Origin of the sequence: Microbacterium sp. dk485, assembly GCF_004570445.1 — a bacterium.
GTDB lineage: Bacteria > Actinomycetota > Actinomycetes > Actinomycetales > Microbacteriaceae > Microbacterium > Microbacterium wangchenii.
Genome location: NZ_SPQW01000002.1, coordinates 1065318 through 1176764, shown reverse-complemented (window position 1 = coordinate 1176764; position 111447 = coordinate 1065318). Strand labels below are relative to the sequence as shown.

At 71.2% G+C, this 111447-nt stretch carries 123 protein-coding genes (2 of these 123 running past the window's edge); 75 read left to right on the top strand and 48 right to left on the bottom strand.

What is annotated here, in order from left to right:
• Positions 1-357 carry the 3' portion of a peptide deformylase gene (locus E4V99_RS16575; protein ID WP_135117883.1) on the top strand. It extends 135 nt beyond the left edge of the window, so 357 of the gene's 492 nt are visible here — the last part of the coding sequence; its start codon lies beyond the left edge, outside the window; the stop codon is at positions 355-357.
• Positions 358-381: 24 nt separating this feature from the next.
• Here E4V99_RS16575 and E4V99_RS16570 read toward each other — a convergent pair whose 3' ends face one another.
• Entirely contained in the window at positions 382-2208 is a 1827-nt protein-coding gene (locus E4V99_RS16570) for an AMP-dependent synthetase/ligase (RefSeq protein WP_135117882.1), read from the bottom strand.
• Between the two features lie 132 nt (positions 2209-2340).
• On the opposite strand from E4V99_RS16570, the gene E4V99_RS16565 reads away from it, so the two are divergent.
• From E4V99_RS16565 to E4V99_RS16555, 3 genes are read left to right on the top strand one after another with little or no spacing between them, the layout of a single operon-like run.
• Positions 2341-3276, top strand: a complete 936-nt coding sequence (locus E4V99_RS16565) for an ROK family glucokinase (RefSeq protein ID WP_135117997.1) — start codon at positions 2341-2343, stop codon at positions 3274-3276.
• A gap of 2 nt (positions 3277-3278) precedes the next feature.
• Positions 3279-3992, top strand: coding sequence for a lysophospholipid acyltransferase family protein (locus E4V99_RS16560; RefSeq protein ID WP_135117881.1), 714 nt, complete (start codon positions 3279-3281; stop codon positions 3990-3992).
• 9 nt (positions 3993-4001) lie between these two features.
• Positions 4002-5339 (top strand): 3-deoxy-7-phosphoheptulonate synthase class II, encoded by a 1338-nt coding sequence (locus E4V99_RS16555; RefSeq protein ID WP_135065341.1) that lies wholly within the window; start codon positions 4002-4004, stop codon positions 5337-5339.
• Between the two features lie 131 nt (positions 5340-5470).
• On the opposite strand, the gene pknB is transcribed toward E4V99_RS16555, so the two are convergent.
• Positions 5471-7402, bottom strand: a complete 1932-nt coding sequence (gene pknB, locus E4V99_RS16550) for a Stk1 family PASTA domain-containing Ser/Thr kinase (RefSeq protein ID WP_135117880.1) — start codon at positions 7400-7402, stop codon at positions 5471-5473.
• Between the two features lie 80 nt (positions 7403-7482).
• The gene (locus tag E4V99_RS16545) at positions 7483-8487 is read right to left on the bottom strand and encodes a LysM domain-containing protein (RefSeq protein ID WP_135117879.1); all 1005 of its coding nucleotides are present in this window, start codon (positions 8485-8487) and stop codon (positions 7483-7485) included.
• Positions 8488-8649: 162 nt separating this feature from the next.
• Between E4V99_RS16545 and E4V99_RS16540 the strand changes: the two genes are divergently transcribed.
• The gene (locus E4V99_RS16540) at positions 8650-8991 is read left to right on the top strand and encodes an Rv2175c family DNA-binding protein (RefSeq protein ID WP_135065349.1); all 342 of its coding nucleotides are present in this window, start codon (positions 8650-8652) and stop codon (positions 8989-8991) included.
• Positions 8992-9007: 16 nt separating this feature from the next.
• Here E4V99_RS16540 and E4V99_RS16535 read toward each other — a convergent pair whose 3' ends face one another.
• Complete coding sequence (locus E4V99_RS16535; protein ID WP_135065352.1) at positions 9008-10099, bottom strand: polyprenyl synthetase family protein; 1092 nt, start codon at positions 10097-10099, stop codon at positions 9008-9010.
• Positions 10100-10163: 64 nt separating this feature from the next.
• On the opposite strand from E4V99_RS16535, the gene E4V99_RS16530 reads away from it, so the two are divergent.
• The 20 genes from E4V99_RS16530 to E4V99_RS16435 all read left to right on the top strand — a co-directional run bounded on the left by E4V99_RS16530 (position 10164) and on the right by E4V99_RS16435 (position 29379).
• On the top strand, positions 10164-10541 hold the full coding sequence (locus E4V99_RS16530) for a DUF3040 domain-containing protein (RefSeq protein ID WP_135065355.1): 378 nt from the start codon (positions 10164-10166) through the stop codon (positions 10539-10541).
• A gap of 192 nt (positions 10542-10733) precedes the next feature.
• Positions 10734-11165 (top strand): division/cell wall cluster transcriptional repressor MraZ, encoded by a 432-nt coding sequence (gene mraZ / locus E4V99_RS16525; protein WP_135065358.1) that lies wholly within the window; start codon positions 10734-10736, stop codon positions 11163-11165.
• A gap of 98 nt (positions 11166-11263) precedes the next feature.
• Positions 11264-12217, top strand: coding sequence for a 16S rRNA (cytosine(1402)-N(4))-methyltransferase RsmH (gene rsmH, locus E4V99_RS16520; RefSeq protein ID WP_209305644.1), 954 nt, complete (start codon positions 11264-11266; stop codon positions 12215-12217).
• Positions 12214-12801 (top strand): hypothetical protein, encoded by a 588-nt coding sequence (locus E4V99_RS16515; RefSeq protein WP_135065364.1) that lies wholly within the window; start codon positions 12214-12216, stop codon positions 12799-12801. The genes rsmH and E4V99_RS16515 overlap by 4 nt, the downstream gene beginning before the upstream one ends.
• Before the next feature lie 5 nt (positions 12802-12806).
• Positions 12807-14591: a penicillin-binding protein 2 gene (locus E4V99_RS16510; RefSeq protein WP_135065367.1), complete on the top strand. Its 1785-nt coding sequence runs from the start codon at positions 12807-12809 to the stop codon at positions 14589-14591.
• An 18-nt stretch (positions 14592-14609) separates the two neighbouring features.
• Positions 14610-16022 carry a UDP-N-acetylmuramoyl-tripeptide--D-alanyl-D-alanine ligase gene (murF, locus tag E4V99_RS16505; RefSeq protein ID WP_135117877.1) on the top strand — a complete coding sequence of 471 codons (1413 nt, stop codon included), beginning with the start codon at positions 14610-14612 and terminating at the stop codon, positions 16020-16022.
• The gene (mraY, locus tag E4V99_RS16500) at positions 16019-17122 is read left to right on the top strand and encodes a phospho-N-acetylmuramoyl-pentapeptide-transferase (RefSeq protein WP_135065372.1); all 1104 of its coding nucleotides are present in this window, start codon (positions 16019-16021) and stop codon (positions 17120-17122) included. Before murF ends, mraY begins: the two co-directional genes overlap by 4 nt.
• Positions 17119-18672: a UDP-N-acetylmuramoyl-L-alanine--D-glutamate ligase gene (murD, locus tag E4V99_RS16495; protein WP_187270365.1), complete on the top strand. Its 1554-nt coding sequence runs from the start codon at positions 17119-17121 to the stop codon at positions 18670-18672. The genes mraY and murD overlap by 4 nt, the downstream gene beginning before the upstream one ends.
• Complete coding sequence (gene ftsW / locus E4V99_RS16490) at positions 18635-19834, top strand: putative lipid II flippase FtsW (RefSeq protein ID WP_135065378.1); 1200 nt, start codon at positions 18635-18637, stop codon at positions 19832-19834. Before murD ends, ftsW begins: the two co-directional genes overlap by 38 nt.
• A gap of 46 nt (positions 19835-19880) precedes the next feature.
• Positions 19881-20960 carry a UDP-N-acetylglucosamine--N-acetylmuramyl-(pentapeptide) pyrophosphoryl-undecaprenol N-acetylglucosamine transferase gene (locus tag E4V99_RS16485; protein WP_135065381.1) on the top strand — a complete coding sequence of 360 codons (1080 nt, stop codon included), beginning with the start codon at positions 19881-19883 and terminating at the stop codon, positions 20958-20960.
• 232 nt (positions 20961-21192) lie between these two features.
• Positions 21193-22602, top strand: coding sequence for a UDP-N-acetylmuramate--L-alanine ligase (murC, locus tag E4V99_RS16480; RefSeq protein ID WP_135117876.1), 1410 nt, complete (start codon positions 21193-21195; stop codon positions 22600-22602).
• Positions 22603-22607: 5 nt separating this feature from the next.
• Positions 22608-23525 (top strand): FtsQ-type POTRA domain-containing protein, encoded by a 918-nt coding sequence (locus E4V99_RS16475; protein WP_135117875.1) that lies wholly within the window; start codon positions 22608-22610, stop codon positions 23523-23525.
• Positions 23526-23671: 146 nt separating this feature from the next.
• On the top strand, positions 23672-24847 hold the full coding sequence (ftsZ, locus tag E4V99_RS16470; protein WP_135065390.1) for a cell division protein FtsZ: 1176 nt from the start codon (positions 23672-23674) through the stop codon (positions 24845-24847).
• A 65-nt stretch (positions 24848-24912) separates the two neighbouring features.
• On the top strand, positions 24913-25602 hold the full coding sequence (locus E4V99_RS16465; protein WP_135065393.1) for a YggS family pyridoxal phosphate-dependent enzyme: 690 nt from the start codon (positions 24913-24915) through the stop codon (positions 25600-25602).
• A 31-nt stretch (positions 25603-25633) separates the two neighbouring features.
• Entirely contained in the window at positions 25634-26092 is a 459-nt protein-coding gene (gene sepF / locus E4V99_RS16460) for a cell division protein SepF (RefSeq protein ID WP_135065396.1), read from the top strand.
• Positions 26093-26098: 6 nt separating this feature from the next.
• Positions 26099-26401: a YggT family protein gene (locus E4V99_RS16455; RefSeq protein WP_135065399.1), complete on the top strand. Its 303-nt coding sequence runs from the start codon at positions 26099-26101 to the stop codon at positions 26399-26401.
• A gap of 115 nt (positions 26402-26516) precedes the next feature.
• Positions 26517-27116 carry a DivIVA domain-containing protein gene (locus tag E4V99_RS16450; RefSeq protein WP_135065402.1) on the top strand — a complete coding sequence of 200 codons (600 nt, stop codon included), beginning with the start codon at positions 26517-26519 and terminating at the stop codon, positions 27114-27116.
• Between the two features lie 9 nt (positions 27117-27125).
• On the top strand, positions 27126-27755 hold the full coding sequence (gene lspA, locus E4V99_RS16445) for a signal peptidase II (protein ID WP_135117874.1): 630 nt from the start codon (positions 27126-27128) through the stop codon (positions 27753-27755).
• The gene (locus tag E4V99_RS16440; RefSeq protein WP_135117873.1) at positions 27755-28678 is read left to right on the top strand and encodes an RluA family pseudouridine synthase; all 924 of its coding nucleotides are present in this window, start codon (positions 27755-27757) and stop codon (positions 28676-28678) included. Before lspA ends, E4V99_RS16440 begins: the two co-directional genes overlap by 1 nt.
• A gap of 131 nt (positions 28679-28809) precedes the next feature.
• A complete protein-coding gene (locus E4V99_RS16435; RefSeq protein WP_135117872.1) occupies positions 28810-29379 on the top strand; it encodes a GNAT family N-acetyltransferase in 570 nt (189 codons plus the stop codon).
• Here the strand turns inward: E4V99_RS16435 and E4V99_RS16430 are convergent.
• Entirely contained in the window at positions 29376-29849 is a 474-nt protein-coding gene (locus E4V99_RS16430; RefSeq protein ID WP_135065414.1) for an NUDIX domain-containing protein, read from the bottom strand. The genes E4V99_RS16435 and E4V99_RS16430 overlap by 4 nt on opposite strands.
• A 39-nt stretch (positions 29850-29888) precedes the next feature.
• Between E4V99_RS16430 and dnaE the strand changes: the two genes are divergently transcribed.
• The 5 genes from dnaE to E4V99_RS16405 all read left to right on the top strand — a co-directional run bounded on the left by dnaE (position 29889) and on the right by E4V99_RS16405 (position 37656).
• Positions 29889-33431 (top strand): DNA polymerase III subunit alpha, encoded by a 3543-nt coding sequence (gene dnaE / locus E4V99_RS16425; RefSeq protein ID WP_135117871.1) that lies wholly within the window; start codon positions 29889-29891, stop codon positions 33429-33431.
• An 85-nt stretch (positions 33432-33516) separates the two neighbouring features.
• Positions 33517-34725 carry a hypothetical protein gene (locus E4V99_RS18660; protein ID WP_245233221.1) on the top strand — a complete coding sequence of 403 codons (1209 nt, stop codon included), beginning with the start codon at positions 33517-33519 and terminating at the stop codon, positions 34723-34725.
• Between the two features lie 47 nt (positions 34726-34772).
• Positions 34773-36101 (top strand): histidinol dehydrogenase, encoded by a 1329-nt coding sequence (gene hisD / locus E4V99_RS16415; RefSeq protein WP_135117870.1) that lies wholly within the window; start codon positions 34773-34775, stop codon positions 36099-36101.
• 25 nt (positions 36102-36126) lie between these two features.
• Positions 36127-36603 (top strand): transcriptional regulator NrdR, encoded by a 477-nt coding sequence (gene nrdR, locus E4V99_RS16410; protein WP_135065423.1) that lies wholly within the window; start codon positions 36127-36129, stop codon positions 36601-36603.
• Between the two features lie 39 nt (positions 36604-36642).
• Entirely contained in the window at positions 36643-37656 is a 1014-nt protein-coding gene (locus tag E4V99_RS16405; protein ID WP_135117869.1) for a quinone-dependent dihydroorotate dehydrogenase, read from the top strand.
• A 155-nt stretch (positions 37657-37811) separates the two neighbouring features.
• Here E4V99_RS16405 and E4V99_RS16400 read toward each other — a convergent pair whose 3' ends face one another.
• Positions 37812-38384: a DUF3043 domain-containing protein gene (locus tag E4V99_RS16400; protein WP_135065428.1), complete on the bottom strand. Its 573-nt coding sequence runs from the start codon at positions 38382-38384 to the stop codon at positions 37812-37814.
• Positions 38385-38430: 46 nt separating this feature from the next.
• Between E4V99_RS16400 and E4V99_RS16395 the strand changes: the two genes are divergently transcribed.
• From E4V99_RS16395 to E4V99_RS16370, 6 genes are all read left to right on the top strand, one after another.
• A complete protein-coding gene (locus E4V99_RS16395) occupies positions 38431-39825 on the top strand; it encodes a dipeptidase (protein ID WP_135117868.1) in 1395 nt (464 codons plus the stop codon).
• Between the two features lie 76 nt (positions 39826-39901).
• Positions 39902-40267: an iron-sulfur cluster assembly accessory protein gene (locus E4V99_RS16390; RefSeq protein WP_135065434.1), complete on the top strand. Its 366-nt coding sequence runs from the start codon at positions 39902-39904 to the stop codon at positions 40265-40267.
• A 176-nt stretch (positions 40268-40443) separates the two neighbouring features.
• Positions 40444-41331 carry a cytochrome c oxidase subunit II gene (gene coxB, locus E4V99_RS16385; RefSeq protein WP_135065437.1) on the top strand — a complete coding sequence of 296 codons (888 nt, stop codon included), beginning with the start codon at positions 40444-40446 and terminating at the stop codon, positions 41329-41331.
• Between the two features lie 6 nt (positions 41332-41337).
• Entirely contained in the window at positions 41338-43101 is a 1764-nt protein-coding gene (gene ctaD / locus E4V99_RS16380; protein ID WP_135117867.1) for a cytochrome c oxidase subunit I, read from the top strand.
• Positions 43102-43533: a cytochrome c oxidase subunit 4 gene (locus E4V99_RS16375; RefSeq protein ID WP_135065443.1), complete on the top strand. Its 432-nt coding sequence runs from the start codon at positions 43102-43104 to the stop codon at positions 43531-43533.
• A gap of 7 nt (positions 43534-43540) precedes the next feature.
• On the top strand, positions 43541-44329 hold the full coding sequence (locus tag E4V99_RS16370) for a protein phosphatase 2C domain-containing protein (protein ID WP_135065446.1): 789 nt from the start codon (positions 43541-43543) through the stop codon (positions 44327-44329).
• Here E4V99_RS16370 and E4V99_RS16365 read toward each other — a convergent pair.
• The 7 genes from E4V99_RS16365 to E4V99_RS16335 all read right to left on the bottom strand — a co-directional run bounded on the left by E4V99_RS16365 (position 44299) and on the right by E4V99_RS16335 (position 50680).
• Positions 44299-45123: a cytochrome c oxidase assembly protein gene (locus E4V99_RS16365; protein ID WP_209305643.1), complete on the bottom strand. Its 825-nt coding sequence runs from the start codon at positions 45121-45123 to the stop codon at positions 44299-44301. The two genes, E4V99_RS16370 and E4V99_RS16365, sit on opposite strands and share 31 nt — an antisense overlap.
• On the bottom strand, positions 45120-45644 hold the full coding sequence (locus E4V99_RS16360; RefSeq protein ID WP_135117866.1) for a DUF2243 domain-containing protein: 525 nt from the start codon (positions 45642-45644) through the stop codon (positions 45120-45122). The genes E4V99_RS16365 and E4V99_RS16360 overlap by 4 nt, the downstream gene beginning before the upstream one ends.
• A 63-nt stretch (positions 45645-45707) precedes the next feature.
• Positions 45708-46133 (bottom strand): rhodanese-like domain-containing protein, encoded by a 426-nt coding sequence (locus tag E4V99_RS16355; protein ID WP_135117865.1) that lies wholly within the window; start codon positions 46131-46133, stop codon positions 45708-45710.
• A gap of 122 nt (positions 46134-46255) precedes the next feature.
• Complete coding sequence (locus E4V99_RS16350; RefSeq protein ID WP_135071067.1) at positions 46256-48037, bottom strand: ubiquinol-cytochrome c reductase cytochrome b subunit; 1782 nt, start codon at positions 48035-48037, stop codon at positions 46256-46258.
• Positions 48038-48096: 59 nt separating this feature from the next.
• Positions 48097-49176, bottom strand: a complete 1080-nt coding sequence (locus E4V99_RS16345) for a Rieske 2Fe-2S domain-containing protein (RefSeq protein WP_135065454.1) — start codon at positions 49174-49176, stop codon at positions 48097-48099.
• Between the two features lie 42 nt (positions 49177-49218).
• Entirely contained in the window at positions 49219-50025 is an 807-nt protein-coding gene (locus tag E4V99_RS16340; RefSeq protein ID WP_135065457.1) for a cytochrome c, read from the bottom strand.
• 19 nt (positions 50026-50044) lie between these two features.
• The gene (locus E4V99_RS16335) at positions 50045-50680 is read right to left on the bottom strand and encodes a heme-copper oxidase subunit III (protein ID WP_135065460.1); all 636 of its coding nucleotides are present in this window, start codon (positions 50678-50680) and stop codon (positions 50045-50047) included.
• Positions 50681-50834: 154 nt separating this feature from the next.
• Here E4V99_RS16335 and trpD point away from each other — a divergent pair, with 154 nt between their 5' ends.
• Genes trpD through E4V99_RS16320 form a run of 3 tightly spaced genes read left to right on the top strand, consistent with a single transcriptional unit; the run spans position 50835 to position 54190 of the window.
• Positions 50835-51896: an anthranilate phosphoribosyltransferase gene (trpD, locus tag E4V99_RS16330; protein WP_135117864.1), complete on the top strand. Its 1062-nt coding sequence runs from the start codon at positions 50835-50837 to the stop codon at positions 51894-51896.
• 3 nt (positions 51897-51899) lie between these two features.
• Positions 51900-52892 (top strand): PHP domain-containing protein, encoded by a 993-nt coding sequence (locus E4V99_RS16325; RefSeq protein ID WP_135117863.1) that lies wholly within the window; start codon positions 51900-51902, stop codon positions 52890-52892.
• Positions 52893-52912: 20 nt separating this feature from the next.
• Positions 52913-54190: an MFS transporter gene (locus E4V99_RS16320; protein WP_135117862.1), complete on the top strand. Its 1278-nt coding sequence runs from the start codon at positions 52913-52915 to the stop codon at positions 54188-54190.
• Positions 54191-54212: 22 nt separating this feature from the next.
• On the opposite strand, the gene E4V99_RS16315 is transcribed toward E4V99_RS16320, so the two are convergent.
• Together E4V99_RS16315 and E4V99_RS16310 are read right to left on the bottom strand one after the other, a co-directional pair.
• Complete coding sequence (locus E4V99_RS16315; protein ID WP_135117861.1) at positions 54213-55133, bottom strand: 5'-3' exonuclease; 921 nt, start codon at positions 55131-55133, stop codon at positions 54213-54215.
• Positions 55134-55179: 46 nt separating this feature from the next.
• Positions 55180-55473 (bottom strand): hypothetical protein, encoded by a 294-nt coding sequence (locus E4V99_RS16310; RefSeq protein ID WP_135117860.1) that lies wholly within the window; start codon positions 55471-55473, stop codon positions 55180-55182.
• A gap of 188 nt (positions 55474-55661) precedes the next feature.
• On the opposite strand from E4V99_RS16310, the gene E4V99_RS16305 reads away from it, so the two are divergent.
• The gene (locus tag E4V99_RS16305) at positions 55662-55916 is read left to right on the top strand and encodes a hypothetical protein (RefSeq protein WP_135117859.1); all 255 of its coding nucleotides are present in this window, start codon (positions 55662-55664) and stop codon (positions 55914-55916) included.
• Here the strand turns inward: E4V99_RS16305 and E4V99_RS16300 are convergent.
• From E4V99_RS16300 to E4V99_RS16290, 3 genes are read right to left on the bottom strand one after another with little or no spacing between them, the layout of a single operon-like run.
• Entirely contained in the window at positions 55913-56764 is an 852-nt protein-coding gene (locus tag E4V99_RS16300; RefSeq protein WP_245233220.1) for an alpha/beta hydrolase, read from the bottom strand. The two genes, E4V99_RS16305 and E4V99_RS16300, sit on opposite strands and share 4 nt — an antisense overlap.
• Positions 56765-56788: 24 nt before the next feature.
• Positions 56789-57583, bottom strand: coding sequence for a hypothetical protein (locus E4V99_RS16295; RefSeq protein ID WP_135117858.1), 795 nt, complete (start codon positions 57581-57583; stop codon positions 56789-56791).
• Complete coding sequence (locus E4V99_RS16290; RefSeq protein WP_135117857.1) at positions 57577-58104, bottom strand: hypothetical protein; 528 nt, start codon at positions 58102-58104, stop codon at positions 57577-57579. Before E4V99_RS16290 ends, E4V99_RS16295 begins: the two co-directional genes overlap by 7 nt.
• Positions 58105-58208: 104 nt before the next feature.
• On the opposite strand from E4V99_RS16290, the gene E4V99_RS16285 reads away from it, so the two are divergent.
• Positions 58209-58799 carry a nucleoside deaminase gene (locus E4V99_RS16285; RefSeq protein WP_135065484.1) on the top strand — a complete coding sequence of 197 codons (591 nt, stop codon included), beginning with the start codon at positions 58209-58211 and terminating at the stop codon, positions 58797-58799.
• Between the two features lie 21 nt (positions 58800-58820).
• On the opposite strand, the gene E4V99_RS16280 is transcribed toward E4V99_RS16285, so the two are convergent.
• Entirely contained in the window at positions 58821-59729 is a 909-nt protein-coding gene (locus E4V99_RS16280) for a hypothetical protein (RefSeq protein ID WP_135117856.1), read from the bottom strand.
• A 110-nt stretch (positions 59730-59839) separates the two neighbouring features.
• Between E4V99_RS16280 and E4V99_RS16275 the strand changes: the two genes are divergently transcribed.
• Genes E4V99_RS16275 through E4V99_RS16265 form a run of 3 tightly spaced genes read left to right on the top strand, consistent with a single transcriptional unit; the run spans position 59840 to position 62079 of the window.
• The gene (locus E4V99_RS16275; RefSeq protein ID WP_135117855.1) at positions 59840-60253 is read left to right on the top strand and encodes a YchJ family metal-binding protein; all 414 of its coding nucleotides are present in this window, start codon (positions 59840-59842) and stop codon (positions 60251-60253) included.
• Positions 60254-60281: 28 nt separating this feature from the next.
• Complete coding sequence (locus E4V99_RS16270; protein WP_135117994.1) at positions 60282-61382, top strand: NAD(P)-binding domain-containing protein; 1101 nt, start codon at positions 60282-60284, stop codon at positions 61380-61382.
• 52 nt (positions 61383-61434) lie between these two features.
• The gene (locus tag E4V99_RS16265; RefSeq protein ID WP_135117854.1) at positions 61435-62079 is read left to right on the top strand and encodes an SDR family oxidoreductase; all 645 of its coding nucleotides are present in this window, start codon (positions 61435-61437) and stop codon (positions 62077-62079) included.
• Between the two features lie 5 nt (positions 62080-62084).
• Here the strand turns inward: E4V99_RS16265 and E4V99_RS16260 are convergent, their stop codons facing one another.
• Together E4V99_RS16260 and E4V99_RS16255 are read right to left on the bottom strand one after the other, a co-directional pair.
• Positions 62085-63119 (bottom strand): FUSC family protein, encoded by a 1035-nt coding sequence (locus E4V99_RS16260; protein ID WP_135117853.1) that lies wholly within the window; start codon positions 63117-63119, stop codon positions 62085-62087.
• A 65-nt stretch (positions 63120-63184) separates the two neighbouring features.
• Positions 63185-64018, bottom strand: a complete 834-nt coding sequence (locus tag E4V99_RS16255; RefSeq protein ID WP_209305642.1) for a helix-turn-helix transcriptional regulator — start codon at positions 64016-64018, stop codon at positions 63185-63187.
• 100 nt (positions 64019-64118) lie between these two features.
• Here E4V99_RS16255 and E4V99_RS16250 point away from each other — a divergent pair, with 100 nt between their 5' ends.
• Genes E4V99_RS16250 through E4V99_RS16240 form a run of 3 tightly spaced genes read left to right on the top strand, consistent with a single transcriptional unit; the run spans position 64119 to position 65449 of the window.
• A complete protein-coding gene (locus tag E4V99_RS16250; RefSeq protein WP_135117851.1) occupies positions 64119-64880 on the top strand; it encodes an SDR family oxidoreductase in 762 nt (253 codons plus the stop codon).
• 21 nt (positions 64881-64901) lie between these two features.
• Complete coding sequence (locus tag E4V99_RS16245; RefSeq protein ID WP_135117850.1) at positions 64902-65222, top strand: TraR/DksA C4-type zinc finger protein; 321 nt, start codon at positions 64902-64904, stop codon at positions 65220-65222.
• A gap of 23 nt (positions 65223-65245) precedes the next feature.
• The gene (locus tag E4V99_RS16240; RefSeq protein ID WP_135117849.1) at positions 65246-65449 is read left to right on the top strand and encodes a hypothetical protein; all 204 of its coding nucleotides are present in this window, start codon (positions 65246-65248) and stop codon (positions 65447-65449) included.
• Between the two features lie 21 nt (positions 65450-65470).
• On the opposite strand, the gene E4V99_RS16235 is transcribed toward E4V99_RS16240, so the two are convergent.
• The 3 genes from E4V99_RS16235 to E4V99_RS16225 form a co-directional block, all read right to left on the bottom strand.
• Positions 65471-66820, bottom strand: coding sequence for an HNH endonuclease signature motif containing protein (locus E4V99_RS16235; protein WP_135117848.1), 1350 nt, complete (start codon positions 66818-66820; stop codon positions 65471-65473).
• A gap of 128 nt (positions 66821-66948) precedes the next feature.
• Positions 66949-67242, bottom strand: coding sequence for a DUF503 family protein (locus E4V99_RS16230; RefSeq protein WP_135065511.1), 294 nt, complete (start codon positions 67240-67242; stop codon positions 66949-66951).
• Between the two features lies 1 nt (position 67243).
• Entirely contained in the window at positions 67244-67600 is a 357-nt protein-coding gene (locus tag E4V99_RS16225) for a hypothetical protein (RefSeq protein WP_135117847.1), read from the bottom strand.
• Between the two features lie 87 nt (positions 67601-67687).
• On the opposite strand from E4V99_RS16225, the gene E4V99_RS16220 reads away from it, so the two are divergent.
• Positions 67688-68197 (top strand): ACT domain-containing protein, encoded by a 510-nt coding sequence (locus tag E4V99_RS16220; protein ID WP_135117846.1) that lies wholly within the window; start codon positions 67688-67690, stop codon positions 68195-68197.
• A 126-nt stretch (positions 68198-68323) separates the two neighbouring features.
• On the opposite strand, the gene E4V99_RS16215 is transcribed toward E4V99_RS16220, so the two are convergent.
• Positions 68324-68704, bottom strand: a complete 381-nt coding sequence (locus E4V99_RS16215; RefSeq protein WP_135117845.1) for a DUF3054 domain-containing protein — start codon at positions 68702-68704, stop codon at positions 68324-68326.
• Positions 68705-68766: 62 nt separating this feature from the next.
• Here E4V99_RS16215 and E4V99_RS16210 point away from each other — a divergent pair, with 62 nt between their 5' ends.
• Positions 68767-69591, top strand: coding sequence for an endonuclease/exonuclease/phosphatase family protein (locus E4V99_RS16210; RefSeq protein ID WP_135117844.1), 825 nt, complete (start codon positions 68767-68769; stop codon positions 69589-69591).
• A 9-nt stretch (positions 69592-69600) separates the two neighbouring features.
• Here the strand turns inward: E4V99_RS16210 and E4V99_RS16205 are convergent, their stop codons facing one another.
• From E4V99_RS16205 to E4V99_RS16190, 4 genes are all read right to left on the bottom strand, one after another.
• Complete coding sequence (locus tag E4V99_RS16205) at positions 69601-70170, bottom strand: hypothetical protein (protein ID WP_135117843.1); 570 nt, start codon at positions 70168-70170, stop codon at positions 69601-69603.
• On the bottom strand, positions 70167-70976 hold the full coding sequence (locus E4V99_RS16200; protein WP_135065530.1) for an endonuclease/exonuclease/phosphatase family protein: 810 nt from the start codon (positions 70974-70976) through the stop codon (positions 70167-70169). Before E4V99_RS16200 ends, E4V99_RS16205 begins: the two co-directional genes overlap by 4 nt.
• Entirely contained in the window at positions 70969-71718 is a 750-nt protein-coding gene (locus E4V99_RS16195; RefSeq protein WP_245233219.1) for a glycosyltransferase family A protein, read from the bottom strand. Before E4V99_RS16195 ends, E4V99_RS16200 begins: the two co-directional genes overlap by 8 nt.
• 128 nt (positions 71719-71846) lie before the next feature.
• The gene (locus E4V99_RS16190) at positions 71847-72338 is read right to left on the bottom strand and encodes an FBP domain-containing protein (protein ID WP_135065536.1); all 492 of its coding nucleotides are present in this window, start codon (positions 72336-72338) and stop codon (positions 71847-71849) included.
• A 270-nt stretch (positions 72339-72608) separates the two neighbouring features.
• Here E4V99_RS16190 and E4V99_RS18520 point away from each other — a divergent pair, with 270 nt between their 5' ends.
• Positions 72609-72755, top strand: a complete 147-nt coding sequence (locus tag E4V99_RS18520) for a hypothetical protein (protein WP_167747753.1) — start codon at positions 72609-72611, stop codon at positions 72753-72755.
• Positions 72752-72883 (top strand): hypothetical protein, encoded by a 132-nt coding sequence (locus E4V99_RS18745; RefSeq protein ID WP_261799164.1) that lies wholly within the window; start codon positions 72752-72754, stop codon positions 72881-72883. The genes E4V99_RS18520 and E4V99_RS18745 overlap by 4 nt, the downstream gene beginning before the upstream one ends.
• Before the next feature lie 9 nt (positions 72884-72892).
• Here the strand turns inward: E4V99_RS18745 and E4V99_RS16185 are convergent, their stop codons facing one another.
• Positions 72893-73060 carry a methionine/alanine import family NSS transporter small subunit gene (locus tag E4V99_RS16185; RefSeq protein WP_135065539.1) on the bottom strand — a complete coding sequence of 56 codons (168 nt, stop codon included), beginning with the start codon at positions 73058-73060 and terminating at the stop codon, positions 72893-72895.
• On the bottom strand, positions 73057-74622 hold the full coding sequence (locus E4V99_RS16180) for a sodium-dependent transporter (protein ID WP_135065542.1): 1566 nt from the start codon (positions 74620-74622) through the stop codon (positions 73057-73059). Before E4V99_RS16180 ends, E4V99_RS16185 begins: the two co-directional genes overlap by 4 nt.
• 144 nt (positions 74623-74766) lie before the next feature.
• Between E4V99_RS16180 and E4V99_RS16175 the strand changes: the two genes are divergently transcribed.
• Positions 74767-75204, top strand: coding sequence for a VanZ family protein (locus tag E4V99_RS16175; RefSeq protein WP_135117841.1), 438 nt, complete (start codon positions 74767-74769; stop codon positions 75202-75204).
• Here the strand turns inward: E4V99_RS16175 and E4V99_RS16170 are convergent.
• The gene (locus E4V99_RS16170; RefSeq protein WP_135065548.1) at positions 75177-76274 is read right to left on the bottom strand and encodes a HAMP domain-containing sensor histidine kinase; all 1098 of its coding nucleotides are present in this window, start codon (positions 76272-76274) and stop codon (positions 75177-75179) included. The genes E4V99_RS16175 and E4V99_RS16170 overlap by 28 nt on opposite strands.
• Entirely contained in the window at positions 76271-76942 is a 672-nt protein-coding gene (locus tag E4V99_RS16165; protein WP_135117840.1) for a response regulator transcription factor, read from the bottom strand. Before E4V99_RS16165 ends, E4V99_RS16170 begins: the two co-directional genes overlap by 4 nt.
• A gap of 87 nt (positions 76943-77029) precedes the next feature.
• Between E4V99_RS16165 and E4V99_RS16160 the strand changes: the two genes are divergently transcribed.
• The 3 genes from E4V99_RS16160 (at position 77030) to E4V99_RS16150 (ending at position 79824) form a co-directional block, all read left to right on the top strand.
• Positions 77030-77632: a M15 family metallopeptidase gene (locus E4V99_RS16160; protein WP_135117839.1), complete on the top strand. Its 603-nt coding sequence runs from the start codon at positions 77030-77032 to the stop codon at positions 77630-77632.
• Between the two features lie 72 nt (positions 77633-77704).
• The gene (locus E4V99_RS16155; protein WP_135117838.1) at positions 77705-79171 is read left to right on the top strand and encodes a glycosyltransferase family 39 protein; all 1467 of its coding nucleotides are present in this window, start codon (positions 77705-77707) and stop codon (positions 79169-79171) included.
• Between the two features lie 35 nt (positions 79172-79206).
• Positions 79207-79824, top strand: coding sequence for an HD domain-containing protein (locus E4V99_RS16150; protein WP_135065560.1), 618 nt, complete (start codon positions 79207-79209; stop codon positions 79822-79824).
• Here the strand turns inward: E4V99_RS16150 and E4V99_RS16145 are convergent, their stop codons facing one another.
• The 5 genes from E4V99_RS16145 to E4V99_RS16125 are packed head-to-tail and all read right to left on the bottom strand — an operon-like array spanning position 79825 to position 83535.
• On the bottom strand, positions 79825-80907 hold the full coding sequence (locus tag E4V99_RS16145; protein ID WP_187270367.1) for a DNA polymerase IV: 1083 nt from the start codon (positions 80905-80907) through the stop codon (positions 79825-79827).
• A 25-nt stretch (positions 80908-80932) separates the two neighbouring features.
• Complete coding sequence (locus E4V99_RS16140) at positions 80933-82102, bottom strand: aminotransferase class I/II-fold pyridoxal phosphate-dependent enzyme (RefSeq protein ID WP_245233218.1); 1170 nt, start codon at positions 82100-82102, stop codon at positions 80933-80935.
• A complete protein-coding gene (msrA, locus tag E4V99_RS16135) occupies positions 82099-82656 on the bottom strand; it encodes a peptide-methionine (S)-S-oxide reductase MsrA (RefSeq protein ID WP_135065563.1) in 558 nt (185 codons plus the stop codon). The genes E4V99_RS16140 and msrA overlap by 4 nt, the downstream gene beginning before the upstream one ends.
• Positions 82653-83117 (bottom strand): peptide-methionine (R)-S-oxide reductase MsrB, encoded by a 465-nt coding sequence (gene msrB / locus E4V99_RS16130; RefSeq protein WP_135117837.1) that lies wholly within the window; start codon positions 83115-83117, stop codon positions 82653-82655. Before msrB ends, msrA begins: the two co-directional genes overlap by 4 nt.
• A gap of 34 nt (positions 83118-83151) precedes the next feature.
• The gene (locus E4V99_RS16125; RefSeq protein WP_240742857.1) at positions 83152-83535 is read right to left on the bottom strand and encodes a thioredoxin family protein; all 384 of its coding nucleotides are present in this window, start codon (positions 83533-83535) and stop codon (positions 83152-83154) included.
• A gap of 83 nt (positions 83536-83618) precedes the next feature.
• Between E4V99_RS16125 and E4V99_RS16120 the strand changes: the two genes are divergently transcribed.
• Both E4V99_RS16120 and E4V99_RS16115 read left to right on the top strand, forming a co-directional pair.
• Positions 83619-84326 carry a CoA pyrophosphatase gene (locus E4V99_RS16120; RefSeq protein WP_135065569.1) on the top strand — a complete coding sequence of 236 codons (708 nt, stop codon included), beginning with the start codon at positions 83619-83621 and terminating at the stop codon, positions 84324-84326.
• 53 nt (positions 84327-84379) lie between these two features.
• Positions 84380-84769 (top strand): nuclear transport factor 2 family protein, encoded by a 390-nt coding sequence (locus E4V99_RS16115; RefSeq protein ID WP_135065572.1) that lies wholly within the window; start codon positions 84380-84382, stop codon positions 84767-84769.
• A 10-nt stretch (positions 84770-84779) separates the two neighbouring features.
• Here E4V99_RS16115 and E4V99_RS16110 read toward each other — a convergent pair whose 3' ends face one another.
• Together E4V99_RS16110 and E4V99_RS16105 are read right to left on the bottom strand one after the other, a co-directional pair.
• Complete coding sequence (locus E4V99_RS16110) at positions 84780-85346, bottom strand: dihydrofolate reductase family protein (RefSeq protein ID WP_135117836.1); 567 nt, start codon at positions 85344-85346, stop codon at positions 84780-84782.
• Between the two features lie 13 nt (positions 85347-85359).
• Positions 85360-87123 carry a thiamine pyrophosphate-dependent enzyme gene (locus E4V99_RS16105; RefSeq protein ID WP_135117835.1) on the bottom strand — a complete coding sequence of 588 codons (1764 nt, stop codon included), beginning with the start codon at positions 87121-87123 and terminating at the stop codon, positions 85360-85362.
• 313 nt (positions 87124-87436) lie between these two features.
• Between E4V99_RS16105 and E4V99_RS16100 the strand changes: the two genes are divergently transcribed.
• The 13 genes from E4V99_RS16100 (at position 87437) to E4V99_RS16040 (ending at position 99827) form a co-directional block, all read left to right on the top strand.
• Positions 87437-87919 carry a pyridoxamine 5'-phosphate oxidase family protein gene (locus E4V99_RS16100; protein WP_135065581.1) on the top strand — a complete coding sequence of 161 codons (483 nt, stop codon included), beginning with the start codon at positions 87437-87439 and terminating at the stop codon, positions 87917-87919.
• 40 nt (positions 87920-87959) lie between these two features.
• A complete protein-coding gene (locus tag E4V99_RS16095; protein ID WP_135117834.1) occupies positions 87960-88790 on the top strand; it encodes an SDR family NAD(P)-dependent oxidoreductase in 831 nt (276 codons plus the stop codon).
• Between the two features lie 134 nt (positions 88791-88924).
• Entirely contained in the window at positions 88925-89953 is a 1029-nt protein-coding gene (locus tag E4V99_RS16090; protein ID WP_135117833.1) for an ABC transporter substrate-binding protein, read from the top strand.
• A gap of 52 nt (positions 89954-90005) precedes the next feature.
• Positions 90006-90980, top strand: coding sequence for an iron chelate uptake ABC transporter family permease subunit (locus E4V99_RS16085; protein ID WP_240742858.1), 975 nt, complete (start codon positions 90006-90008; stop codon positions 90978-90980).
• Positions 90977-91963 (top strand): iron chelate uptake ABC transporter family permease subunit, encoded by a 987-nt coding sequence (locus E4V99_RS16080; protein WP_135065590.1) that lies wholly within the window; start codon positions 90977-90979, stop codon positions 91961-91963. The genes E4V99_RS16085 and E4V99_RS16080 overlap by 4 nt, the downstream gene beginning before the upstream one ends.
• Before the next feature lies 1 nt (position 91964).
• Positions 91965-92717, top strand: a complete 753-nt coding sequence (locus tag E4V99_RS16075) for an ATP-binding cassette domain-containing protein (RefSeq protein WP_135117832.1) — start codon at positions 91965-91967, stop codon at positions 92715-92717.
• A 43-nt stretch (positions 92718-92760) separates the two neighbouring features.
• Positions 92761-93549: a siderophore-interacting protein gene (locus E4V99_RS16070; RefSeq protein ID WP_135117831.1), complete on the top strand. Its 789-nt coding sequence runs from the start codon at positions 92761-92763 to the stop codon at positions 93547-93549.
• A gap of 52 nt (positions 93550-93601) precedes the next feature.
• Entirely contained in the window at positions 93602-94783 is a 1182-nt protein-coding gene (locus E4V99_RS16065; protein WP_245233217.1) for a PQQ-dependent sugar dehydrogenase, read from the top strand.
• 55 nt (positions 94784-94838) lie between these two features.
• Positions 94839-95621 carry a histidine phosphatase family protein gene (locus tag E4V99_RS16060; RefSeq protein ID WP_135065599.1) on the top strand — a complete coding sequence of 261 codons (783 nt, stop codon included), beginning with the start codon at positions 94839-94841 and terminating at the stop codon, positions 95619-95621.
• Positions 95605-96480: an NAD(P)H-hydrate dehydratase gene (locus tag E4V99_RS16055; protein WP_135065601.1), complete on the top strand. Its 876-nt coding sequence runs from the start codon at positions 95605-95607 to the stop codon at positions 96478-96480. The genes E4V99_RS16060 and E4V99_RS16055 overlap by 17 nt, the downstream gene beginning before the upstream one ends.
• Before the next feature lie 15 nt (positions 96481-96495).
• Complete coding sequence (gene pgi, locus E4V99_RS16050) at positions 96496-98175, top strand: glucose-6-phosphate isomerase (RefSeq protein ID WP_135065604.1); 1680 nt, start codon at positions 96496-96498, stop codon at positions 98173-98175.
• Positions 98176-98181: 6 nt separating this feature from the next.
• Positions 98182-98679: a DUF427 domain-containing protein gene (locus tag E4V99_RS16045; RefSeq protein WP_135117830.1), complete on the top strand. Its 498-nt coding sequence runs from the start codon at positions 98182-98184 to the stop codon at positions 98677-98679.
• 299 nt (positions 98680-98978) lie between these two features.
• Positions 98979-99827, top strand: coding sequence for a phospholipase (locus tag E4V99_RS16040; RefSeq protein WP_245233216.1), 849 nt, complete (start codon positions 98979-98981; stop codon positions 99825-99827).
• 8 nt (positions 99828-99835) lie between these two features.
• On the opposite strand, the gene E4V99_RS16035 is transcribed toward E4V99_RS16040, so the two are convergent.
• Positions 99836-100555: a WYL domain-containing protein gene (locus E4V99_RS16035; protein ID WP_135117828.1), complete on the bottom strand. Its 720-nt coding sequence runs from the start codon at positions 100553-100555 to the stop codon at positions 99836-99838.
• A gap of 106 nt (positions 100556-100661) precedes the next feature.
• Between E4V99_RS16035 and E4V99_RS16030 the strand changes: the two genes are divergently transcribed.
• On the top strand, positions 100662-101522 hold the full coding sequence (locus tag E4V99_RS16030) for an NAD(P)H-binding protein (RefSeq protein WP_135117827.1): 861 nt from the start codon (positions 100662-100664) through the stop codon (positions 101520-101522).
• A gap of 15 nt (positions 101523-101537) precedes the next feature.
• On the opposite strand, the gene E4V99_RS16025 is transcribed toward E4V99_RS16030, so the two are convergent.
• Positions 101538-101936: a TIGR03618 family F420-dependent PPOX class oxidoreductase gene (locus tag E4V99_RS16025; RefSeq protein WP_135065619.1), complete on the bottom strand. Its 399-nt coding sequence runs from the start codon at positions 101934-101936 to the stop codon at positions 101538-101540.
• A gap of 69 nt (positions 101937-102005) precedes the next feature.
• Between E4V99_RS16025 and E4V99_RS16020 the strand changes: the two genes are divergently transcribed.
• The 3 genes from E4V99_RS16020 to E4V99_RS16010 all read left to right on the top strand — a co-directional run bounded on the left by E4V99_RS16020 (position 102006) and on the right by E4V99_RS16010 (position 105132).
• Positions 102006-102662, top strand: coding sequence for a hypothetical protein (locus E4V99_RS16020; RefSeq protein WP_135117826.1), 657 nt, complete (start codon positions 102006-102008; stop codon positions 102660-102662).
• A 99-nt stretch (positions 102663-102761) separates the two neighbouring features.
• Positions 102762-103364, top strand: coding sequence for a PadR family transcriptional regulator (locus E4V99_RS16015; RefSeq protein ID WP_135065625.1), 603 nt, complete (start codon positions 102762-102764; stop codon positions 103362-103364).
• 55 nt (positions 103365-103419) lie between these two features.
• The gene (locus tag E4V99_RS16010; protein WP_135117991.1) at positions 103420-105132 is read left to right on the top strand and encodes an AarF/UbiB family protein; all 1713 of its coding nucleotides are present in this window, start codon (positions 103420-103422) and stop codon (positions 105130-105132) included.
• A gap of 63 nt (positions 105133-105195) precedes the next feature.
• On the opposite strand, the gene E4V99_RS16005 is transcribed toward E4V99_RS16010, so the two are convergent.
• The 6 genes from E4V99_RS16005 to E4V99_RS15980 form a co-directional block, all read right to left on the bottom strand.
• Entirely contained in the window at positions 105196-105699 is a 504-nt protein-coding gene (locus tag E4V99_RS16005) for a hypothetical protein (RefSeq protein WP_135065628.1), read from the bottom strand.
• 315 nt (positions 105700-106014) lie between these two features.
• A complete protein-coding gene (locus E4V99_RS16000; RefSeq protein WP_209305640.1) occupies positions 106015-106983 on the bottom strand; it encodes a lytic transglycosylase domain-containing protein in 969 nt (322 codons plus the stop codon).
• A 164-nt stretch (positions 106984-107147) separates the two neighbouring features.
• Complete coding sequence (locus E4V99_RS15995; protein ID WP_135117825.1) at positions 107148-108449, bottom strand: hypothetical protein; 1302 nt, start codon at positions 108447-108449, stop codon at positions 107148-107150.
• A gap of 169 nt (positions 108450-108618) precedes the next feature.
• Complete coding sequence (locus E4V99_RS15990; RefSeq protein ID WP_245233215.1) at positions 108619-108939, bottom strand: hypothetical protein; 321 nt, start codon at positions 108937-108939, stop codon at positions 108619-108621.
• A gap of 5 nt (positions 108940-108944) precedes the next feature.
• Positions 108945-109358 (bottom strand): MmcQ/YjbR family DNA-binding protein, encoded by a 414-nt coding sequence (locus tag E4V99_RS15985; protein WP_135117823.1) that lies wholly within the window; start codon positions 109356-109358, stop codon positions 108945-108947.
• Between the two features lie 54 nt (positions 109359-109412).
• Positions 109413-110534, bottom strand: coding sequence for a hypothetical protein (locus E4V99_RS15980; protein ID WP_167758141.1), 1122 nt, complete (start codon positions 110532-110534; stop codon positions 109413-109415).
• A gap of 49 nt (positions 110535-110583) precedes the next feature.
• On the opposite strand from E4V99_RS15980, the gene E4V99_RS15975 reads away from it, so the two are divergent.
• Positions 110584-111447 carry the 5' end (the start) of a DEAD/DEAH box helicase family protein gene (locus tag E4V99_RS15975; protein ID WP_167758140.1) on the top strand. 2079 nt of this gene lie beyond the right edge of the window, so the window shows 864 of its 2943 coding nt (coding positions 1-864); its start codon is at positions 110584-110586; its stop codon lies beyond the right edge, outside the window.

Sequence of the window (111447 nt, the reverse complement as noted above, 5' to 3'; positions counted from 1 at the left end):
GGTGTCGCGGCGCCGCAGATCGGCGTGGGGCTGCGCGCCTTCAGCTACAACATCGACGGCGACATCGGCTACATCCTCAACCCGGTGCTCGTGGAGACCGCCGGTGACCCCGTGCCCACCGGCGAAGGCTGCCTCTCCATCCCCGGCGTATGGCACGACGCACTGCGTCACCCCTACGCGAAGGTCGTCGGCATCGACCTGGACGGCAACGAGCTGGTGCTGGAGGGGGAGGGCCTCATGGCGCAGGCCCTGCAGCACGAGACCGACCACCTCGACGGGAAGCTCTTCCTGCAGCGGCTGCCCGCCGACACCCGCCGGGAGGCGATGAAGGAGATCCGCGAGAGCTCCTGGTTCTGACCAGGAGCCCCGGCGGATCGCGTCTTACGGCAGCGAGACGTTGGTCGTGTTGACCGGTGCGCTGTAGATCTCCTCGACGTGCTCGGCGAAGTCGCTCAGGATGACCGTGCGCTTGATGCTGAGCTTCGGGGTCAGGTGTCCGCTCGCCTCGGTCCACTCCACCGGCAGGATCGTGAACTTGCGGATCGACTCCGCCCGCGACACGTGCGCATTGGCGCCGTCGATCGCGCGCTGCACCTCGAGGTGGACGACCTCGTGCTGCGCCGCCTGGGCCAGCGGCATGTCGGCGGCCAGGCCGTTGTTCGCCAGCCACGTGGGCAGCATCTCCGAATCCAGCGTGATGAGTGCGGAGATGAACGGCTTCTGGTCGCCCACGACCACGACCTGCCCGATGATGGGGTTCGCGCGGATGGGATCCTCCAGCGCCGCGGGGGCGACGTTCTTGCCGCCGGCGGTGACGATGATCTCCTTCTTGCGCCCCGTGATGGTGAGGAAGCCGTCGGAGTCGAAGGAGCCCAGGTCACCGGTCTTGAACCAGTCGCCGTCGAACGCCGCGGCGGTGGCCTCTGGATTGCGCCAGTACTCCTTGAACACGTTGACCCCGCGCACCTCGATCTCGCCGTCCTCGGCCAGGCGCACGCCCACGCCCGGCAGCGCCGGACCCACCGTGCCGATCTTGGACTTGGTCGCGAGGTTCACCGTCGCCGGCGCCGTGGTCTCGGTGAGGCCGTAGCCCTCCAGGATCACCACGCCCAGGCTGTGGAAGAAGTGTCCGAGGCGCTCGCCCAGCGGCGCCGACCCCGACACCGCGAACTGCACGCGGCCGCCCATGGCGGTGCGGAGCTTGGAGTAGACGAGGCGGTCGAACAGCGCGAACTTGACCTTCAGGCCCAGCGGGACCTTCTTGCCGTCCTGCAGGAGCTTGGAGTGCTCGATCGCGGCCGCGGCGGCGGCGCGGAAGATCTTGCCCTTGCCGCCGGCTTCGGCCTTCTGCTCGGCGGAGTTGTACACCTTCTCGAACACGCGCGGCACCGCGAGCAGGAACGTCGGTTTGAACGACCCCAGCGCCGGCAGCAGCTGACGCGTGTCGGGCTGGTGCCCGACCTTCACCCCCGCGTGGATGCTGAGGATCGAGATGAAACGCGCGAACACGTGCGCGGTGGTGATGAACAGCAGCGTGGACGCCCCCGGCGCCTCCACGACCTCGTGCAGCGCCTTGGCGGAGTTGCGGGAGAGCTCGACGAAGTTGCTGTGCGTGAGCACGCAGCCCTTCGGGCGACCCGTGGAGCCGGAGGTGTAGATGAGGGTGGCGATGTCGTCACCGTTGGCGATGGCGCGACGGCGTTCGATCTCGGCATCCTCCACCGAGGCGCCCGCGGTGACCAGCTTGTCCAGGTCGCCCAGGTGCATGCCCCACACCTCGCGCAGGAGCGGGAGGTCGGCGCGGACCTCGTCCAGGCGCGCGGAGTGATCCGGTGACTCCACGATGACGGCGATGGCACCGGAGTCGGAGAGGATCCACTGGATCTGGGCGGGCGAGCTCGTCTCGTACACCGGCACCATGACGGCCCCGGCGTAGAACAGCGCGAAGTCCACGAGCGTCCAGTCGTACGTGGTGCGCGCGAGGAAGGCGACCTTGTCGCCGGGCTGGATGCCCGAGGCGGCGAAGCCCTTGGCCAGAGCGATGACCTGCCGCTGGAACTCGGCGGCCGACACCTCCCGCCACCCCGGCCCGTCGGGGACGGCGAACAGGGCGCGCTCGGGCGTCGCGGCGACGCGTTCGGCGAGCAGGTCTGAGATGTTGGCGGACGGATCGGCGGGCACGATCGGCGGGACAACGAATTCGGTCACGGCAGCTCCTTCGGTACCGGAAAGCACATGTTTCGGATGGATCGAGTGTATCCGGACGCCGAGGTGGGCCCCGAGCAGGCGCGACTAGACTCGCAGGCGCCGTCGTCGCGTCGTCGGCCGGAAGGGAGCGCGGTGCTCAACGTCGGAATCGACATCGGCGGGACCAAGATCGCCGGCGGAGTCGTCGATGCCGCCGGCGGCATCCTCGACAAGCGCCGCGTGGACACCCCCGTGGAGGTGCCCGCACTGGTGGACGCCGTCGTCGCGATGGCCGAGGAGCTGCGTTCGCGTCACGACGTCACCGCGATCGGGGTGGCGGCGGCCGGGTTCATCGACCGCGACCGCTCCACCGTGATCCACGCCCCCAACATCGCGTGGCGCAACGAGCCGCTGCGCGCCGTGCTGGAGTCGCGGCTGCAGGCCCCGGTGTCGATCGAGAACGACGCCAACGCGGCCGGATGGGGCGAATTCCGGTTCGGCGCCGGCCGCGGCCGCTCGCACATGGTGATGCTCACGATGGGAACCGGCGTGGGCGGTGCCGTCGTCTCCGACGGGGCGCTGTACCGCGGCGGATTCGGCTCCGGTGGCGAGCTCGGGCACGTCCGCTTTCTCCGCGACGGCCTGCTGTGCGGCTGCGGGCAGAAGGGGTGCCTCGAGCAGTACGCCTCCGGCCGGGCGCTGCAGCGCGAAGCCGCGGAGATCGCCGCCCGCGGTGGGATCGGTCAGGCCCTGGCCGACGTGCGCGACGCCGACGGTACGATCCACGGCACCGACATCTCCCGTCTCGTGCAGGCCGGTGACCCCGGCGCCCTCGAGGCGCTGCGTCGCGTCGCGAGCGCGCTGGGGGAGGCGTGCGGCGGATTCCAGGCGGTCCTGGATCCCGAAGTCTTCGTCATCGGTGGGGGAGTGGCCCAACTGGGCGACGTCGTCCTCGAGCCCGTGCGCGCCGCCTACGCGGCCTCGCTGCCCGGCGGCGGAGACCGCCCGATGGCCGAGTTCGCCCTCGCGCGGCTCGGCAACGACGCCGGACTCATCGGCGTCGCCGACCTGGCGGGCAGGGGTCGCTGACGATGTTCTACTGGCTGATGAAGTACGTCGTGATCGGACCGGTCCTCAAGGCCATCTTCCGCCCGTGGATCGTCGGCCGCCGCAACATCCCGACCGAGGGCGCGGCGATCCTCGCGAGCAACCACTTGTCATTCGCCGACTCGGTGTTCCTGCCGCTCATGATCGACCGGCGAATGGCCTTCCTCGCCAAGAGCGACTACTTCACCGGCAAGGGACTGAAGGGATGGGCCACGCGCGCCTTCCTCAGCGCCACGGGTCAGATCGCGATCGACCGCACCGGCGGCAAGGCATCGGAAGCATCCCTCAACACCGGACTCCGGGTCCTCGGCCGGGGCGAACTCCTCGGCATCTACCCCGAAGGCACGCGCAGCCCCGACGGGAAGCTCTACCGCGGCCGTACGGGCATCGCGCGGATGGCGTTGGAAGCCCACGTGCCGGTGGTGCCGGTCGTCATGGTCGACACCGACACCATCCAGCCGATCGGCAAGCGCATCCCGCGGATCGGGCGCGTGGGCATCGTGATCGGCGAGCCGCTGGATTTCTCCCGTTTCGCCGGCATGGAGAGCGACCGGTACATCCTCCGCTCGGTCACCGACGAGATCACCCTCGCCCTCCAGCGGCTCGGCGAGCAGGAGTACGAGGACGTCTACGCCTCCACCGTGAAGGACCGCATCCTCGCCGACCGCGCGCGATCCGGGGCTCCGGCGCGGCGATAGACTTCGAGGATGCTTCAGCACCTCGACGGTCTCGATCATTGGCGGACACTGCCCATCAAGCAGCAGCCGCAGTGGTATGACGCCGATGCGGTGGCCGCGACATCCGCCGAGATCGCGACGCTGCCCCCGCTGGTGTTCGCCGGTGAGGTGGACACGCTGCGCGAGCGCCTGGCGCGCGCGGCGTCAGGGCGTGCGTTCCTGCTGCAGGGCGGCGACTGCGCCGAGACCTTCGCGGGGGCGACCGCCGAGCAGATCCGCAACCGGGTCAAGACCGTGCTGCAGATGGCCGTCGTGCTCACCTACGGCGCCTCGATGCCGATCGTGAAGATGGGCCGCATGGCCGGGCAGTTCGCCAAGCCGCGCTCCAGCGACACCGAGACCCGCGGCGACGTGACGCTGCCGGCGTACCGCGGCGACATCGTCAACGGCTACGACTTCACCGAGGAGTCGCGCAAGCCCGACCCCGCGCGGCTGCTGAAGGGCTACCACACCGCCGCGTCGACGCTGAACCTCATCCGCGCGTTCACGCAGGGTGGTTTCGCCGACCTCCGCGAGGTGCACAGCTGGAACAAGGGCTTCGCCTCCAACCCGGCCAACCAGCGGTACGAGCGCCTCGCGGCCGAGATCGACCGCGCCATCAACTTCATGGAGGCGGCGGGCGCCGACTTCGACGAGCTGCGGCGCGTGGAGTTCTACACCGGCCACGAGGGCCTGCTGATGGACTACGAGCGGCCCATGACGCGCATCGACTCGCGCACGGGCACGCCGTACAACACCTCGGCGCACTTCGTGTGGATCGGGGAGCGCACGCGCGACCTCGACGGTGCGCACGTGGACTACTTCTCCCGCATCCGCAATCCCATCGGCGTGAAGCTCGGTCCGAGCACGACGCCCGAGACCGCGCTGGCCCTCATCGACAAGCTCGACCCCGAGCGCGAGCCCGGCCGCCTCACCTTCATCACGCGCATGGGTGCGGGCAAGATCCGCGACGCGCTGCCCCCGCTGCTTGAGGCGGTGAAGGACTCCGGCGCCACGCCGCTGTGGGTGACCGACCCCATGCACGGCAACGGCATCACGTCGGAGAACGGCTACAAGACGCGGCGGTTCGACGACGTCGTGGACGAGGTCCGCGGCTTCTTCGAGGCGCACCGTGCGGTGGGCACGTTCCCCGGCGGCATCCACGTCGAGCTCACGGGCGACGACGTGACGGAGTGCCTGGGCGGCTCGGAGATGATCGACGAGGCCACCCTCGCGACGCGCTACGAGTCCCTGTGCGATCCGCGCCTGAATCACATGCAGTCCCTCGAGCTGGCCTTCCTCGTCGCCGAGGAGCTCGAGCAGCTCTGACCCGCGCGCGCCCCGCGCCCCTCGGCCCGCGCGCGATCCGCGAGACTGCAGCCCACCGGCGAGACAGCGGCATAATGTCGCGGTCTCGCCGGTGGCGTGCAGTCTCGCGGGGGTGAGGTGGGGGACCGGGGTCAGCCGGTGGCGAAGATCCGGACGGACGTGCCGGGGCGGTGCGACGTGCCGGCGGCGGGATCCGTGCGGCTCACCGTGAACAGGCCCCACACGAGCTCGGGGAGGGCCGTGCCGGGCTCGAAGCCGGCGTCGCGGAGGATGTCGAACGCCTCGGACACCGTGCGGCCGACGACGTCGGGAACCTGGATGGGGCGCGGCCCCTCCGACACGAGCAGCTGGACGGTATCGCCCGGGCGCCAGTTGCCTCCGCCGTCGCGGGCGAGGATGCCGATGACATCGCCCTCCGCGATGGAATTGCTGTACTCCGACGCCCGGTCGCCGGAGACCTGCAGGCCGGCGTCGGAGAGGCGCGCGGTGGCACGGTCGACGCTGTCGCCGGTCACGTCGGGGATGGGGCCGAGCGATACGAGCAGCGACACGGTGTCGCCCTCGAGCGCGGCGCATCCCTGCGTGCAGTCGGCGGGGTCGCCGCCCGCGCGCGGCGTGAGGGTCGCGCCCAGGACCGAGCCGGCGGGCGCGTCGGTGAACTCCTGCGCATCGGGGTCGGTGACGAGGAGGTTGATGCCGGTGAGGATGCCGCGGGCCTGCTCGGCCGACATCCCCGCGAGGGGTTCGACCTGCTGCGGGCGCGGCCCGAGCGAGACGAGCACCGTGACGGTGGTCTCGCGATCCACCCGCGTCCCCGGCTCAGGGTCGGTGCCGACGACCGTGCCGGCGGCGATGTCGAGGTTGTAGATCCCCTCCTCGGCGGAGATGAGGGTGTCCTGCAGCAGCCGGGCCTGTGCCTCGGGGAAGGTGCCCCCGGTCACGTCGGCCACCACGACCATGGATCCCGGCCCCGATCCGAACCACCAGCCGGCACCGCCGGCCAGGCCCGCCATCAGCAGCACGAGGGCGAAGAGCCAGCCGCCCTTGGCGGCGCGGCGCCTGGTGCGCGCCCGCAGCCGCGCGCCGTTGTCCGACTCCTCCGGCGGCGCCGGTGCGGTGACGACACTGGGGGGAAGCACCTTGGTCAGCTCGGCGGAGTCGGTCACGTCGTCGGCGGTCGAGGTGCCCACCGCGACGGCGCGCGCCACCTGCGGGGCCACGCCGAGGTCGCGTTCGATTTCCCGCAGGCGATCCAGCATCGCGCCGGCATCGAGAGGCCGCTCATCCGGCACCTTCTCGGTGGCCCACAGCACGAGCTCGTCCAGCTGCTCGGGCACGCCCGGATTCTTCACACTCGGGCGCGGCACCGAATCGGTGGCGTGCTGGAACGCGATCTGCATGGGCTGCTCGCCCTTGTACGGCTGCTCGCCCGTGAGCATCTCGTAGAGCATGATGCCCAGGGCGTAGATGTCGCTGCGGGCGTCGGCGGTGCCCCGTGTGACCAGCTCGGGGGCGAGATAGGCGATCGTGCCGAGCAGCATCTGGCCCGACGCGGTGTTCGCGGTCGTGGCCCGTGCGAGCCCGAAGTCGCCGATCTTGATGCGGCCGTCCTCGGCCAGCAGCACGTTCTCGGGTTTGACGTCGCGGTGCACGATCCCCGCGCGGTGCGCGGCGGCGAGGCCCGAGAGGATCGCATCCATGATCGTGATGGTCTGGGGGACGGTGAGCCGGCGGTGCTCGCGCAGAAGCTCGCGCAGCGTGATGCCGGGCAGGTACTCCATGACGAGGTACGCCATGTCGCCGTCCTGGCCCTGGTCGAACACGTTGACCACGTGCGGATCGGCCAGGCGCGCCGCTGCACGAGCCTCCTGGATGAAGCGGCTCTGGAACACCGCGTCGTCGCTGAGGTGCCCGTGCATGACCTTGAGTGCGACGCGACGCTCCAGGCGCAGGTCGGTCGCGACGTACACGGTCGCCATGCCGCCGCGCGCGATCCGCGCGCGAACCCGGTATCGGCCGTCGACGAGACGTCCGATCAGCGGGTCGGCCTGGCTCGTACTCACGGAGAGAGTCTACGGAGCGGGCCCGGCAAGGCCTGGGAGCGGCTCACCCCGTTACACAGCTGTTCCCTGACGATTCCCGCTCACCCCAGCGCCGCGAGCCACGCGTACGCCGGCTGCTCCCACTGTGCATACCGCTCGGGGAATGCGGAGATCTGCACCGCCTGCGCGGCGTCGGTATACGACATGCCCTCCCACCCGGGGATGTCGAGCAGGCCGCGCGTGAGCGTGCCGTTGGGGTCGGCGGCGCCGCCGAAGAACGCCCGCGTGGATCGTGCGGGGTCGCGGATCTCCTCCGCCGTGCCCCATCCGGTGCTGGGCCGCTGCTGGAACAGGCCGAGCGAGTCGCGATCGCCCCAGTCGAGGTTGCGCAGCCACGACTCCTGCATGGCGGTGCCCAGCGCGATGGCGATGCCGCGCTCGGAGACGCCGAGCTCGCGCCCGATGGCGATGATCAGCTGCGCGTTCGCGATCTGCTCGGCATCGAGTCCGTCGGCCGCCGGCGCGGGGGAGGAGGCGGCGGCGGGCGCTGCCGAGAGGACGGGGGCGGGGATCGCCAGGGTCTGGCCCGGGTAGATGATGGACTCCCGCGTGAGGCCGTTGGCGTCGAGCACGGCCTGCGTGCTGACGCCGTTGCCGCGCGCGATCGCGCTGACGGTGTCGCCGGCCTGCACGGTGTGCAGCACGGCCACCGGGGACGGGGCGGGTGCAGCCGCGGCGGCGGGGGCGGGGGCGGATGCGGCCAGGCGCAGCACCTGCCCGGGGTAGATGACGGAGGACCAGTCCAGCCCGTTGGCGGCGAGCACGTCGGGGGTGCGCAGGCCGTAGCGCGCGGCGATCGTGCTCACGGTGTCACCGGCCACGACGACGTGGTCGGCCGGTGCGGCCAGTGCCAGCGCGGCGCGGTGGGCCACGACTTTGCCGCCGGCGGCATCGCGTCTCTCGGGCACGGCGTCGGTGTGGTCTGCGGGTGCCGGTGCGGCGTGCGCGGATTCAGCAGTGAGGGCCAGCGCGATGGATCCGGCGAGTGCCAAGGGCAGGCCGGAAACCAGCGAGCGGGCGCGGGGGGTTCGCCCTGAGGGTCGCATGGGGGGATGCTCCGTTCTCGGTTTCCGTCACGCTGTCACGGATCCGGTGCGGGTGTCAACCAGAGTGAAGGCTGTGACGGATGTGAATAGCGAGAGATAGCGCCGCCGGCGCGGCCGAGGATCGCCGTGCCGGCGACCCGGCGGAGGTGAGATAGTGAAAGCGTGACAGGCACTCCCCTCGAAACCACCTGGCTGACCCTTCCCGAACTCGTCGAGGTGCTGGGTGAGCCGCTCGGACGCGTGCGACGCCTCCTGGACGATTCCCACCTGATCGGGTCGCGCCGGAACGGGCCGCTCGCCGTACCCGCGCTGTTCCTCGTCGACGACCGTCCACTGTCGTCCCTGCGCGGCACCGTGATCGTGCTGCATGACGCCGGCTTCACCGACGACGAGGCCATCGACTGGCTGCTCACGCCCGACGACACGATCGGCGTCGCTCCGCTGGAGGCGCTGCGCGCGGGCCGCAAGAGCGAGGTGCGGCGGGTCGCTCAGACCCTCGCGTGAGGCGCGGCCCGCGGAGTCAGGACGTGCGCGTCGTGGCTGCCCGCGCCAGGTCGCGCAGTTCCCCGACGGCGGCGTTGTCCAGCCGCGCGCCCGAGAGCGCCCGGTCGGCTTCGAGGGCGTAGGAGGAGATGAGCTCCTCCGTGCGCTGCAGCGCGCCGGTGTCGCGGATCGTCCGCTGCAGCGAGGCGATCTGCTCCTCGTCGAGGGTGGGATCGCCGATCAGCTCATCGAACACGCGGCGGGCGCCCGTGGGCAGCTCCTCGCGTGCGAAGGCCACCAGGACCGTCCGCTTCCCCTCGCGCAGGTCGTCGCCGGAGGGCTTGCCGGTGACGGATGCGTCGCCGAAGACCCCCAGGACGTCGTCGCGCAGCTGGAAGGCCATCCCCACGGGGTGGCCGAAGGCGGACAGCGCCTCCTCCTGGGCCGCATCGGCGCCGGCCAAGGCTGCCCCGATCAGCAGGGGCTGCTGGATGCTGTACCGCGCCGACTTCAGCGACGCGATCCGGAGTGCCCGCTCGGCGTGCTCGGCGTCGGGCTGCGTCGAGAAGGCGGACTCCTCGGCGACGTCGAGGAACTGGCCGACGGTGACGTCGCGCCGCATCCGCGCGTACGCCGCTCGCGTCGCCACTGCCCGGTCGACCGCCGTCGCGGCGATCGCCTCCTCCAGCAGGTCGTCACTCCACGCCACGAGCAGATCGCCCAGCAGGACCGCGCCGGACCGGCCGAAGGCCGTGGCGTCGCCGTGCCAGCCGCGGCGGCGGTGGTCGGCCTCGAGCCGACGATGCGCGGCCGGGCGGCCGCGGCGCGTGTCGGAGTTGTCGATCAGGTCGTCGTGCACGAGCGCGGCGGCGTGGAAGATCTCCAGCGCGGCGGCTGCGCCGACAGCATCGTCGGGGGTGGGGGAGCCGGCGCGGGGGGAGGCGACCGCGCGCCATCCGGTCAGGCAGAAGCGGGCTCGCAGCCGCTTGCCGCCCTCCAGCGCGTCGGCGGCGGTGTCCGCCAGCAGTCCGGCTTCGGCCCCGAGCTCACCGGCCTCGCTCCGTCGGATGGTGAGGAAGGTGTTCAGTCGCTGGGAAACAGCCTCGATGGACTCCGGGGAGGGTGACACGGCCCTAGCCTAGTGATTGACCGCACGCGTAGAATTGTCGCCAAGAAGCATCCGAGGGGGTTCCATGCCACTCTCCGAACAGGAGCAGCGTCTGCTGGATGAGATGGAACGCCATCTCATGCGCAACGACGCCGATGTCGTCACCGCGCCCGGACACGCTCTGAGCTACCGCAATATCGTCTACGGCACGATCCTCGTCCTCGTCGGACTGGGCGGTCTGATCTTCGGCGTGACCGTGGGCATGAACACTCTGGGCGTCATCCTGGGCGTCGTGGGATTCGCCGTCATGCTGGGCGGCGTCATCCTCGCCGTGACCCCCATGCGCGGGGCGAGCCCGGCACGTCCCTCCACTTCCCGCCCCCAGGCCGCCGCCCCGAGCCGCGGCGCGTCGTTCATGGATCGCATGAACGATCGCTGGGACCGGCGGCAGGACGGGAACTGACCCGCCGCTGACCCGGGCGAAACGCCCGGGACGACACGAAGCACCGACTCTGCGGAGTCGGTGCTTTTTTTGTGCCCTCGTGGCGGCCGAGGCGTCGCGAAGCCCGGTATCTCGCGCAAAGTGATAGCTAAGTGGAGGAGAGTGGAGTAAAGTGGTGGTACTTCGCAGGGCCGGGACGGAGGGGGTGCACGGATGCTGCTCGGCACGCACACCCCCAAGCTCGACGACAAGGGCCGCGTCATCCTCCCGGCGAAGTTCCGCGACGACCTCGGCGCGGGCGTGGTGGTCACGCGTGGGCAGGAACGCTGCCTGTACGTGTTCTCCACGGCGGAGTTCGAACGGGTGCACGAGCGCATCCGGGAAGCACCACTGAGCAACAAGCAGGCGCGGGACTTCCTGCGCATGTTCCTGTCGGGAGCCAGCGCAGAGAAGCCCGACAGCCAGAACCGCATCACCCTCCCGCCCGCGCTCCGTGCGTACGCGGGACTCGAGCGCGACCTCGTCGTCACCGGCGTGGGAGCGCACGCGGAGATCTGGAACGCCGACGCGTGGAACGCCTACGCCGAGAGCAACGAAGAGACGTACGCCGAGATGGAGCAGGAGGTGATCCCGGGCTTGTTCTGACCCCCGGCTGTGATTCCCAGCCGCTCGCCCTGACGCACTTCCCCGGCGCCAGGTCGACGCGGATGGGGATCAGAGCCCCGGGCCGAAGCCCCCGCATCATGGACTCCCGCGACATCCACACCCCGGTCCTTCTCGAGCGCTGCGTCGAGCTGCTCGCCCCCGCCCTCGAGCGGCCCGGCGCGGTGTTCGTCGACGCGACGCTGGGCATGGGCGGCCACTCCGAGGCCTTTTTGGAGCGGTTCCCGCATGCGCGCCTGATCGGCCTGGACCGCGACACCGACGCCCTGCGCATCGCGGGGGAGCGCCTCGCCGCGTTCGGCGACCGCGTGACCCTCGTGCACACCGTGTACGACGGCATCGCGGAGGCCGTCGCCTCGGCCGGTGTTCGCCGCGTGGACGGGATCCTGTTCGACCTCGGCGTCTCCTCGCTGCAACTGGATGTCGCCGACCGCGGTTTCGCGTATGCGAAGGATGCCCCGCTGGACATGCGCATGGATCAGAGCGCGGGGATGACCGCCGCCGACGTCCTGGCCACTTACGGCGAAGGCGACCTGCGCCGCATCTTCGAGCGCTACGGCGAGGAGAAACTCGCCGGCCGCTACGCGCGCGCCATCCTGGCCGCCCGTGCGCAGGAGCCCATCGTCCGCTCGGGGCGCCTGGTGGAGATCCTCTCCGCCGCCACCCCCGCCGCGCTCCTGAACGCCGGGCACCCCGCCAAGCGCGTCTTCCAGGCCCTGCGCATCGAGGTCAACGGCGAACTGGCCGCTCTCGAGCGGGCGCTGCCGGCGGCGCTGGACCTGCTGAACCTCGGCGGGCGCATCGTCGTGCTGTCCTACCAGTCGCTGGAGGACCGCTTCGTCAAGCGGCTCCTCGCCGAGGCCACCGCATCCACCTCTCCCGCAGGCCTGCCCGTCGAGCTCCCCGAGCACGCCCCGCGGTTCCGCCTGCTGGTCAAGGGCGCCGAACTCGCCTCCGACGAGGAGCGCGCCCGCAATCCACGTGCCACCCCCGTGCGCCTGCGCGCGGCCGAACGGATCCGGGAGGCGGCATGACCGATCTCGCCCATGCCCTGCCGCTGCGCCGCCCGGCCGAGACGCCGGCGCGGCGCCTGCACGTCGTCGAAGCACCCGCGCGGCACAAGCGCCCCAAGCTCGCCTACGGCGTCATCGCCGTCGCCGGTGCCGTCGCGATCGCGCTCGCCCAGATGGGCCTGTCGATCCTGACCACCCAGGGGACGTACGAAGTCGCCGCCCTGACGCAGCAGCAGCGCGACCTCACCTACGAGAAGCAGATCCTCTACGACGACGTCGCGGGCCTGGGTTCGCCCCAGTACCTCGCCGCGAACGCCGCGGCGCTGGGCATGGTCATCAACGAGTCGCCGTCGTACCTGCGGCTGAGCGACGGGGCGATCATCGGCACCGGTTCCGCCGCCGCCGACGCGTCGGCGGTCGACGCCATCAACCGCGGCGCCGTCCCCAACGCCCTCATCACCGACACGCCGCTGGTCACCGCGCCGGACGCCACGATCAAGGGCGTCCCCCTCGTCCCCGATGCGGCGGATGAGGCGGCCGGGGAGACCGGATCGACGACACCCCCGCCGATCACCGACGGCCTGCCCACTCCCGCGACACGATAGGCGCCATGACGACCCGCAGCACGAGAAGCCCGCGCCGTCGCACGGTGGTCGCCCTCGCGGTGGTCCTGGCCGTGCTGGTCGGTTTCGTCGTGCGCCTCGTCGACATCCAGGTCGTCAACGCCGGCGAGCACATCGAGGACTCGCTCTCACTGGGTTTCGCCGCCGAGCGCACGCTGTACGGAACCCGCGGCACGATCGTCGACGAGCAGGGCGCGACCCTGGCCGGCAGCATCCTGCTGTACGACGCCCAGCTGGACCCCTCGAACGTCAACGGGATCCGCCGCGAGGGACCCGACGGTGAACGCATCGAGGTGAGCTGGCCGGAACTGGCGGCGGAGATCGCCGCCATCACCGGTCAGACGCCCCAGGAGGTGCAGCAGGTCGTCGAGGACGCGAAGGCGAACGACCCCGATTCGCAGTACGCGCTCCTCAAACGTGGCCTCACCACGGAGCAGTACCGCAGCCTCGTCGCGCTCGGCATCCCGTTCCTCTACTTCGACCAGCACCCCTCGCGCATGTACCCCGACGGCGCCGTCGGCGGAAACCTCGTGGGCTTCGTGGGCACCGACGGCAAACCGCTGGCGGGCATCGAGCAGGCAGAGGACGACTGCCTGACCGCGACGGACGGCAAGCTCCTGTTCCAGCGCGGCAAGGACGGCGTCACGATCCCCGGCACCGCGGTGGAAGACCCGGCCGTGGACGGCGGGACGCTGCAGCTCACGATCAACCGCGACCTGCAGTGGTACCTCCAGCAGCTCGCGGCCGAGCAGGCACAGAACACGGGCGCGAAATCGGCCACGATCACGGTCGTGGAGGTGGAGACGGGCAAGGTTCGCGGCATGGCGGAGTACCCCACCGTCGACCCGAACAACGTCGACGGGTCGCATCCGGACGATCGCGGCAGCCGCATCTTCACGAACACGTTCGAGCCCGGCTCCACCTTCAAGGCGCTCACGGCGGCGATCGCCATCGACGCCGGCGGCGCGAACCCCGGTTCCACCGTCACGGCCGATTGGAAGGAGTCGTTCCCCAACGGTGCGCGGGTCCGCGACCCCTTCGTGCACCCGGTGAACAACTACACCCTCACCGGCGTGCTCGTCGACTCCTCCAACGTCGGCATCTCCAAGTTCGGCGACACCGTGAGCGCACAGACCCGCTACGACTACCTGCAGCGCTTCGGCGTCGGCGTCGACACGCCCATCGACTTCCAGGGTGAGGAACCCGGTGTGCTGCGCCCCATCGACCAGTGGGACAACCAGACGTTCTACAACGTCAACTTCGGGCAGGGCCTGACCACGACGGTCCCGCAGCTGGTGGGCGCCTACCAGACCCTCGCCAATGACGGCACCCGGATGCCGCTGTCGCTCGTCGAGGGCTGCACGCGCCCCGACGGCACGGTCACCGACGTCCCCGACGCCACCGGTCAGCAGGTCGTGAGCGAGAAGGCCGCCGACGAGGTGTCGCTCATGCTCGAGAACGTCGCGACGCAGGGCACGCTCGCCAAGCAGGTGGAGATCCCCGGATACCGCGTCGCCATCAAGACCGGAACGGGCGAGAAATCCGACGGCGCGGGCGGGTACAAGGCCGGCGCCTACTTCACGACGATGATCGGCTACGCGCCGGCCGACGACCCGAAGTTCGTCGTCGCGGTCACGCTGGACGAGCCGGCGACGGTAAAATCGTCTGCGGCCAACGCGCCGGCGTTCCAGAAGGCGATGACGCAGGTCTTGAAGACCTACCGCGTCATGCCCTCCGGCTCCGCCACTCCCGAGCTGCCCAAGTTCGGCTGACGCGCGGCCCCCACACTCATGATCCCCTTCACCCTCACCCAGCTCACCGACGCCGTCCGCGGCGACCTCCGCCTCAGTGGCTCCGACACCCCCGACACGGTGGTGTCCGGCGCCGTCGACACCGACTCGCGCCTGATCGAACCCGGCGGCATCTTCGTCGCCAAGCCGGGGGAGACCACGGACGGCCATCGCTTCGTGGATGCCGCGCTGCAGCGCGGCGCCGCCGTGGCGCTCGTGGAACGCCCCGTCGACGACGCGATCACCCAGATCGTCGTGCCCGACGCCGTCGGCGCCCTCGCCGATCTCGCGCGGGAGGTCGTCGCACGCGTGCGCGAACGCGGCCACCTGCGGATCGTCGGGATCACCGGGTCCAACGGCAAGACCACGACGAAGAACATGCTCGCCCGCATCCTCGAGGGCGAAGGCGAGACGGTCGCACCGCGCGCGTCGTTCAACAACTCCGTGGGCGCACCGCTGACCATGCTGCGCGTGCGCGAGGACACCCGTTTCCTCGTGAGCGAGTTCGGCGCGAGCGGCCGCGGCGAGATCGCACGGCTGGCCGGACTCGTCACGCCCGATGTGGGCGTCGTGCTGATGGTCGGGATGGCGCACGCCGGCGGATTCGGCGGCATCGAGGCGACCTTCGCCGCCAAGTCCGAACTCGTCCGCGCCCTCCGCCCCGGCGGGCTGGCCGTCCTCAACGCCGACGATCCGCGTGTGAGCGCCATGGCGCCACTCGCCGCCGAGCGCGACGTCTCGGTGCGCTGGTTCGGCCGCGGGCCCAGCGCGCACGTGCGGGCCACCGACGTCGAGGTGACGGCAGCGGGCACGCGCGCCGACCTCGAGGTCGACGGGGAGGCGATGCCCCTGCACCTGCAGGTGCTCGGCGAGCACCACATCATGAACGCCCTCGCCGCCATCGCCGCCGCCACCGCGCTGGGTGTCGACGCCCGCGACGCCGTGGCGCGCCTGGAGACCCTGGAGATCGCCGAGCGGTGGCGCATGCAGCCGCTGGGGTCGGAGCGGGTCCGCATCCTCAACGACGCCTACAACGCCAGCCCCGACTCGATGGCCGCGGCCCTGCGCACCCTCGCGCAGATCACACGGCCCGGCGAGCGCACCGTCGCGGTGCTGGGCGCCATGAGCGAACTGGGGGAGTACGCGGGCGAGGAGCACGACCGCATCGGCCTGCTCGCGGTGCGCCTGGGCATCCAGCGCATCGTCGTCGTCGGCGCCGAGGCGCGGCGCATGTTCCTGGAGGCCGTGTCGCAGGGCTCGTGGGACGGTGAGGCGGTGTTCTTCCCCGACGCCGACGCCGCGCACGCCTACCTCCTGACCGAGCTCCGCGACGGTGACCGCGTCCTGGTGAAGTCGTCCAACTCCGCCGGCCTGAGGTTCCTCGGCGATCGTCTGGGAGAATCGTTCTCGTGAGATCCCTCCTGACGGCAGCCGCGATCTCGCTGGCCTTCACTCTCTTCCTCACGCCCGTCTTCCTGCGGCTGTTCCGCAAGTGGGGCTGGGGTCAGGTCATCCGCACCCCCGAAGACATCCACAACCCCTCGCACGCCGCCAAGCGCGGCACCCCCACGATGGGCGGGACGATCTTCATCGTCGGCACGATCGTCGGCTATCTCGTCGGGACGTTCACCGGCAACAATCCGCCCACCATCTCCGGCTGGCTCGTGATCTGGATGATGGTCGGATTCGGCACCGTGGGCTTCATCGACGACTTCATGAAGGTGCGCAGCCAGCGCAGTCTCGGGCTCTCGGGCTGGCGCAAGATCGTCGGCCAGGTGATCGTGACGATCCCGTTCGGCATCGTCGCGCTGAACTTCCCCAACCGCGTCAACCAGACCCCGGCGTCGGAGTACATCTCGGTCTTCCGCGACATCCCGCTGCTGTCGCTGTTCGCGCTCGGCCCGATCCTGGGCTGGCTGCTGTACCTCGCGTGGGTCTCCTTCATCGGGGTGGCCGCATCCAACTCCGTCAACGTCACCGACGGGCTGGACGGCCTGGCCGCAGGCTCGGGCATCTTCGTCACCGGCGCGTACAGCCTCATCGCCTTCTGGCAGGTGCAGCAGGTGTGCACCAACGTCGCCGAGGCCGTGCAGCCGGCGTGCTACAACACCCGTGACCCGTTCGATCTCGCGATCGTCTCCGCCGCGTTCGTCGGCGCGCTCGTGGGCTTCCTCTGGTGGAACGCGCCCAAGGCGAAGGTCTTCATGGGCGACTGCGGATCGATGGCCATCGGCGGCGTCATCGCCGCCATGGCGATCCTCACCCGCACGGAACTGCTCCTCGTCCTCGTCGCCGGCGTGTACGTCATCGCGTCCGGCTCGGTCATCCTGCAGCGGGCGTACTTCAAGATCACGCGCGGCAAACGGCTGTTCCTCATGAGTCCGCTCCACCATCACCTCGAGATGCGCGGATGGTCGGAGGTCACGATCGTCGTGCGGATGTGGATCATCGCCGGGATGCTGGCGGTCTCGGGCGTCGGATTCTTCTACGTCGAATGGCTCTCCCGCGCATGAGCACCGCACGCGTGGACACCCTGACCAGCTGGCACGCCGACTGGCGCGGACTGCGGGTCGCCGTGCTCGGGCTGTCGACGACCGGCTTCTCCGTCGCCGACACCCTCGCCGAGCTCGGCGCGGACGTGTACGTCTTCACCGAATCGGCCGACGAGGAGTACGCGCGGCTGCTGCCGGTCATCGGTGCGCGGTTGTGGACCGGTCCGCTGCAGGAGGTGCCGGAGGAGCTCGCGACGTTCGACCCCGAGGTCGTGATCGCCTCGCCCGGCTTCGCGCCGCAGCATCCGGTCATCGCGTGGACGCAGGAGCGCGGCACGCCGCTGTGGGGCGACATCGAACTGGCGTGGCGCGTGCGCGACAAGGTGCTGCGCCCGGACGGATCTCCCGCGGACTGGATGCTGATCACCGGCACCAACGGCAAGACCACGACGACGCGCCTGACCGCCTCCATGCTCGTGGCCGGGGGCCTGCGCGCCGCACCGGTGGGCAACATCGGGGTGCCGGTGCTCGACGCCGTGCGCGACCCCGGCGGCTTCGACGTGCTCGTGGTCGAACTCTCCAGCCACCAGCTGTGGTACCTCGGGCTGGCCGACGTGGCGGGCCCCGACCCGCTGTCGCCGTATGCCGCCGTGTGCCTGAACCTCGCCGACGACCACCTGGAGTGGCACGGTTCCTTCCAGGCCTACCGCGACGCGAAAGCGGTCGTGTACCGCAACACGCGCGTGGCCTGCGTCTATAACAAGGCCGACGTCGCCACGCGCGAGATGGTCGAGGACGCCGATGTGGTCGAGGGGGCCCGCGCGATCGGGTTCGACCTGGGCGTCCCCGGCCCCAGCGACCTCGGCGTCGTCGACGGCATCCTCGTGGACCGCGCGTTCCTGGCCGAGCGGCGCTCGTCGGCCCTCGAGCTGACGACGGTGTCCGAGCTCGCCGCCGAGGGGCTCGGCGCTCCGCACATCGTCTCCAATATCCTCGCCGCCAGCGCCCTGGCCCGCTCGCGCGACGTCGAGCCGGCGGCGATCCGCGCGGCGCTGCGGTCGTTCGCCCTGGACCCGCACCGCATCGAGGTCGTCGCCGTGCACGAGGGTGTCACGTGGATCGACGACTCCAAGGCCACGAACCCGCACGCCGCGGCATCCTCCCTCGCCGCCTATCCCGGCGCGCTGTGGATCGTCGGCGGCATGCTCAAGGGCGTGGACATCGCCCCCCTCGTGGCGGGCCGAGGGGGCGGCGCGAAGGCGGCGATCGTCATCGGAGCCGACCGCACAGAGGTGGTGGGGGCGTTCGCGCGACACGCCCCCGAAGTCCCCGTCTTCGAGGTCGACGCCGCAGAGACTGAGAACGTCATGGCACGGGTCGTCGACCTGGCGCTGGACATCGCCCGCGACGGAGACGTGGTGCTGCTGGCACCGGCGGCGGCGTCCTTCGACCAGTTCTCGTCCTACGCCGACCGCGGCCGGCGCTTCGCCGACGCGGTGAGGGAACGCATCAGCGCAGGAGAGGGGGGTGCACGTGACCACGACGACACCGCCCCCGACCCAGGCGCCTGACCCCGAGGGGCCCTCGCGCCGCGGACTGGCCGCACGCGTCTCGCTCGGCCGCGTGTTCACGCCGGTGCCGAGCGAGTTCCTCCTCATCGCCTCCACCGCGCTGCTCCTGACCGGCTTCGGCCTCGTGATGGTGCTCTCGGCCACCTCCGCCCTCGGCGGGGCGCAGGACCCGTTCGAGCACGTCATCAAGCAGGGGATCTTCGCCGTCCTCGGCATCCCGCTGATGTTCGTCGCGAGCCGGTTCCCGGTGAGCTTCTGGCGCAAGGTCGCGTGGCTCGCCCTCATCGGTGCGACCGCGTTCCAGCTCCTGGTCTTCGTGCCCGGCCTCGGCGTGGAGTCGTACGGAAACCGCAACTGGGTCTCCCTCGGCGGCATCCAGTTCCAGCCGGCGGAGTTCCTCAAGATCGCCCTGGCACTGTGGATGGGCGCGGTGCTGTACCGCAAGCGCACCCTCCTGCGCTCCTGGGCGCACGTGTTCATCCCCGTCGTCCCGGTCGGCGCGCTCGTGATCGCCACGGTCCTCGCCGGCCGCGACCTCGGCACCGCCATGATCCTGTTCCTCGTGGTGCTGGCGGCGCTGTTCTTCTCCGGCGTTCGCCTGCGGATCTTCATCCTGCCGGCGATCCTGGCCGTGGGTGCCGTGCTGACCCTCGCGCTCAGCAGCGAGAACCGCCGTGCGCGCATCTTCAGCTTCCTCAACCCCGACACCGTCGACTGCTACTACGACACGTGCTATCAGTCGCTGCACGCGGTGTGGGGCCTGGCGTCCGGCGGCATCTTCGGGCTGGGGTTGGGCAACTCCAAGGAGAAGTACGACTGGCTCCCCGCCGCCGCGAACGACTACATCTTCGCGATCGTGGGGGAGGAGCTCGGGCTCATCGGCTGTGCCGTCGTGCTGGGCCTGTTCGCGCTGTTCGCCGTGGGGGCCTTCCACATCATCCGCAAGACCGACGACCCGTTCGTGCGCATCGTCTCCGGTGCCATCACGATCTGGATCGTGGGGCAGGCGCTCATCAACATCGGCGTCGTGCTGCGGGTCTTCCCCGTGCTCGGTGTCCCGCTGCCGTTCATGTCGCAGGGCGGCACGAGCCTGCTCTCCGTGCTCCTGGCGTGCGGAGTGCTGCTGTCCTTCGCCCGCACGCTCCCCGTCCGCCAGCGCTGACCGCGCCCTGCGGGAACGCTCAGGCGGCGGCCGTTAGGGTCGGATGGTGACCACCTACCTCCTCGCCGGCGGCGGCACGGCCGGCCACGTCAACCCGCTGCTGGCGGTGGCCGACGGCCTGCGCGAGCGCGATCCCGACGCCGCCGTGTACGTCCTCGGCACGCGCGAGGGCCTGGAGGCCCGGCTCGTCCCGCTGCGCGGATACGAGCTGCTCTTCGTCGACAAGGTCCCGTTCCCGCGCCGCCCCGACCGCGCCGCCGCGACCTTCCCCACCCGCTTCCGCCGCGCCATCGCGCAGGTGCGCGCCCACATCCGCGACCGCGGCGTGGACGTGGTCACCGGCTTCGGCGGCTACGCCTCGGCCCCCGCCTACGTCGCCGCCCGCCGCGCGGGCGTGCCGGTCGTCGTGCACGAGGCCAACGCCAAGCCGGGCCTGGCGAACGTGCTCGGCGCACGCGGTGCCGCCGCGGTGGGCGTCGCCTTCGCGGGCACGCCGCTGCGCGGGGCCCGCGTGGTCGGGATGCCCCTGCGACAGGAGATCGTCGACCTGGATGCCGCCGCATCCCGCTCCGCCGCCGCCGAGCACTTCGGTCTCGACGCGGCGCGTCCGACGCTCCTCGTCTTCGGCGGCTCGCTCGGGGCCGAGCGCCTCAACGCGGCGTTCGGCGCCTCGTGGCAGGACGTGCTGGAGGCCGGATGGCAGCTGCTGCACGTCACCGGCGACCGGTCGGACCTGCCCGACCCCGGCGTGCCCGGCTACGCAGTCGTCCGCTACGTCGACCGGATGGACCTGGCCTACGCCCTCGCCGACGCGATCGTCTCCCGTTCGGGGGCGGCGACGGTGAGCGAGGTCAGCGCGCTGGGGATCCCCGCGGTGTACGTCCCCTACGCCGTCGGCAACGGCGAGCAGCGCCTCAATGCGGCGTCGGCGGTGCGCGCAGGTGCTGCCCGCATCATCCCCGACGCCGAACTCACCCCCGAGCGCGTGCGCGCCGAGGTGGTCCCGCTCCTGCAGGACGCCGGCGCCCTGCAGGCGATGCGGGATGCCGCGGCCTCGGTGGGCACGCGCACCGGTACGCAGAACGTCATCGGCCTGATCGACGAGGCCCTCGCGCGCCGCCGCTGACCCCGCCGGCGTCGGCGTCGGCCGCGTCACCGCCGCCGAAGTCAGGAGAACGGCCGGAATCAGGACGTTTGGGCCCTGATCCGTCCTGATTCCGGCGATTCTCCTGATTCCGGCAAGCGTGCGGACGGCGGATGGCCGCGGGCCAGCGCCTCGGCAGACGCCGCGGCCGCGCCACGGCCGCCCCGCGCGCCGGAGCGGACGCCCAGGTGCGCCGACCTAGGATGATCGGGTCATGATTCGCCCCGACCTGAGCCTGCCCATCCCCGAGCACATCGAGGCCGCCCACTTCATCGGAATCGGCGGCTCCGGCATGTCGGGGCTCGCGCGCATGTTCCTGGACCGCGGCATCCGCGTGTCCGGTTCGGATCGCGCGGACAGCCCGGCGCTGCGCGATCTGGCGGCCCGGGGGGCGACGGTGCACGTGGGGCACGATGCCGCCCACCTCGGCGACGCCGACACCGTCGTGCACACGGGCGCCATCTGGCCGGAGAACCCCGAGTTCGTCACCGCGAAGCAGCGCGGCCTCGCCGTCATCCACCGGTCCCAGGCCCTGCACTGGCTGATCGGCGGGCGACGGCTGGTGGCCGTCGCCGGAGCGCACGGGAAGACCACGTCCACCGGCATGATCGTCACGGCCCTGCGCGGACTGGGTGAGGATCCGACCTTCGTCAACGGCGGCGTCATCGCCGAGTACGGCGTCTCCAGCGCGACCGGCTCCGACGACGTCGTCGTCATCGAGGCCGACGAATCCGACGGCACGTTCCTCCTCTACGACACCTCCATCGCCCTCATCACGAACGTCGACCCCGACCATCTCGACCACTACGGCTCGTTCGACGCGTTCGACGCGGCGTTCGCCCGCTTCGCGGACGGGGCGCGCGAGGCCGTCGTGATCTCCGCCGACGACGCCGGCGCGCAGCGCGTGCGCGAGCGTCTCACCCACCGCCATGTCGTGACGTTCGGGCAGGATGCCGCCGCCGACGTGCGCGTGGAAGACCTCCGCACCGAGGGGCCGGTGTCCTTCACCCTGACCGCCGGCGGCACCTCGGTCCCCGTCCGGCTCCAGGTGCCCGGCGCCCACAACGCGATCAACGCCGCGGGCGCGGTGGCGGTTCTGCTCGCCCTCGGCCACGACCTCGCCGCCGCCGCCGACGCGGTGTCCGGGTTCGGCGGCACGGCCCGCCGGTTCGAGCTGCACGACGTGCGCCGCGGCGTCAGCGTGTACGACGATTACGCGCACCATCCCACCGAGGTCGCCGCGGCGCTGGCGGCTGCCCGCACCGTCGTGGGGGACGGGCGCATCATCGCGCTGCACCAGCCGCACACGTACTCGCGCACGCAGGCGATGTACCGGGAGTTCGCCGAGGTGCTCGAATCCCACGCCGACCACACCGTCGTGCTGGACGTCTACGGCGCGCGGGAGGATCCGGTTCCCGGCGTCACCGGCGCCCTCGTCAGCGAGGCGTTCACCGACCCCGGCCGCGTGCACTTCGTGGCGGACTGGCAGGAGGCGGCCGACTACACCGCCGCCGTCGCACGGCAGGGTGACTACGTCATCACGCTCGGCTGCGGCAACGTGAACCTCATCATCCCGCAGGTGCTCGAGGCCCTCGCGCGCACCGACGAGAACGCCGCGGGATGACCGGGATGCGTCGGCCCCACCCGCTGCCGCCGCCCCCTGCGGAGTCGCGCCCGAGCCGGCCGGCCCTCGAGGACGAGGTCCCAGCGCCGATCATCCCGCTCCTGCCGGGAGAACCGCGGCGCCCGGCGCCCGAGCCGCCGCCGGAACCGACGCCCGGACGCTGGCACCTCCGCGATGTCTGGCGTGCCTCGCGCAACCGCCGGCGCGCGCTGCGGGCAGAGGTCCGCCGGTTCACGGTGCGCCAGCGCCGGCGGCGGATGCTGTGGATCGGTGTCGCGTCATCGGTCGCGCTGCTCGTGCTGGGCACGGTCGGCGCCGCGTACAGCCCGTTGTTCGCCGTGCAGCGCATCGACGTGGCCGGCACGAGCGCGCTGGATGCCGCCGCCGTCACGGAGGCGCTCGAGGGACAGCTCGGCACGCCACTGCCGCTCGTGGACGACAGCGCCGTGAAGGCCGCGCTCGTGCGGTTCCCGCTGGTGGAGTCGTACACGCTGGAGGCACGCCCGCCGCACGACCTGGTGGTGCGGATCGTGGAGCGCACGCCCGTCGGCGTCCTGGAATCGCCTGCCGGCTTCACCGTTGTCGACGCCGCCGGTGTCGCCCTCTCCACCACGCCGACGGCCCCGTCGGGGCAGCCGCTGCTGTCGATCACGGGCGGGCTGGATTCGCCGGCCTTCCGCGCCGCCGGCACGGTGATGCGCGCGCTGCCCGAGCCCATCCGGCTCCAGGTCACCGCCGTCTCCGCCTCCACCGCGGACGATGTGACCCTGACCCTGGGCGCGACGAACACGACGGTGGTGTGGGGGAGCGCGGAGAACTCCGCCATGAAGGCGCTCACGCTGGACAAGACGATGCAGGCCCGCCCTCCCGCGCAGACGAGCGTGTACGACGTGTCGTCGCCGACGGCCGTCGTGGTGCGCTGACACGAGTTCGTGAGGGGATGTCGCGACACGCCCGCGCCGTTGCCGCCGGCGCCGCCGCATCCACCTACGTTCAGATCAGGAATTGCATACCGCGCAATTCTTTAACCCTCTAGATGAGGTTTAAAGTTCGGGATATGGAGGCCGGCATGAGCCAGAACCAGAACTACCTCGCCGTGATCAAGGTCGTCGGGGTCGGCGGGGGTGGCGTCAACGCCGTCAACCGCATGATCGAGTTGGGCCTTCGCGGCGTGGAGTTCATCGCGATCAACACCGACGCGCAGGCGCTGCTCATGAGCGACGCCGACGTCAAGCTCGATGTGGGGCGCGAGCTCACGCGAGGACTCGGTGCCGGTGCCGACCCCGAGGTGGGTCGTCGCGCCGCGGAAGACCACGCCGAGGAGATCGAGGAAGCACTCGCGGGCGCCGACATGGTGTTCGTGACGGCGGGCGAGGGTGGTGGCACCGGAACCGGTGGCGCGCCGGTCGTGGCCCGCATCGCCAAGTCGATCGGCGCCCTGACCATCGGTGTCGTGACCAAGCCCTTCTCCTTCGAGGGGCGCCGCCGCCAGAGCCAGGCCGAGGCGGGCGTCGGAAAGCTCAAGGAAGAGGTCGACACCCTCATCGTCGTGCCCAACGATCGCCTCCTGGAGATCAGCGACCGCGGCATCTCGATGATCGAGGCCTTCGCCACCGCCGACCAGGTGCTCCTTGCCGGTGTGCAGGGGATCACCGACCTGATCACCACCCCCGGACTGATCAACCTCGACTTCGCCGACGTCAAGTCGGTCATGCAGGGTGCGGGATCCGCGCTCATGGGCATCGGATCGGCACGTGGTGCCGACCGGGCGATCAAGGCGGCCGAGCTGGCCGTCGAGTCGCCGCTGCTGGAAGCGTCGATCGAAGGCGCGCACGGAGTGCTGCTGTCCATCCAGGGCGGATCGAACCTCGGCATCTTCGAGATCAACGACGCCGCCCAGCTGGTGAAGGAGGCCGCGCACCCCGAGGCCAACATCATCTTCGGAACCGTCATCGACGACACCCTCGGCGACGAGGTGCGCGTCACGGTCATCGCCGCCGGCTTCGACGGTGGCGAGCCCTCGCTGCGCCTGGACGCCGTGGGGGCCGCGCAGCGCCCCGCGACGCCCGTCCTGCCGCCGCTTCCGGTGGAGGACCCGCTCGCCTCGGCGTCGGCGCCCGCATCGGCGGCGGAGGAGAAGCAGGTGGCCCGGGAGTCGGTGCCCGTCGCGGCGCGGATGCCGGAGCCGGCCTACGACTCCGCGTTCGGCGACGACGATCTCGACATCCCCGACTTCCTGAAGTAGGAACCGATCGAACGAGGCGGGCCCGGCATGCCCCGGGCCCGCCTCGTCGTCTGCCGGGAGGGCATATGGACACCGCACTGGCCGAGCGTCTGGCCGCCGTCGACGAGGGGATCGCCGCATCCGCCCGTGCTGCCGGAAGGGACCCGGGCGGCATCACCCGAATCGTGGTGACGAAGTTCCACCCCGCGCGCCTGGTGACCGACCTGTACGACCTGGGCGTGCGCGACGTGGGGGAGAACCGGCAGCAGGAGCTGTCGGCGAAGGCCACCGAGGTGGGCGCGCTGCCCGGCCTGAAGTGGCATTTCATCGGGCAGGCGCAGACGAACAAGGCCCGCGCCATCCGCGCCGTCGCCTCGGCGGTGCACTCGGTCGATCGCGCGCGCCTGGCCGATTCCCTGGATGCGGCGGCGCCCGAGGAGGGCGACCTGCTGGACGTGCTCGTGCAGGTGAACCTCACCGACGACACCGGGCGCGGCGGCGTCGCCCCGGGCGAGGCGGAATCCCTCGCCGCGCATGTCGCCGGCTGCCCGACGCTGCGCCTGCGCGGGGTCATGGCCGTCGCTCCGCTGGACGAGCAGCCCGCCCGTGCCTTCGAGCGCCTGCGCGGGGCTGCAGAGGCCGTGCGGCGCGTCGTGCCCGATGCGGACTGGATCTCGGCCGGAATGACCGGCGATTACCCCGAGGCGGTCGCGATGGGCGCGACACACCTGCGGATCGGCTCGGCAATCACGGGTCCGAGGCCCGTGCGCGGCTAGCCTCGGAACAGACGAGCGAACGGAGGATGCGATGTCGAACCCGCTCAAGAAGACGATGGTGTACCTGGGCCTCGCGGACGAAGAGGAAACCTTCGACGAGCCGGCGACGCAGCCTACGAGCCGCAAGCCACAGGCCGTCGAGAAGGCCGCACCCATCACGCCGATCCATCGGCCCTCGGTGGTGCGACAGCCCACCCCCGGGCCGGTCAGCGAGATCCTGACGGTGCACCCCAAGCAGTACCGCGACGCGCAGGTGATCGCCGAGAGCTTCCGCGAGGGCGTTCCGGTCATCATCAACCTGTCGCAGATGAGCGACGCCGACGCGCGCCGCCTGATCGATTTCGCGAGCGGTCTGTCGATGGGGCTGTACGGCCGGATCGAGCGGGTCACCAGCAAGGTGTTCCTGCTCTCTCCCGAGAACATCGCCGTCTCCGGCGATGGCGCGCTCGCGCAGGCGGACCCCGAGTCCGTCGCGTTCGCTCAGCCGTAACCGATCGTGGAAGTGTTGCGCCTGGTCGCGACGGTCCTCAACGCGCTGCTGTTCCTGTACGTGATCGCGCTGCTGGTGCGGCTCGTGCTGGAGTACATCCCGATGTTCAATCGTTCGTGGCGGCCTCGGGGAGCGGCGCTCGTCGCCGCCGAGGTGGTCTACACCGTGACCGACCCGCCGATCAAGCTGTTCCGTCGCTTCATCCCTCCGCTGCGGGTCGGCCCCGTCGCGATCGACTTCGCCTTCGCACTGACGATGCTGCTGTGCTTCGTGCTGCTGGGCGTCACCCGTTCGCTGGCCGCAGGCTGAACGGCCAGGGGGCTTCGACAGCCTCCGGAGCCGCGGACTATGCTTGCTCGAAGCACGCACGGCCCGCAGCGCCGTCCGAACCGGCCAGCGACCAGCTCTCGAAAGAGGAACCACCATGGCATTGACCCCCGATGACGTCGTCACCAAGCAGTTCCAGCACGTCCGGTTCAAGGAGGGCTTCGACCCCGACGAGGTCGACGACTTCCTCGACGAGATCGTCGTCGAGTGGCGCAAGGCCCTCGCCGAGAACGAGGAACTGAAGGCCAAGCTCGCCGCGTACGAGTCGGGCGAGCAGCCCGCCGCCGCCGAGCAGCCGGCCGCCGAGGCCCCGGCCGAGACGGTGGTGTCGGAGGTTCCCGCCCCCGCTCCCGCCACCTCCGGCGACCCCGCGTCCACCTCCGCCGGCATCATCGAGCTCGCCCAGCGCCTGCACGACGAGCACGTCGCCGAGGGCAAGGCGCAGCGTGACCAGCTCATCTCCGAGGCGCAGTCCCGCGCGGCGGCCATCGTCGCCGAGGCCGAGGCCAAGGGCCGCGACGAGATCGCGCGCCTGGAGAAGGAGCGCGTCGTGCTGGAGGGTCGCATCTCCGAGCTCAACGCGTTCGAGCGCGACTACCGCGCCCAGCTGCGCAGCTACATCGAGGGCAAGCTCCGCGACCTCGACACCACCGCAACGCCGTCCGGATCCACCCCGGTCTCGGCGATCGGTCTCTAGGCCCGGACGGTGCGCAGCCGGACACCCCTGCGTAAGGCGGCGGCCGGCACCCTCATCGCGATCCTCGCGGTGACGGTGCTGGCCGCCGACCAGTTCACGAAGATCCTCGCGATCGCCGAGCTTCCACCGGAAGAGCCGGTGCCCGTTCTCGGCGAGTTCCTGCAGTTCTACCTCGTCCGAAACCCCGGCGCCGCCTTCTCCCTCGGAGAGAGCGTCACGTGGCTGTTCACGATCGCGCTGGCCGCAGTGGCCGTCGGTATCGTGTGGCTGGCACTCACGCGCGTGACCTCGCGCGCGTGGGCGGTCATCCTGGGTCTGCTCCTGGGCGGCGTGCTGGGCAACCTCACCGACCGCCTGCTGCGCGCGCCCGGGTTCCCGGTCGGGCACGTGGTCGACTTCATCTCCACGCCGTGGATGATGCCCGCGATCTACAACGTCGCCGACATCTTCATCGTGACCATGATGATCTGCGTCGCGCTGCTGGTGCTGCTGGGGCTGCGCCTGGACGGCACCCGCGAGACCCGCGCCGAGGCGGAGGCCGCCGTCGATCCGGAGTCCGCCGCCGATCCGGGGGCGACCGCCGATCCGGATGCCGCCGCCGACCCCGATCGCAACGACCCCGGCACGCCCACCCGCTGATGGCCGAGTCACGAAGCCTGCCGGTGCCCGATGGCCTGGAGGGGGCGCGGGTGGATGCCGCGCTGGCGAAGATGCTCGGGTTCTCTCGGACCTTCGCGGCCGAGGTCGCCGACGCGGGGGGCGTCGAGCAGGACGGACGCACGCTCGGCAAGTCCGACCGGCTGCGCGCGGGCGCATGGCTCACGGTGTCGTGGACGCCCAAGCGCGAGCCCGAGATCGTCCCCGTCGCCGTGGCCGACCTAGGGATCGTCTACGACGACGACGACATCGTCGTCGTCGACAAGCCCGCCGGCGTGGCCGCGCACCCCTCCATGGGGTGGGAGGGGCCGACGGTCCTCGGCGCACTGGCGGCGGCCGGCTTCCGCATCGCCACCAGCGGCGCCGCCGAGCGGCGTGGCGTGGTGCACCGCCTGGACGTCGGCACGAGCGGGCTCATGGTCGTGGCCAAGACCGAACGCGCCTACACCGCGCTCAAGCGCGCGTTCAAGGAGCGCGAGGTGGAGAAGATCTACCACGCCGTCGTGCAGGGGCACCCCGATCCGCTGGCCGGGACGATCGACGCACCGATCGGGCGGCATCCCACGCACTCGTGGAAGTTCGCGGTCACCCCCACCGGCAAGGACTCCGTCACGCACTACGAGACGCTCGAGGCGTTCCCCGGCGCCGCGCTGCTGGAGATCCACCTGGAGACCGGGCGCACGCATCAGATCCGCGTGCACATGGCCGCCCACCGCCATCCGTGCGTCGGCGACCCGCTCTACGGCGCCGACCCGACGCTCTCGGCCCGGCTGGGTCTCACCCGGCAGTGGCTGCACGCCCGTCAGCTGGCCTTCGCCCATCCCGCGACGGGGGAGTGGAGCACCTTCACCTCGCCCTATCCGCCGGACCTGCAGCACGCGCTCGATCTCCTGCGCACCGACTGACGCGTCGGCGCTCTTCGCCCGGTCGGAGGATCTCACGTATGTCGGAGGATGCCGCGCACATCCTCCGACATACGCGGGATGCTCCGACCTCGGTGAGCCGAGGTGTCGGAGGGGGATGGCACACTGCGGGGATGACAGTGGACGTGCGGCCCGCGTCGACCTTCGACGATGTGGCGACGATGGTGGGTCCCAAGCGGCCGGACGCGAACGTGTGCTGGTGCTTGAGCTACCGCATCCCGAGCCGGCTCAACCGCGAGCTGGTCGGTGAGGCGCGCGGCGCGTACGTGCGGGAGCTGTGCGCCCGCGACGTCGCCCCCGGCGTGCTCGCCTACGACGGCGGTGAGGTGGTGGGATGGGCCGGGGTGGCACCCCGCGCCGACACGACGTTCGCGACCGCCCGGCTGATCCCGCACGTCGACGACCTCCCGGTGTGGTCGGTGTGGTGCATCCGCGTGCGCCCCGGCCATCGCGGCACCGGCATCTCGCACGCTCTCCTGGCGGGTGCCGTCGAGTTCGCCCGCGCCCACGGCGCACCCGCGGTGGAGGGTTACCCGGTGGACAACGGCGGCGAGAAGGTGAACCTCACGATGGCGTACGTCGGCACGAGGGCGCTGTTCGAGAAAGCCGGGTTCACCGTCGCGGCCGAGACCGGATCGCGCCTGGACGGCTTCCCGCGCGTGCTGATGCGCCTGCCGCTCTAACGCCCTCCGGCGAAGGAGGCCGGATCGTCCTCCGCGACGGCGAGGGCGATCTTGCGCACGTGCTCCTGGGCGACATCCGTCAGTTCGCCCAGACCGTAGAAGCCGACCTCGGTGAGCTCGCCGTCGGCCGGATGGGGCTCACCCGACACCCAGTCGCACCGGAAGACCAGGTCGAGGTAGTCGACCTGGTCGCCGTTGGCGTACGTGATGCGCGGGACCTGCTGCACGAGGGCGAGGCGCGTCGCGCGGACGGTGACGCCGGCCTCCTCGCGGCACTCCCGCACCGCCGCATCCGCCGGCTCCTCGCCCGGGTCCACGATCCCCGAGACCGGCTGCCAACTGCCGTTGTCGGCCCGCTTGCCGATCAGCACCTTCTCGTCGCGGAAGACGATCGCGGTGACCCCGACCAGCGGCAGCGGATCGTGCCCGATCTTCTCGCGCAGCGACAGGACGAACTCGGGCGTGGCCATGGTTCCACCCTAGGCGGCGCGCGCATCGCCGCAGCTGCCATGTCGGTCCCCGAACGTAGACTCGACTCCGTGGCATCCGACTCCTTCGTTCACCTCCATGTGCACAGCGAGTACTCGATGCTCGACGGAGCCGCCCGCATCGGGCCGATGGTCCAGGAGGCCGTCCGCCAGGGGATGCCGGCGATCGCGGTCACCGACCACGGGAACACCTTCGCCGCGTACGAGTTCTACAAGACCGCCAAGGGTGCCGGCATCAAGCCGATCATCGGCATCGAGGCGTACGTGACCCCCGGCACCCACCGTGCCGATAAGGCGCGCGTGCGCTGGGGCACGCCGGAGCAGAGCAGCGACGACGTGTCCGGCTCCGGCGCGTACACGCACATGACGCTGCTCTCGGAGACGACCGAGGGCATGCACAACCTCTTCCGGCTCTCCAGCAAGGCCTCCATCGAGGGGTACTACTTCAAGCCGCGCATGGACCGCGAGCTGCTGCAGACCTACAGCAAGGGGCTCATCGCCACGACGGGGTGCCCCTCCGGCGAGGTGCAGACGCGGCTGCGGCTCGGTCAGTACGACGCCGCACGAGCGGCCGCGGCGGAGTTCCAGGACATCTTCGGCAAGGAGAACTACTTCGCCGAGATCATGGATCACGGCCTCTCCATCGAGCGGCGCGTCATGGGCGATCTGCTGAAGATCGCCAAAGACCTCGACATCCCGCTCGTGGGCACCAACGACCTGCACTACACCCACCAGCACGACGCCACCAGCCACGCCGCCCTGCTGTGCGTGCAGTCGGGATCCACGCTCGACGACCCGAAGCGGTTCAAGTTCGACGGCGACGGGTACTACGTGAAGTCCCCGGCCGAGATGCGCCAGATCTTCCGCGACCATCCCGAGGCCTGCGACAGCACGCTGCTGATCGCCGAGCGGTGCGACGTGGAGTTCAACACGTCGGCGAACTACATGCCGCGCTTCCCCGTTCCGGCGGGGGAGACCGAGGAGTCGTGGTTCATCAAGGAGGTCGAGAAGGGCCTCGAGTTCCGCTACCCCGACGGCATCCCCGCCGACGTCCGCCGGCAGGCCGAGTACGAGACCGGCGTCATCACCCAGATGGGCTTCCCGGGGTACTTCCTCGTCGTCGCCGACTTCATCAACTGGGCCAAGGACAACGGCATCCGCGTGGGTCCCGGCCGCGGATCCGGCGCCGGCTCGATGGCGGCGTACGCCATGCGCATCACCGACCTCGATCCGCTGCAGCACGGGCTCATCTTCGAGCGCTTCCTCAACCCCGATCGCGTGTCGATGCCCGACTTCGACGTCGACTTCGACGACCGCCGCCGTGGCGAGGTCATCCAGTACGTCACCGAGAAGTACGGCGACGAGCGCGTCGCGCAGATCGTCACGTACGGCACCATCAAGGCCAAGCAGGCCCTCAAGGACGCCGGGCGCGTGCTGGGGTTCCCCTTCAGCATGGGGGAGAAGCTCACCAAGGCCATGCCGCCGGCGGTCATGGGCAAGGACATGCCGCTGGACGGCATGTTCAACAAGGAGCACCCGCGTTACAAGGAGGCGGGGGAGTTCCGCACCCTCATCGAGACGGATCCCGAGGCCAAGACGGTCTTCGACACCGCCGTGGGGCTGGAGAACCTCAAGCGCCAGTGGGGCGTGCACGCGGCCGGCGTGATCATGTCGAGCGAACCGCTCATCGACATCATCCCGATCATGCGGCGCGAGCAGGACGGCCAGATCGTCACGCAGTTCGACTATCCCGCGTGCGAGTCGCTCGGCCTCATCAAGATGGACTTCCTGGGGCTGCGCAACCTCACGATCATCAACGACGCGGTCGACAACATCAAGGCCAACCGCGGTCAGGACCTCGTGCTGGAGGATCTGCCGCTGGATGACCAGGCCTCCTACGACCTGCTCTCCCGCGGCGACACGCTCGGCGTTTTCCAGCTCGACGGCGGGCCGATGCGCTCCCTCCTGCGCCTGATGAAGCCGGACAACTTCGAAGACATCTCCGCCGTCATCGCGCTGTACCGCCCGGGCCCCATGGGCGCCAACTCCCACATCAACTACGCGCTGCGCAAGAACGGCCAGCAGGAGATCACCCCGATCCATCCCGAACTGGAGGAGCCGCTCAAGGACATCCTCGACACCACCTACGGCCTGATCATCTATCAGGAGCAGGTCATGGCGATCGCCCAGCGCGTCGCCGGGTTCTCGCTCGGTCAGGCAGACATCCTGCGCCGCGCGATGGGTAAGAAGAAGAAGTCCGAGCTGGACAAGCAGTACGAGGGCTTCCACGGAGGCATGGTCGCGCGCGGCTTCGGCGAGGCCGCCATCAAGTCGCTGTGGGACATCCTGCTGCCCTTCTCCGACTACGCCTTCAACAAGGCGCACTCCGCCGCGTACGGGCTCGTCTCCTACTGGACGGCGTACCTGAAGTCGCACTATCCCGCCGAGTACATGGCGGCGCTGCTGACGAGCGTGGGCGATTCGAAGGACAAGATGGCGGTGTACCTGAACGAGTGCCGCCGCATGGGCATCCGCGTGCTCCCGCCCGACGTCAACGAGTCGATCCGCTTCTTCGCCGCCGTCGGTGAAGACATCCGCTTCGGCCTGGGCGCCGTGCGTAACGTGGGGGCCAACGTCGTGGACGGGATCGTCACGGCCCGTCAGGAGGCGCCGTTCACCTCCTTCCACGACTTCCTCGCCAAGGTCCCGCTGCACGTGGCCAACAAGCGCACCGTGGAATCGCTCATCAAGGCCGGTGCGTACGACTCCCTCGGCGCCACGCGGCGCGCGCTGCTGGAGATCCACGAGGATGCGACGGAGGGGGCCGTCCTCGACAAGCGCCGCGAGGCCAACGGCGAGGTCGGCTTCGACTTCGACTCGCTGTGGGACGAGCCGCACCAGGTGGCCAAGGTCCCCGACCGCCCCGAGTGGACGAAGAAGGACAAGCTCGCTTTCGAGCGGGAGATGCTCGGGCTGTACGTCTCCGATCACCCGCTCGCCGGCCTGGAGGTGGCGCTGGCCAAGCACGCCTCGATCGGCATCCACGACCTCCTCTCCTCGGAGGACGTCCAGGACGGCGACCAGGTCACGATCGCCGGACTGGTCACCTCCGTGCAGCACCGCGTGGCCAAGCAGAGCGGCAATCCATACGGCATGATCACCGTCGAGGACTTCAACGGCGAGGTCACCGTGATGTTCATGGGCAAGACCTACCAGGAGTTCTCGCCGGTGCTGCAGGCCGATGCCATCCTCGTCGTGCGGGGGCGCGTGTCACGGCGCGACGACGGCCTCAACCTGCACGCGCAGTCGGCGTTCTCGCCCGACCTGGGGGCCCTGGACGAGTCGGGTCCGCTCGTGCTGATCCTGCCCGAGCAGCGCGCCAGCGAAGATCTCGTGGGCGAACTCCTGCAGACCCTTCACCGTCACCGCGGCGAGACTGAGGTGACCCTCAAGCTCCACAAGTCGGGCACCGCGAAGGTGTTCGAAGTACCGCATCCGGTGCGGGTGACCGCCGACCTGTACGGCGAACTCAAGGGACTGCTCGGCCCCAACTGCCTGGGCTGAGCTCCGCTGTCAACCGGCGGTGCGATCCTGCGATGCGCCGCCGACCCTGAGTAGGATCATCCCCGCCCCCTTGGAGAGGACCATCGTGACTGACCCCGAACTGGACGACACCACCATCGCCCGCGCGCCCGCCCGCGAGGATGCTGTGGCCGCCGACGGCCCCGGCGCCGAGGCGACGACCACCGAGGCGTCGGCCGCCGACGCACCGCCTGCGCAGGCTGACGACAGCCGCGGAGCCGACCAGGAGAACCCGCCGCAGTACGGCGTCGGACCGTTCACCATCCGTGAGGTCGCACTCACCGGCGTGTGGCTGGTGGCCTTCGTCATCTCCTTCTTCCCGCTCAACATCGCCGGGGGCAACGCGCGCCCGCTCTTCGGCGGCGACAACGTGTGGGTCTCGGGCCTGTCCTGGATCCTCGCGATCGGGCTGCCCACCGTCGCCGTGTTCCTCCTGGTGCTGCGTCGCCTCTCGCCGCAGGGCATCCGCCGCGTCGGATCGCTCGGCATCGACCAGTTCGCCTCCGTGGCGTTCTCGGTGGCCGCGTTGGTGTGGCTGACGTGGCTGTGGGACACGATCGCCATCGCGATCGAGACCGACTTCTGGACGCGCTCGTGGGTCGTGTGGGTCGAGGTCGTGCTCATGCTCGCCGGCGTCGCGCTGACCGTGTTCGCCCCGATCATCCCGGTGCTCGAGCAGGACTTCCAGGGCCGCCCCGAGGCGCCCGCCCACCGCAACGCACGGCCCGTCCGCGCGGTCACCCCGCGGCCGGTCCGCGAGCGCCCCGCACGCCAGCAGACCGCGCACGCCCCCGTCCCCGCCCCCGTCGACGGAACCGCGTTCGGCGGCGGACCGCAGCACGCCTACGACCCGGCGGCCGCGCCCACCACGTCTTACGACGCTCCGCAGCCTGCCGCCGCGCACGACACGGCCGGCGACGCCGCTGCGCAGCCGGCGGCCGCGCAGCAGGACACCGGCTCCTACGACACCGACGTGTTCGCCCCGCTGCGCGACGAGCAGGCACCCGCGGCGACCGGCACGCAGACGCAGGAGTGGACGGCCACCGACGACACCGTCGCATCCGCCTCGCACAGCGCCCCGGCGCAGCAGCAGGCATTCTGGGCGCTCGTTCCGGTGGAGCGCGACGTGGTCGACGAGTACGGCGCTCCGCTGTTCCGCATCGGCCCGACCGCGTGGGCGCTCGTGCTCGAAGACCGCGGCGAGGTCTTCGTCGTGCGCCACGAGGACGGCCGCATCGGCTACCTGCACGACGTCAGCGGCGTGACCCGCGGCTGACCCGGACGCGCATCATCGGCGGGGAGGGCGCGCGGTAGCCTGGAGGGATGCTTCGCACCATCGATCTCCGCGGTCGCGCCCTCACCGCAGCCGAGCTTCTGGAGGCCGTCCCGCGCGCGGCAGACGCCCGCGATGAAGCCCTCGCGACGGCCGCGGCGATCGTCGCCGACGTCGCCGACCGTGGCGAGACCGCCCTGCGGGAGCAGGCCGAACGCTTCGACGGCGTCAGTGGCCACGCCGTCCGCGTTCCGGAGATACACCTGACCGAAGCCGTCGCGACGCTGGATCCCACGGTGCGCGCGGCGCTGGAGGAGGCGATCCGGCGCGTCCGGCAGGCCTCGGCAGCCCAGGTGCCTCCGCCCGTGACCACCGAGCTCGGCCCCGGTGCGCGCGTGACGCAGCGCTGGCAGCCGGTGCGGCGCGTGGGCGTGTACGTGCCCGGCGGCAAGGCGGTGTACCCCTCCAGCGTCGTCATGAACGTCGTGCCGGCCCAGGTCGCGGGTGTGGACGAGGTCGCGCTCGCCTCGCCCCCGCAGCGCGAGTTCGGCGGCCGTGTGCACCCGGTCATCCTCGCCGCCGCGCACCTGCTGGGCGTCACGGAGGTCTACGCGATGGGCGGTGCCGGCGCGATCGGCGCGTTCGCCTCCGGCGTGCCGTCGCTGGGCCTGGAACCGGTCGACGTCGTCACCGGGCCAGGGAACAACTTCGTCGCATCCGCCAAGCGCGCCGTCGCCGGCCGCGTCGGCACCGACTCCGAAGCCGGAGCAACCGAGATCCTCGTCGTGGCCGATGCCACGGCCGACGCCGACCTCGTCGCCGCCGACCTGGTGAGCCAGGCCGAGCACGACGAGCAGGCATCCGCCGTGCTCGTGACGGATTCACCCGAGCTGGCCGATGCGGTGGCGGATGCCGTGGCCGCGCGGGCCCGGCGCACGCGGCACTCCGAACGGGTGCAGGCCGCCCTCGGCGGACCGCAGTCGGCGATCGTGCTCGTCGACGACGCCGACGGCGCCGTCGCCTTCAGCAACGCGTACGCGCCGGAGCACCTCGAGCTGCACATGGCCGACCCGCATCCGGAGCGGTTCGTGCACGCCGGCGCCGTCTTCGTCGGCCCGTACACGCCCGTGAGCCTCGGGGACTACCTCGCCGGCAGCAACCACGTGCTGCCCACGGGGGGTCAGGCACGCTATGCCGCCGGGCTGTCGGCGGCGACGTTCCTGCGCCCTCAGCAGGTCATCGAGTACGACCGCGACGCGCTGTCGGTCGTCAGCGAGGCCATCGTGGCCCTCGCCGAAGCCGAGGCCCTGCCCGCCCACGGCGAGGCGGTCACTGCGCGCTTCCAAGTCTCCGGGGATGCGGGGCCGCACGAGGGGTGACCTCGTCGCGTAGTCTGTCGATGCCATGCATTGCCCTTTCTGCCGTCATCCCGATTCCCGCGTCATCGATTCCCGCACGAGCGACGACGGCCTCAGCATCCGCCGCCGCCGCCAGTGCCCCGAGTGCGGCGGACGCTTCTCGACCGTCGAGACGGCGAGCCTGAACGTCATCAAGCGTTCGGGTGTCGTCGAGCCGTTCAGCCGCGAGAAGGTCATGTCGGGCGTCCGCAAGGCGTGCCAGGGGCGGCCGGTTACCGAGGCCGACCTCGCGATGCTGGCCCAGCGCGTCGAGGAGGCCGTGCGCCAGACGGGCGCCTCGCAGGTGGAGGCGAACGAGATCGGCCTGGCGATCCTCGGTCCGCTCCGTGAGCTGGACGAGGTCGCGTACCTGCGGTTCGCCAGCGTGTACCAGGCGTTCGAGTCGCTGGAGGACTTCGAGACCGCGATCGGGCTGCTGCGCGCCGACCACTCCGCCCGCCGCGCCGCCTCGCTCGCCGAATAGCGCGGTCGCCGAATAGCGCGGTCCTCTAGGCTGGCGGGGATGTACCCCACGCTCTTCCGCCTCGTGCTCTCGCGCATCGATCCCGAGCGCGCCCACCACCTCGCCGTCCCGGTCATCCGGCTCCTCGGCGTCCCGCCGTTCTCGTGGATCACCCGCCGGCTGACGGCACCCGCTCCGTCGCTGCGCACCGAGGCGCTCGGCCTCGTGTTCGATTCGCCGTTCGGGGTGGCCGCGGGATTCGACAAGGACGTGCGGATGGTCCAGGGCCTGTGGGCACTGGGGTTCGGGCATGTGGAGATCGGTACGGTCACCGCTTTGGCGCAGCCGGGCAACCCGCGTCCGCGGCTGTTCCGCTTGATCCCCGATCGCGCCGTCATCAACCGCATGGGGTTCAACAACGCCGGCGCGGAGGCTGCCGCCGCGCGCCTGGAGCGGCTGCGTCGCCGGCGCACGCGCCCGGTCATCGGCGTGAACATCGGCAAGAGCCGCGTCGTGCAGGTCGAGGACGCGACGGCCGACTACGTCCGCAGCACCCGGCTCCTCGCCCCGCTGGCCGACTACCTCGTGGTCAACGTCTCCTCCCCGAACACGCCGGGGCTTCGCGGCCTCCAGGCGGTGGACACGCTCCGACCGCTCCTGACGGCCGTGCGGGATGCCGCGGGGGAGACGCCGCTGCTGGTGAAGATCGCGCCCGACCTCGCCGACGACGAGGTCCAGGCGATTGCGCGGCTCGCGGTGGAGCTGGGGCTGGCCGGCCTCATCGCCACGAACACGACCCTCTCGCGTGAGGGCCTGCGGACCTCGCCGGAGGTCGTCGCGGCCGCAGGGGAGGGCGGCCTGTCCGGCGCTCCGCTGAAGGAGCGCGCGATGGCGGTGCTGCGACTCGTGCGCGCCGCCGTGCCACCGGAGTTCGTCGTCATCTCCGTCGGCGGGGTCGAGACCGCCGCCGACGTGCGCGCACGCCTCGATGCCGGCGCGACGCTCGTGCAGGGCTACACCGGGTTCCTGTACCGCGGGCCGCTGTGGGCCCGGCAGATCAACCGCGGCCTCTGACCCGCGTCGCATCCGCTCGCCGCGCATCGCAGTTTCGCGAGACTGCTGCCCACCGGCGAGACCGCGACATTATGGCCCTGTTTCGCCGGTGGCGTGCAGTCTCGCGGGTGTGGGAGGCCGGCGGACGCGGAGGCGGCGGGCGGGACCGGGGCGGGTCAGGCGGGGTGCTGGCCGCGCTTGACCTGCGGCTTGGGCAGGCGCATGAAGCGCATCTGGACGGTGCGCATCGCGGCGTACCAGCCCAGGCCCTTCTCCATGCGCGTGGCACCGAACTTCTCGCGCGCGGCGCGCTTGACGCGGATGGAGGTGAGGATCATGTCGCCGACGACGAAGAGGATGTAGATCCACAGCGCCACGAACGCCCAGTACTGGAACACGGCCAGCGGGATCAGGGTGGCGAGGATGACCAGGACCATGAAGGGCATGACGCCCTCTCCCAGGTGCCATCCGGCGTCGACGAAGTCGCGGGCGAACTTGCGCTGCGGGCCCTTGTCGCGGGCGGGCAGGTAGCGCTCGTCGCCGGCGGCCATGCCCAGGCGCGCCTTCTCGCGCCGGGCGGCCAGCTCGGCGCGGGCGCGCGCCTTCGCCTCCTTGGTGTCGGCTACGAGCGGGCGCTTGCGCGCGGCCTCCCGTTCGGCGCGCGTCGGCGTCGCGCGTCCCTTGCCGGAGCCCGGGCGGGCGGGGTCGACGGGAGCGTCGTTGGACGCGGGGGCGGGGGTCTTGGCCACGGGGAACCTCGGAGACATCGGATGCGGGCTCTCTAAGATTACCCGCATGACCCCCGAACTGTCCCGCCGTGACGCCGTACGTGCAGCCGCCGCATCCGTCATCCCCGCCGCCCTCGCCGACCTCGGCACCCTCGTGCGCATCCCGTCCGTCGCGTGGCCCGCGTTCGACCAGACCCAGGTGGCCCGCAGCGCCGAGGCTGTCGCCGCCCTGTTCCGCGATCTGGACTTCTTCGACCGGGTCGAGGTCGCCACCGCCGCCATCCCCGGCACCGACGAGCACGGTCAGCCCGCGGTGCTGGCCACGCGCGCGGCGCGGAACGGACGCCCCACCGTGCTGCTGTACGCGCACCACGACGTCCAGCCCGCCGGCGACGAGGCGCTGTGGGACTCGCCGCCGTTCGAGCCGACGGTGCGCGACGGCCGCCTGTACGGCCGGGGTGCCGCCGATGACAAGGCGGGCGTGATGGCGCACGTGGCGGCTCTGCGCGCGGTCATCGAGGCGCTCGGGCGCGACGTGGACCTCGGCGTCGCCGTGTTCATCGAGGGCGAGGAGGAGTACGGCTCGCGCTCGTTCGGGCAGTTCCTCTCCGACCACGCCGACGCACTCCGCGCCGACGCCATCGTCGTGGCCGACTCGGGCAACTGGGACGAGCGCACCCCGGCGCTGACGGTCTCGCTGCGGGGGAACGCGCGCTTCACGCTGCGCGTTCGCACGCTCGACCACGCGTCGCACTCGGGCATGTTCGGGGGAGCGGTCCCCGACGCGATGCTCGCCACCGTCAAGCTCCTCTCGACCCTGTGGGACGACGACGGCGCCGTGGCCGTGGCGGGCATGACGGCGCGGGATGCGGCGACCCCCGACTACAGCGAGCAGACCCTGCGCTCCGAGGCCGGGCTCCCCGACGGCGTCTCGCCGATCGGGCGGGGACCCATCCTGAGCCGCATGTGGAACCAGCCGTCGATCACGATCACGGGGATCGACGCCACGAGCGTCGCGGCCGCCTCCAACACCCTCGCGCCGGAGACCTCCGTCGTGATCAGCGCGCGCGTGGCCCCCGGGCAGTCCGCCCAGGAGGCGTACGCGGCGATGCAGGCGCATCTGCGCGCGCACGCCCCCTTCGGCGCGGAGCTCACCTTCTCCGACGTCGACCTCGGTGACGGCTTCCTCGTCGACACCGGCGGATGGGCCGTGGCGGATGTGCGCACAGCGTTCGAGGAGGGATACGGCGTGCCCAGCGTCGACGTGGGCGTGGGCGGATCGATCCCGTTCATCGCGGACCTCGTGCGGCAGTTCCCGGGGGCGCAGATCCTCGTGACCGGCGTGGAAGACCCGCACTCCCGCGCGCACAGCCCCAACGAGTCGCTGCACCTGGACACGTTCCGTCACGCCGTGGCCGCCGAAGCGCTCCTGCTGGAGAGCCTCGACGCGCGCACGGTGTGAACCGCCGCACGCCCGCGGGGGCGGCGTAGACTCGCAGAGTCCGAACCGCGACCCCGCACCGACGAAAGGGCCTGTCATGACCGACACCGCGCTGTCGACCGACCAGACCGTCCGCGACCACGGTGTCGCACTGACCGACGCCGCCGCCGGCAAGATCCGCAGCCTCCTCGAGCAGGAAGGCCGCGACGACCTGCGCCTGCGCGTGGCCGTCCAGCCTGGCGGATGCTCCGGCCTGATCTACCAGCTGTACTTCGACGAGCGTTTCCTCGAGGGTGACAAGGCCGTGGACTTCGACGGCGTGGAGGTCATCGTCGACGAGATGAGCGTGCCGTACCTGGACGGCGCGACGATCGACTTCAAGGACACCATCTCGGAGCAGGGGTTCACGATCGACAACCCCAACGCCGCCGGCAGCTGCGCCTGCGGCGACAGCTTCCACTGACACCTGGGGCCGGCTGATTCCGGCCCTGCACGACACGCCAGGACCCGCGGCTCGGGAGCGATAATCGCCCCGTCCCGCGGGTTTTCGCGTCCGCCAGCCTGAGCGGTTGGCCTGAGAAGCGTGAGAGCTTGCTCTAGACTGGCGGAAGCAACATTCACGTCCCGGAAAGGTGCACCGTGCCCTCGAAACGCCGCCTCCGCTGGGCCGCCCTCCCGGTTGGGATCGCGACGGCTGCAGTGCTCGCCGGGTGTAGCCCGACCCAGCTCCACGGGTATCTGCCCGGTTTCCAGGAGGATGGCGTCCCCACCACCAACCGCGTCGACATGGTCGCCGGCCTGTGGGTGAACTCGTGGATCGTGCTGCTGGTCGTCGGTCTGGTGACGTGGGGCCTCATGCTGTGGGCCGCCGTCGCGTACCGCCGCCGCAAGGGCCAGACCGGTCTGCCCGTGCAGCTGCGCTACAACATGCCGATCGAGATCTTCTACACGGTCGTCCCCCTGATCCTCGTGGTCGGCTTCTTCGCCTTCACGGCACGCGACCAGGACATCCTCGAGACCCAGTACGAAGACCCCGAGGTCTCCATCACCGCGTACGGCAAGCAGTGGGCGTGGGACTTCCAGTACAACGGCGAGGACGAAGACTTCTCCGACGCCGTGTGGAGCATGGGCGTGCAGGCCGAGCCCGAGGGCGACGGATACGTCGACCAGGACGCCCTGCCCACGCTGTACCTGCCCGTGGACAAGACGGTGCGGATCGAACTGCAGTCGCGCGATGTCGCGCACTCCTTCTGGGTCATCGACTTCCTGTACAAGAAGGACATGTACCTCGGGCGCGACAACTTCTGGTCGTTCACCCCGACGCGAGAGGGCACCTACGCCGGCAAGTGCGCCGAGCTGTGCGGTGAGTACCACTCCGCGATGCTGTTCAACGTCAAGGTCGTCAGCGAGGCGGAGTACGAGGACTACCTCGACACCCTCCGCGACGCGGGACAGACCGGCGACATCGACGAGGCCTACGACCGACTCCAGGGCAACACCGGGTTCGGGCGCGCCGAGGAAGGCTAAGCGAGCATGACCACCACGCTTCCCCCCCAGGAGTCCGCTCCGGGCCGTCCCACCACGCTCCCGCCGCGTCAGGCGGCGCTGATGAGCGGATCGCGCGTCGAGCGCAAGGGCAACATCATCGTCAAGTGGATCACCTCCACCGACCACAAGACGATCGGGTACCTGTACCTCATCGCCTCGGTGATGTTCTTCATGCTCGGCGGTGTCATGGCGCTGATCATCCGCGCCGAGCTGTTCGAGCCGGGCATGCAGATCGTGCCGACCAAGGAGCAGTACAACCAGCTGTTCACGATGCACGGCACGATCATGCTGCTTATGTTCGCGACGCCGCTGTTCGCCGGCTTCGCCAACGCGATCCTGCCGCTGCAGATCGGTGCGCCCGACGTGGCCTTCCCGCGCCTGAACGCCTTCGCATTCTGGCTGTTCCTCTTCGGCTCGCTCATCGCGGTGTCCGGCTTCCTCACCCCCGCCGGTGCGGCCGGCTTCGGATGGTTCGCCTATCAGCCATTGGCCAACGCCAGCTTCTCGCCAGGTGTCGGCGGGAACCTCTGGATGCTGGGCCTGAGCATGAGCGGTTTCGGTACGATCCTCGGCGCGGTGAACTTCATCACCACGATCCTGACGATGCGTGCCCCGGGCATGACGATGTGGCGCATGCCGATCTTCACGTGGAACACGCTGATCACCAGCATCCTGATCCTGATGGCGTTCCCGGTGCTGGCCGCCGCGATCCTGGCCGCCGCCTCCGACCGCGTGCTCGGTTCGCACATCTACGACCCGGCCGCCGGTGGCGTGCTGCTGTGGCAGCACCTGTTCTGGTTCTTCGGTCACCCAGAGGTGTACATCATCGCGCTGCCGTTCTTCGGCATCGTCTCGGAGATCTTCCCCGTCTTCAGCCGCAAGCCGATCTTCGGGTACAAGACCCTCGTGTACGCCACGATCGCGATCGCCGCGCTTTCGGTCGCGGTGTGGGCGCACCACATGTACGTCACGGGAGCCGTGCTACTGCCCTTCTTCGCCTTGATGACGATGCTCATCGCGGTGCCAACGGGTGTGAAGATCTTCAACTGGATCGGCACGATGTGGCGCGGGTCGCTCACCTTCGAAACGCCCATGGTCTTCGCCCTCGGCTTCCTCGTGTCGTTCGTGTTCGGCGGTCTGACCGGCGTCATCCTCGCCTCGCCGCCCCTGGACTTCCACCTGTCGGACTCCTACTTCGTCGTGGCGCACTTCCACTACGTCGTGTTCGGCACGGTCGTGTTCGCGATGTTCGCCGGGTTCTACTTCTGGTGGCCGAAGTGGACCGGGCGGATGCTCAACGAGCGCCTGGGCTACATCCACTTCTGGATGCTGTTCATCGGCTTCCACATGACGTTCCTCATCCAGCACTGGCTGGGCGTCGACGGCATGGTCCGCCGGTACGCCGACTACTCGCCGCAGGACAACTGGACGTGGGAGAACCAGGTCTCCACCGTGGGTGCGATGATCCTGGGCGCCTCGATGATCCCGTTCCTGCTGAACGTGTGGATCACGGCCCGCAAGGCGCCGAAGATCACCGTCAACGACCCGTGGGGCTACGGTGCGTCGCTGGAGTGGGCCACGTCGTGCCCGCCGCCGCGCCACAACTTCACGTCGATCCCACGCATTCGCAGCGAGCGTCCGGCGTTCGACCTGAACCACCCCGAGGCCGGCGTGCCGGTCGGCGTGGGTCCGGCGAAGGACGCCCCCGACGCCCCGGTCGTCGACGCCGCCGAGGGAGAGGTCAAGTAAATGCGCACCAACGTGGGCCTGTGGTGGCTGCTGTCGGTCTTCTTCCTCGTGGTGGGCATCGCCTACACCGTGTGGGCGATGCTGTTCTACACCGGTGACGTCCTCACACGGATCGAGTGGGTCGGAACCGTCGCGCTCGTCTTCGCCGCGCTGATGGCCGCGCTGATCGCGTTCTACGTGCAGCGCGTGCACCGCGCACAGGGCGGCGAGCTGCCCGAAGACACCCTCACCGCCGACATCGACGACGGCGACCCCGAGATGGGCGAGTTCAGCCCGTGGTCGTGGTGGCCGATCGTGCTCGCCTTCTCGGCGGCCATCGCGATGATCGGTCTGGCCGTCGGTGCGTGGCTCATGCCCATCGGCATCGCCATCTTCGCCGTGGCCATCGTGGGCTGGGTGTTCGAGTACTACCGCGGATACTTCGCACGCTGAGCGGCGCGTGCCGATCCGCCTGAGCGCGGCCGCCGTCTCCGACATCGGCTCCCACCGCGCGACCAACCAGGACGCCGCCTTCACGGCGTCCTGGGGCGCCGCGGTGGCCGACGGCGTGGGCGGGGGGCCATCCGGCGACCTGGCCTCCGCTGCACTCGTCCACCGGCTGGTGGCGGGCCCGGTGGGCGCATCGGATGCGGAGGCGCTCCTCGTCCGCATCCGCGAGGCGAATTGGGACCTGCGTGCGCACGTGCTGCGCGATCCCTCTCTGCAGGGGATGTCCACGACGTTCACGGGGCTCTTCGTGGGCGCCGGCGGCTCCCTCCTCGTCGCCCACACCGGCGACTCCCGCGGTTATCTCCTGCGGGACGGGTGGTTCACTCGCGAGACGCGTGACGACTCGTACGTGCAGGCCCTCGTGGACTCCGGGCTGCTGGCCCCCGAGGCCGCAGCCACGCACCCTCGCCGCAACATCATCACCGCATCCCTCGGGGGCGGCGAGGAGGATGTCGTGTCGGTGAGCGAACGGCAGCCGGTGGTCGGCGACCGATGGCTGCTGTGCAGCGACGGGGTCACCGACTACGCCCCCGAGACCGAAGTGGCGGCGCTCCTGGCGGCCGGTAGGAGCCCGCGCGACACGGCGGCGGAGATCGTCGCATACGCGCTGCAGGCCGGCAGCGCCGACAACGTCACGGCCGTGGTGTGCGATGTCGTCGACGACTCCGCGGATGCGACGGGCCCCGTGTTCTTCGGCTCGGCCGCCGGCTACTTCACCGAGGACGTCGAGACGGGCTGAGGACCCACGCGGAGGTCGCGCCCGGCCGCGCGGTACCAGTCGGCGCAGAAGACGAGGATGATCGCCGCCTCGACCCACGCGCCGGCGTAGTACATGAACTGGGCCCCCGCCTGCGCGTCGGCGAGCGGGACGCCTGCCGGTGGCTGGGCGTAAAGGTACTTCGCCAGGATCGCGTGCGACGCGATCGCGAGCACCAGAACGGCGGCGACGACCGGCCGCGACGGCCGATGCGGTGCGGGGTCGCGTCCGATGACGGCCGAGGTGAAGAGGTAGCCCGCAGCCAGCAGGTGCCCGTGGACGAGGACGTGCACGAGGGGGTCGCTCATCGCCTCGAAGACGGGTGTCAGGTAGATCACCCACAGTCCGCCGGCGCTGAGGAGAGCCGCCGTGACGGGGTGGCTGATCACGCGTACCACGGGGGAGCGCAGGAGCGCCGACAGCCGTCGCGCGGGCGTCACGGGCAGCGTGCGGAGGGCAAGGGTGACGGGAGCCGCCAGCACGAGCAGCACCGGCGCGAGCATGCCCGCCAGCAGGTGCGTGCCCATGTGGGCGACGTAGTCCCCGTGCGCGGCCGCGGCGAAGGGGCCGGCCAGCGCCGCGGCCGCCAGGACCACGCCGGCGATCCACGCGGCCACCCGGACCCGGGGCCATTCCCGCCCGCGCCGATGGGAGACGACCACCGCGGCGACGTATGTCAGGATCGCCAGGGCGGCCAGGGCGAGCACGACGCCGTCCAGGAAGCCGCCGGCGGCGGCGGCGCCGTGGGCATGGCCGCCCATGCTGGGCACGCTCACCTCGCCTCCGCGCGCGCCAGCGCCCGGGCGGGGGAGGTGCGCACGAGCAGGACCACACCTGCGGCCAGCAGCACCGCCGCCGAGAGGTTCCAGGCGATGTCGTACGGCAACAGGTTCTCGACATACCGGATCTGATGCAGCCCCATGACCTTGTGCTGGATGAGACCGTCGTACAGCTGGAAGCCGCCTGCGCCCGTCAGGACGCCGCCGAGCCAGCGCGGCCACCACAGCGCATCCCGTCGGCGGAGATCGGCGAGGAGGAACAATCCCGCGATGGTGGCGAACCAGCTGATCGCGTGGAACACGCCGTCCGAGACGAGGCCGAGCTCGGTGGTGCCCCGGTCGTAGAAGTGGTGCCAGTGCAGGAGCTGATGGAAGACGGCCTCGTCGACGAAGGCCACGAGGCCCAACCCGAACAGCACGCCCGACCAGGCGTTCTGCCCCGACCGGGCGGCGCGCCGCTGCCCGGGAGTGGGGAGCGTGGCGGACGAGGGCACGGAGGCAGGGTCGGAGGTGCTCATGATTCCAGCCTCCCCGGTCCACGCCCCGGGCAGGGAAGGGCTTTACAGGGCGGAGAGCCGTCGCTACACAGGCTGCGACGCGGGGGAGCGCACGGTCATCACGAGCGGGTCGAACACCCGGGCGAGGGGTCCCTCGTCGTTCTCGACGGGCTGGCCCTCGCGCACCCAGTACTCGTATCCGCCGATCATCTCCCGAACGGAGTAGCCGAGCTCGGCGAAGGCCAGTGCGCCTTTCACTCCGGCGTTGCAGCCCGGGCTCCAGCAGTACACCACCACCGGCACCTCCGGATCGATCTCGTACGGTGCGCGCTCGGCGATCTGGCGGTAGGGGACGTGCACGGCGCCGGGGATGCGGCCCTGGGCCCATGCATCGGCGCCTCGCACATCGACGAGGGTGAGCGGTTCGCCGGCGTTCAGTGCGGCGTAGACGTCGGAGGGGTCGGTCTCCGCGGCCAGGCGCGCGCGGAAGTATGCGGAGGGGTGCGGCATGGCCTCAGGCTAGGGGAGCGCCACCGAGCGGTGCGCCGCCCCGGGTGCCGAGCCGCGCTCGAATCCTGCCAGGCATGCGGAAGGCCCCGATCCGCAGGGCGGACCGGGGCCTTCCGGGGATGTTACTTGGCGGTGTCGTCGCCGCGCGGTTCGTTCATCTCGTCCAGGCGCTTGGGTGAGGGGAACTCGCCGACCGCGGTCTGGTCGTGGGGGGCCGCCACGGGGCGCCCCTCCTCGATCGCGCGCTGGTTGGAAGCCTCGAGCTCCTCCTCGGCGTCGTGCATGACGTGGTCGAGGTCGTGGTGCTGATGTGCGGCCGCGGCATCCAGCTCCGCCTGCGTGAGCGGGGTGAGGCGGTCTTCGAAGAACCACCGCGAGAAGCCGGCGCGCAGGTGCTCGTGCCACGGGATGCGTCCCTGTGCGTTGGGACGCACGACCAGCGGTGCGTAGGTGTCGACGTCCATGAGCTTCCAGCGCTCGTACTCGTCGACGGGCTGGTGCACCTCGATGTACTCGCCACCGGGGAGGCGCACGATGCGTCCGGACTCGTAGCCGTGCAGGACGATCTCGCGGTCCTTCTTCTGCAGCGCGAGACAGATGCGCTTCGTGACGAAGTAGGCGATGATCGGCCCGACGATCAGCAGAGCCTGCAGAGCGTGGATGACGCCCTCCATCGTGAGCCAGAAGTGGGTCGCGATGATGTCGGAGGACGCCGCCGCCCACAGGACCGCGTAGAACGTGACACCGGCGGCGCCGATGGCGGTACGGGTCGGGGCGTTGCGCGGACGCTGGGCGAGGTGGTGCTCGCGCTTGTCACCGGTGATCCACGCCTCGATGAAGGGGTAGATCAGGACGAGCACGATGAACAGGCCCAGGACGATCAGCGGGATCAGGATGTTCCACGACCACGTGCGGTCCCACAGGACGAACTCGAGGTGCGGAGGCACCAGGCGCAGCGCACCGTCGGCGAATCCGATGTACCAGTCGGGCTGCGTACCGGCAGACACCGGCGACGGGTCGTACGGTCCGTAGTTCCAGATCGGGTTGATCGTGAACAGCGACGCGATCAGGACGATCACACCGAACGTGATGAAGAAGAACCCGCCCATCTTGGACATGTAGACGGGCATCATCGGGTAGCCCACGACGTTGTCGTTCGTGCGGCCGGGGCCGGCGAACTGCGTGTGCTTGTTGATGATCATGAGCATGAGGTGCACGACCAGCAGCGCCACCAGGATCGCCGGCAGCAGCAGGATGTGCAGCGTGTACAGGCGTCCCACGATCGCGGTTCCGGGGAACTCGCCGCCGAACAGCAGGAACGAGATCCACGTGCCCACCACCGGGATGCCCTTGACCATGCCGTCGATGATCCGCAGGCCGTTGCCGGAGAGCAGGTCGTCGGGCAGGGAGTAGCCGGTGAAGCCCTCACCCATCGCGAGGATGAAGAGGATGAAGCCGACGACCCAGTTCAGCTCACGCGGCTTGCGGAAGGCGCCGGTGAAGAACACGCGCAGCATGTGCACGCCGATGCCGGCGACGAACACGAGCGCGGCCCAGTGGTGGATCTGACGGACCAGGAGCCCACCGCGCAGGTCGAAGGAGATGCTGAGGGTCGACTCGAGCGCCGCCGACATCGCGATGCCGCGCATGGGCTCGTAGGCGCCGTCGTAGTGGGTCTCGACCATCGAGGCGTCGAAGAAGAACGTCAGGAACGTGCCGGACAGCAGCACGACGACGAAGCTCCACAGTGCGATCTCACCGAGCATGAACGACCAGTGGTCGGGGAAGATCTTGCGGCCGAGTTCCTTGACGAAACCGGAGATGCTCGTGCGCTCGTCGATGTAGTTCGACGCGGCGCCGACGAAACGTCCGCCGAGAGGCTTTCCATCACGGCCGGCGTTCACCGGTCCGGTGTGGCTCGCCGGTTCGGTGGTGACGTTATCCGTGGGATGAGTCGTGGTGCTCAATGGCGCTCCCAGAAGCTCGGGCCGACGGGCTCGTGGAAGTCACTGCGAGCGACGAGGTAACCCTCGTCATCCACGGTGATCGGAAGCTGCGGCAGGGGACGGGCGGCGGGGCCGAAGATGACGGCCGCACCATTGGCGACGTCGAACTGCGACTGGTGGCAGGGGCACAGCAGGTGGTGTGTGTGCTGTTCGTAGAGGGCGACGGGGCATCCGACGTGCGTGCAGACCTTGGAGTACGCGACGATGCCGTCGTACGACCAGTCCTTCTTGTCCTCGGCCTCGACGAGGTCCTCGGGCATGAGGCGCATGAGCAGCACGATGGCCTTGGCCTTCTCCTCGAGGTAGCCGTCGTGATGGCTGACCTCGGCGAGGTCTTCGGGGATGACGTGGAACGCCGATCCCAGAGTGACCTCGGACGCGCGGATGGGGCGGCCCGACGGGTCGTGTGCCAGGCGCGTGCCTTCCTTCCACATCGTGTGGCTCATCAGGTACACGGGGTCACCCGCGTGCGGGTGCTCCGGCGTGTTCTCCGGGGCCAGGCCGCGGAACAGCGTGATGCCGGGCAGGATCGACGCGGCCAGCGCGGCGAACAGCGAGTTGCGGATCATGGTCCGCCGTCCGAAGCCGGACTCCTCGTTGGCGTCGGCGAAGGCCTGGACTGCGGCGGCGCGGGTGGAGTCCTTACCGCGCGTGGCGTGACGCGGCTCGATGTACTCCTTGTCGGACATGATCGCCTTGGACCAGTGGATGGCGCCCAGGCCGATGGCCAGGAGGGCCAGACCGATGCCGAGTCCGACGAAGAGGTTGTTGTAGCGGATGTCGATGAGCGCGCCGGACTCGATCGGGAACAGCATGTAGGCGGCAATGGCCCAGATGCTGGCGGCGACCGAGAGGTAGAACAGCGTGTAGACGACGCGGACCGCGCGGCGCATGGCCTTGGGGTCCTTGTCGGTCATCCGCTCACGGTGCGGCGGGAGTTCCGGGCTTCGCACGGGATCCGTCACCGCGACCGCGAGCCCGGAAGACGGCTTCCATGAAGCCCTCTCGTGCTCGAGCGCGTCGTCCTCGTGTGCCATGGTGCTCCTCGTGCGTTCCGAAATGTCGTTGGTCGGCGGGTGTCAGTTGGACTTCGCTGTGATCCACACCGTCAGTGCGATCAGCGAGCCGATTCCGAAGACCCAGATGAACAGGCCCTCGGCGACGGGGCCGAGCGAACCGAGCGCGTAGCCGCCGGGGGAGTCCTTCTCCTGCAGGAACACCAGATACGCGATGATGTCGCGCTTGTCCTCGAGGGTCAGGTTCAAGTCGTTGAAGACGGGCATGTTCTGCGGGCCGGTGACCATGGCCGCGTACATGTTCAGCGGAGTGGTCGTGTGCAGGCCGGGGGCGTACTTGCCCTCGGTGAGCGCACCGCCGGCGCCGGCGACGTTGTGGCACATCGCGCAGTTGATGCGGAACAGCTCCGCACCGTGGGACAGGTCGGCGCCTTCGCCCTCGAGCACCTCGGCCTCGGGGTAGGTCGGGCCGGGAGCGGTGGACTGCACGAAGGCGGCCATCGCATCGATCTGCTCTTCGGTGAACTGCACCGGCTTCTGCGGGGCCTGGGGTGACTGCGCCTGCATCGGCATGCGGCCGGTGGACACCTGGAAGTGCACCGACAGCTCACCGACGCCGTACAGCGACGGGCCGTTCTCGCTGCCCTGGAGGTCGAGTCCGTGGCAAGTCGCGCAGTTCGCCTGGAACAGCTTCTTGCCGTCTTCCACCGTGAGGGTGGCGTTGGCGGGGGATTCGTCTTCGGTCGCGGCGATGGCTGCCGTCGCACCGGCGTAGAGACCGCCGGTCATCAGCAGGCCCACGCCGATCAGGACGGCCGCGGCCAGGGGGCTCCGGCGGCCGGTGGAGCGTCGCTTCTTCTCACGTGCCATGTCGAGGTGCAGCTCCGCTCTATTTCAGGAAGTAGATGACGAGGAACAGGGCGATCCAGACGACGTCGACGAAGTGCCAGTAGTAGGACACGACGATCGAGGTGGTCATCTCTTTGCGCCCGAAGTTCTTGACGGCGTACGCGCGGCCGATCACGAACAGGAAGGCGATGAGACCGCCGGTGACGTGCAGCGCGTGGAACCCGGTGGTCAGGTAGAAGGCCGACGCGTACGGGTTGGCCGTGATGGGCATGCCCTCGGCGACCAGCTGCGCGTACTCCCACACCTGACCCGACACGAAGATCGCGCCCAGGAAGAAGGTGAGGTAGAACCACTCGACCATGCCCCACTTCAGGGGGCTGCCGCCGGTGCGGTACGGCTGGTAGCGCTCGGCCGCGAAGACACCCATCTGGCACGTGACCGAGGACAGCACGAGGATGATCGTGTTGACGGTCGCGTAAGGGACGTTCAGCAGTTGCGTCTCTTCCGCCCACAGCTCAGGGGAGGTGCTGCGCAGGGTGAAGTAGATCGCGAAGAGGCCGGCGAAGAACATGACTTCGCTGCCCAGCCAGACGATGGTGCCAACGGCGACCGGGTCGGGCCGTTTCACGGACCGGAGGGCCTGGGGGTATGTCGCTGGCGTGGTCACACTCCCCATTATGGCCGATTCCGAGGCCGTCGTTTGGCACCGGCGATGCCTGATTCGCCTTACCCGGGACTTAGGGAGGCCTAAGAATCCCCCGCGAGTTGACTGCGGGTGCTCCCAGAGCCCGTCCCGGCGCCGGGACGGGGCCGCTGGATAGGATCGCTGCATGGCGGAGCAGTATGCGTGGCCCGAACTTCTCACGAGCCTTCTGGGCGGAGAAGACCTGAGCGTGTCGGAGTCGACCTGGGCGATGCGCCGCATCATGCGCGGTGAGGCGACCCCCTCCCAGCTGGCCGGATTCCTCGTCGCGCTGCGGGCCAAGGGCGAGACCGTGGATGAGATCGTGGGGTTCCGCGACGCGATCCTCGAGGCGGCGCTCCCGCTGCCCGTCCCCGCCGACGTGCTCGACATCGTCGGCACCGGCGGAGATCGTTACGGCACTGTGAACGTCTCGAGCATGGCGGCCATCGTGGCCGCAGCATCCGGTGTGCCCGTCGTCAAGCACGGCAACCGGGCGGCCAGTTCGTCGTCGGGCTCCTCGGACGTGCTCTCCGCACTGGGCATCGACCTCACGCTGAGCCCCGAGGCCGTCGCCGAGACCCTCGCCCGCACGGGCATCACGTTCGCCTTCGCCGCCGCATTCCACCCCGGGTTCCGCCACGCGGGGCCCACGCGCGCCGAACTGGGCGTGCCCACCGTCTTCAACTTCCTCGGCCCGCTGTGCAACCCCGCCCGCGCCGAGGCCAACGCCGTGGGCGTGGCGCACCTGGATCGCGTGCCGCTGATCACCGGCGTCTTCCGCACGCGAGGGGCGACGGCGCTGGTCTTCCGCGGCGACGACGGCCTGGACGAGCTGACCACGACCGGCCACAGCCGCCTGTGGGAGATCAGCCTGGGCGACGTGCACGAGCACGACCTCGACCCGCGGGATCTCGACATCCCCCTGGCCGACATCGACGATCTGCTCGGGGGAGACCCCGCGCACAACGCCGCAGTCGTGCGCCGCGTGCTCGCCGGCGACCCGGGTCCCGTGCGCGACATCGTGCTGCTCAACGCCGCCGCCGGCATCGTCGCCTACCGGCTGTTCCGCGACCCCGCGCAGGCCCAGCAGCCCATCGTCGAGCGGCTCGCCCAGGCTCGTGACGAGGCGGCCGCTGCCATCGACGACGGCCGGGCCGCGGCGAAGCTGGACGCGTGGGTCGCAGCCACGCAGGAGCTGGCGGGCTGATCCGTGGACCCGCTCGACGCCCTCACCGAGATCGCGTATCTGCTCGAGCGGGAGCGGTCGAGCAGGTACAAGTCCAAGGCGTTCCGTGCGGCCGCCGACGCGATCGCCGGCCTCGACGACGCGCAGCTGCGCGATCCGGGTCTGCGCCGACGCAAGGGCATCGGCGAGTCGACCTACACCGTCATCCAGCAGGCGCTGGCCGGCGGCGTGCCGGAGTATCTGGCGACCCTGCGCGAGAAAGCGGGCATGGCGGGCCCCTCAGAACTGCGCGGCGCCCTCCGGGGGGATCTGCACAGCCACAGCGAGTGGTCCGACGGGCTCACGCCCATCGAGGCGATGGCGGATGCCGCGCGGCGCCTGGGCCATGAATACCTGGCCCTGACCGACCACTCGCCCCGGCTGCGCGTGGCCAACGGCCTGTCTCCCGAGCGGCTGCGGGAACAGCTGAGCGTGGTCGAGGGTTTCCGCGGCGACGGATTCACGCTCCTCAGCGGAATCGAAGTGGACATCCTCGAAGACGGTGCCCCGGATCAGGAGCCCGGCCTGCTGGATGAACTGGATGTCGTGGTCGCGTCGGCGCATTCCCTGCTGCGGATGGAGCGCGGCCCCATGACCCGGCGTTTCGTCGCCGCCGTCTCCAGCCCGCACGTCGATGTCCTCGGGCATGTCACGGGGCGGCTGGTCGAGGGATCCCGGGGCACCCGCCCGCCGTCGACGTTCGACCCGGTGGCCGTGTTCGAGGCATGTGCGGCGCACGGCGTCGCGGTCGAGATCAACTCCCGCCCGGAGCGTCAGGATCCGCCCGATGACTTGCTGGCGATCGCGCTGGAGAAGGGCTGCCTGTTCGCCATCGACTCCGACGCGCATGCCCCCGGCCAGCTGTCGCTGCTGGACTACGGTGCGGCGCGCGCCGAGCGTGCCGGCGTTCCCGCCGAGCGGATCGTGACGACGTGGCCGCTGGCGAAGCTGCGGGAATGGCTCGGCCGCGACCGATGAGGCGCTCGTAAACTGGGGGGATGACCCCCGGGCGTGCGCCTGCTGCCGGGCGGGCACTCCCGTGGCTGCTGATCTGGGGTGTGCTCGTCGCGGCGTTGAGCCTGCGCGGGCCCATCGTCTCGCCGACGCCCGTGCTCCGCGACATCGAGCGCGACCTCGGGCTCACGCCTGCATCCGTCGCGCTGCTGACGACGGTTCCCGTGCTGATGTTCGCGATCCTGACGCCGGTCGCCGCGTTCGTCATCCGCCGCTCCGGGCCCGAGCGGGCGCTGCTGATCACCCTCGCCGGTGTCCTGATGGGCACGGTGATGCGGGCGGTGCCGGGCTTCGGGTGGATGCTGGCGGGCACGGTCGTGATCGGCGCCGCGATCACCGTCGGCAATATCGTGATCCCCGTCATCATCCGCCGCGATGTGCCGCCCGGGCGCGTGAGCCTCGTGACCGCCGCCTACGTCGCGATGCTCAATGCCGGGTCGTTGCTGACGTCGCTGCTGACGGCCCCACTGGCCGCGCTCACGGGCTGGCCGCTGGCGCTGCTGCTGTGGTCGCTGCTGACGGTGGCGGGCATCCTCCTGTGGGGAGCGCACCTCGCCCGGTGGCGTCGCGTGGGCGTCGACCCCGCCACGAGATACTCCGGCGAGGACGCCGTGCGGCCGGGACCGAGCGACGACATCGATCCGCGCACCCTGACCGGGCCCATGCCCGTCATCTCGGCGAAGGGCGGCTCTTTCCTGCGCCGCCCGGTGCCCTGGCTGCTGCTGGCGACCTTCGCGTGCCAGACCTTCATCTACTTCGGCCTCACCACGTGGCTGCCGGTGATCTCCGGCGACCTGCTCGCGCTGGATCAGACCGCCGCCGGCGCCTTGGCGTCGATCTTCCAGGGGGCGGGCATCATCGGTGCCTTCGTGGTCCCTGCGCTGACGCGCGTCGCGCCGTCATGGGTCACCGTCGCCATCATCAGCGGCAGCTGGCTCGTCCTCACCGTGGGCGTCCTCACGGCGCCGTCGCTCATGATCCTGTGGCTCTCGATCGGCGCCATCGGCCATTCCGGCGGATTCGTCGCGATCTTCAGTGCGCTCGTGCAGGGGGCACGCTCGGACAGCGAGGCGGCCGGCATGTCGGCGCTCGTGCAGGGCGGTGGCTACGCGATCGGCGCGCTGGCGGGGCCCGTCCTGGGCGCCGTGTACGCGGCCACGGGGGACTGGTCGGGGGTGCTGACCCTGCTGATCGTCGTGGCGGCGGTGTACACCGTCCTGCTGGCGGCCTCGTTCGCCGCGGTCCGTCGCGCGGGCCGCTGAACCCGCGTCCGCTCGGGGAGCGTCAGACGGCGAGCGCGGCGAGGGCGCGGTTCATGGACGAGCCCAGATTCCACTTCTGCGCGAGGGCCTCGGCGGCGGCGCGCCGCGATTCGTCCACGTCCGGGAGACGGTCGTCCACCGGGGGCAGGTCCAGGTCACGGACGACCTCCACGACCGTCGGGGCGACCCGTAGGTAGTCGGCGCCGGCCAGGATCTTCGCACGCTGGCCCGCCGGCATCCCCTCGCCCGCCTCGGCAGCGGCGACGATCCCGGCGAGGTCGCCGTGCGCCGTGAGGAGGGTGGCAGCGGATTTCTCCCCGATGCCGGCGACGCCGGGAAGCCCATCCGAGCTGTCGCCCCGCAGCGCCGCGTAGTCGGCGTACTGGGCGGCATGCACCCCGTACTTGGTGAGGACCGTGGCATCCGTCACGATCTCGAGATTGCTCATGCCGCGTGCGGTGTAGATGACCCGGACGTCGCGGGCGTCGTCGATGAGCTGGAAGAGGTCGCGGTCGCCGGTGACGATGTCGACGGGCATGTCGGCGCGCGTCGCGAGGGTGCCGATGACGTCGTCCGCTTCGTGCTCGGCGGCGCCGACGATCGGGATCCCCAGGACGTCGAGCGCCTCGCGGATGATCGGGACCTGCACCTCGAGCGGATCGGGTACGACCTCCACGTCAGGGGAGCCCGTCACCACCTCGGCGACCCGATGCGTCTTGTAGCTCGGGATGAGGTCGACTCGCCACTGCGGCCGCCAGTCGTCGTCCCAGCACGCCACCAGATGCGTCGGGTGGTACGTGCTCACGAGCTTCGCCACGATGTCCAGGAGACCCCGCACGGCGTTGACGGGGGTTCCGTCCGCGGCGCGCACCGAATCGGGCACCCCGTAGAACGCCCGGAAGTACAGCGACGCGCTGTCCAGCAACATGACTCGTTCTTGCACGGGATTCTCCTTCGTGGGTGCCCGCGACTGTGCGAGCGGAGTGTGGTCAGAGCGGAGTCAGGCCTGAGCCCAAGGGGTCGAGCTCGACGCGGAAGGTGTTGCCGACCTCGTGTTGCAGCGCGGCTTGCAGTCGTCGACCTTCCGCGAGGTGTTCGGTACGAGCCTTCTCTGATCGCCACCCGGTCTCGTCATCGAACTCACGATTGAACTCCTTTGCCCACTCCATGATCTGTTCGACCAGAGCCGGATCAAGGAACGTCAGCCCGAATTCGTAGTCGCCATCGGAACGGACGGGCCAACCCGTGTACGGGATGCCGAGCTCGACTGAACGGATGGTCATCTTGTCGATTCTGTCCTGCGGCGCGACCCTCGTGTGGGTCAATTCAGAGTGACGTGCCGACGACGTGCGCTGAAAACGGGTCTTTGGTCGAGTACAGCGACGCGGAGTCGAGCAGGAGCAGTTTGTCTGACCGAGTGGACACCTCGACAGGCTACTGTCCGCCTCATCGGTGCCGATACAGTGGCGGCATGTCCGCGACGGCCACCAGCTTCCGGGGCGCGCTCGCCCAGACGATCGTCTACGTGCTTGCCGCCGCATCCGGTGCGACGATCTTGGTGACACACGTCGTCAGGGGCGACAGCAGCTTCGGGATCCTCACGGGGGCTGGGATCCTTCTCACCTTCGGTACCCTCGCCGTCATGTCCGGGCGCACCACCCTGCAGCTGCACCGAGAAGCGCGGAACGCCGTCGGGCAGGTGTCCGTAGGGATTCCAGGAGACTAGACGCTGCCGATCGACGGCGCGGAACTGGTGCGCAAGAGCAGCCAGTCGTCGAGGGCGGCGCGGAAGGCGGCGGGCTGCTCCACCCAGGGATAGTGGCCGCAGTTCTCCAGCAACGTCAGATCCGCGCCGAGCGCGTCGGCGTAGGCCCTCACCGGCTCGACGCCGCTGAGGATGTCGGCGCGCCCGCCCAGGACGAACGTCGGCGGCAGGGGAGCGGCCCTGATGCGCGCGGCCGCATCACCCGGGAAGTCGCGGAACCATGCCGAGGCCGCCATCCACGTCATCGCACCGACGGCGGCGTGCTGCCGCTCGGTCGGCGTCCACCGGGCGTACCCGGCGGCCGCTTCGGCCTCCAGTGCTCGCTGGAACGCGGTCTCGTCCGTGGGCGCTTCGCCCTTCATCGACGCCAGCGCGCGGGCGATCTCGGGCTCGTTGCGCTCCGCGGCCAGCGCCTCGCCGTCGTGCGGCGCACCGGTCAGCCACGCGGCGGCGGGTGTCACGAGCGCCAGAGATCGGATGCGGCCGGGGTGCTGGGCGGCGGCTGCCAGCGCGAGCCGCGTGCCGGCGGAGTGGGCGACGACGTCGACGGCGGGCGCCCGCAGGTGGTCGGCGACGCGGATGAGGTCGGCGGCATCCGTCCACCACCCGCGGGAGAGCCCGCCGGTCGCGGGGGTTCCCCGCGGGTGCAGGATGACGAGCGCCCGCGTCTGGGCGAGGCCGGCGAGGTCGCCGAGGTATGCGGGGTCGCGGCACGGACCGCCGGGCAGCACGACGACCGGCACTGACCCGGGAGAGCCGTGGATCTCGACGGCGAGGCGGGCGCCGTCGGCCGTGTCGATGAACCGCACGGCATCACTGTAGGGGGCGCCGCGTCAGCACGCGGGGCCGGAGGGGTTCTCCGCACACGTCTTGTCGACGAGTGCCGTGCGCACCTCGAACACCTCCACCGGGTAGCCCGCCGTCGTGGAGGTCACGGGCCCGTTCACGGGGAACCACCGCCCCACCCCGAAGTCGACCTCCGCGGAGTACTCGATGGAGACCGCCACCTGGTACACGCCGCGCTCGCCGTAGGCGTGGCTCGTGGCAGTGGGGGTGAACTGCGCCTGCCCGAGGTCGCCCCAGGATGCTCCGCCGGAGGTCGAGCGCGCGGTGGTGCCGTCGCCGTAGTCGAAGACGAACGCCGAGGGCGTGAAACGCACCGTGACGGGGCGGTCGAACAGCGTGCCGCTGACCGACTGCGCCGATGCGGAGGCGACGAAGTTCACCGGCATGCCCACCACCCCGACCCCGTCGGGCTCTCCTTCCAGGGCCGGACCTCCCGGCGCGAAGCTCGCCACATCCCGTGCCGTCACCGCAGGGATGCCGGGCAGCACTTCGCCTTCGACCGGTTCGCACACCGCGAAGCCGCCTCCGATGAGCGTGCAGCCCGGCGGCAGGGCCTCGGCATCCGAGGGCGACCCCGGACCGGTGGAATCCGATCCGCCCGAGTTCCCTCCGCCCTTCGGCGGGCGCTGCGGCGTGGTCGTCTCTCCGACGATGTCGATCTGGCTGCCCGAGTTCGAGGTGCAGTTGGATCCCCACAGACTTCCCGCGCCGCAGCGCTCGGGCGTAGGAGCTCCTGTAAACACGAGAGCGGTGAGCACGAGAATCCCGGTGGTCCTCAACACTGTAGGTCCCTCTGGGCGCCAGCAGATTCAGACACCGCATAGCCGGTGTCGGTGGATGCGGGCGTCAGTTCGATTTCCAGTTCTTGCATGTCTGGCCTATCCGATGCGGCCACGCTGTTCCCGTCGGTATCCAAGAGTCGTACCTGGCTGACGTCGACGCATACTTCCAGGCGAACGCTTCCGGTAGGCGTGACAGCGATGGCCTCCGTGTGCGCCAGCACTGAGCTGCCCGATATGGTCCACCTGTCGGCATGCATCTCGGAGAGGGATCGGCGTTCATCGGCCTCGAAGGATCCTTGGGTCCACGCATAGACGGGCTCGAACGTGGTCGGGTCGCTCAGGTCGACGTGGTTGAGGGCATCGATGTAGGCGCGGTAGGTCTCTTCGGCGGCGGCGAAGGCCTGCTCGTCGGTGAGCGGCGTGGGGGTGGTCTCGCGCGGCTCGGGGGAGCCGACGCATCCGGTCGCCGCGGCGGCAGCCACCGCGAGGACGACGAAGGCGCGGGCGACTCGGGCGAGCATGGCACCCAGGCTAGGAGCGACACCCTCTCGACGCACCCGTTATCCACAACACGTGCGACATCGGGCGTAGCAGGGTGGAAACATGCACGGGGCAGGATGGCGGCATGACTCTCGCCACCGCTCTCTCCGCCACGCTTCCCGACTGGCTCGTCGCCGACCTGCCCGATCTGCCGGAGACGCTGCCCACGCTGGAAGACCGCATGGATCTCGTCAACGCCCTCGCCGACCGCAACTGGCGTGCGGGCAACGGCGGTCCGTTCGCGGCGATCGTGGTCGAGGCCGAGTCGGGGCGACTCGTGTCGGCCGGCGTCAACGTCGTGCTGAGCTCGGGGCTCAGTTCGCAGCATGCCGAAGTCACCGCGATCGGCCTGGCCCAGACCGCGCTCGGGCGGTGGGACCTGGGGGCGTCCGGCGCCGACCTGCAGCTCGTGGTCAATTGGCGTCCGTGCGTCATGTGTTACGGCGCGACGATGTGGAGCGGCGTCCGCTCGCTCGTCGTGGCGGGTGAGGGTCCCGAGCTGGAAGCCCTCAGCGGGTTCGACGAGGGACCGGTCGTGGGTGACTGGATCGAGCAGTTCGAGGCCCGTGGCATCCGCGTCGTGACGGACGTCCGGCGGGATGAGGCCGTCCGAGTGTTCGCCGCGTACGGCGAGGCGGACGCGGTCGTCTACAACGCGCGCGGCTCCGTCGCCTGACCCGCCGCGCTCACCCTGCGCTCAGCCGGCAGGGCCCCAGTACACCAGCCGGTCGCCGGGCAGCTCCAGGACGAAGTAGCCGGTCGCCGACACGTCGGTCGCCACGTCGAACACCTCCGCGTAGCGCACGGTGTCACCCGCCGGCACCGGAGGGATGTCCCACGTCGACGGAAGACCGGTCAGCTCGGGCAGATGCTCGGAATCGGCACGCCCGCCGTCGCCGGTGAGCAGCCACGAGTACAGCGAGTAGTCGTAGTCGCTCGCCGGATCCAGCACGTCGCCGCCGAGGTTGGTCAGTTCGACGGTCACCGCGAGGTACGCGCCGTTGGCCGGTTCCGTTTCGACCGCACCGGATGCGGCGGTGACGTCTTCTGGCGCGGTGACGGTCATCGCCCACACGTCCGAGCCGGAGTTCTCGTCCACGATCGTGATGGTCGTGCCGTACGCGAGTGGGTCGGCCCGAGAAGCTCCCGCTCCCTCCAGTCCCGGCACACCCAGCTCCGGCTCGAGCGGCGGGTCCGCATTCCCCGGATCGTCGGGCACGAACGGCTCGTCGATGGCGGGCGGTGCGTCTCCCGCCTCCCACGGCCAGCTCGACAAGCCCCATGGAATCACGAACGACCAGGCGGCGATCGCCGCCGACGCCGCGGCCAGCACGAGGGCGGTGATGGGCAGACCCCGCGGCACCGCGCGGCGGACGATCGCGACGACGGCCACGATCACGGCTGCCGGCAGCAGCGGCACCAGCAGGAGCCGCCCGGCGACGGGAACCACCGCGGCCGCCAGGCATACGGCACCCAGCACGAGAGCGGTGACGGCGAGCCCCGAAGGGCCCTGCGACGGAATGGCGCGACGCGGGTCGGGGCCGTAGACGGGGGGAGCGCCGGGATACGGCTGATGAAGAGCCGGCGGAACGCTGCGACCGGACATGGTGCTCCTCTCGCCGGTGGCCCCATGGTACGGATCCCGTCCCCGCTGCGGCGCTGGTGCGGCGAGGGTGTGGAAAGCCCGCTCCGCGCAGTGCGGATACAGTGGCGGGCATGTCGTTCGGTGCCGCCTCCGCTGTGCGTGCGGACGACGGCGAGCCGTGCCCGTGCGGAAGCGGTGCAGCGTTCGGCAGCTGCTGCGGGCCGCTCCTGGCCGGGGATCCCGCGCCGACCCCCGAGCGGCTCATGCGCTCGCGCTATACGGCGTTCCGGATGCGGGATGCGGGTCACCTCGAGCGAACGTGGCATCCGCGCACGCGTCCTCCCGACCCGGTTCAGCTCGATCCCGACGTGCAGTGGACGGGCCTGCAGATCGTGGACGAGTCGGTCGCGGGAGACGAGGGCAGAGTCGAGTTCCGCGCCTCGTGGCGCAGCGGCACCTCGCGCGGGGTCCTGCACGAGCGCAGTCGGTTCGCCCGCCGCGGCGGACGCTGGCTGTACCTCGACGGCGACGTGGCCGCGGAATAGCGCGGGTCGCCGGGTGGTTCTGGCGGGTATGGACACCGACGCGCCCCGCGAGGTGGATGTCGCCGTGCTCGGGGCGGGGCAGGCCGGCCTGTCCGCCGCCTACCACCTGCGTCGTCGGGGGTTCTCGCCGGTGACGCGGGGAGCGGATGCGGCCACCTTCGTGGTGCTCGACCGAGAGCATGCGCCCGGTGGCGCATGGCAGCACCGCTGGGCGTCGTTGCGCATGGCCACGGTCAACGGCATCCACGAGCTGCCCGGTTTCCCGGTCCCACCGGCTGACCCGGACGCGCCGGCGCGGGAAGTGCTGCCGCCGTACTTCGCCGAGTACGAACGGCGCTTCAACCTGGACGTACAGCGCCCCGTCGCCGTCCGCGCCGTGCGCGCGGTGGACACCGACCCGCGCGGCAGGCTGCTTGTGGAGACGGACCGCGGCGCGTGGTCGGCTCGGTACATCGTCAACGCCACCGGCACGTGGACCCGGCCCTTCTGGCCGCACTACCCCGGCCAGGAGCTGTTCCGTGGACGCCAACTGCACACCGCCGACTACGTCTCGGCCGACGAGTTCGCCGGTCAGCGGGTGATCGTGGTGGGAGCGGGGGTCTCGGGCGTGCAGCTGCTGGAGGAGATCTCCCGCGTCGCGACGACGTTGTGGATGACCCGGCGCGAACCCGAGTGGATCGAGGAGGACTTCGACATCCCCGCCCGCGTGGCCGCGATCGCCGGTGTGGAGGAGCGGGTGCGTCAGGGCCTGCCTCCGGGCAGCGTCATCTCGGTCACCGGCATGCACTGGACGCCCTGGGCGGAGCGCGCGCGGGATCGCGGCGTGCTGCAGCGTCTGCCGATGTTCACCCGCATTGAGGAGGACGGCGTCCGCATGCCGGATGGATCGTTCCTCGCCGCCGACGTCATCCTGTGGGCCACGGGCTTCCGCCCGGCACTGGATCACCTCGCCCCCTTGCGTCTGCGGACGCCGGAGGGCGGCTTCCGGGTGGCCGAGTCGCGTTCGCTCGATGACCCGCGGGTGTTCTTCATCGGTTACGGGCCGTCGGCCTCGACGGTGGGAGCCAACCGCGCCGGCCGCACCGTGGCTGCGGCGATCGCCGCCGAGCCGGTTGCTGTCGACGCCTGAGCACGGCGTCAAGCCCTCGTTTCGGCGCGGGTGCGGCCCCTAGCGTGGGGGCGTGACTGATTCCCGTGTTCTCATCCTCGGCGGCCATGGCAAGGTCGCCCTCCTCCTGGCGCCCCTGCTGGTGGCCCGCGGCGACGAGGTGACCGCCGTCATTCGCAATCCGGCGCACGCCGACGACGTGTCGGCCACCGGGGCCACCCCCCTCGTGCTCGACCTGGAGGCCGGCGCCGACCTCGGCGAGGCGTTCGAGGGGTACGACGCGATCGTGTGGGCGGCCGGTGCCGGCGGCGGAAGCCGCGAGCGCACGTACGCCGTCGACCGCGATGCCGCGATCCGCTCGATGGATGCGGCGGAGGCCGCCCGCGTACGGCGGTACGTGATGGTCTCGTGGATCGGGTCATCGCCGGACCACGGCGTGGATCCGGACAACCCGTTCTACGCCTACGCGGACGCGAAGCTGGCCGCCGACGACCACCTGCGTGCGAGCACGCTCAACTGGACCATCCTCGGGCCGGGGGCCCTGACCCTCGATCCGCCCACCGGCCGCATCGCCCTCGACCCCGAGGGTGACGGCGCCGTCCCGCGTGCCGACGTGGCCGCCGTGATCGCCGCCGCGCTTGCCGAGGACCACACCGTGGGCCGTTTCATCCGCTTCGGCTCCGGCGACACCCCGATCGCGGAGGCGCTCGCCCGCTGAGGGCCTCAGTCGCCGACGAGGTTCTCGTGGATGCGGTGCAGATCGACCAGCAGCGACCCCACGAGCACCCAGTGATCGGCCGAGGGCGCGGTCACCTGCAGCGGGCGCGTGAGCGCGGGCGGCTCGCCCGGATGAGGGTCGGACGGGCCGGCGACCGCGCCGGCTGACACTCGCAGGCGCACGTCATGAGCGGCGCGGCGCAGCTGCTCGGCGATGGCGCGCACCGACGGCTCGTCGACGATGCCGGGGTCGTAGCGGTCGACGACCGCACGGGTCATCCCGATCACCTGCGTGCTGATCGGGCCGAACATGTCGAGTTCTTCCTGCGCGCGGGCGACGGCGGCGCGCACTTGACGCCCCCGCGGATTGAAGGTGAGCGAGTCGTTGGCATCGTCGATGGCCTTCTCGGCGGCGTCGCGCATGGGACGCAGCAACCGGGCGGTCAGCAGCAGCTCTTCCAGCTCCGCCCTCGTGCGGGGATGGGAGAGCGCGCCGGCGAGGCGGTCGAGGGCGTCGGCGATCTCGCTGCCGAGTCCGTCGCTCTTCTCGCGCGCGGGGCCGACAGCCACCGGCGGCACGACGGCGAGGTTCACCAGGAAGCCGATCACCGCGCCGATGAGGGTCTCCAGCACCCGGTCGACGGCGTATCCCGGCGTCGCGGTGCCCAGCGACAGCACCAGGAGCGCGCTGATGCCCACCTGGTTCGACGTGCCCGGGGTGAGCTTGAGGGCCCACGCCGCCAAGAGCGCGACGGCCGTGGCCAGCAGCGTCACCCACGGATGGGTGCCCAGCAGGATGCCGAGCACCGATGCGATGACGACGCCGGCGACCACGCCGATGCTGCGCTCGATGGCCTTCGTGAACGACTGGTTCAGACTCGGCTGCACCACCAGCAGCGCCGCGATGGCCGCGAACACCGGCGGCGGGCCCTGCACGAGCCAGGCGGCGACGATCCACGCCGCGACGACCGCGATGGCCGACTTCAGCACCTGCAGCAGCGGCCCGCGCCGGGGGGAGCGGAAGGTCGCGGGAATGCGCATGCACCGAGTGTCGCAGGGACACGGGACGGATGAGGCGGGGTTGCGCAGTGCGGGCCGCGCGCGCCTCAGCGGGCGGACAGCTGTGTGCCGATGACGCGCAGCAGGTCGAGCTTCTCGGCGTCGGGGGTACCCGGCGTGGCGGTGAAGACCAGGAGACGGTGGCCCGTCTCGGTGTCGAGCAGGGTCTGGCAGTGCAGCGTCAACTCGCCCACGTCGGGGTGCGCGAAGCGTTTGGTCATCGGATGCTTCTCGGTGACCTCATGGTCGGCCCACACGGCGGCGAAGTCCGGACTCAGCCGCTGCAGTTCAGCGACGATGGCGCCCGCACGTGAGCGGTCGCCGGTGCGGGCGTAGACGGCGCGCAGCTCGGCGACGAACGTGCGCCCCCGCGCGTCGTGGTCGGCTCGCGCGTACACATCCCGGGATTCCGGCTCGGTGAACCAGCGGTACACCACCACGCGCCGCAGTCCGTCGAGCTGCCGCGCGTCGCCGAGCAGCGCGCGGGCGGGCTCGGTCTGGACGAGGGTTTCGCCCAACTCCGTCACGACCTGCGCGGGTGTGTCGGTCAGGCGCTCGAGGATCCGCTGCATCCCCGGGGAGACGTGCAGATCTGCAGTGATCCGCTCGGGAGCGGCGTACCCGCCGAGCCGGAACAGGTGGTCGCGCTCGGCGCGGTCGAGGTGCAGCGCGCGGGCCAGTGCGGCGAGGATCTGCACGGACGGCCGCGGCCCCCGCGCCTGTTCCAGCCGGTTGAGGTAGTCCGTCGACATCCCCGCCAGTGCGGCGACCTCTTCCCGCCGCAGGCCGGGCGTGCGCCGTCGAGGACCGCGCGTCAACCCGACGTCTTCGGGCTGCAGCGCCTCGCGGCGCTTGCGCAGGAACTCGGCGAGCTGATGCATGCCCACATCCTCCTCGCGTGCGCGACGCTGAGCCAGGGATCGCCGGTCCCTCGATGGCCGCGACCTGGATCGGCGGACGGATGCGGCGGAGCCTGAAGGCATGACCGACGAACGCATCATCCTCATCACCGGCGGCTCCCGTGGGCTGGGCCGCGCCGCCGCGCTCGCCCTCGCCGACGGCGGCGACGACATCGTCCTCACCTACCGGAGCGACGCGGAGGCCGCAGCCGCCGTGGTCGCCGAGGTCCACGCGCGCGGGCGGCGGGCGGTGGCACTCCCGCTGGACACCACCGCCCCCGACACCTTCGCGGAGTTCGCGGAGCGCCTGCGCGACACCCTGGGCACCGTGTGGGCGCGCGACACCTTCGATGTGCTGGTGAACAACGCCGGCTACGGCGGCACCGCGCCCCTCGGGGGCTTCGACCGCGACAGCATCGACCGCCTCGTCGCCGTGCATTTCACGGGCGTCGTGCTGCTCACCCAGCAGCTGTCACCCGCGCTGGCAGACGGCGGCCGCATCCTCAACGTGTCCAGCGGACTCACGCGCATGGCCGCCCCCGGCATGGCGGTCTATGCCGCGGTCAAGAGCGCGGTGGAGACCTTCACCGTGTACCTCGCGCGCGAGCTCGGGCCCCGCCGCATCGCGGTCAACGTCATCGCACCGGGAGCGACGGCCACCGATTTCGGCGGGGGAGCGGTGCGCGACGACGAGCAGTACCGTGCCGTGCTGCTGCCCATGATCGCGATGGGCCGCATCGGCGAGCCCGACGACATCGGGGCGGCCGTCGCCGCTCTCCTCGATCGACGGATGGCGTGGGTCACCGGCCAGCGGATCGAGGCCTCCGGCGGCCAGCGCCTGTGACAGCGGGCGTAGCGTGGAGGCATGCCGGACCTGGAACTTCTGCGCCGCGACGTCCTGACGCGGCTCGAGCGCCTGGACGCCGACGAGCGCTCCCTGCTGCACGATCGCGCCGACGGCACCGCCGACGACGAACACGACCCTGAGGGGTCGACGCTGTCGGGGGAGTGGTCGCGGGTGGACGCGCTGCGGCGGGCGGCGCTGGGCGAGCTGGCCGAGATCGACGCGGCGATGGCGCGGATCGCCGACGGCACCTACGGTATCTGCGCGCGCTGCGGGCGGCCCATCCCCGCCGAGCGCATGGACGTGCGCCCGACCGCCTCCCTGTGCGTGGCCTGCGCATGAGAAAGCGCGCGAGGCTTCGGTCGGTGCGCCTCTGGATGAGCGCCGCGGCCGTTCTCGCCGTCGCACTGCTCGTCGCCGTGTTCATCGGCGGGGCGGTCGACTCGAGTTCGCCACAGCTCGTCGCTGCCGGCATCGGGTTCGCCGCCGTCATGACGGGGTGGTCTACGGGGTACGCCGTGATCACGTCGAAGCTGCGACCCGATCAGGGGGTGTCCGCTTCGTCGTAGCAGTGGAGGGCCGGGTCCGGGTCAGAAGGGCGGCGGATCGGTGTCGGGGATGAACACCACACGGGGCGGCGGATCGTCGGTGTAGGTGCTGCCGAGGGGGCTGGTGAACTCCAGCGTCCCGTCGGCGCGCTGCCGCACCGTCCACGCCGTCTCCGACTTCAGGGTGTGATGGCGGACGCACAGGTGGGCGAGGTTGCCGACGGCCGTGCGGCCGCCGTCGTGGTGCTCGGAATTGTGGTCGATCTGGCAGCGGTGCGCGGGCTGGCGGCATCCGAAGCCCCGGCAGTGCTGGTCGCGCGCCTGCAGGAACCGTCTTTGATCCGGGCGGGGCGTGTACCGGTCGACCTCGAGGACCGTGCCGGTGACCGGATGAACCAGCACCCGATCCCAGCCGGGAGCGTGGGCGGTGAGCCGCCGGGCGGTGTCGGGATCGATCGGGACCTGTCCGTGCAGGCTCGCACCGGAGCCGACGGTACCCAGGAGCGTGAGGACCGGCACGACCACCTGCACGTGCGCCTGGATCGCGCCCAGCCCGCCGGGGTGCCGGTCGCCGGTGGTGGGGTCGATCGCGGGGGCGCCGGTGAGTAGCATGTCAGCGGCCACATCGGCACCGATCTGCGCGAGCGTGCGTGCGTCGTCCACCGCCGGCTCGGCCCCTGCATCCGGAGCGCTCGCCGGATCGTCGCCGCGTCGGGCGCGTTCGGCATTGGCCTCGTCACGGATCACGCGCGCCTGCCGGCGGATGCGGTCACGGATCCCGTACGCGAGGGCGGCAGGAAGGCGCAGCTGGAGGAGGGCCATCCCGTCGTCGAGATCGAGGATGCTGACCCCGCGGGTCTCCGCAGCGCGCGCGTGGCGCTCGTCCATCCCCACCGGGTTGACCGCCTCGGCGAGCTCACGTGCGTACGCCTTCGTCCGACCCGGCGTCTCCTTGACGGCGAAATCGAGGACCGTCTGCTCCCATGCCTCGCGCACATCGTCGTCGTCGATTCCGACGCCGACATCGAGCATCACCGTGACGTGCCGCTGGGAGATCCGCGCCTCCTGCAATGCCGCCACCGTGGCAGGCAGCTTCGACACGAGCGTGTAGGCGTCGTTCAGTTCCTTCTGCGCGGTGAGGTCGTGCACGTGCGTCGCGAAAGCGATCTCGGCGGCCAGCGAGCGCATCGGCATCTCGCGCTCACGGGAGTCGCGCGACGTCATGCGCGCCGTCTGCTCCAGGGCGACCTCGACGAGCGCGGCGTGGTGGCGGATCCGCGCCGCCTGCGCTCGGGCGATGATCGCTTCCTGCTCTCGCGCGCCAGTCAGGCCGGCCCGCATGCGGGCGGCATCCCCGGAGGATAATTCCCCAGGCCCGAAGCTGTTTTCCATTCCTTCACGCTAGCGGGGGCCACCGACATTCCCGCCACGGGAAACCCGGGACCACGGCGCCCTGTGGAGAACCCGCGTTGTGCACAGGCGCCGCGTCCAGAATGCGCTCCGCACCCCCGCGAGGGCCGTCAGTCGTCGCTGGAGTGCAGGCCGCGCCCGGCGGAGAGGAGAGTCGCCTCCGGATGCTCCGCCATCACGCGCTCGGCGGTGTCGAGCACGTCGCGCACGTGCGCGGGCGTCGCGGCGACGACCGCGACCCCGATCTCCGCGCGGCGGTGCAGATCGTGCGCGCCCGTCTCGGCGGCCGCCGCCTCGGTGCGCCGGCTCAGGTGAGCCAGGATGGGGCGCAGGATGCTGCGCTTCTCCTTGAGGGAGTGCACGTCGCCCAGCAGCAGGTCGAACCGGATCCATCCGATCCACATGTCACGACGCCGGCGCGGGCTGGGCCATGTACCACTCCACGAACCGTCGCGCACGGCCGTCGGGGCCGAAGTGGACCTCCCACAGATTCGAGTACTTCTCATGACCGGGGTAGCCGACCCATCCCGTGACGATGCCCAGCTCGTCGTTCTCGATGAGCACCCGCAGGTCGTGCACGGGCTCGGCCGGCTCGTCCTCGCCCCACATCGCCACGATCGCGTCGATTCCGATCGCCGGCTCGGGATCGTCGGGGCGGAAACAGTATTCGGCATCGTCGGTGAACAGTGCGCGGACATCATCGGGGTGCTTGCTGCGCCACGCTCGTTCATAGCCGGCGAGCCAGTCGCTCGTACGTGTCATGACTCCGGTCTACCGGCTCCGTGCCGCCGCCGCCACGTGTTGCGAAGGTGACTGCGGCCGGGCAGGTCCCCTCGGTACGCTGACGCCATGACCACCCTCGTGCTCACCCTCGTCGGCGACGACCGCGCCGGCATCGTCGCCGCCGTCGCGACCGTCGTCGACGCCGCCGGCGGCAACTGGGGGAGCAGCCAGCTCGCGGAGCTGTCGGGGGCGTTCGCGGGGATCGTGGAGGTCTCGGTGCCGGATGACCGCGCCGACGAGCTGCGCGAGGCGCTGAGCGGCATGGAGGGCCTGGTGACGGTCGCTGCCGTCGGGGCAGCATCCGCGGCCCACGCACCCGCCCGGCATCTGGCACTGCAGGTGCTCGGCAACGACCACCCCGGAATCGTGCGCGAGATCACGGCTGCCCTCAGCGCCCACGGCCTGAGCATCGACCGGATGACGACAGAGGTGCGGGATGCCGCGATGTCGGGCGGGAGCCTGTTCGAGGCGTCGATCGAGGCGCGGGTTCCGGCCGGGCTGGATGTGAACGACGTCCGCGGCGAGCTCGAGCGCGTGGCCGCGGAGATCCAGGTCGACCTCACAGTCAGCGACTGACGGGCTCGCTCAGCCGGCCACGCGGGCGGTCGGTTCCCGACGGCGTCTCCCTCACCCTCGGCCGAAACACCACTTGCCGTCCGAGACACCCGGCGTCGCCCGGTGTCTCGGACGGGATGTGGTGTCTCACCGATTACCCAGCCTGGCGACCCCGGCGGCGATCGCGCGCCACCCGACGAGGAAGGCCAGGAGCGTTCCGGTCGCCACGATGATGAAGGCCACCGCGGTGCCCTGCCCCGACACCGCGCGCAGCAGCATCCCGCCGGCCACGGTGATCGCCCACACCGGCACACCCGTGCGCACAGCGGCGGCGGGGCGCCGCCAGGCCACCGCGATGAGCCATCCGGCGAGGAGGGAGACGAGGAACGGCCACGCGGTCTGCGCGAGCCCGGATCCGCCCGGTCCGAACGGGTCGCCCTCGTGGGTGGCCCGGCCGATGGCGGCGAAGACGGTGACCAGGACCGCGTCGAGGGCGAAGGCGCCCAGGGCGGCGCGGCGAGTCGACATGTTCCCATTCTCCCCGCACCGCTCCCGTGGACGGTGTCGGGGAGGTCTCCTACCCTCGTCGCATGGACAGTATCCGGGCGATGACATGGAACGTGTGGTGGCGGTTCGGCGACAACTGGGAGGAGCGGGAGCCGGGGCTCGTCGAGGTGGCGCGGGCGACGGAGCCCGACCTGCTCGGGATCCAGGAGTGCTGGGGAGAGGACGCACGGACGCAGGCCGACGTCTTCGCCGAAGCGCTGGGCGGACATGCCGCCTTCGTAGAGGGCGACCTCCCGCCCGCCACGCCGGAGGGTGACGGCGCCGTGATGGGGCTCGGCCTGGTCAGTCGCTGGCCGATCGTGGGAACCGAGCGCGTGGACCTGCCCTCGGACGGGCGCCGCAATCCCGCCCTGGTGGCGACGATCGAACGGCCCAACGGGCTGATGAGGGTCGTGGTCGGCGCGGTGAGCTGGGAGCCGGAGCGGGTCGAGGAGACGGCCCTGCAGGTGGCGGAACTGCAGCGGCTCGTGCGGGAGGGTCGCGCCGAGCGACCCAATCCCAGCATCCTCCTCGCCGACCTCAACTACGACCAGAGCCAGCCGGCGCTGGCCGGCCTGCAGCTGGACGACGTGTGGGACGCCGCCGAGCCGGGTGCCGACCCGCGGACCCTGAGCGAGACGAACCGGTTCGCGCCGTCGGAGTGCGCGGATCAGTGGAACCGGCGCATCGACCACATCCGCTACCTGCCCGGCACGGAGGGCGCGAAAGCGACGCGGGCCTGGATCATCCGGGATGAGCCGGGCGGGTTCCCGCCCTCGGACCACTACCCCGTCGTGGCGGACATCGCCGTCGGTGAAGGGCCGGCCGCTCCTACCGGTCCGATGCCGAGCGCGTCGTGGATGCCCTGACGGGCAGACTCACTCCAGAAGGTGCACGCGCGTGGCGATGAGCCCGCCCACCAGGGCACCGAGCCCGCCGGCGGCCATGTCGCCGATCGTGTCGGCGTACTCGACGAAGATCTCGTCGGTGATGAAGGTGTACCCGGCCCACTCCACCATCTCCCACAGGGCGCTGATGGCCAGGCCGATGATCGTCGCCAGGACGATCGGGGTGCGGGCAGGAGGGCGCGTCCCGACGACGTCCGGGATGATCCGCAGGCGCCCGGCGAAGACGTAGAGCATCACCGCCAGCACGCCGGTGCATTCGAAATGCACCAGCAGGTCCCACCCGGGCACGGTGCGGTACAGGTCGATGACGTTGCTCCACGCCGCCACGAGCACCGACACGCTGAAGAGGATGTCGAACCCCGCCCGCACCCCGAGGAAGCGGGGGAGCACGAGCGCGGGGAGCGTGAAGGCCAGGATGCCGGCGTCGGTGGGGCTCCACACGAAGCCGGCGACGAACACGCTGAGCAGCCCCACGACCCGTAGCGCGTCGGCGAGCCACTCGGCGGTGCCGGAGGGCGGACGCAGGAACCGCTCGATCATGCGCCGGCACCCCGCATCCGTACGACCGCCTGCACCGGCAGGTGGTCGGAGGGCCGCCCGCCGCGCACGGGACGCGCATCGATGCCCGCGCTCACGACGTCGAACCCCCGGGCGTGGATCGCGTCGATGCGGGTCCCGCCCGAGCGGGGCCGGCGGCCGCTCGCGTACGTGCCCCATTCCCGCGTGAGCTGCGTGGCCGCCAGCTCCCACGTGTCCGACAACCCGGCCGCGGCCAGTCGGCGCCGCGCTGTCGAGTCGGGCCCGGCGTTGAAGTCGCCTGTGATGAGGGCCGCACCGTCCCCGGCGCTCTCGGTCAGCAGCGCCGCCGAGCGTGCCCGGGCGAGGGGCGAGAGCACGTCCAGGTGCGTGTTGAGCACCACGAACAGCGCCCCCGTGGAGCGGTCGGAGAACCGCACGCGGGTGAGGATGCGAGGGAACAGCGATCCCCACGATCTCGAACCGGCGACCTCGGGACGCGTGGAGAGGGCGCGCTGGTCCCAGTCCACCAGCTCCAGGCGCGTGTCGTCCCAGAACACGGGGCATCCCTCGCCACCGCCGTCGGCGTCACGTCCCCGGCCGACGAAGCGGTATGAGGGACCCAGCGCGTCGCGCACCACATCCGCCTGGTGCGGCAGCACCTCCTGTGCGCCGAGGATCGTCGGCTGCTCGCGGCGCAGCAGCGCGTACATGCGGTCGCGCCGGCGCAGCCACCCGGCGGATCCCTTGCGCGCACGCAGCACGTTCAACGTCATGAGGGAAAGCTCCGGAGCCCGCGCGGGTCCGATCAGCGCGTCGGTGTCAGGCACGGCGTCCCGCCTCCGCCCACTGCAGCGCGCGGCGCATCAGGAGATGCACCCAGCGCACCGGCGGAAAGTCCTGCGGCCAGTGCACCACGACGGTGCGCACGCCGCGGATCGTGCGCACGGCGAAGGCGCGCGGATCGCCGAAGGGGCGCATCGACACCCCCATCGCGGCATGGCGCGCGTAGCCGATGGGGTAGCGCAGGCCGACGTGGAAGGCGAGGTCGAAGTCGTCGTGGACGCCCGGGGACAGATGCACCTTCCCTCGGATGCGCCGCCACACGTCGCGGCGGAAGGCGAGGTTCGACCCGTAGAGGGGGAGGTGCCCGAGCGCGGTGTACGACACCGCGGTGTAGGCGCCCAGGTACACCGCCGCCAGCGGCGCCCGCAGCCGGCGCGGTCCGTCCACGAACCGCGCACCGCCGGTGAACGCCCCCACGTGCGGGCGGCGCTCGAACGCCGCCGTCATCGTCTGCACCCACGTGATCGCCGGCAGGCTGTCGGCGTCCAGGCGCAGCACGATGTCGCCCGTCGCCGCGTCGTAGCCGCACGCGCTCGCCGCCGGGATCCCCGGGCGCTCGCACGGGATCACGCGGGCACCCGCCTCCCGCGCGACAGCCGCCGAGTCATCCGACGAGCCGTTGTCGACCACGATCACCTCGTCGGGCGCGCGTGTCTGCAGCGTCAGAGCGCGTAGGCAGCGGCGCAGCGGTGCGGCGTCGTCTTTGACCGGGATGACGACAGACACGCGTGTCACATCGCCTCCAGGCCCGCGTCCGGATCCTCGACTCTCGGGATCATCCTTCACGCTATGGGGATCCCGCAGCCGGACCGGCACGGTTGACACCTCACTCGGGAGCGGGTACCCGGGGCCGGTCAGGTGCCGTCGCGGATGCTGCGGACGAAACCGCCCACGTTCTCGCGCAGCGCCTCGATCCGCCGCTGGCGCGCAGCCTCGACGTCGAACCCGAGGTAGGCCACAGGAGGGAGCTTCCGTACGTTGCGCGAGCACTCGAAGTGCTCGCACACGAGCGTGCCGACGGTGTCGCCCCGCCGGCCGGCGTCGCCCGAGCGCCGGGCGCTGAAGAACACGACGTCGTTGGGCAGCTGCACGTCGGCGCACCACGCGCACTGCGCCCGCGAGCGCGGACGCGCCTCCGCCTGGCGCAGGAGGACGCCGGCGAGCTCGCCGTCCAGTTCGACGAGAACGTAGCCCAGCAGCGGGAGCCTGGGGTCGCGCCAGCCGAGGTAGTCCAGCTTGTCCCACTCGAGGGTGTCGAAGCCGGCCGGCAGGGAGAGGTTCTTGCGTTCGCTGCGCGACGCATTGAGGAAGGAGGCCCGGATGTGGGCGTCGGAAACGGGGAGCATGACGAGAACTTTCGTGACAGCGCTCGCCGGTGAGGCGAGGCGGAACGGTGCGCGGTCGCGCGGTGAAGGCCCGAAGGCGAGAGGGAGCGGCGATGCCGGGCTACCTCGTGCCGGCGCGGGAAGCGCCGGGTACCTCCATCCGCCCTGCGGGCTCTGTCGTCGGTGTCACCGTCCCAGGCTACGCCTGTACGCGGCGCCGGGGGCGTTGTCCAGGGTCTTGTCGCAGACGATGCGCCGAGGAGGCTGGAAGCAACGGACGAAAGGACTCCCATGAGCGACATCACGCACGGCCGGCACGACGACGACGCCCGAGCCGACGACGCGCCTCCCACCGACGCCGTCACCGACGAAGTGCGCGAAGACGCCGCATCCGCCGAGGAGCACGCCGACGTCGCCGAGGAGGAGGACGAGGCGTGAACGCCGAGGAGAAGACCCGCCTGGCCGCAGGGGAGAGCGATCAGCTTCCTCCGCCGCCCCCCGCGGCACCGGCCGCCTCGCCCGTGCCCTCGCGCCGCGACAGCGACGAGGCCGACGAGAACGACTGACCCGCCCGGTCAGGTGTCGCGCTCGATGATGGCGTGCGCGGGGCGCTCGTCGTCCTCGCCCCCCGGCGGGTAGTCGGCGCGCTCAGGTCGTGCCCGCAGATAGAGGATGCTGGCGACGAGCCCGCCCCACAGGATGACGATGGCCAGAGCGAGGAACACGATCGCGAGGGCGGTCATGAGCTCTGCTCCTCTCGACGGGCGGACGCCGCGGAATACGGCGGCCACGGGGTGAACTCATCCGGCGACCGCCGCCAGGCCAGCAGGGACAGGACGATCGTGGCGACGACGATGAATGCGATCGAGCCCCATCCGAAGGCGAGCAGATACCAGCCGGGGAGGCCGCCGTACCCCTCGATGATCAGCGTCACGATCCGCTGGATGAGCATGTAGCCCAGCACGACCGGGGCCACCACGCCCACCAGGGCCACCCAGACGCGGCCGACCTGGAAGGTCGAGACGGCGTTGAGGTGGGAGCGCAGTTCGCCCGCCCGGCGCAGCACCCACACGATGAGCACCGATCCGAGCACCGCCGAAGCGACGATGCCGATGTTGTTGGCCCACTGGTCGGTGACATCCAGCGCCAGCAGTCCCGTCGTGGTGGAGAACAGCAGCACCGACAGCACCGCCGAGACGGTGCCCACCCCCAGCGCGGCGGCCCGCCGCGACAGGGCGAACTTCTCCTGCACAGCCGCGGACACCACCTGCAGCACCGAGACGAGCGAGGTGAAGCCGGCCATCGCGAGCGAGCCGAAGAAGAGGCAGCCGAACAGCGCACCGCCCGGCATCTCGGAGACGATCGCCGGGAAGGTGATGAAGGACAGCCCCACCCCGGTCAATCCCTCCAGCTCGTCGATGGCCAGGTTCTGCTGCACGGCGAAGAACCCCAGCGTGGCGAACACGCCGATGCCGGCGAGGATCTCGAACGACGAGTTCGCGAACGCCACGACCAGGCCGGGGGCGGTCAGGTTCGAGCGCCGGCGCCGGTAGGAGGCGTAGGTGATCATGATGCCGAACGCGATGGAGAGGGAGAAGAAGATCTGGCTGTATGCGGCGATCCACACGTTCGGATCGCCCAGCGCCGCCCAGTTCGGCGTGAACAGCGCGTTCAGGCCCACCGCGGCGCCGTCGAGGAACAGCGCGCGGACCACCAGCACGAGGAAGGCGACCACCAGCAGCGGGAGGAAGATGACGTTGACCCGCTGCAGGCCCTTCGCCACGCCCGCCGCGAGCACCGCGATCGTCACGATCCACACGAGCGCCAGGGGGATCAGCACGCCGGGGACGAACTCGAGGCTCAGGCCGGGGTCACCGGTCTGCAGGTAGTCGCCGGAGAAGAAACCGGCCGGGTCGTCGCCCCAGCGCAGGTCGAAGGAGAACACGAAGTAGCTCGCCGCCCACGCGATCACGACGGTGTAGTAGAGCCCGATCACGAAGGCGATCGCCACCTGGAACCAGCCCAGCGACTCCAGCCAGCGCCCGCGCGGCCCGCCCAGCCGTCGCAGCGACGTCGGCGCCGACCCGCGGAAGCGGTGACCGATCGCATAGTCCAGGAACAGGATCGGGATGCCGGCGGTCAGCAGCGCGACCAGATACGGGATGAGGAAGGCGCCACCGCCGTTCTCGTACGCGACACCGGGGAACCGCCAGATGTTGCCGAGCCCGACGGCCGAGCCGATGGCCGACAGGATGAAGCCGACCTGACCGGTCCACTGCTCGCGGGGGGCCGTCGTGGTGCTCATGCGATCCTTCGGTGAGATGGACGGTGGGCGGTCAGGACGATAGCACCGACGGGGAAGGGGCGCACCCGGTCGCCCGGATCCGGGACCGGGGGGATCGACGGTTCGCATACGCCGACGCAACACGACGCGGGGTGGGATGGCGGCATGCGCGTCTTCGTCCGGAGTCTGTTCGCCGCCCTCGCCCTCGCCGTCGTCGCCGGGCTGACGCTCGCTCCCCGCATGATCGTCGGCCCTGCGCGCCGCGCGTTCCTGGACTGGGCGGATGCCACGACGCTGCCCGTGTTCGGCGGTGTGGCGTACGCCGAGGCCGAGCGACTGCTCAACACGGCGATGTTCGTCCCGCTGGGCGTCGCCCTTGCGCTGCTGCTGCCGCTGCGCGGATGGCCGCTCGCCGTGGCCGCCGGGTTCGTCGTGTCGGTGGCCGTGGAATACCTCCAGGCGGGCATCCCGGGGCGGGTGCCCGATCCCCCCGACGTGCTGTGGAACACCGTCGGCGGTGCCGTGGGCGTCGGAGCGGTGACGCTCGTGCGGGCGCTCGCCGTCGCCGCGCGGGCTCAGCGAGGCAGCGTCACACGCACGTGAAGCCCGCCCTCGCGGCGTGCGATGACCTCCAGCGTTCCGCGATGGGCGTGCACGATCGCGGCGACGAGGGCCAGGCCCAGACCCGATCCCTGCGGGCCGTCGGAGCCCCGCGCGCGGCCGGCTCCGCGCACGAACGGCTCCGTCAGGGTGGCGGCCACGGCCGGATCGATCACGGCGCCGGTGTTGACGACCTCCAACGACGCCCCGCCCGGCGCATCCATCGTGGTGACGCGCACACGGCCCCCTGTGCCGTTGTGGATGACGGCGTTGTGGACGAGGTTGCCCGCCAGGCGGGCGAGAAGCGTCGCGTTGCCCGTCACGGCTGCGGGGGAGAGGGCGGTGTCGATGCGCACGTCGGCGGCGGTCGCATCCGCTGCCACGTCGGTGACGGCCTCGGCGGCGATCGCGGCCAGATCCACCCGCTCGCGCTCGAGTGCGTCGCCACGACCCACGCGCGCGAGCGACAGCAGGGCCTCGGTGGTGGCGATTGCGCGGTCGTTCGTCTCCCCGATGCGCGCGAGCAGCAGATCGACGTCGCGACCGGCGGGATCGGCCTGCGCGACCTCCACGAGGGTGCGGACGATCGTGTGCGGCGTGCGCAGCTCGTGCGAGGCGTTCGCGGCGAACCGGCGCTCTTCGTCGATCGTGTGCTGCACGCGCTCCAGGAGCGCGTCGAAGGCGTCGGCGAGATCGGTCAGCTCGTCGCGGCGCCCGGGCAGCCGGATGCGGGATCCGAGAGATCCGTCGCGTGCGCGGCGCGCCACCTCCGTGATGCGTCCGAGCGGTCGCAGGACGAACCCGGCGAGAACCCATCCGCCCGCGAGGCCGAAGGCCAGGAGGGCGATGAGAGCCCACCACGCGTACCGGACGAAGACCTCCATGAGGTCGGACCGGTTGGGGACGAACAGGCCGCTGAGGTCCTGGATGTTCGCGTCGGGCACGAACCGCAGCAGCAGGAACCCCACCGCGAACAGCGCGACGCCGGCGACCAGGAGGAATCCCGCGTAGCTCAGGGTGAGCTTCACGCGCACCGAGAGCCCGGGCGGACGGGATCGGCCGGGGTCCGTCATGCGGCCGGGTCGACGTCGATGCGGTAGCCGACGCCGGGGACCGTCCCGATGACCCACGGCTCGCCCAGACGCTTGCGCAGGGCGGAGATCGTGATGCGCACGGCGTTGGTGAACGGGTCGGCGTTCTCGTCCCACGCGCGTTCGAGAAGCTCCTCCGCGCTGACCACGCCCCCTCCCGCAGCCATGAGCACCTCGAGTACGGCGAACTGCTTGCGGGTGAGGGCGACGTACCGTCCGTCGCGGTAGACCTCGCGGCGGAAGGGGTCCAGGCGGATCCCCGCCCGCTCCATCACCGGCGGAGCGCCGGTGGCGGGGCGGCGGTGCAGCGCCCGCAGGCGCAGCACCAGTTCCCGCAGGGCGAACGGTTTGGTGAGGTAGTCGTCGGCGCCGCTCTCGAAGCCGGTGACCTTGTCATCCAGCCGGTCGGCGGCGGTGAGCATGAGCACGCGCGGTCCGGCCGGCACGTGCGACAGCGAGCGGGCGATCTCATCGCCGTTGGGGCCGGGGATATCGCGGTCGAGCACCACCACGTCGTAGGCGTTGATCGCGAGCTGCTCGAGTGCGGTGTCGCCGTCGCCGGCGATGTCGGCGGCTATCGCCTCCAGGCGCAGACCGTCACGGATCGCCTCGGCGAGATAGGGCTCGTCCTCGACGATCAGTACGCGCACGCCCCCATGCTAGGCGGGGGTGCATATCGCCGGTGTAGGGGAAGTCGGATACGCCCCGGCAACGCCCCGCGGCCTGGGATGGGTCGCATGCAGATCTCCACCACCCTCGTGACCGCTCCCTCCCGCGTGCGCCAGGCCACGTTCGTCGCGCTCGCCGTGTGCCTCGCGGCGATCGTCGCGGCGTGCGTGATCGTCGTGGCCGGCCTCACCACCTCGTTCGCGACGGCACCTTTCAGTCCCCGCGTGGAGGACGGCCACATCCCCGAGGGCGCGGCCGTCTCGGTGACCGACGATCACCTCCCCGCCATCGGCGAGCTCGATCCGGCGCTGCTCGGCGCGATGCGGCAAGCGGCGACCGATGCCGCCGGGGCGGGGCTGGACCTCCCGGTCACGAGCGGGTGGCGCAGCGTGCCGTACCAGGACTGGCTGCTCGGCGTCGCCGTGGAGACCTACGGCAGCGAGGACGTCGCGCGGCAGTTCGTCGCGACGCCCGAAGAATCCAGTCACGTCACGGGGGAGGCGGTGGACATCGGCTCCGTCGACGCGCAGTCGTGGCTCAGCCAGCACGGCGCGGAGTACGGCCTGTGCCAGGTGTACGCCAACGAGCCGTGGCACTACGAGCGTCTCATCGAGCCGGGGGAGGTGTGCCCGGACATGGTGCCGGATGCCTCCTCGCAACGGGGGTCGTGAGTCCGACCGGGGACGTCGTGCGGCGGTTAGTCTGTCGTCGTGCGCCGGGGCGGGGGGAGTGGGGCCGGTGCCGTGCGCGGGCCGCAGCGGCCGCTCGTGCGGCACGAGTTCGCGCTCGGCCCCGTGGCTGCCGCCATGCTCGCCCTCGCGGTCGTCCTCGCGGTGGTCGCGCCGCTGTACGGCTATCACCGTGACGAGCTGTACTTCCGGATGCTGCCGCTGCAACCCGGCTACGTCGATCAGCCGCCGCTGACCCCCGTGATCGCCCACGCGGTGATCGCGCTGTTCGGCGACGGCGTCGTGGCGCTCAGGATCGTTCCGCTGCTGTGCGCCGTACTCTCGCTGCCGGTGCTCGCGCTCATCACGCGCGAAGTGGGCGGTACCCGGTTCGCGCAAGCTCTGACGGTGTGGGGGATGGCCGGTGCCACCCTCACGCTGATGTTCGGGCACGTCCTGCTCACGGCGAGCCTGGATCTGCTCGTGTGGCCGGCGGCGCTGCTGTGCGCGGTGCGTGCCGTCCTGCGCGACGACGGGCGCTGGTGGCTCGCCGCCGGTGCGATCATCGGCGCGAGCACGTTCAACAAGCTCCTCGTCGTCGTCCTCATGGTGGGGATTGCCGGGGGACTGGCCATGTGCGGTCCGCGCCGGTGGTTCGCCTCGGCGTGGCTGTGGGCCGGAGTCGCCGCCGCGGCGGCCCTCGCTCTGCCGAGCGCGGTCTACCAGGTGACGCACGGGTGGCCACAGCTGGCCATGGGGGCCGCACGCGCCGAGGACAACGCCACCGAGGTGCGGGTGCTCATGTGGCCGATGCTGATCCTGCTGGTCGGTCCGGTGCTGGCGGTCTTCTGGGTCGCCGCGTTGCACGGGCTTCTGCGCCGACCGCGGTGGCGTCCGCTGCGGTTCCTCGTCGTGACCTTCGCCGTGATCGTCGCGTTCGTCTTCGTCGGCGGAACGCAGTTCTACTACACAGCGGGCGTGCTCGCCGTGCTCGTTGCGGTGGGCGCGGTTCCGGTCGCGGACTGGGTGCGTACCCGAGGTCGCACCCGGTGGGCGTGGACCCTCGTGGCCGTCAACGCCGCGACGTGCGCGGTGTTCGCGCTCCCGGTCCTCCCGCTCCCGGCCCTCGCCGCATCGGGCATCGGCGACATCAACTCCGCCGTGGGCGACCAGGTCGGCTGGGAGCGCTACGCGGGGCAGATCGACGCCGCCGTCGTGGCCTCCAGCGCGGAGGCGATCATCACCTCCACTTACGGTGAGGCGGGAGCGGTGGACCGGTTCGGCACGACAGGGGTCCCGATCTTCAGCGGGCACAATGCACTGTGGGACCTCGGCGGACCGGCGGAGGCCACCGACACCGTCGTCATCGCCGGGGGACAGGGCCGGTTCGTGACGCATGTGTTCGACGCGTGCGAGGTCGTCGACGAACTCGACAACGGCGTCGGCGTCGGCAACGAGGAGCAGGGAAGGCCCATCACGGTGTGCTGGGGCCCGGTGCAGGGGTGGACGGCGATGTGGGAGGCTTTCCGCCACCTCGACTGACCGTGCGGCGGCGGCCTACGCGGAATGATGGAGCGATGGCGGAGGACATCGGGGCGCGGCTGCGCGAGATCGCCCGAACGAGCGCGGAGCCCTCGAGTGCGCTCCGCGACCGGCACCTCATCGAGGTCGTCCCCGAACTGGCTGCGCTCGCAGGGACGCCGCAGGACCCGGTGTGGCATCCCGAGGGGGACGTGCTCGTGCATTCGCTGTGGGCCGCCGACCTGGCCGCCACGCACGCCGTACAGCACGACATCCACGCCGACCGACGCGAGCTGCTGGTCCTCGCCTCGCTCCTGCACGACGTGGGCAAACCCGACACGACGCGCCGCCGCAACGGCCGGCTGACGTCGTGGGGTCACGCCGAGCGCGGCGCGGTGCTCGTCCGGTCGATGGGCGATCGGATGCGGTGGCCGAAGCCCCTCGTGCGCGCGATCGCCGAGATCGTGGCCACCCACATGGCGCACGTCGCGGTGCAGGGCACGCCGAGCGCGAAGGCCGTGCGACGCGTGCGCGATCGGCTGGAGGCAGCCGGCACCTCGCTGGCGGACTGGGCGGTGGTCGTCCGATGCGATGGCGAGGCGCGCGGCCGGGCCGCACGGCCGGATGCATCGGTGCCGTGGACCAGGGGGGACGCGCGCCTCAGCCGCCGCTGATCACCACCCGCTGCGCGTGGGGGTGTGACCCTCCCGCGCGTCGTCGGGCATCTGCATCTCCGCGCGCACGCCCAGCAGCCGCAGCGGCCGGTCGGGTTCGATCTTCGCCACGAGCGCGAGGATCGCCGCGACCACGGCATCGCGCTCGAAGGTGACCGGCACCTTCCGCGTGAAGGTCTTGGTCGTGAAGGGCGCGTACCGAACCTTCAGTCCGACACCGATCACGGGCCGCCCCTCGGCGGCGACGTCGTCGAGCACCTGCGCCGCGAGAGTGCGCGCGGCGCGCTCGATCTCGGCCGGGTCGGCGACGTTCTGCTGGAAGGTCGTCTCCCGGCCGTGCCCGCGCGCCACCCACGGCGTGTCGTCGACGACGCTCGCGCCCTCGCCCCGGCCGAGCTGCCGGTACCACGGGCCCATGCGGGGTCCGAACTCGGCGACCAGCGGCGCCTCGTCCGCATGGGCGAGCTGCGTCACCGTGGCGATGCCCAGATTCTCCAACCGCCGGGAGATCTTCGACCCCACGCCCCACAGGTCGCGCGTGGGGCGGTCGCCCAGAACGTCGAGCCAGTTCTCCGCCGTCAGCCGGAACACTCCGCGCGGCTTGCCGAACCCGGTCGCGACTTTCGCGCGCACGAGGGTGTCGCCGATGCCGACGCTGCAGTGCAGGCGCGTGCGCTCCAGCACCGCCGCCTGCAGCTCGCGCGCATAGCCCTCCGGGTCGGCGGTGCGAACCCCCACGAACGCCTCATCCCACCCGAGCACCTGCACGACGGCGTCGGGCCGCCCGCGCAACGTCGCCATCACCTCCTCGGATGCGGCGGTGTAGGCGGGAGCATCCACCGGCAGGATGACGGCGTCGGGCACCTTGCGCGCGGCCAGGCGCAGCGGCATCCCCGACCCCACCCCGAATTCGCGCGCCTCGTACGACGCGGTGGAGACGACGGCGCGTTCGGTGGGGTCCCCGCGGCCGCCGACGATGACGGGGAGCCCCGCCAGCTCGGGCCGGCGCAGCACCTCCACCGCGGCGATGAACTGGTCCAGGTCGACGTGCAGCACCCACGGCCGCTCGGCTCCGTCGCTCATGCGCTCCAGTGTGGCGCAGACTTCCTCACGCGTGCGCGGCCTTGGTCAGCGCCGAGGCGATCCGCTCGATCGCGGTGCGCAGCAGCGGCCGGGGGAGGGCGAACACGAAGCGCATGTGCCCGATGCCCGCGACGCCGCACGCCGCCCCGTCGGTCATCGCGACTCCGGCGTGCGTGCGGAACCACTCGGCCGGGTCACCCGGCACACCGTAGGCGCGGAAGTCGATGAGGGCGATGTAGGTGGCCTCCGGCATCGACATGCGCGCGTCGGGGAGGTGCTCGGCGACGAGCTCGGCCAGCAGACGCCGATTGCCGTCGAGGTAGTCCACGATCTGCTCCAGCCACGGCCCGCCGTGCGTGTACGCTGCCGCGTGAGCCACTGCGCCGAGCGTGGACGTGCCGTGGCCGGCCCAGAATCCGAACTCTTCCCACGCCGCGGCATCCGCCTCGTTGGAGAGGATCACCTGCGCGCACTTCAGTCCGGCGAGGTTCCACGCCTTCGACGCGGATGCGGCGGTGATCGTGTGGGAGGCGGCCTCCTCCGAGATGGATGCGTACGGCACGTGGCGCGCCGGACGGTAGACGAGGGGAGCGTGGATCTCGTCGGAGAAGACGCGCCCCTTCTTGCCGGCCACGACGTGCGAGACGGCTTCCAGCTCGGCGCGGGTGAAGACGGTGCCGAGCGGATTGTGCGGGTTGCACACGACGAGGAGCTCCGCCCCGTCGTCGAAGGCCCGTGCGATGCCGTCGAGGTCCATCGTGCTGCGGCCGTCGACGGGGATGCTCGGCACCTCGATCACGCGGCGCCCGTGCAGTTGCGGCACCGTGAGGAAGGGCATGTAGGCCGGGGTGGGGACGATGACGGCCGAGCCCGGCGGCGTGAACCGCTCGATCGTGAGCTCGAAGGCCGCGATGACGTCGGGGACATGGTGCACGCGGCCGGCCGGGACCTCCCACCCGTAGGCCGTGCGGTACCAGTCCGACGTCGCGGCGGCGAGGCTCTCGTCCAGGTGCGCGGGGAGGTACCCGGTGAGGCCGCGATCCAGTGCCGACACCATCGCGTCGCGCACCGGCGGGGCGACACCGAAGTCCATCTCCGCCACGAACGCTCCGATGACGTCGGGGAACATCGTCCACTTGACGCTGCCGCCCCGTCGCAGGTCGTCTTCGGTCAGCGCATCGAAATCCGGCGTCACGCCGTCGCCGCCTGCTCGCGACGGGGGAGCACCCAGTCCGCGCGCGGGAAATGGCACGTGTACCCGTGCGGGTAGGTGATCAGGTAGTCCTGGTGCTCGGGCTCGGCCTCCCAGAACGGGCCCGCCGGCTCGATCGTGGTGACGGCCTTGCCCGGCCACAGGCCCGACGCATCCACATCGGCGATCGTGTCGCGCGCGACGCGCTCCTGCTCGGGGGTGAGCGGGAAGATCGCGGAGCGGTAGCTCGTGCCGATGTCGTTGCCCTGACGGTTCAGGGTCGACGGGTCGTGGATCTGGAAGAAGAACGCCAGGATGTCGCGGTAGGTCGTCTTCGTGGGGTCGAACACGATCTCCACGGCTTCGGCGTGGCCGGGGTGGTTGCGGTAGGTCGCATGGTCGTTGTGCCCTCCCGTGTAGCCGACGCGCGTGTCGAGCACGCCGGGCTGACGGCGGATGAGGTCCTCCACCCCCCAGAAACAGCCGCCGGCGAGCACGGCGGTCTCGGTGCCGGGGGTGCGGGTGACGGCTCCGGTGTCGGTGGGTCCGCTGGTCATGAGGCGTTCTCCTTCGTGTCGGTGAAAAGTGTGCGGTAGGCGCCGTACCCCTGCTCGTCGAGCTCGTCGAGGGGGACGAAGCGCAGGGCGGCGGAGTTCATGCAGTAGCGCATTCCACCCGCCTCCCGGGGTCCGTCGTCGAAGACGTGCCCGAGGTGGCTGTCGGCGATCGCCGAGCGCACCTCGGTGCGCGTCATCCACAGCGTACGGTCGGTCTTGGACACGACGGCCGACGTGTCGAGAGGGCGGGTGAAGCTCGGCCAGCCGGTCCCGCTGTCGAACTTGTCGGTCGAGGAGAACAGCGGCTCGCCCGAGACGACGTCGACGTAGATGCCCGGCTCGTGGTTGTCCCAGTAGCGGTTGCGGAAGGGCGGCTCCGTGCCCTCTTCCTGCGTCACGCGGAACTGGGTGGGGGTGAGGCGGCTGAGCGCCTCGGGAGTCTTGCGGTACTCGTTGCTCACGATTCCTCCTGGGTGACGGCGCTGGCTGCGGCGTCTACCGGGGAGAACGATGCACCCCGCTGTTTTGGTCCCGCGAAGCTGGGAGCGCGCCGTGACTTCCCGCGCTCGCCGCATCCATCGCGCGGGCGACGGCGACGAGGACGTGGTCGATCGTGGGGACGCCGTCCGCGCGCATCGTCTCGGCGCCGCCGGCCCCGCGGACGATAACGGTCGGGGTGGACCGGATGCCCCGGGCTTCGGCGAGGTGGGGCTCGAACGCGACGTCGTGCTCGATGACGGTGATCTCCGGCAGCAGCTGGCGCACGCGGTCCAGGACCGCACGCGTGCGCCGGCACGCGCCGCAGAACGACGTCGAGTACAGCTCGAGCGCCACCGATCCCGATCCGTCCGTCTTCTCCATCGTGAGGAGCAACGCCACGGGGACGGGGAGCATTCCACCGCCGGAGCCGCCGATGAGGTGGCAGTCGCCTGCGTGTCGGCCGGTCGTCGTACGCTGAACGGATGAGCGCCGATCACGCCGCCCTGAGCGCGCGGTCCCAACTGGTCTCGCTCGCGCGGTCGGTGACCGAGGCGCAGCCGGTCGAGCACGGGTTCGCGGCGAGGCCTGCCGCCGTGCTGATCCTCTTCGGCGTGCTGGACGCACGCGCCAGCGACCACGACGCGCAGTCGCGCGCGGTCTCCCGCGACCTCGACGTGCTGCTGCTCTCGCGCGCCACGACGCTGCGCTCGCACCCGGGGCAGGTGGCGTTCCCCGGCGGCCGGATCGACGAGGGCGACGACGGACCGATCGCGGCCGCGCTCCGCGAGGCCGAGGAGGAGACGGGCCTGGATCCTGCCGGAGTGGAGGTGCTGGGGGCGCTGGAACCCATCCCGCTGGAGTACTCGCGGCACGTCGTGACCCCGGTGCTCGGATGGTGGCGGCATCCCTCTCCCGTGCACGTCGTGGACGACGCGGAATCGGCGGACGTGTTCCGCGCGCCTGTGGCGGATCTGCTGGATCCCGCCCACCGCGGCGTGACGGTCAGCCGGGCGGAGGGACGCGAGTGGCGTGCGCCGGCGTTCCTCCTGCCGAACGAGACGGGCGAGCGGCACCTGGTGTGGGGCTTCACCGGGATGCTGCTGGATGGTCTGTTCGACCGGCTCGGCTGGACCGAGCCGTGGGACCGGTCGCGCGAAGTGCCGCTGCCGTTGCCGGTCGACGCGCGCTGATCTCGCTCCCGACCGGTTGCGCGCGGCGCGGGCCGTCACGGAAACTCGGAGGCATGGCGATCGATCTGACCGAACTCCTCCGGCTCGAGCATGCGGGATGGACCGCCCTGTGCGATGGCACGGGAGGGGAGTTCTACGGCACCGTCATGACCGAAGACGCCGTCATGGTGCTCGCCGACGGCTCGGTGCTCGACCGCGGCGCCGTCGTGGCGTCGCTGGATGATGCGCCGGCGTGGTCGGCGTACGAGATCACCGACGAGCGGCTCATCGGCCTCGGCCCCGACTCCGCCGCGTTCGTGTACCGCGGCCGGGCGTTCCGGGCATCCGGCGGCCCGCCCTTCGACGCGGTCATGACGAGCGTCTACGTGCGGGAGGACGGCGGATGGCGCCTCGCGCTGTACCAGCAGACCCCGGTTCCGGCCGAGGAGAGCGTCGAGCTGTGAGCCGGAGCGCTCATCCGGGTGAGGGCACCGGCCGGTAGCGTACGTCGACGGTGACACGCCCGGCGTCGCCGTTCACGAGCGTGAGCGGGACGGGCTGCCCGCCGGGGTTGTCGTACAGGCGGATGCCGTCACCCAGCAGCACGGGGGCGATGTGGATGTCGATCTCATCCAGCAGTCCCCGTTCGAGCAGCTGACGCCCGAGAGAGGGGGAGAGCACCTCGACGTTCTTGCCGCCGGCTGCCGCGCGCGCGATCGCGACGGCCTCTGCCACGTCGCACGAGAGGAACGTGACGCCCGCCGACGGCGCGGCATCCTCGGGGTGGTGCGTCAGCACGAACGTCGCCCCCTGCCACTGCCCGCCGTAGGTCGCCGACGCGTCGGGGTACGCCTCCCATCCGTCGCGCCCGCCCAGGACCGCGCCGGTGGTGGAGGTGTACTCGTCGATGAGGCCGGGGCGATCGTGGATTCCATACATCCACTCCATCGTGTGCCCGGGTCCCGCGACGAATCCGTCGAGTGACATCGTGAAGTGCCACAGCACCTTGCCGGTCGCCGACTGCGGCGGCATGTCGTCCATCGTGTTCCCTTCGCTACAGCCCCCGCAGGTGCTTGAGGTTGCTCTTGGCGGTGTCGACGACCTGACGCAGGCCCCCGGTCTGCTCCGCGCCGAGGACGAGCTTGGCCATGGACAGCCCGAACCCGGTGACCTGCTGGGCGGTGACGGTCCCCGGAACCGAGAGGGCGTTCGGGTCGGTGACGATGTCGACCAGCGCCGGGCCCGGATGGGCGAGAGCGGTGGTGATCGCGGCATCCAGGTCGGCGGGATCGGTCACGCGCTGCGCGAGGAACCCGAGGCTCCCCGCGAGCGCGGCGAAGTCGACCATCGGCACGTCGACGCCGAAATCGGGGTAGCCGTTGACGAGCATCTCCAGCTTCACCAGGCCCAGCGTGGAGTTGTTGAAGACGAAGACGTTGATCGGCAGGCGGTAGGCGGCGGCGGTGATGAGCTCGCCCAGCAGCATCGACAGGCCGCCGTCGCCGGCGATCGCGATCACCTGCCGGTCGGGATGCGCGAACTGCGCGCCGATGGCCTGGGGCAGTGCGTTGGCCATCGATCCGTGCACGTACGAGCCGAGGAGCCGCCGGTCGCGCGTGGGGGTGACGTAGCGGGCCTGCCAGACGTTGCCCATGCCGGTGTCGGCGGTGAAGACGGCGGCGGATGCGGCGGCCCGGTCGATCGCGGTCATCGCGCGCTCAGGATGGATCGGCGCGTCGTCGGAGTCCGTGTACGCCGCCACGGCGTCCTCCAGCGCTCGGCGGTGCCGGGCCAGCGCCGAGTCGAGGAACGTCCGGTCGGTGCGGGCGGGAAGGAGCTCCTGCAGCGCCGCGAGGGTGCGGCCCACGTCGCCGTGCACCGGGTGGCGGACGGCTGCCCGGCGGCCCAGGCGAGTCGCATCCGCGTCGATCTGCGCGATCGCGACGTGCTCTCCGTCGGGGAAGAACTGGGCGTAGGGGAAGTCGGTGCCCACCAGGATCAGCAGGTCGGCCTCCTTCATCGCCCAGTCCGTCGCGCCGTAGCCGAGGAGTCCCGACATGCCGACGTCGAACGGGTTGTCGTACTGGATCCACGGCTTCCCGCGCAGGGTGTGCCCCATCGGCGCCTGCAGGTGGCCGGCGAACGCGAGGACCTGCTCGCGGGCGTCGCGCGCTCCGTCGCCGACGAAGAGCGTGATCTTCTCGGCCTCGGCGATCGCGGCGGCCAGCTTCTCGACGTCGACGGGGTGCGGGGCGATCCGTCCGCGGCGGGCGGGGACGAAGGGCGGGGCGGCGCCGGCCGCCTTGTCCGCGGCCAGGTCGCCCGGCAGCACGACCACGGCGACCCCGCATCCGCCGGTGGCGTGGCGGATCGCGGAGTTCACCACGCGCGGCGACTGTTCGGGGGTCGAGACCAGTTCGCAGTAGTTGGAGCACTCGGTGAACAGGCGCTCGGGGTGCGTCTCCTGGAAGTAGCCCGAGCCGATCTCCACGGTCGGGATGTGGCTCGCGATCGCCAGGACCGGCGCACCGGAGCGATGCGCGTCGTAGAGCCCGTTGATGAGGTGGAGGTTCCCCGGCCCGCAGCTGCCCGCGCACACGGCGAGGTTCCCCGTGAGCTGGGCTTCGGAGGCCGCGGCGAAGGCGGCAGCCTCCTCGTTGCGCACGTGGATCCAGTCGATGCCGCCCTCGGCGGAGCCGCCGGTGCGGCGCACGGCGTCGACGATCGGGTTGAGCGAGTCGCCGACGATGCCGTAGATGCGCGTGACCCCCGCATCCTGGAGCTGCTGAATCAGTTGTTCGGCGACGTTGTCTGCCACAGTGGCCCTTCCCTGCATGCGCGGCGCGCCCGCTGCACTCAGTCTTCGTGCCGGGCACCCTCTCGTCCAGGGCTTGCCGCCGGTCGCTCCCGCCATCCGCATCGTGCCCGAATTCAGGAGAATCGCCGGAATCAGGACGGATGGGGCCGGATCGGGCCTGATTCGGGCACATCTCCTGATCCGGGGAACGCGGCCGCGCGACCGGTGCCGGGCTTCCCTCCGCCGCACGGATCGCGCCGGATGTCAACGGCTCGCGGGCGCCGGCGCGCGCGGGATTGCATGGACGGGTCCGATCCTCGAAAGGAAGGCTCCCATGACCGCCGATACCTCTGAACTGACCAAGCTGAACGAGCTGCTGAAGGGTTTCCGTTTCGCGATGGTGACCACCCGCACCGCCGAGGGCAAGCTCGTGGCCCATCCGCTGACCGTGCAGGAGACCGAATTCGACGGCGACCTGTGGTTCGTCATCAGCCGCAAGGCCTCCGCGGTCGAGCACGTGCGCCTCGACCCCACGGTGGGCGTCTCGTTCAGCAGCAACGACTCGTGGCTGTCGCTGTCGGGCACCGCGCACGTCGTGGAGGATGACGCGAAACTGCGCGAGCAGTGGAACGCGGGACTGGAGGCGTGGTTCCCGGAAGGGCCGGAGGACCCCGACATCGTGCTGCTGAAGGTGGACGCCGACAGCGCGGAGTACTGGGACAGCCCCGGCGGCCGCGTCGCGAGCCTCGTCGCCTTCGTCAAGCACAAGGTGACCGGCGACCGCATGGAGGGCGAGAACGAGAAGATCGACCTGTGAGGCCGGGCGCGCATCTGCCGGGGGCTCGAGAGGGGGCGGTATGGCGCGCACGATCGTGATCACCGGCGCCAGCGACGGGATCGGCGCGGCATCGGCCCGGCAGCTGAGCGAGGCGGGTGAGCACGTCGTCGTGGTGGGTCGCGATCCGGAGAAGACCCGGACGGTGGCGGAGGCTCTCGACGCACCCTGGCACGTCGCCGACTACAGCGATCTGTCGCAGGTGCGGGAACTGGCCGCCGTGCTGACGGAGTCCTATCCCCGCATCGACGTGCTCGCCAACAACGCCGGCGGGATCTTCGGAGACCGCACGGTGACCCGCGACGGGTTCGAGCTGACCTTCCAGGTGAACCACCTGGGCGGGTTCCTGCTCACGAACCTGCTGAGGGATCGGCTGCGGGAGAGCGGTGCGACCGTCATCCAGACCTCCAGCGTGGCGGCCCTCCGGTTCGCGCGCTTCGACATCGACGATCTGCAGGGGGAGCGCCGGTTCTCCCCGGGCGCGGCGTACGGCAATGCGAAGCTCGCGAACATCCTGTTCACGAAGGAACTGCACCGTCGCTACGGGGATGCCGGGATCCACCCGGTGGCGTTCCACCCGGGCGCCATTGCGAGCGGCTTCGCTGCCGCATCCGTCGGATCGTGGCGTTTCCTCTACACGAATCCGGTGATGAAGCGCGTGCTGACCTCGACGGAGATCGGCGGGTCGCGGCTGACGTGGCTCGCGATGGGCAAGCCCGGCGTGGACTGGCGGCCGGGGGAGTATTACGCGAACAACCGCGTGGCGCGCACCAGCCGGCTGGCCGACGATCCGGCGCTCGCGAAGATGCTGTGGGATCGCAGCGCCGCCATGGTCGGGATAACGGAAGGGTAACGACTGCCGCCGCGTCGGTCGCGGAATCGTCCCACGTCGTGCCGGGAAATGAGCCGTGCACACGGGCCGTGTGGGGGCACCGGCCGGTGCCGCGGCGACGGGATGAGGCGAGAGGTTAGGGTAGCCTCACCTTCATGACCTCTCGACTCCGTTCCGCCGCGCCGCTCGCCGGTCTCGCCGCCCTCGCCCTCGTCGTCACCGCCTGCTCCACCCCGAGCGCGGATGCCGCTCCCGCGGATGCGGCGGAGACCGTCGTGGTCGACAACGCGCAGCCGACCCTCGTGCTCGTGGAGGAGGACGGGGAATCGTCCTACCGTGAAGACCCCTCGACCGAGCGGGCCGCCGTGGAGGTGCCGCGCGAGCCCGAGGCCGTCATCACGTTCGACATCGCCACGCTCGACACCCTGGACGCCATCGGCGCCGGCGACGCCGTCGTCGCGATCCCCGACGTCGTGCTGCCGGACTACCTGTCCGACTACGCCGACCTCCCCAAGGTCGGCACGCTGTTCGAGCCCGACTTCGAGGCCGTCGCCGAACTGGGCCCCGACCTCATCGTGACGGCGGCCCGCAGCACCGGGCAGTACGACGAGCTGTCCGAGATCGCCACGACGATCGACCTCACCGGTACCCCCGGCGGCACCTTCGACCCCGCCGCGGGCCTCGTGCGCGCCGCGCAGCTGGGTGAGATCTTCGGCCGAGAGGACGAGGTCGCCGAGCTGGCCGGGCAGATCGAGGAGCGCATCGATGCGCTCGCCGCCGCGGCGTCGGGCAGTGCTCTCGTCCTGGCCGTCTCCGGCGGGGAGTACAGCGCGTTCGGCGAGGGCTCCCGCTTCGGGTGGTTCTTCGACGAGCTCGGATTCACCCCCGCCGTCCCCGCCGCCGAGCTGCCGGGTGCGGAGGGATCGCCGCACGGCGACTCCGTGACCAACGAGTTCCTCCTCACCGCCGACCCGGAGTGGATCTTCGCCTTCGACCGCGGCGCGGCCACGGGTGACGGCGGCAGTGCAGAGGAGACCCTCGCCAACGAGCTGGTCGAGCGGACCGCGGCGGCGCAGAACGACCGGATCGTGCTGCTGCCCGCCGGCGAGCTGTACATCGTGATCAACGGTCTCACCGCGATCTCCGCCGTCCTGGACACCGTCGAGGAAGCGGTCGCGTCGTGACCCCGGTCCGCCGACGCGAAAAGGACGCGGTCCGCTGAACCGTCGTCCGACCGTGCTGATCGTCGCGGGGGTGGTGTGCGTCGCCGCCCTCGCGACGGTCTCGCTGTTCGTGGGCGTCGCCGAGCTCGACGCGTTCATCCTCTTCGCCAGCCGGGTTCCCCGCACGGTCGCGCTCATCCTGGCCGGCGCCGCCTTCGCCATCACGGGCCTGATCATGCAGCTGCTCACGCGCAACCGCTTCGTCGAGCCGGGCACCACGGGCGCGACGGATGCGGCGAGCCTCGCACTCCTCGCGGTCCTGCTCACGACACCGGGCCTGCCGCTGTGGGCCAAGGCGGTCGTGGCCTCCGTGGGTGCGCTGGCCGGGGTCGCCGGCTTCCTGGCGCTCGTGCGCCGCATCCCGTCACGCTCCAGCGTCCTCGTCCCGGTGGTCGGCCTCCTCTACGGCGCCGTCATCGGCGCGGTCACCACGTTCATCGCGTACCGCACGGACGCGCTGCAGGAGCTCCTCAGCTGGGGCGTGGGCGATTTCTCCACCGTGCTGCGCGGCCGCTACGAGATCCTCTTCCTCGCCGCCGCGGCGGCGGCGATCGCGTGGTTCGCCGCCGATCGCTTCACCCTCGCCGGCCTCGGGGAGGACACCGCGCGCGGGCTGGGGCTGCACACGCGCGGCGTGCTGGCCCTCGGCGTGGGCATCATCGCGGTGGTGACCGGCATCCTCATGGTCGTCACCGGTGCGCTGCCCTTCCTCGGCCTGATCGCCCCCAACATCGTCAGCCGCCTCATCGGAGACAACATGCGGCGTGCCGTGCCGCTGGTGGCGCTCCTGGGCGCTGCGCTCGTGCTCCTGTGCGACATCATCGGGCGCGTCGTGCGGTTCCCCTACGAGCTGCCCATCTCCGTCGTCATGGGCGTGGTCGGCGGCGTCGTGTTCCTGTGGATGTTGCTGGGCACCGCCCGCCCGGCCGACACGGCGGGCACCCGCCGCCGCACGCCCGCCCGTCGTCGACGCGAGGTCGTACGGTGAGGGCGGTTCTGCCGGGCCGGCGAGGGCTGCGGCGATGGACGAGCGGTCCGTGGCGCCTGGGGCTGCTGGTCGTCCTGGCCGTCGGGGTGACGGGCATCTACGTGCTCACCGATCTCCCCGGCGCGTGGGAGTACGCCCTGGGGCTGCGCGGCCGCACCGTCGCGGGCATGGCCCTCGCCGCCACCGCGGTGGGCGTGGCCACGGTGCTGTTCCAGACGATCACGGCCAACCGCATCCTCACCCCCGGGATCATGGGCTTCGACGCGGTGTTCCTGGCGATCCAGGTGGTGACCGCGTTCGTCCTCGGCCCCACCGTGCTGCTGGCGGCGCCCCCGCTGGCCTCCTGGCTCGTCGAACTCGTGCTCATGACCGTCGTGGTCGTGCTCCTGTACGGATGGCTCTTCCAGCGGCGCCGGCTCGACCTGCACGTCATCGTGCTCGTCGGGCTCGTGCTCGGAGTGCTGTTCCGCTCGGTCACCGCATTCCTGCAGCGCCTCCTCGATCCCGACACCTTCGCGATCGTGCAGGACCTCGTCTTCGCGAGCTTCACCGCCGTGGAGCGGGAGCTCCTCGCCCCCACCGCGGTGCTCGTGGTGTGCGCGCTGGCGTCGCTGTGGCCCATCCGCCGCGCGCTGGACGTCCTGTCGCTGGGGGAGGATCGCGCGATCTCCCTCGGGGTCGACCACCGTCGCACCGTCATGCACGTCGTGGTCGTGATCGCGGTGCTCGTGGCGGCCTCGACCGCGCTCGTGGGGCCGGTGACCTTCTTCGGCCTGCTGGTGGCGAACCTCGCCTACTCCGCCGTGGGCCATCGCCACTCCCGCAGCATCCCTGCGACGATCGCGATCGGGGTCATCGCGCTCGTCGGCGGCCAGCTGATCCTCGACCGCCTGCTGGGCTTCGGCACCGAACTGCCCGTCGTGATCGAATTCGTCGGCGGGATCTTCTTCCTCCTCCTCGTCCTCACCGGAAGGGCCCGCTGACATGATCACCACCGCATCCGTCGTCAAGCGCCACGGCGCGCTCGTCGCCGTGGACGACGTCACCCTCGACATCGGGACGGGGCTGACGGCGATCATCGGCCCCAACGGTGCGGGCAAGTCCACGCTCCTGGCGGCGATCGGCCGGCTGATCGGCACCGACGGGGGAGTCATCACGGTCGACGGCCGCGACGTCGCGACCACCCGCTCGCGTGAGATCGCCCGCCGGCTCGCGATCCTCCGGCAGGACAACCACCTCGCCATCCGCCTGAGCGTGGAAGACCTCGTGGCCTACGGCCGATTCCCCCACGGCGGATCGGGCCGTTCGCCGCAGGATCGCGTGCACGTCGAGTCGGCGATCGAGCTGCTGGATCTGCAGGCGGTGCGCACGCGCTTCCTCGACGAGCTGTCCGGCGGACAGCGCCAGCGCGCGTTCGTCGCGATGGCCCTCGCCCAGGACACCGACCACCTGCTGCTGGACGAGCCGCTGAACAACCTCGACCCCCGGCACGGCGTGAGCCTCATGAAGCTCATGCGCCGCCTCGCCTCCGAGCGCGACATGACGATCGTCGTCGTGCTGCACGACATCAACGTCGCCGCCTGCTACGCCGACGACATCGTGGCGATGCGCGACGGTGCCGTCGTGCACCACGGACCCGTGGATGACGTGATCACCGCGGAGCGGCTCGAGGCGCTCTATGACACGCCCGCGCACGTGGTGGAGCTCGACGGCCGCCGGGTCGTGCTGTGGGAATGATGCGCGGCCGCGAGGGCTGCACCCGATGGATGAGGATGGAACGATGACCGATGTGCACTCGGCAGCCTTCACGCTCGCGCGCCGCGGGCTCGACCTGCGGTTCCGCTCGGCGGTGCTCGCGCGGCGGGACTGGGTGACGGACGCGTACGTGCGCGTGCGCGTGGAGGGCGACGATCTGCGCGGCTTCGCCTCCCTCGGGTGCGATGACCACATGCGCCTGTTCTTCCCGGGCGGCCCCGTCGACACGGTCGAGCAGATGCGTGCCGCTCCCAGTCGCGAGTACACGCCGCTGGCCTGGGGCGAGGGATGGCTCGACGTGGAGTTCGCCATCCACGGCGCGGAGGGCGAGCGCGGCGTCGCGGCGGAGTGGGCCGCGTCCGCGCCGCTGGGAGCGCCGGTGGGCGTGGGTGGACCCCGCGGCTCGATGGTGCTGGAGGGCACGCCCGACGCGTGGTTCCTCGCCGGTGACGAGACCGCGGTGCCCGCGATGCGCCGCTTCGCCGCATCCATGCCGGCGGATGCCGTGGGCACGGTGCTGATCGAAGTGCCCGACGCCGCGCACGAGCTGCCCATCGACGCGCCCGCGGGTGTCTCCGTGTCGTACGTGCACCGGGGTGACGCCGTCGGCGGCACGGCGCTGGCGGCGCGACTGGACGCGATGGATGCCGCCGACCGCCCCGGCGGCGACGTGTTCGCGTTCATCGCCGCCGAGCAGGCGGTCGTGCGACCAGGGCGTGCCCTCGCGGTCGAGCGGTGGGGCCTGGACCCGGCCCGCATCGTCGTGAAGGGGTACTGGAAGCGCGGCGACGCCGCCTTCCACGCGCCGCACTGATCGCCGGCGCCGCATCGGCCCGCGCGGCAGCGTGCCGTCGTAGCGTGGGGGCATGGCAGCGCCTGGCAGGTTCGTCCGTCCGTCCGTGGTCCCGATGTCCTTCCGCGGGTCTGCCGCCGCCGGGGCGCTCGCGATCGTCCTGCTCACGGGCGGATGCGCCGCCGTCCCCGAGCGGGCAGCGCCCGCGCCGGTGACCGTGACGCCCGGCCCCGACCGCGAGGTCGTGGCGACACCGGCGGCGCACACCCGGCCCGGTGCCGAGCCGGCGGTGGTCGCGACCGGCCTGGATGCGCCGTGGTCGGTGGTGCCCCTGCCCGATGGCACGCAGCTGGTCAGTGAGCGCGACACGGCCGCGGTCGCCGAGATCCGCGCAGACGGGAGCGTGCGCGAGGTCGGGCGGATCCCCGGCGTCGTTCCCGGCGGGGAGGGCGGCCTGCACGGCCTGGCCGTCCGCGAGCAGGACGAGCAGACGTGGCTGTACGCCTACCACGGTGCCGAGACCGAGAACCGCGTCGTGCGGATGCCGCTGACCGGCGACGCCGGGAGCCGCGGGCTCGGGGCACCCGAGATGGTGCTGGACGGCATCCCGCGCGCGAGCACCCACAACGGCGGCCGCATCGCCTTCGGGCCCGACGGCTTCCTTTACGTCACCACCGGCGACGCGGGCCTGCGCGACGCCGCGCAGGATCCGGCATCCCTCGCGGGCAAGATCCTGCGTCTCACGGCGGAGGGGGAGGCAGCGCCGGGCAACCCGTTCGACAGCCGCGTGTACTCCCTCGGGCACCGCAACGTGCAGGGGATCGCGTGGACCGCCGACGGGCAGACGTGGGCGAGCGAGTTCGGGCAGAACACGTACGACGAGGTCAACCGGATCGTGGCCGGCGGCAACTACGGGTGGCCCGTGCACGAGGGGGTCGCCGGGGATGCGGCGTACGTCGACCCGATCCTCGCGTGGGAGCCGTCGGAGGCGAGCCCCAGCGGCCTCGCGGCCGCGGGGAGCACGGTGTTCGTCGCCGGGTTGCGCGGAGAGCGGGTGTGGATGCTCGACATCGCCGACGACGCGCTCGCGGGGAACACGGTGGCGCTGTGGACGGGGGAGTACGGGCGGATGCGGGATGCCGTCGTCGCCGGCGACGACCTGTGGCTGCTGACGAACAACACCGACGGCCGCGGATCGCCCGTCGACGGCGACGATCGCCTCCTGCGCGTGCCGCTGACGCAGGCTGAGGGGTGAGGGGCCCCAGCGCAACCCCCGGCGCGCGCCGGTGCCCGACTCCTACGCTGGGCGGATGCCGATGAGGACTCTGTGGCTCGTGCGCCACGGCGAGAGCGTGGGGAACGTGGCCGCGACGCGTGCCGAGCGGGAGGGACTGGAGCGGATCCCGCTGGACATCCGCGACGCCGACGTGCCGCTCTCGCCGACCGGGGAGGAGCAGGCCGTCGCGCTCGGGCGATGGCTGGACGAGCACCGCGACGACATCGCGGCGTACTGGGTGTCGCCGTACTTCCGCGCGCGGCAGACCCTCGCCCTCGCACTCGGGGACGAACCCGTCGTCGTCGGCGTGGACGAGCGCATCCGCGACCGGGAGCTGGGGATCCTCGACCTGCTCACCACGACCGGCGTCGCGCGGCTGCATCCGGAGGAGGCGCAGCGGCGACGACACCTCGGCAAGTTCTACCACCGCCCGCCCGGCGGGGAGTCGTGGGCGGATGTCGCGCTGCGGCTGCGCTCGTTCCTGCGCGATCTGATGTCGGGTCCGGAGGAATCGGCGCTCATCGTGGCGCACGACGCGATCGTCACCCTGATCACCTGCCTGCTGCGGAATCTGCAGGAGGAGGAGCTCCTCGACTTCGCCGCCGCCCATCCGGTGCTCAACGCCTCCGTCACGCGCCTGGATCTCAGCGACGGCCTGTGGGGCGTGACGGCGTTCGCGGATGTGAGTCACCTGCAGGAGGAGGGCGCCGACGTGACGGTGCATCCGGGCACGCCCGACGACGAGGGACCCGTGGGCACGCCCGACGACCCGGCGGTGGCACCCGATGCGAGGAGCGCCGATGTCCGACCGGAATGAGGCGGATGCGGCGCGCCGGCCGGAGACCGTCACCCCCGAGCGGCTGAGGGCGTGGGGGCTCCCCGACCCCGGCGACGACAAGAAGGCCCGCGGGGACGTCGTCGTGGTCGGCGGCTCCCGGCGCACTCCCGGCGGCGTGATGCTCGCAGGGGAGGCGGCGCTGCGCGTGGGCGCGGGGCGCCTCGGCGTCTTCGCGCCCGGGTCGATCGACGCCCAGCTGGGGGCGGTGCTGCCCGAGGCGGCGGTCTACGCGCTGCCCGACGACGCCTCCGACGCCTTCGACGACTCCGCCCGGAACACTCTCGCGCGCGCGGACGCCGTCCTCGTGGGCCCGGGCTTCGACGATGCCGACGAGACCCGGGACACGCTGCTGGCCATCGCCGACGCACGTCCGCGGTGCCTCGTGCTCGACGCGTACGCCCTCGGGGTGCTCCCCGGAATCGATCGGGGGCTCCTGCCCGACGCGCTCGTGCTCACCCCCAACCGGGACGAGCTGGCCATCCTTCGCGACGGCGAGCCCGGCGCCGACCTGCGCGATGATCTCGCCCCCGTCGTGGCGGAGGTCGCACAACGCTACCGCGCTGTCGTGACGTGCTACGACGTGGTGGCCGCGTCCGACGGCGCGACATGGCGGATCCACGGCGGCGGCCCTGGCCTTGCCACCTCGGGCAGCGGTGACGTCCTCTCCGGGGCGATCGCCGGTTTCGCCGCACGCGGCACCGGCCTCGCTCAGGCCGCTGTCTGGGGGAGCTGGGTGCATGCACGGGCCGGTGACCGCCTCACCGAGCGGCTGGGCCTGGGCTTCCTCGCCCGCGAGCTGGCAGCCGAACTCCCGCTCGCCCTGCGCGAGGTCTCCTGACGCTAGCGTGGAGGGGTGAGTGCACCTGTCGACCCCACGTCCACGTCCGCCTGGAGTCGCCTGAGCGCGGCGCGCGACTCTTTCACCCCTGATCTGCGGGGCTGGTTCGCCACCGACGCGGGCCGCGTGGAGAGGATGACGCACACGCTCGGCGACCTGCACGTGGATCTGTCGAAGAACCTCGTCACCGACGACATCCTCGCCTCCCTCGTTCAGCTGGCCGAGGAGACCGGCGTCGCCGAACGGTACGCCGACATGCTCCGCGGCGCGCACATCAACACCACCGAAGACCGTGCCGTGCTGCACACGGCTCTGCGCCGCCCCGCGGGGGCGAGCCCCGAACTGGTCGTCGACGGCCAGCACATCGACGCCGATGTGCACGAGGTGCTCGACCGGCTCACCGCGTTCGCCGACCGCGTGCGGATGGGGGAGTGGCGGGGGGTCACCGGCAAGAAGGTCACGCACGTCGTCAACATCGGCATCGGCGGGTCCGACCTCGGTCCTGTCATGGTCTACGAGGCGCTCAAGCCCCTGGCCGACGCGGGCATCGAGGCGCGCTTCGTCTCCAACATCGACCCGACCGACGTCGCTCAGAAGACGGCCGGCCTGGACCCGGAGACGACGCTGTTCATCGTCGCGTCCAAGACCTTCACGACGCTGGAGACCCTCACCAACGCCCGCCTCGCCCGCGAGTGGCTGTGGGCGCAGCTGGCCGAGGCCGGCGCGATCGACGACACCGACGCATCCCGCACCGACGCCGTCGCGCACCACTTCGTCGCCGTCTCCACCGCCTTGGACAAGGTCGCCGAGTTCGGGATCGACCCCGCCAACGCGTTCGGCTTCTGGGACTGGGTCGGCGGGCGCTACTCCGTCGACAGCGCGATCGGTCTCTCCCTGGCCATCACGCTCGGGCCCGATGCGTTCGGGGAACTGCTCGCCGGCTTCCACGCCGTCGACGAGCACGTGGCATCCATGCCCCTGGAGCGCAACGTGCCGGTGCTCATGGGCCTGCTGAACATCTGGTACACGAACTTCCTCGGCGCGCAGTCGCACGCCGTGCTGCCCTACGCGCAGCAGCTGCACCGGTTCCCGGCGTACCTGCAGCAGCTCACGATGGAATCCAACGGCAAGTCGGTGCGGTGGGACGGCACCCCAGTGACCACCGACACGGGAGAGGTGTTCTGGGGAGAGCCCGGCACGAACGGCCAGCACGCGTTCTATCAGCTGATCCACCAGGGAACGCGCCTGATCCCCGCCGACTTCATCGCGTTCGCCCAGCCCGCCTATCCGCTGCAGGACGACGGCCGCGACGTGCACGGACTGTTCCTGGCGAACTTCCTCGCACAGACCAAGGCTCTCGCGTTCGGCAAGACCGCCGAGGAGGTGGAGGCCGAGGGGACCACCGGGGCACTCGTGGCCGCCCGCACCTTCCCCGGCAACCGGCCGACCACGTCGATCTTCGGCCCGGCCCTCACCCCTTCCGTGCTGGGCCAGCTCATCGCGCTGTACGAGCACATCACCTTCACGCAGGGCATCGTGTGGGGCATCAACTCCTTCGACCAGTGGGGCGTCGAGCTGGGCAAGCAGCTCGCGCTGCAGATCGCGCCCGCGATCGAAGGGGATGCCGAGGCGCTGCAGGCGCAGGATGCCTCCACCCGCTCGCTCCTGGCGTACTACCGTTCCCAGCGGCCGTGAGCGGCGATGCACCGTCCCACTCCTGATCCCCCCGGTCCGGGGCAGGAATCGGTGTGGGACTATCCGCGTCCGCCACGCGTCGACCGCACCGCCCGGCGCGTGCGCATCGAACTCGGCGGCGACACGCTCGTCGACACGGATGACGTCGTGCGGGTGCTCGAGACGAGCCATCCGCCGGTGTACTACGTGCCGATCGACGCGTTCGGCCCCGGCACGCTCGCGCCGGCGGAAGGGTCGTCGTTCTGCGAGTACAAGGGCGCGGCACGCTACTTCGACGTCACCGGCGGCGGGCAGGTGCGCCGCGGCGCGGCGTGGTACTACCCGGAGCCGTCGGCGGGCTACGAGCTCCTCCGCGGCCGCGTCGCCGTGTACGCCGCGCCCATGGACCACTGCACGGTGGACGGCGTCGAGGTGGTGCCGCAGCCCGGTGGCTTCTACGGCGGCTGGATCACCCCCGACGTCGCGGGTCCGTTCAAGGGGACGCCCGGATCGATGGGCTGGTGACGCCGGTCGGGAACTGAGGTCGTACACGCGGCGCCCAGGCAACGCGGATGAACCGTCCAGACCAGCCGCGCAGACTCGGTGTGTGCCTCACCCGAAGAGGCACGCTCGCGCCCGACCCCGACTCGGCGCGCCCGCCGCACCCGGAGCGGCCGGTCGATCGACGGGACGCCGCCTGCCTGACCCGAACAGGCACGCGGCTGCGGCGCGCCCGCGATCCGAAGGGCCCTCTTTCCATGCGTTCCAGCTCCATGCATTCCAGCTCTCCGCACACATCCGCCCGTCGTCCCTCCCGTCGCCTCGTGGCCGGCGTCGGCGCCTGCCTGGGCACCGTGCTCGGCATCCTCGGCACGACGAATGTCGCCGCCGTCGCCGCCGAGAACGCGTCGGAAGGACCGATCGCCCCGCCCACGGCAGCAGTCCTCACGCCCGCGCTCACGGCCGACATCGACACCGTCGCCATCAGCGCCCCGGATGCGGCAGCCGCCCTCTCCGCCGCCCAGACGTCGCTGGAGTCGGCGGAAGACCTGCAGGCGGAGGTCACCGCATCCGGCCTCGAGCTGGAAGGTCAGCCGGCCATCGACACGACCGCGCTGAGCGACGCTGTCGAGCGACTCGAAGAGGCGACGTTCGTCCCCGTGCTGCTGTTCCCCGCCCTCGCCGAGGAGGCCGGCGCGCATGCGCAGGCCGTGGACGCCCGGACCGTGGAGGTCGCCCAGGCGCTGGAGGCGGCACGTGCCCGGAAGGCCGCCGAGGAGGCCGCCGCCGAGGCGCAGCGTCAGGCCGAGGCCGCGGCAGCCGCCGAAGCGCAGCGGCGGGCGGAGCTCCTGGCCGCGGTCAACACGCCCGCCGGTGCGCGCGCGTACGCGCAGCAGCTCGCGGCCGAGCGCTACGGGTGGGGCGGCGACCAGTTCTCCTGTCTCGTGTCGCTGTGGGAGAAGGAATCGAACTGGAACTACCAGGCGTACAACGCCTCCAGCGGGGCCACGGGCATCCCGCAGGCGCTGCCGGGCAGCAAGATGGCCGCCGCCGGCCCCGACTGGCAGACCAACGCCGCGACCCAGATCGCGTGGGGGCTGGACTACATCCAGCGGGCGTACGGGGCGCCGTGCAGCGCGTGGGGGCACTCCCAGGCCACGAACTGGTACTGAGCGGCGCGTCACGGTGCGGCGCGGCTGAGGCCTGAGCGCAGGAACTCCAGGGCGGTCTCGGCGGGCAGCGCCCGCCCGGCGTGATGGGCTCCGGTGCGCAGCAGATTCGCGATCCGGTCGGTCCGGAAGACGCGCCAGTCGCCACGGCCGAGGTCCCAGCCGAGGAGGTACCACGTGAGATCGATGCTCACCTGCCGGTGGGCCTCCACGCGCCGGGCACTCGGGCGGCCCCCGGCGTCGCGGTAGTCGAAGGCCACGATCTCTCCCGCGGCGATCGCCTCGGCGAGGGTGCCCAGCGTGCGGGCGGAGACCTCCGGCGCCGGCGCCCGCTCGGCCTCGATCGTGGTGCGCAGCGCCGCGGCCCGGGAGCGCAACCGTGCGGGCAGGAGCGTGTCGACCTTGCCGTAGGCGCGTCCGGCCGCATCCGCCAGTGCGCCCGGGTGTGCGGGCCCGGCGGCGGTGAGGGCGGCCAGGCCGATCACGACCGCGACGGCCTCGTCGTCTTCCAGGAGGAGCGGCGGCAGGCGCTGCCCCACGGCGAAGCGGTAGTGCCCGCCGGGGCCCGGCCGCGTCATGACGGGATACCCGTACGCGCGGAGCCGGTCCACATCCCGCCGCAGCGTGCGAGGGCTCACGCCCAGCCGCCGCGCGAGATCCTCGCCCGAGAACGAGCCCCCGCCCTGCAGGGTCGCCAGCAGGCGCAGCATCCGCTCGGTCACGTCGGCCACGGCGCCATCTTACGAATCGCGGTCAGGATGCGGCCACATCTGGTTCTAGCGTGGAGCCGTCCGCCGGCCGGCGGTGGAGGAGACACCGGAGAGGAGACCTGGACCGATGACCATCGGAGTGACGACGCCCAAGGGGCACGTGGGGCAGCACCTGCTGCGTCTGCTCGTGCAGGCCGGGGAGCGTCCGCGCGCGCTGCTGCGGGATCCGGCGACGCTGGAGGGCGACATCGCCGAGCATGTCGACACCGCGCGGATGGACGCGTGGGACGCGGACGCCGTGGCCGAGGCGACGCGCGGGCTGGAGGCGGTGTACTGGGTGAGTCCGACCGGCATGGACCGGGATCCGCTTGAGGCGCACGCGGTGGCCGCGCGGAACATCGCCGCGGCGGTCGAGGGGAACGGCATCCACCGGGTCGTGTTCCAATCCAGTGGGGGAGCCGAGAAGCGGCACGGCGTGGGCGAGATCGACGGACTGGCCGCCACCGAGGTCGCGCTGGAGGCGACGCGCGCGTCGGTGACCCACCTGCGCTGCGGCTACTTCTTCACCAACCTGCTCATGGACCTCGACTCCATCGGCGCCGGCGTGCTGACCACCGCGATGGACCTCGACCGCCCCCTGCCGTGGGTCGCGCCGGAGGACATCGCGGCGGTGGCAGCCGGCCGCCTGCTCTCGCGGAGCTGGTCGGGACGGCACGTCCTGGGCGTGCAGGGCCCGGAGGACCTCTCGTTCCGGGAGGTGGCCGGCGTCCTCGAGAGCGTCCTCGGACACCGCGTGGAGCCCCAGCAGGTGAGTGATGACGACGTGCGTGCACAACTGCGGGGCGTCGGGCTGCCCGATGCGCACGTGGAGGCCATCGTCCTGATGACGGCGGGCATCCGCGACGGGTACGTCCCCGAACAGCCGCGCTCGGTCCTCACCACGACACCGACGAGCCTGCGGGCATGGGCGGCGGCGAACCTGGCGTGACCCGGCGACCGCCGGTCACTGGCCGGCGTAGTCCCGCGACCAGCACACCTCGGGCTGGATGAGGAAGGCGACGAAGCCCGTGCGGATCTCGTACGGCGCGCCGGTGTAGCGTTCGGCGATGCGGTCGACGACCGCCATCGCCTCCTCGCCCTCGATGCGCTCGACGACGCGTCCGCGCACGAAGGCCATGTCCAGCGGCTGATCGGGGTGCGTGATCGAGAGGGCGATGCGCGGATCGCGCTGCAGGTCGACGTCCTTACGGGAGCCTTCCTGCGTGAAGAACGCGAGCCGGTCGCCCTCCACGCCGACCCACACCGGGACGGAATGGGGCGCGCCGTCGGGCAGCAGCGTCGCGACGTGAGCGACGGCGGTGCGTTCGAAGTAGGGGCGGACGTCGTTCCAGGTCTGGGCCATACGCCCAGGCTAGGCGTGCCCGCTGCGGCCGGGGTAGGCGCCCGCGGGCCACAGCGCTAGATTGCCGCCATGAAGAGCCGCATCACGGCGGTCGTCGTCGCGTGCCTGCTCCTGACCGGTTGCGCGGCGCAGCCGAGCCCCTCTCCCTCGCCCACCGCTGCGTCGGCGGCATCCACTCCGTCCCCCACGCCGACCCCGACGCCCACCCCGACGGCCGCACCGGTCGTGGTGATGACGCTGGACGGGTTCGCCGACCCGACAGGCGGAACAGGCGCCTCCTTCGAGCGCGGTGAAGAGGTCGTGACCTTCGTCGGCGGACTCGTCGGTGCGGCCCCCGTCGTCACCGACATCGAGGATCCGTGGGGCAATGGCACCAGTTGGGGTACGCGCTACGAGTGGGACGGCGTTGCCGTGAGCGACTTCCCCGAGATGGGAGCCAGCGTCTGGGTTCGCTCGGCGTTCGTGGGTGGGCACCGCGTCGAGACCGCGGAGGGGATCGCGGTCGGTTCCACGCGCGCCGAGGCCGTGGCCGCCGGCGCCTGGGACATCTGGGACGAGGACGGCGACGGAACGGCCGAGCATCTGGGCATCGGTTCGCAGGAGGTCCCCGGCACGACCTCCCTGAGCAATCCGGGGGCCGTGGGCGTCGAGTTCGTGGTGCTGGTGCTGGACGGTGACGTGGTCACAGAGCTCCAGGCTCCCGCGAACGACTTCAGCGACATCTGACCGCACCTGGCAGTTCTCCGAGTGCCCTTCTGATCCGGTGGTGAGCGATATATCGTTACGTATCGCCGAGCCGACCGGGCTCGGGCTACGGAGGTCATCATGAGCGGTTCATTCCTGGGCGACGGGTTCGCGGGATTCGGCGGCCCCGGCCGCGGCGGAGAAGGCGGGTCGGGCAGCGCCGGCCCCGGAGCGGGCTGGCCGGCGACGGGCATCTGGGACGCGATGGAGCAGTTGCGAAACGCCTTCATGCCGAAGCAGCCGAGCACGCGCATGGGGCGCGGAGACGTCCGCGCCGCCGTGCTGTCGCTGCTGGCCGAACGCCCCATGCACGGGTACCAGATCATCTCGGAGATCGAGGAGCGCAGCGGCGGGACGTGGAAGCCCAGCCCCGGCTCGGTGTACCCGACGCTCCAGCTGCTGGCGGATGAGGGACTCATCGAGGCTGAGGAGTCGGGCGGACGCAAGACGTACGCGCTCACGGAGGCAGGCCGTCAGGTCGCCGCTGCCGAGGGGGCGACGCCGTGGGAGAGCTCGGGCTCGCGCGACACCGGTCGGCATTCGGCGCTGACGAAGTCGGGCATCGACCTCGCGCAGGCCGTCGCGCAGGTGGGCCGCTCGGGCAGCTCGGACCAGATCCGGGAAGCCGTGAGCGTGCTGGATGAGGCGCGCCGGAAGATCTTCTCCATCCTCGCGCGGGACTGACCGCGTGCCCGCAGCGCGTCGGCGGCGGGATGGGTCGGCGACCGACGTCTACGCGATGCGCGCGCGGTACCGCCGCATCACGCGGTTCGCCGCGCGCTACCTCGTGCAGTCGTGGTGGTTCGAGCTGTTCCTCCCGCGGCTCGGGCTGGGCGGGCTGGCGGCGCGCGGGCGGGCAACCCGGCTGCGCCGCATCGCCGAGCGCTTCCACGTGCTCGCGGTCGATCTGGGCGGTCTCATGATCAAGGTGGGGCAGTTCCTGTCGTCACGCCTGGACGTGCTGCCGCCGGAGATCACGACCGAGCTGCAGGGCCTCCAGGACGAGGTGCCGCCCGTGCCGTTCGCCGAGATCCGAGCACTGGCGGAGAGGGAGCTGGGCGTTCCGCTGGACCGCGCCTTCGCGTTCGTGGACCCGGACCCGCTGGCGGCGGCATCCCTCGGGCAGGCCCACCGGGCGCGGCTCGCAGAGCCGGACGCCGGGGACACCGGGCTCTCGGACGTGGTCCTGAAGGTGCAGCGGCCGGGGATCGACGCTGTCATCGACGTCGATCTCCGCGCGCTCCGCCGCGTCGCCGCGTGGCTCACCCGCGTGCGCGTCGTCGCCGACCGCGTGGACGTCCCCGCGCTCGTGGAGGAGTTCGCGAACACGAGCCTGGAGGAGATCGACTATCTGCACGAGGCGGCGAATGCCGAGCGCTTCGCGGCCGGGTTCGCCGGCGATCCGCGCGTGGCGGTGCCCGAGGTCGTGTGGGAGCGGACGACGCGGCGCGTGCTGACGCTGCAGGATGTCACGGCGATCAAGATCAGCGACCTCGACGGTCTGCGCGCGGCGGGGATCGATCCGGCCCAGGTGGCCGCCGGGTTCGCCGCGGTGATGTTCGACCAGCTGTTCGTGCACGGGTTCTTCCACGCCGACCCGCACCCCGGCAACATCTTCGTCACCCCGCTGACCCCGCCCGATGTGCGGGGGCCGGGGTCCGCTGACGACCTCGGCAGCGCGGCGGGGCGTCCGTGGCGCCTCACGTTCATCGACTTCGGCATGATGGGCGAAGTGCCCGACGGCCTCCGTCGGGGCCTGCGTCGCGTGCTCATCGCGGCGGCCACCCGAAACGGCAAGGGGCTGGTCGACGGCATCCGCGACGTGGGTGTGCTGCTGCCCAGCGCCGACACGGCCGAACTCGAACGTGCGATGACCCAGCTGTTCGCCCGGTTCGGCGGCATGGGCTTCGCCGAGCTGCAGGAGGTCGATCCCCGTGAGTTCCGCGCGTTCGCCGTCGAGTTCGGCGACACCGTCCGCGCGCTGCCGTTCCAGCTGCCGGAGAACTTCCTCCTCATCATCCGCGCGATGTCGCTGACCTCGGGCATGTGCAGCGCGCTGGACCCCGCGTTCAACATCTGGGATGCCGTCGAGCCCTACGCCAACCGGCTCATCCAGGAGGAGCGGGGCGGGCTCGCCCAGGCCGCCATGACGGAGGCGGCCGACTACGCCGGCCTCGTCGCGCGGCTTCCCCGCCGGCTCGACGAGCTCGCGTCGCGCATCGAGGACGGGCGGCTCACGGCCCAGGTGCCGAGACTGGAGCGGCGCCTGCGCGCACTCGAACGCCTCGGCCGGCGGGTGCTGGCCGCAGTGCTGTTCGCCGCGCTCCTGATCGGCGGCGTGCTGCTGCGCCCGGATGCGGCGGTCTTCGGCTCCGTCCTCATCGTCGTCTCGGTCCTCCCGCTGCTGTACGCGGTGCTCGCCGGCTTCATCGGCCGGCGCGGGATGGACTGACCCGGCGCAGAAGGGAGGGACCACCCTCTGGCGGCCCCTCCCTCGTGCGTGCGCTCCCGTGCGTCAGGTCGCGTACTCGATCACCATGGTCTTCGCCCCGCCCCCGAACGGGTCACCCGGGTCGGGGGTGCGGAACGTGAGCTGGCCGAGCGTGGTGGATCCGGCGTAGGTCGTCACCGCGGTGTTGGGTGCGAAGGTCAGGTACCCGTCCGGGCACAGCGTGCCGCCGCCCTGGTTGAAGCCGATGTTCGAGGTGGAGCCGACATCGAAGAAGCCGAGGCAGTCACCCCGCGGCATGCTCTTGGGACGCACCACGATCGAGCCCAGCGTCGCCTGTGTGGCGGAGGTGCGCTGCCAGGTCGTGGTGACGGTGATCTCGAAGGTCTCCCCATACGCGTCGACGAAGGACACGTCATTGGTGGCCGACTGGACCGGCGCGATGTCGGCGAGGTCCACCGAGGCGGTTTCGGCCGCCGTCGCCGGTGCCGCTCCGGCCGCGCCGAAGCCGAGTGCGAGGGCGGATGCTGCGGCCAGAGCCGAGATCTTCTTCTTCGCCGTGTTCTTCATGAGTCCTCCCCTTTCGTTCGGTCGCACCGTGTGGGCGGCCGTTCTGATTCGGACTGGACACCGAACGTAGGGGGCTCCCGGCGGGCTGCGCGGGCAGATGAGACTGTGCTCACGGTCTTCTCACACCCCGTGGGAGCGCTTCGAGCGCGCCACCCCGCGGTGTTCGAGGGTATGCGGTTGCCGGAATATGCCGTCGACTCTCATCGCCGCGCGGCTCTTCGTTCGACGAGACGGGTGGGCTGGAACCGCGCGCCGGAATGCGCTATCGGTGCCGTGGGGGTGGGAAGGGTGCGGCGCCTCGAGGGTCGACGCGGCTCAGTACCAGCCGACCGACTGCGAGTGCGACCACGCGCCGCACGGCGAACCGTAGCGGCCCGAGATGTATCCGAGGCCCCAGGCCACCTGGGTGCCGGCGTTGGTCGCCCAGTCGGCACCGGCGGAGGCCATCTTGCTGCCGGGAAGCGCCTGCGGGATGCCGTATGCACCGCTGGAGCGGTTCTGCGCCTGGTAGTTCCAGCCGGATTCCTTCTGCCACAGCGAGACGAGGCATCCGAACTGGTCGTCGCCCCACCCGAATCCGCCGAGCATGCCGCGCGCAGTCGCCTGCGCGCCGGCCGGGCTGTTGTCGCCGCTTCCGCCGCCGGCGGGCAGGGGGGCGGCGGGAAGCGCAGCGGACGAGGCGGCAGCCGGCTGCGCGGCGGCTGCTTCTTCGGCCGCGGCGGCAGCGGCGGCCTCCGCCTCGACACGGGCCTTCTCGGCAGCCTCGGCCTCCGCCTTGCGTGCGAGGGCACCGTCCAGGCTGCCGCGCAGCTGGTCGACGCGCGTGTCGACGGTGGCGGCGTGCAGCGTCACCTCGTCGGTGACGTGGGGCAGGAGCGGGATGGGGAGGGCCTGCGCGTCGGTGAGACGCTGAGCGGCGCTCTCCAGCGCGGCGGTGTCGACCGTCGGCGCGGGCTCGCCGATGTCGACGCCGGAGGCGGCGATGTCATTCGTGACGGTGGCAGCCTCAGCCAGCGCGGTCTCGGCCGTCGTCAGAGCCGCGCGCGCATCCAGGACCTCCTGCGGCTCGGCGGGCTGGACCGTCACCTGATACGAGGCGAGGGCGAAGGAGGGGGCCGCCTGGGCGGTGTCCTCCTTCGGGGCGGGCGCCGTGCCGGTCAGGACCGTGGCGGCGAAGACTCCGAGGGCGAGTCCGCCGGCGGCCAGGACCGGGCGGCGGCGGGCCCGGCGGGCGGCGTGGCGGAGGGTGCGGCGGGCAGAAGACGTCGACGTTGTGGAGCGCATGAGACCAGTTCCGTATGGGGGATCGCGCCGTCGGGCGGCGCCTTGCGCCCGCGTCATGCGGACACAAAACCCCCACCTTTGCACCTTCTCCCTGGACGGAGCCTGGGTGCGGGCGCTCGTGCGCCCGCACCCGGCACCGCTCCGGCGGCCCAGCCGGATGCCGATCAGCGGTAGGCGTAGACCTCGTATTCCGCGTCGTCGGGCATCACCTGGAAGAAGCGGCCCTCGAACGGTACGGGGCTGCCGTCGGCGGGAACCTCGGTGATGTAGTTCCAGTCCGCGCCGAGAATCGTGCCGTCGGCGTCGCGCGCGACGATGGTGATCTCGAAGGCCTCGGGGACGACGTCGAACGTGGTGCGGACCGTGCCGCGCACGGCGGTGGAGTTGGTGCCGGCGGTGGCCTGGATGTCTTCGAAGACGAACTCGCCGACCTCCTCGGCGGGAACGGGCGATGCCTCGTCGACGCCCGGGAGACGCACCTCCACCGTGTCGACCTCGCGCTCTCCGACGTCGAAGAAGATACCGCTCAGCGCGATCTTTCCGGGCAGGATCCTGGCGTAGTCGGTGCGCGACTCGATCACGGCGCCATCGGCATCCAGGGCGTCGAGCTCGATCGGCGCGAAATCGTAGACGTGGTCGCTGCTGGGGTTCTCCATCACCACGACGTACCACCATGCCGACGGGTCGTACTCGTCGGGCGCGAACGCGATCTCGGTGACTTCCAGCTCAACGGCGCCGCCGATCGCGCCGGACCCTTCCTCCGATTCCTCGATGAACGGGGCTGGGGAGCTCTCCGAACTCATGCCGTCCTCCGCGGCGAACATGCCGCCGAGGGAGAAGACCGTGACGATGCCCATCACGACGGCGAGGAGCCCTCCCACCACCGAGGTGGCCAGAGCGCCGATCGCGAAGCCCGTGCCGCCCTGCTTGCGGCTGATGAGCGCGATGAGGGAGAGGACGAGGCCGGCGAGGAGCAGCAGCCCGGAGAACCACACCACGAACGGAATGACGGCCATCACCAGGCCCACCGCGGCGGCCACCAGCGCGATGATGGCGATGGTCTTCGGGCGCGGGTCGGGCCGCCGTGGCGCCTGCGGCGGTTGCTGCGGGTATCCCGGTGGCACCTGGCCCCCGGCGGGATGGTGCGGGCCGCTGTTCGGCCCAGAGCCGTACGGCGGCGGGCCGGGCTGCGACGACGGATGCTGCGGTGGCGCGGCGTGCTGCGGCGGGGTCGCGTACTGGGGTGGTGCGGCGTACTGCGGCGGCGTCGCGTACTGCGGCGGGGTCGCGTACTGCGGCGGCGCGGCGTACTGGGCTGCGGCGTAGGGAGGCACCCCCTGCGGCGGGGCGGGGTGCGGCGCGGAGGAGCGCGGCACCGCGGGCGAGGGCGGCGGGGTGACGGCAGGATCGGGAGCCCCCGACGGCGGGTTGGTTCCGGATCCGGGTGTCGTCGAGTCGTCGTTCATCGTTCTCCAGCACAGCGGCGCAGCGCCGCATCCATTGCGGACGGTGTTCACGGCGGTGTGATTCCGCGTTGGGCATGAGCTTAGAACCCTGCCGCTGGCGGGGCCAAAACGGCCGGGCTCGGCATGGCGGCAGCGGCATATATGGGGTCGCTGCCGGGGTGGGGTCGCGCTACTCGTCCGCGCCGTGCGGCGGGCGCACGCGCCACCCCACTCGCTCCAGGGCCGCGGACAGGAGCGCCGCATGCTCGCGCGCGAGGGCGAGGGAGGCGTCGGAGCAGATGTCGACGGCGAGCGGCGGCGGGTCGGCGAACTTCGGGATCTGCACCTCCGCCCACACATGGGGCGCCAGGCTCACCCGCGGGTGAGCGGTGCCGGCGTGCTCCACGGGGCCATCTGAGACGAAGGCGATCACCTCGAGCGCGTCGAGCTTCGTGATGGGCAGGTTGACCACGAGGGTCACGACGAACGGACCGCCGGCCGTATCGCGCACCCCGATCACCGTCCCGGGTGGGCCGCCAGCCATGCCGTGGCCACGCGCTTGGGCGCTTTCAGCAGCCACGAGCCGGTGAGCACCTCGCCCAGATGCGCGGCGTCGATGGCATCCAGGCGGACGAGGACGGCCGACCACCCCTCGAAATGCGGGATGGTGAAGAAAGCCTCGGGGAAGGTCTCCAACAGTGCGGCCTTCTCGTCCAGCCCGTCGGTGCGCACGGCGACGGCGTCCCCCTCGGGCCATGACCGGCCCTCCTCGCCCAGCTGCGCCAGGTCGGCCGGGGTGGGCGTGCGCTGCCACGCGAACATCCCGTTGCGCGTACGCCACGTGGGGCCGAAACCGTATCCGCTGGGAGCCTCGACGGTTTCCGGGAAGGACAGCGCGATCGCGCGCACATCCTCGAGCGTCACTGCCATCGCACCAGTGTGACGCCGTCGCGGCCGGAGGTCGAGGCCCGATCTCGCCGCGGTTCAGTGCCCGTCGATGACCGACATGAATCCGGCGAAGGCGAAGATCCCGGGCACGGGGTAGAGGAACACCAGAAGCGCGAACCATCCGATGGCACGGAGGATCGGAGCCAGGCCCGTCTCGGGGTCGCGGACGTCGAGGCGCCGGCCGTCCGCGCCGATGCGGGGCGCCGGGGGCGTCCAGGCGACCTCGGGGTCCGCCAGCGCGGTGCGGACGGCGGTCAATGCGCGCGGCACCTCCTGCCCGGGAACGCGCTCGTCGACGTAGTGGAAAGCCTTCGCCAGGATGCGCGGTACGACGGAGCTCAGCACCGCACCGACGGCTTCCCAGTGCTCGGGGGATCCGAAGTCCACGATCGCGGGGGTGAAGAACACGAGTGCATCGTCGACGATCTCGACGTTGTAGCCGCTCGCTTCGTCGATCAAGGCGGCCATGACGTCGGGGGTGAGGACGTAGAGCGCGTCGGCCCCGTAGGCGGTGGGGGTGTACACGCGGAACCACCGGTCGAAATCCCCCTCCAGCGAGAGACGCTGCGAACGGCCCACGTCCACGGGGAGATCGCTGCCGCGCCGGTTGTTGGCCGTGGCATCGAGGATCAGGTGCGGCAGCGGCGCAGGCAGGGCGACCGCGATGTAGTGCCACCTGACCGACTTCGCGCGTTGATGCTCGAGCGTGCCGAACTCCACGCCCGGCCCGATGAATCGCGGATACTCCCGCACGCGCCGGTTGCGCGGCGTGATGACCGAGGCGAAGGTCGCATCCCGGCTGGGGCTGGGGAGGAATCCGTTGGCCAGCGCCGTGAGGTCGCGGCGCCAGTCCTTCAGGCGTGCGCGGGGTGAGGGGGGACGGGCCGCCCACCGGCGCAGCCAGTACGTGCCGAACAGCCAGGCGGCCAGGATCGCGATGATCCCGGTGAGTCCCGCGATGTCGCCGGCGGTGGTCTCCCCGTCCTGGTAGGAGTCCACGCGGACCCCGATGATCATGAAGGCGATGCACAGGTACCACAGGATGAGGCAGTGGTTGACGTGGACGAGCACCTGCCGCTTGGTGGGAACCCAGCGCGGACGGGAGTCGCGCCGCACCGCCGCCATGGCGGCGCCCACCTCGTCCGCGGGCGCGTTCAACCAATGTGTATCCACCGGTTCAGTCAAACAGAACTTCTATGCTGGGATGATGCCGGGCGCGACGACGACAGCGCTGGCGTCGTGGCGGTTCACCGGCACCCTCCGGCACTATCAGGCCGACGTGCTCGAGCGCGTGGACACGGATGCCGGCTCGCCCCTGCACATCGTCGCCCCGCCCGGGTCGGGCAAGACGCTCCTTGGACTGCTGCTCGCCGCCCGCCGTGGTCGCCGCGCCGTCGTGCTGACCCCGACCACGACCATCCGTGCGCAATGGGCACGTGCGGCCGGGTCCCTGGCCCCGGACGCCGGTGCCGTGTCCGAGGATCCCGGATCCCCCGCCGACCTCACGGTGCTGACGTATCAGGCCCTCAGCGTGCTCGATGCGGCCAATCCGTTCGCCGTCCTCGCACACGCACGGTGGCGCGACGAGCTGGAGGGGGACGGGCGTTCGCCCGAGGCGGCGGAGCAGTGGCTCGCGGAGCTCGAGGCGCAGAACCGCCCGGCCTACCGGCGGGGGATCGCGAGCCGCTCGCGGACGCTGCGGCGACGGCTCGTGCGGGAGGATGCCGACGCGCTCGCCTCGGTGCTGCATCCCAACGCCCTCGCCCTGATCGATCGGCTGGTGGCGCACGAGGTCGACACGATCGTGCTGGACGAGTGCCATCACCTGCTCGATCACTGGGCCGTGGTGGTGGCCACCCTCGTCGCGCGGCTGCGGGCGGCGGGAGGCAGCCCCCTGCTGATCGGGCTGACGGCGACCCTGCCCTCGCCCGACGACGCCGACGAGTACGACAACTACACCTCGCTCCTGGGCGACGTGGACTACGAAGTGCCCGTGCCGGCGGTGGTGCGCGAGGGCAACCTCGCGCCCTACCGCGACCTCGTGCGCTTCGCCGAGCCCACCGCCGAAGAA

Coding starts and splice junctions, on each gene's coding strand:
- E4V99_RS16560 (WP_135117881.1), top strand. CDS start 3,279: ATGTTCTACTGGCTGATGAAGTACGTCGTGATCGGACCGGTCCTCAAG.
- E4V99_RS16555 (WP_135065341.1), top strand. CDS start 4,002: ATGCTTCAGCACCTCGACGGTCTCGATCATTGGCGGACACTGCCCATC.
- E4V99_RS16545 (WP_135117879.1), bottom strand. CDS start 8,487: ATGCGACCCTCAGGGCGAACCCCCCGCGCCCGCTCGCTGGTTTCCGGC.
- E4V99_RS16530 (WP_135065355.1), top strand. CDS start 10,164: ATGCCACTCTCCGAACAGGAGCAGCGTCTGCTGGATGAGATGGAACGC.
- mraZ (WP_135065358.1), top strand. CDS start 10,734: ATGCTGCTCGGCACGCACACCCCCAAGCTCGACGACAAGGGCCGCGTC.
- rsmH (WP_209305644.1), top strand. CDS start 11,264: ATGGACTCCCGCGACATCCACACCCCGGTCCTTCTCGAGCGCTGCGTC.
- E4V99_RS16515 (WP_135065364.1), top strand. CDS start 12,214: ATGACCGATCTCGCCCATGCCCTGCCGCTGCGCCGCCCGGCCGAGACG.
- E4V99_RS16510 (WP_135065367.1), top strand. CDS start 12,807: ATGACGACCCGCAGCACGAGAAGCCCGCGCCGTCGCACGGTGGTCGCC.
- murF (WP_135117877.1), top strand. CDS start 14,610: ATGATCCCCTTCACCCTCACCCAGCTCACCGACGCCGTCCGCGGCGAC.
- murD (WP_187270365.1), top strand. CDS start 17,119: ATGAGCACCGCACGCGTGGACACCCTGACCAGCTGGCACGCCGACTGG.
- murC (WP_135117876.1), top strand. CDS start 21,193: ATGATTCGCCCCGACCTGAGCCTGCCCATCCCCGAGCACATCGAGGCC.
- E4V99_RS16475 (WP_135117875.1), top strand. CDS start 22,608: ATGCGTCGGCCCCACCCGCTGCCGCCGCCCCCTGCGGAGTCGCGCCCG.
- ftsZ (WP_135065390.1), top strand. CDS start 23,672: ATGAGCCAGAACCAGAACTACCTCGCCGTGATCAAGGTCGTCGGGGTC.
- E4V99_RS16465 (WP_135065393.1), top strand. CDS start 24,913: ATGGACACCGCACTGGCCGAGCGTCTGGCCGCCGTCGACGAGGGGATC.
- sepF (WP_135065396.1), top strand. CDS start 25,634: ATGTCGAACCCGCTCAAGAAGACGATGGTGTACCTGGGCCTCGCGGAC.
- E4V99_RS16450 (WP_135065402.1), top strand. CDS start 26,517: ATGGCATTGACCCCCGATGACGTCGTCACCAAGCAGTTCCAGCACGTC.
- E4V99_RS16440 (WP_135117873.1), top strand. CDS start 27,755: ATGGCCGAGTCACGAAGCCTGCCGGTGCCCGATGGCCTGGAGGGGGCG.
- E4V99_RS16435 (WP_135117872.1), top strand. CDS start 28,810: ATGACAGTGGACGTGCGGCCCGCGTCGACCTTCGACGATGTGGCGACG.
- E4V99_RS16430 (WP_135065414.1), bottom strand. CDS start 29,849: ATGGCCACGCCCGAGTTCGTCCTGTCGCTGCGCGAGAAGATCGGGCAC.
- dnaE (WP_135117871.1), top strand. CDS start 29,889: ATGTCGGTCCCCGAACGTAGACTCGACTCCGTGGCATCCGACTCCTTC.
- hisD (WP_135117870.1), top strand. CDS start 34,773: ATGCTTCGCACCATCGATCTCCGCGGTCGCGCCCTCACCGCAGCCGAG.
- nrdR (WP_135065423.1), top strand. CDS start 36,127: ATGCATTGCCCTTTCTGCCGTCATCCCGATTCCCGCGTCATCGATTCC.
- E4V99_RS16405 (WP_135117869.1), top strand. CDS start 36,643: ATGTACCCCACGCTCTTCCGCCTCGTGCTCTCGCGCATCGATCCCGAG.
- E4V99_RS16395 (WP_135117868.1), top strand. CDS start 38,431: ATGACCCCCGAACTGTCCCGCCGTGACGCCGTACGTGCAGCCGCCGCA.
- E4V99_RS16390 (WP_135065434.1), top strand. CDS start 39,902: ATGACCGACACCGCGCTGTCGACCGACCAGACCGTCCGCGACCACGGT.
- ctaD (WP_135117867.1), top strand. CDS start 41,338: ATGACCACCACGCTTCCCCCCCAGGAGTCCGCTCCGGGCCGTCCCACC.
- E4V99_RS16375 (WP_135065443.1), top strand. CDS start 43,102: ATGCGCACCAACGTGGGCCTGTGGTGGCTGCTGTCGGTCTTCTTCCTC.
- E4V99_RS16360 (WP_135117866.1), bottom strand. CDS start 45,644: ATGAGCACCTCCGACCCTGCCTCCGTGCCCTCGTCCGCCACGCTCCCC.
- E4V99_RS16355 (WP_135117865.1), bottom strand. CDS start 46,133: ATGCCGCACCCCTCCGCATACTTCCGCGCGCGCCTGGCCGCGGAGACC.
- E4V99_RS16345 (WP_135065454.1), bottom strand. CDS start 49,176: ATGGCACACGAGGACGACGCGCTCGAGCACGAGAGGGCTTCATGGAAG.
- E4V99_RS16340 (WP_135065457.1), bottom strand. CDS start 50,025: ATGGCACGTGAGAAGAAGCGACGCTCCACCGGCCGCCGGAGCCCCCTG.
- E4V99_RS16335 (WP_135065460.1), bottom strand. CDS start 50,680: ATGGGGAGTGTGACCACGCCAGCGACATACCCCCAGGCCCTCCGGTCC.
- trpD (WP_135117864.1), top strand. CDS start 50,835: ATGGCGGAGCAGTATGCGTGGCCCGAACTTCTCACGAGCCTTCTGGGC.
- E4V99_RS16320 (WP_135117862.1), top strand. CDS start 52,913: ATGACCCCCGGGCGTGCGCCTGCTGCCGGGCGGGCACTCCCGTGGCTG.
- E4V99_RS16310 (WP_135117860.1), bottom strand. CDS start 55,473: ATGACCATCCGTTCAGTCGAGCTCGGCATCCCGTACACGGGTTGGCCC.
- E4V99_RS16305 (WP_135117859.1), top strand. CDS start 55,662: ATGTCCGCGACGGCCACCAGCTTCCGGGGCGCGCTCGCCCAGACGATC.
- E4V99_RS16290 (WP_135117857.1), bottom strand. CDS start 58,104: ATGCTCGCCCGAGTCGCCCGCGCCTTCGTCGTCCTCGCGGTGGCTGCC.
- E4V99_RS16285 (WP_135065484.1), top strand. CDS start 58,209: ATGACTCTCGCCACCGCTCTCTCCGCCACGCTTCCCGACTGGCTCGTC.
- E4V99_RS16280 (WP_135117856.1), bottom strand. CDS start 59,729: ATGTCCGGTCGCAGCGTTCCGCCGGCTCTTCATCAGCCGTATCCCGGC.
- E4V99_RS16275 (WP_135117855.1), top strand. CDS start 59,840: ATGTCGTTCGGTGCCGCCTCCGCTGTGCGTGCGGACGACGGCGAGCCG.
- E4V99_RS16270 (WP_135117994.1), top strand. CDS start 60,282: ATGGACACCGACGCGCCCCGCGAGGTGGATGTCGCCGTGCTCGGGGCG.
- E4V99_RS16260 (WP_135117853.1), bottom strand. CDS start 63,119: ATGCGCATTCCCGCGACCTTCCGCTCCCCCCGGCGCGGGCCGCTGCTG.
- E4V99_RS16255 (WP_209305642.1), bottom strand. CDS start 64,018: ATGCATCAGCTCGCCGAGTTCCTGCGCAAGCGCCGCGAGGCGCTGCAG.
- E4V99_RS16250 (WP_135117851.1), top strand. CDS start 64,119: ATGACCGACGAACGCATCATCCTCATCACCGGCGGCTCCCGTGGGCTG.
- E4V99_RS16245 (WP_135117850.1), top strand. CDS start 64,902: ATGCCGGACCTGGAACTTCTGCGCCGCGACGTCCTGACGCGGCTCGAG.
- E4V99_RS16235 (WP_135117848.1), bottom strand. CDS start 66,820: ATGGAAAACAGCTTCGGGCCTGGGGAATTATCCTCCGGGGATGCCGCC.
- E4V99_RS16230 (WP_135065511.1), bottom strand. CDS start 67,242: ATGTGGATCGGATGGATCCGGTTCGACCTGCTGCTGGGCGACGTGCAC.
- E4V99_RS16225 (WP_135117847.1), bottom strand. CDS start 67,600: ATGACACGTACGAGCGACTGGCTCGCCGGCTATGAACGAGCGTGGCGC.
- E4V99_RS16220 (WP_135117846.1), top strand. CDS start 67,688: ATGACCACCCTCGTGCTCACCCTCGTCGGCGACGACCGCGCCGGCATC.
- E4V99_RS16215 (WP_135117845.1), bottom strand. CDS start 68,704: ATGTCGACTCGCCGCGCCGCCCTGGGCGCCTTCGCCCTCGACGCGGTC.
- E4V99_RS16210 (WP_135117844.1), top strand. CDS start 68,767: ATGGACAGTATCCGGGCGATGACATGGAACGTGTGGTGGCGGTTCGGC.
- E4V99_RS16205 (WP_135117843.1), bottom strand. CDS start 70,170: ATGATCGAGCGGTTCCTGCGTCCGCCCTCCGGCACCGCCGAGTGGCTC.
- E4V99_RS16190 (WP_135065536.1), bottom strand. CDS start 72,338: ATGCTCCCCGTTTCCGACGCCCACATCCGGGCCTCCTTCCTCAATGCG.
- E4V99_RS18520 (WP_167747753.1), top strand. CDS start 72,609: ATGAGCGACATCACGCACGGCCGGCACGACGACGACGCCCGAGCCGAC.
- E4V99_RS16185 (WP_135065539.1), bottom strand. CDS start 73,060: ATGACCGCCCTCGCGATCGTGTTCCTCGCTCTGGCCATCGTCATCCTG.
- E4V99_RS16180 (WP_135065542.1), bottom strand. CDS start 74,622: ATGAGCACCACGACGGCCCCCCGCGAGCAGTGGACCGGTCAGGTCGGC.
- E4V99_RS16175 (WP_135117841.1), top strand. CDS start 74,767: ATGCGCGTCTTCGTCCGGAGTCTGTTCGCCGCCCTCGCCCTCGCCGTC.
- E4V99_RS16170 (WP_135065548.1), bottom strand. CDS start 76,274: ATGACGGACCCCGGCCGATCCCGTCCGCCCGGGCTCTCGGTGCGCGTG.
- E4V99_RS16160 (WP_135117839.1), top strand. CDS start 77,030: ATGCAGATCTCCACCACCCTCGTGACCGCTCCCTCCCGCGTGCGCCAG.
- E4V99_RS16150 (WP_135065560.1), top strand. CDS start 79,207: ATGGCGGAGGACATCGGGGCGCGGCTGCGCGAGATCGCCCGAACGAGC.
- E4V99_RS16145 (WP_187270367.1), bottom strand. CDS start 80,907: ATGAGCGACGGAGCCGAGCGGCCGTGGGTGCTGCACGTCGACCTGGAC.
- msrA (WP_135065563.1), bottom strand. CDS start 82,656: ATGACCAGCGGACCCACCGACACCGGAGCCGTCACCCGCACCCCCGGC.
- E4V99_RS16120 (WP_135065569.1), top strand. CDS start 83,619: ATGAGCGCCGATCACGCCGCCCTGAGCGCGCGGTCCCAACTGGTCTCG.
- E4V99_RS16115 (WP_135065572.1), top strand. CDS start 84,380: ATGGCGATCGATCTGACCGAACTCCTCCGGCTCGAGCATGCGGGATGG.
- E4V99_RS16110 (WP_135117836.1), bottom strand. CDS start 85,346: ATGGACGACATGCCGCCGCAGTCGGCGACCGGCAAGGTGCTGTGGCAC.
- E4V99_RS16100 (WP_135065581.1), top strand. CDS start 87,437: ATGACCGCCGATACCTCTGAACTGACCAAGCTGAACGAGCTGCTGAAG.
- E4V99_RS16095 (WP_135117834.1), top strand. CDS start 87,960: ATGGCGCGCACGATCGTGATCACCGGCGCCAGCGACGGGATCGGCGCG.
- E4V99_RS16090 (WP_135117833.1), top strand. CDS start 88,925: ATGACCTCTCGACTCCGTTCCGCCGCGCCGCTCGCCGGTCTCGCCGCC.
- E4V99_RS16075 (WP_135117832.1), top strand. CDS start 91,965: ATGATCACCACCGCATCCGTCGTCAAGCGCCACGGCGCGCTCGTCGCC.
- E4V99_RS16070 (WP_135117831.1), top strand. CDS start 92,761: ATGACCGATGTGCACTCGGCAGCCTTCACGCTCGCGCGCCGCGGGCTC.
- E4V99_RS16065 (WP_245233217.1), top strand. CDS start 93,602: ATGGCAGCGCCTGGCAGGTTCGTCCGTCCGTCCGTGGTCCCGATGTCC.
- E4V99_RS16060 (WP_135065599.1), top strand. CDS start 94,839: ATGCCGATGAGGACTCTGTGGCTCGTGCGCCACGGCGAGAGCGTGGGG.
- E4V99_RS16055 (WP_135065601.1), top strand. CDS start 95,605: ATGTCCGACCGGAATGAGGCGGATGCGGCGCGCCGGCCGGAGACCGTC.
- E4V99_RS16045 (WP_135117830.1), top strand. CDS start 98,182: ATGCACCGTCCCACTCCTGATCCCCCCGGTCCGGGGCAGGAATCGGTG.
- E4V99_RS16030 (WP_135117827.1), top strand. CDS start 100,662: ATGACCATCGGAGTGACGACGCCCAAGGGGCACGTGGGGCAGCACCTG.
- E4V99_RS16025 (WP_135065619.1), bottom strand. CDS start 101,936: ATGGCCCAGACCTGGAACGACGTCCGCCCCTACTTCGAACGCACCGCC.
- E4V99_RS16020 (WP_135117826.1), top strand. CDS start 102,006: ATGAAGAGCCGCATCACGGCGGTCGTCGTCGCGTGCCTGCTCCTGACC.
- E4V99_RS16015 (WP_135065625.1), top strand. CDS start 102,762: ATGAGCGGTTCATTCCTGGGCGACGGGTTCGCGGGATTCGGCGGCCCC.
- E4V99_RS16010 (WP_135117991.1), top strand. CDS start 103,420: ATGCGCGCGCGGTACCGCCGCATCACGCGGTTCGCCGCGCGCTACCTC.
- E4V99_RS16005 (WP_135065628.1), bottom strand. CDS start 105,699: ATGAAGAACACGGCGAAGAAGAAGATCTCGGCTCTGGCCGCAGCATCC.
- E4V99_RS16000 (WP_209305640.1), bottom strand. CDS start 106,983: ATGCGCTCCACAACGTCGACGTCTTCTGCCCGCCGCACCCTCCGCCAC.
- E4V99_RS15995 (WP_135117825.1), bottom strand. CDS start 108,449: ATGAACGACGACTCGACGACACCCGGATCCGGAACCAACCCGCCGTCG.
- E4V99_RS15985 (WP_135117823.1), bottom strand. CDS start 109,358: ATGGCAGTGACGCTCGAGGATGTGCGCGCGATCGCGCTGTCCTTCCCG.